The sequence below is a fragment of the Acinetobacter sp. WC-141 genome (assembly GCF_000313935.1).
In the GTDB taxonomy this organism is placed as follows: Bacteria; Pseudomonadota; Gammaproteobacteria; order Pseudomonadales; family Moraxellaceae; genus Acinetobacter.
Map to the genome: position 1 here is coordinate 1 of NZ_AMSS01000001.1, position 115,343 is coordinate 115,343.

Below are 115,343 nucleotides of genomic sequence, written 5' to 3' on the forward strand. Positions count from 1 at the left end.
CTGTAGCGACCCTTTGCCGTGAACACGGCATGAGTAATGCTACCTTTTATAAATGGCGTGCCAAATATGGTGGTATGGATACATCATTAATGGCTCGACTGAAAGAGCTAGAAGCCGAAAATACCAGACTTAAAAAGATGTATGCGGAAGAGCGATTAAAGGCCGAAATCATCCAGGAAGCGATGGCAAAAAAGTGGTAAAGCCATCTTGCCGGCGTAAGATGGCACAACAGGCAGTTGCCCAGCATGCCATTAGTATTCGTTTGGCTTGTAAAGCATTTGGCATTAGTGAAACCTGCTACCGCTATCAAGCCAAACTCAGCGATGACAATGCACTCATTGCTGAACAGCTCATTGAACTCACTGAGGAAAATTCCGATTGGGGCTTTGGTTTGTGCTTCTCGTATTTACGGCATGTTGAGAGTTGCTGCTGGAATCACAAGCGGGTTTACCGCATTTACTGTGAGTTGGCACTGAATCTGCGTATTAAACCGAGAAGAAGACTAAAACGGCATGCGCCTGAACCATTGAAAGAACCAATCCGAGAAAATCAGGTTTGGTCATTAGATTTTATGCATGATCAGCTTTCCGATGGTCGCAAGTTTCGATTATTGAATGTGATTGATGATTACCGCCGCGAAGGCCTAGCCATTGAAGCAGGGTTCTCATTGCCCACAATCAGGGTTATTCGTACGTTGAATCAATTGCTGGAGGGGAGAGAAAAACCGTTAGTGATCCGATGCGATAATGGTCCCGAATTTATCAGTCACGAATTTGTGCGCTGGGCTACTGAGCACGGTATTCGTATTGAATATATTCAACCGGGTAAGCCACAGCAGAATGCGTATATTGAACGCTATAATCGGACCATACGTTATAGTTGGCTGAGCAAGCATTTATTTGATACTTTGGATGAAGTACAAGATTATGCAACAAACTGGTTGTGGCATTACAACCATGAAAGACCACATCAAGCTAACAAAGGAAAGCCACCTCTAATGGCTGCTTAACCTCTACTTTTAACTTCGGTTATTTATGGGAGGATTACCCGTTGATCAAGAGCTGGCGTTGTTTGATAAAAGCTTACGTTATAGCTATGTCTATTTATTTGACTCTGAAGAGTCACCGTTTGATCGGGTATTCGACCACCGCCAAAATCAGGTGCGTATTTTTTATAACGTTGCCTTGTCGAAGCTCATGACCACGTATTTTAATCATTTAAATACGCATCGTTTTCCACCGCTGCTTAAAGCAGATGGGCATGAGTACCATGTCAATTTTGACCATGCGGTAGATGTACAAAAAATTGAGGTCGATACTTTTCGCTCAAGCTATAACATGAACTTTTCTGGCTTTAATACCGTTAACCGTAAGGATGGTTTAGGAGCAGAGTTTATTGTGGGTCGTAAAGAAAATGATGTAAATCATGGCTTCATTTTAGACCCCGATGCTTTTTACGCTCATCAAACTAATCCGAACATACATTTACCTCGGTTCTTTCCGGTTACTGCCATTGCGTACCCTAAACAAAAGGTCACAGCCGATCAGGTCATTGCTGGGGCAGACTTAGAAATTGCGATGTTCGATCCGTACAGGCAAGAGCGTGTAAAAGTTGAAGGGGTGGACTATCCGCTTACGGCAAACTATTCGGCACCTTATGGACTGTGGCTGTCGAAATATAATTTAGGTGCAGCGGGTTATTGGTCTTTAATTAATAAAGAAAACAATTTGATCATGCCGCACTTATATATGCTGGAACCCTTTAACCCCAATAAGAAAATCATTGTATTTATTCATGGTTTAGCAAGTAGCCCAGAGGCGTGGGTGAGCTTGACCAACGACATTATGGGTGATGCCGAATTAAGACAAAACTATCAGGTTTGGCAGGTGTTTTATTCAACCAATATGCCGATTTTTGAAAGCCGTTTTCAGATTTATTCATTGTTGAATCAGGCTTTTCAAAACATTGCCAAAGACAGTTATGCGGCACACGATGCAGTGTTGGTCGGGCATAGTATGGGCGGCGTGATTAGCCGTTTATTGGTGAGTGATGCTGATGTTTCAGAGCAAGCCATGCAAAAAATGAATGAAGCGCAGCTAAACCGTTTAAAAGAAAATCCGGTCATTCGAGAGCGTTTTCAGTTCAAAGCTTTACCTTATTTTAAACGCGTTGTTTTTGTTTCGGCACCGCACCATGGTACTGACTACGCTGACCGATGGTTTACCCAAATTGCCCGCCGTATTATTCGTTTACCAGCCGATTTTTTTATTGCAGTTGAAATGCGAGATGAGAAAAATACAAAACTCAGAAAAGGCTTAATTGAAAATGGGGCGAGTAATTTAAGCCGTGCTTCTAGCTTTATGCAGCTTACCCAAGCCATTCAGCCATCGTCCAACGTAGTCTATCACTCGATTATGGGTAATATTCATGGCACGCCAGATAAGTTAAAAAGCAGCGATGGGATTGTGCCGTATCAAAGTTCACATTTAGGTGGTGAACAGTCGGAACTGATCATTAAAGGTGGGCATTCAATTCAAACTACGCCAGAAGCTATTTTAGAATTACGCCGTATTTTACGGTTGCATTTAAAGCAGTCGCAGCCTTCAAAATAGAATTTTTTGTTTTTAGAAAACCACTGCTGAACTGGGTCAACAGTGGTTGAAGTGATTAATTAAGCTGGTTTTGTTTGAGCGATTTTTTATGCTCAAAGTAGCTGATTGAAAAAATAACCAAGCCGACCAAATACAAGACACCAGACAAAAGTAGTAAGTCTAATCCTGCTGCATAGAGCAACCAAAGTGCGTAAATTGAAGCGACGCTGGCAATGGCAATATGTGGCGTGCGTTTATGGCGAATAGATTCTTTAAGATAAAAAGCCGACACCAGAAAATAAGGCAGCAAAATCATGACCGATGAAATTAATAAAAGCTGGGTGTAGTTTTTATTGAAAAAATACACGGCAATCAAGGCACCTTGCACGACAATGGTGGTTAGCCAAAGTGATGAAATGGGTACATTATTTTGATTATTCTTTAAAAATAATTTCGGGAATGCACCATTTTTTGCAGCTAAATATGGAATTTCAGTGGCGAACAAAGTCCAGCTTAAATAAGACGAAGAAACTGAAATAATCAGCCCGATGGTAATAACAATTGTGCCTGGTAAACCGATCAGTTGCTGCAAAATGGTGGCCATTGATGGGTTGTGCATGCCAGCAAGCGCTTCACGACTCACTACGCCATAGGCCAATACCGTCACCATCACATAAAAACTTAACGCCAGCAAAACACCTAAAATAGTTGCTTTACCAATATCATGACGTTTTTTTGCACGCGATGATAAAACCACTGCACCTTCAATACCGGTAAATACCCAAAGGGTAATCAGCATCAGGTCTTTCACTTGCTGCCAGAGTGGAACTTTTAAAGAGAAGTCATTTAAGTTGAGTTTGAACAAATCAAACTTAAAGGCAATGAAAGTAAAGAAGATAAAAACCACCATTGGAATAATTTTAGCGATGGTCGCCAGTAAATTCACAATCGCAGCTTCTTTAATGCCTCGGCTCACTAACCAGTGCACCAGCCATACAAAAATGCTTGAGCCAATCAGTGAATAGAGCGTATTACCTTCACCAAAAATAATATGGTCTTTGCTATCGGTAAACATGCCGACGCCTGAAAAGGCAATCACCACATAACCGACAATACCAATGGTGGTACACAGCCAATAACCCCACGCCGAGCAAAACCCGATCAGGTCTCCAAAGCCTTCGCGTGCATAGTTATAAATACCACCGTCTAAATCTGGGCGTTGACGCGTTAAATGTAATAGCGTGAGGGCCAAGAAAATAATGCCGACTCCGGTAATGAGCCATGCAATAAGAAGGGCAGAGCCGTTAGCGACTTGAGCCATATTTTGGGGGAGGCTAAATACACCTGACCCCACCATAGAACTAAAGACCAGCGCTGTAAGAGACAACAATCCGATTTTGGCAGCAGACATGGTATTTATTCTTTAAAAAATTGAGAAAGTTCAGCAATGTGTTCTGGGCCAATACCACAGCAACCGCCGACTAGGCTTGCACCTGCTTGCTGCCATTGTTTAGCGAAACCAAGATAAGCAGGCGCATCTAAGTCTTTACGAATTTCATCCAGACCATCGTTGGCAGTTGCGCTTTCATCTTGCGGTGGGAACGCATTGGCATAGGCACCAATCTGAACAGACTCTGGAATCAGTCCTTTAATTTCATTAATGGCTTGTAAGATTACTTCAGGCTGACAGCAGTTAAATAACACTGCTTTGGCGTTTGACTGCTTGATGAAATCAGCCACTTGCTGCATGTTTTCGCCTGAACGAAGTAACGCTTGTTCTTGTTTAATTTCATCTTGCAGCGTAAATGACACCCAATAGTCCTTACCATCTTGTGGCAATAATGCATGGACTGTTTCAACTTCTTTTAAGCACGATTGGGTTTCTGCTAACCAAAAATCTACTTCTGGTGCCAAGGTGTTAATGATTGGCTCAGCAAGGTTTTTAGCCTGTTCAGGTTGAAACAGGTCTGCACGGTAAGAACCAAATAACGGTGGTAAGCAGCCTGCGATTTTGACATTTTTGCCGCTTTCTTTAACTGCATTTTTTGCTTGTTCAATAGCAACTTTAATTAAACGCACGCCGTCAATTTCAAAGCGTTCTTGCCCAATATGAAAAGGCACAACAGCATAGTTATTAGTCGTAATGACTTCTGAACCAGCGTTAATAAAATCGAGGTGTACTTCTTTTACTGTTTCGGGTGCTTCAATAAGTGCAAGCGCAGACCACTCTGGTTGACGAAACGGAGCGCCACGACGGGCCAATTCACGGCCTAAACCGCCATCTAAAATTTTCATAAATTACAACATAAAGGGAGAAAAAATATTTGATTAATCTAGCGTGTAGATGTATCGAGTTCAATCGCGAATATGCTCGATATATTTCTAAATAAATTAGATTGTTATGAATATTTTTTCTTAAAAGGAATTCTGTAGAAGATGTTCAGTTTTACTGATGAACTTCATGTGAAAATGATGACGTATTTATTTGAAAATCTAGACTAAAAAATAATCTTATAATGCGCCATATTGTTGCCAACTTTCGCCAGTGTGCTGCGTTTTATAATACGCTTTAAGCTGTTCAAGCTGCATAAAGTGTATGCCTGATCAAATTAATAAACTGATGAATATTAAAACTTTAGATAAGCGACGAACTTTTTCTAGGCGAGCAAAAGCTAACAGTACAAAAAATAGGGCAGGTAAAAATATAAAGAACTGAACAGGGGAGAAAAATAAATGAGCGGTACTAAAATATAACGCAGCAGCACTCATCAGCACATTTAAAACAGCACATAGCTTTTGATATTTACCGAGCTTAAATGCATAAGCAGTGATGGTAAGTAATACAGCTGAGCTTAAATAAATGGCTGTGCCGCCAATCATCCACATATAAAACCCGCTTAACAAAAGATAAGCCAGTAGCAAAATAAGCACGAGCTTAAAACCAAATGACAAGAGGCGAGGTGATGCGTTTAAAGGCGTCATAGCGAATCTAAATATCTCAACTAAGGTCTTAAAAAAACAAAAGGACGAATCGAAATTCATCCTTTTGGTATTTTAGTTATATATCGTCAAACTTAGTTTGCTTTTGCAACTGGGGCAGCAGCAGTTTCATCGTTTGCAGCTTTAAACGGAGATGTATAGTTCAAGCCAAGCGTAGAACTTGTGTACTGACGAACTTTGTCGAGTAACACAGGGTCTTTGCTTAAGTCTTGTTTATAAGACACTACAATCTCATGAAGCTTCTGGTTCCACTTACCTTCAGTTTGCTGAGGGAAAGCTTTTTCAAGCAAGTTAAGCATGATGTATGGAGAAGTCGAAGCACCCGGAGACGCACCTAACAATGCAGTTACAGCACCATCTTTAGACGCAAAGATTTCTGTACCGAATTGAAGCGTTGCTGGTTTACCCGGTTCTTTCTTGATGATCTGAACACGTTGACCACCTTGGCTTAAACGCCAGTCTTCAGCTTTCGCATCTGGGTAGTATTTACGAAGTTCATTTAGACGGTCTTCATCTGACATCATCACTTGGCTCACCAAGTATTTAACAAGATCAAGGTTTTCTAAACCAACAGTGGTCATTGGTAAAACGTTGCTTTTGTTTGTTGATGCAAGTAAGTCAAGCTGAGAACCATTTTTCAGGAACTTGTTTGAATAGGTTGCAAATGGTCCAAACAATACATATTTTTTACCGTCAATATAACGCGTATCAATATGTGGTACAGACATTGGAGGCGCACCAAGTTCAGCACGGCCATATACTTTCGCTGTATGTTCTGCAGTAATTTTTGGATTGTCAGTAATTAAGAACTCACCACCAACAGGAAAACCAGCATATTGTTTCGCTTCTGGTAAACCAGTAAGTTGCAATAATTTAACCGCTGCACCACCTGCACCAATAAATACAAAACGTGTTTTAACGTGATCTACTTTACCAGTTTTCAAATTTTTGAAAGACACAGTCCAAGTCTTGTCATCATTTTGGCTAATGCCAGTCACTTCGGTTGAAGTCTGTAATTTGAAGTTCGGGTTTTGATCTAAACGATTTACTAACTGCTTAGTGATAGAACCATAGTTTACGTCAGAGCCAACATCCATACGGGTTGCTGCAACTTTTTGACTAGGGTCACGGTCGTTCATTACTAAAGGTGCCCATTGTTTAATTACAGCTGGGTCTTCAGTAAATTTCATGCCTTTAAACAACGGGCTTTGAATCATGGCCGCATAATGTTTTTCTAAGAATTTAACGTTATCGCCCCAAACGAAAGCAATGTGCGGAACTGGATTAATGAATGATTTCGGTTCAGCTAAAACACCTTGTTTTACCTGATATGACCAAAACTGTTTAGCAACTTCAAATTGAGAAGCAACTTTTTCAGCTTTGACGATTTCCATCTTACCGTTTTTCTCTTCGGTATAGTTCATTTCCATAAAGCCTGAGTGGCCTGTTCCGGCATTGTTAAAGCCGTTTGAACTTTCTTGAGCAACTTGGTCAAGACGTTCATACATACGAATTTGCCAGTTTGGTTCAAGCTCAGTGAAATAAGTACCGAGAGTGGCACTCATGATGCCGCCGCCAACAAGAACAGCATCAACAACTGGCTCATCTTTTGCAGTTTCTACTTGTTTTGACGCAGTTGGTCTAAACAAGAAAACAATTCCTGCAATTAAAATAAGAATGATTAATACCAGAAGGTATTTCAAAAACTTTTTCATGTAAGGGGGACCTTAAAATAAGTTATTTGAGTCACTTAAGGTGTGAGGAAACCTAGACAGCGTATCCAGACAAAATGGATATAAATGCGAAAGTAAATTCTCAAAAACAGAGAACTTCTAAAAAAATAAAAATTACTTGGGATTATCGCAAACACTCTATATTTTAGACTAATTTTGCATTGACAAGACAATTTTTATAATAAATGGGGTTCATCAAAATCATAAATATGATTTATATTTAATCAAATTAAGCTTTAATAAGATTATTTTAAATATTTGTTTGATTTTAAGTTATTGAAAAATAATTAATAATTTATAAATGGTTAAAGTTAGCTCATTTGAAGAATATTTGCCTATAAAAATAGATTAATTTTTATTTCATGGCCTATTTATGTAAATAAACTCCTCGCAAAAGCTTATTTTCTGTCATACATCGTTCTTATTAATATTGGTTCTATAAAGATTAAATTAAGGGTATATCTCTGCATAAGAAATATACCCTTTGATGTTTTATGACGCTACATAGAACGGTGCAGTTGAACGTGGTAATGCTTCACGTCCACGAATTTGATCTGCAATTTTTTCGGCAATCATAATGGTGGTTGCATTTAAATTACCAGTAATAATGAGCGGCATGATTGAGGCATCGACTACGCGCAAACCATTCATACCATGTACGCGGCCTTGACCATCTACGACAGCCATTTCGTCTTCACCCATTTTACAACTACAAGACGGGTGGTAAGCGGTTTCTGCATGGTTGCGAACAAAGTCATCAAGCTCTGCATCAGTTTGCAAATGTTTGCCTGGACTAATTTCTTCACCGCGATAGGGGTCAAGCGCAGGTTGCTGCATGATTTCACGCGTAATACGAATTGCATCACGGAACTCACGCCAGTCTTGCTTAGTCGACATGTAGTTAAACAAGATACTTGGATGCTCAAACGGATCTTTTGATTTGAGTCTAATACGACCACGTGAAGGCGAACGCATTGAACCTACATGAGCTTGGAAACCATGTTCTTTCACGGCATTACTACCATTGTAGTTAATGGCAACTGGCAAGAAATGGTACTGAATGTTTGGCCATTTGAACTCATCCGAACTACGAATAAATCCGCCTGCTTCAAACTGGTTGCTTGCGCCAATACCTGTACCATTAAATAACCACTCTGCACCAATTGCAGGTTGGTTATACCACTTCAAAGCTGGGTATAAAGAAACGGGTTGCTTACATTTATACTGTAAGTACATTTCTAAATGGTCTTGTAGGTTTTCACCAACACCTGGTAAATCATGAACCACATCAATGTCCATTGATTTTAAGAAGGTACTTTCACCTACACCTGAGCGTTGTAAAATTTGTGGTGAAGCAATTGCGCCTGCGCAAAGTAATACTTCGCGTTTAACCAAGGCACGTTGTAAGTTGTTTTGATCAGCACCAATAATATATTCAACACCGACCGCTTGTTTTTGGTTAAACAAGATTTTGTTAGTCGTCGCATGAGTCAGAATGGTCAGGTTTGGACGACCTTTTGCCATATCCAAATAACCACGTGCAGTGCTTGAGCGGCGACCCTTAGGCGTAACTGTACGGTCCATTGGGCCAAAGCCTTCTTGCTGGTAACCATTTAAGTCATCAGTACGTGGATAACCTGCTTGTACACCAGCTTCAACCATGGCATGGAACAACACATTGTTGCCATTTTTAGGGGTGGCAACAGATACAGGACCATTGCCGCCATGATAGTCATTTTCACCAATGTCACGGGTTTCGGCTTTTTTATAGTATGGCAAACAGTCGGCATAAGACCAGTTTTCAAGGCCCTTATGCGTTGCCCATTGTTCTAAATCCATGGCATTACCGCGGATATAGCACATGCCATTAATTAAAGATGAGCCGCCTAAACCTTTACCACGACCACATTCCATACGGCGGTTATTCATGTGTGGTTCAGGGTCGGTTAAATAAGCCCAGTTATAGCGACGACCTTGCAGAGGGTAGGCTAAAGCTGCTGGCATTTGTGTACGGAAATCCAAGCGATAATCTGGTCCGCCCGCTTCTAGCAGTAAAACGGTGGTATCTTTGTCTTCAGTAAGACGCGCAGCGAGTACATTTCCGGCAGATCCTGCGCCAATAATAATGTAATCATATTCTTTAATATTCATAACTATCCTTTTTTTACTAACAGTTTGCCTGAGCAATCTATAAAGACTGCTCGGCATATGTGATTTAGGTTGAAGTGTTTAAAGCGATTGAGGCATTAAAAAATGCTTTGATAATCGCCAAGTTCAACTTGAATAGATTTGATACGGGTATAGTGCCCAAGTGTGGTTAGACCATTTTCGCGGCCCACGCCAGATTGTTTGTAGCCACCAACTGGCATCTCGGCAGGCGATTCGCCCCAAGTGTTAATCCAGCAAATACCTGCTTCAATTTGGTGAATAATGCGATGAGCACGGCTGATGTCTTGAGTAACAACGCCAGCAGCTAAACCAAAGGTGGTGTCGTTAGCACGACGGATGACTTCTTCTTCGGTTTCATAGCTTAAAATGCTCATGACAGGTCCAAAAATTTCTTCTTGAACAATCGCCATTTGGTCAGTGCAGTCGCTAAATACTGTCGGTAATACATAAGCACCTTTCGCAAGGTCACCCTCTGTTGCGCGGCCACCGCCAATTAACACTTTAGCACCTTGTCGTTTGCCCGACTCAATGAAAGACAACACTTTTTCCATATGAGGGAAGCTCGTGAGTGGACCAAAGTTTGTCTCTTCAGCCATTGGGTCGCCAATGCGAATACGTTTTACACGCTCTACAACGGCTTTTTCAAAATCGGCTAAACGTGATTTTGGAACAAATACACGCGTACCGTTGGTACATACTTGACCTGAGCTAAAGAAGTTCGCCATGACTGCAATATCTGCGGCACGGTTTAGGTCGGCATCTTCACAAATAATCAGTGGAGATTTACCACCAAGTTCCATGGTTACTTCTTTCAGTGTAGAGCCAGCAGCGCTTGCCATGACTTTTTTGCCGGTTTCCACACCGCCAGTGAATGAGATTTTTTCAATCACAGGATGTTCAGTGAGCCACTGACCGATTTCACGACCAGCACCTTGCACCACGTTAAATACGCCGTCTGGAACGCCAGCTTCTGTATAGATTTCTGCAAGTTTAAATGCAGTGAGTGGAGTGGTTTCACTTGGTTTGAAAATCATGGCATTGCCGGCAGCAAGGGCAGGGGCAGATTTCCATAAAGCGATTTGAATTGGATAGTTCCAGGCACCAATACCTGCAACCACGCCTAAAGGTTCACGGCGTGTATAAAAGAAACTTGATTCGCGAAGTGGAACTTGGTCACCCTGAATGGCTGTTGCAAGTCCTGCATAGTATTCGAGTACATCTGCACCAGTCACGATGTCGACTGTAGATGTTTCGCTAAAAGCTTTACCTGTGTCGAGAGTTTCAAGACGGGCAAGCTCATCATTTCGTTCACGAAGAATGTCGACAGCACGACGCAAAATACGTGAACGCTCCATGGCAGTCATGGCAGCCCAGATTTTTTGTCCTTGTTGGGCACTTTGTACAGCAGCTTCAATATCTTGTTCAGATGCTTGCTGAAGAGTCGCGATTGTCTCGCCGTTGGCAGGGTTAATACTATTAAATGTTTTACCACTGGTTGCTTTAACATAGCGTCCATGGATATACAGTTGATGAACTTGTACATCACTCATTTTGTCTCTCCTGCAAAGGCTTGTTCGCAAATTGCAATTGCGTTTGTACATAATCGTAAGCAATGGAACGGGCAAGATTGCTGTCAAATTCGTTATGACGGCTCAAACTGCCTCGTAGCCATAATCCATCAATCAATGCTGCCAGACCTCGAGCGGCAACACTGGCCTGTGGTTCATCCATTAACTTGAGAAAGTAAAACTTCAAGTTGGAGTACAGGCGTTGATCATTAATCTTTTGCAAGCGGCTTAAGTCTGGTACGTGCATACTCGCTGACCAAAAGTCTAACCAGACCCGCATTGCTTTTTCATTGACCTGACTAATGTCAAAGTTCGAGTCGATAATGGCCTTAATTTGGCTCTCTGGATGCGTATCTGCTTCTGCTCTGTACTGTTCGGTTTTATGACGCAGAACATTCAGCATTTCTTGCATACAGGTATTTATCAACCCTTGTTTGTCGCCAAAATAATGGCTGACAATGCCGGTCGACAACTCGGCTTTTTTTGCAATTTGTGCAATGGTGGTATTGGATAACCCCACTTCATAAATTACGTCGAGTGCGGCATTCATAATCTCTTCACGTCGCACGTGCTCTGGTTTTACTCTGCGTTTTGTCATGTTTTTCCACATCAGCACTTTTAGCGGTGCTTTAAATTCAGCATGTTAACTTGCAAAGCATCATAGCACTTTTTTTATCATACTTGTTATTGATTGAACGTTCAATCAATAACAAGTATGATATGTAAAAATCAATGAATTTTTGAATATTGCCTCTAGGAATAAAGAGGTAAAATCAAAGGTTCTTACGGATAGGATGATGCGCATAAGTACAGTACTTATCACGTTATTTTGAGAAAATACACCGATTGCAAGGAGCAATAAGATGGTGTTGAAAAGTGATAGATATTCTTCAGACCATATTCGGTTAAATCGTTTTGTATTTTGGAGTTCAGCCATCAGTATTGGCATTTTTGGCCTACTTTTTGTGCTGTTTCCAGAAAAAAGTCAGTTTTGGTTGACCTACATACAAGAGCAAGTAAATCACTTTTTCGGGTGGTATTACATGCTGGTTATTGTGCTTTGTCTGGGCTTTGTGGCATGGCTCGCTTTTTCAAAAGTAGGGCAGATTCCCTTAGGAAAAGACGACGACAAACCTGAGTTTAGTTATTTGGCTTGGACCTCAATGCTGTTCTCGGCAGGTATTGGTATTGCCTTACTTTACTATGGCGTTGCTGAACCTGTTGACCATTTTTTAAGACCACCGGAAGGTGAGTCAGGAACCATTCAGGCAGCCCGTAATGCCATGACCTATAGCTTTTTGCATTGGGGCATTCATGGCTGGGTACTCTATGCATTACTCGGGGTCACTTTAGGTTACTTCGCTTTCAGACAAAACTTGCCATTAGCACTGCGTTCGGCGCTTTACCCAATTTTTGGAGAGCGTGTTCATGGCTTGGTGGGTGATTTTGTCGATGGTTTTGGAATTTTAGCTACAGTTATTTCTTTGGTCACCAACTTGGGAATCGGGGCTTTGGTGCTTGTGTCAGGCATTTGCTATTTGCTTCCGCAAATTCCTAATAACTCTGTGACCTTAATTACAGTTGTTCTTATTATGATGTTTGTTGCCACGATCACGACCGTGGTGGGCATTGAAAAAGGCTTGGCATGGCTATCGCGTATTAATTTACGTCTGCTGTATGCATTACTTTTATTTGTATTTTTAACGGGCCCTACAAATCATTTATTAAATGGCCTTGTGCAAAATATGGGTGATTATCTAAGCAATTTTATTGGTAAAAGCTTTGATATGTATTTGTATAACCCAAAAGCAAGTGGCTGGTTGGGTTCGTGGACTGTGTTTTATTGGGCATGGTGGATTGCTTGGGCACCTTTTGTCGGCATGTTTATTGCCCGTATTTCAAAAGGACGTACGATTCGCGAAGTTGTATTGGGTGTATGCCTGATTCCACTCGGCTTTACCCTAGCTTGGATCTCGGTTTTTGGAAATACGGCAATTTACTTTATCTTGAACCAAAAACAGAAAGTTTTGGGCGATATGGTTTTAACTGATCCGGCATTATCTTTATTTAAGTTACTCGAATATCTGCCGTTTAATCCTTATGTTGCAGGTATTGTTGTTGTAATTTGTTTCGTTTTATTTTTGACACCAGTTGGCTCTGGTACACTTATGATCGCTAATTTGTCCTCAAAAGGGGGCACCAATGATAGTGATTCACCGATCTGGTTACGCGTTTTTTGGTCTGTGGTAATTACCATTGTAAGTATTGGCTTGCTATTAGCCGGTAGTTTCAACTCCATGCAAAGTGCTGTGGTGTTATGTGGTTTACCATTTTCAGTCATTATTTTGCTTTATATGTTTGGTTTAGCCAAAGCCTTAAAACAAGATGATTTTGACCCTCAATTAGTGAAAAAACAGTTAGCTGTTTCAAAAGACATTTCGGTTCCGTCGAATTGTGACCAGAATAAAGTGACTGAGGTTTTATAACCTCAACCGATCACATCTATATATTATTTTTTGCGTTTAAAGTCGTCTTTTCATTATTTTAAATAATAGTGAAAAGACGAAATTAAATATTTTGTTTTTATTTTTATTCCTTGAGGATTGTATGGCAACAGATAATCCAAGAGCAGTTGATGATTTAACATTATCTAAATCTAAAAAAGACCCGCTCAATCGTGTGGTTTTTTATTTTTCAGCTGTACTTATTTTAATTTTTTCTCTCGTCACGTTTTTGTTTAATGATTTTGCAAACCGAGTCATGAACACCGTACTTCAGTGGGTAACCTCAACCTTTGGTTGGTATTATCTGCTTGCCGCAACGCTATATATGGTTTTCGTGATTTTTATTGCCTGTTCAAGATACGGCAATATTAAGCTAGGACCTAAGCATTCAAAGCCTGAGTTTAGTGTACTCAGCTGGTCTGCGATGCTGTTTTCGGCTGGTATTGGTATCGATCTGATGTTCTTCTCGGTCGCTGAGCCTTTATCTCATTATATGCAACCTCCAGTCGGAGCAGGTCAGACCTATGAAGCAGCACGCCAAAGTATGGTCTGGACATTGTTCCACTATGGCTTAACCGGCTGGTGTATGTATGCCTTAATTGGTATGTCATTGGGATACTTTAGTTATCGTTATAACTTACCGCTTACCATTCGTTCTGCACTTTACCCAATTTTCGGAAACAGAATTAATGGGGCAATTGGGCATAGCGTTGATACAGCTGCCGTTATCGGAACAATTTTTGGTATTGCGACGACCTGCGGGATTGGAGTAGTACAGCTAAATTATGGCCTGCATGTATTATTGGGATTACCAGAAAACATCTGGATGCAATTTATCCTGATTGCTGTCGCGGTCGGTATTAGTGTTATTTCGGTGACATCAGGGGTCAATAAAGGCCTGCGGATTTTATCTGAAATCAATATTTATGTTTCGGTTGGGCTATTGCTGTTTATTTTGTTCTTGGGAAATACCGAGTTTTTACTCAATGCCCTAGTCCAAAATATTGGTGATTATTTAACCCGTTTCCCGACTTTAGCATTACAAAGTTTTGCTTTTGAACAGCCTAAAGAGTGGATGAGTAGTTGGACTTTCTTCTTCTGGGCATGGTGGATTGCTTGGTCTCCATTTGTTGGACTTTTCCTAGCACGTATCTCAAGAGGACGTACCATTCGTGAGTTTGTGTGCGGTACTTTAATTATTCCGCTTCTATTTACACTTACATGGTTATCCATTTTTGGTAATAGTGCATTGCACAGCGTTATTTTTGAAGGTAACCAAACCTTAGCAGCGACTGTGTTAGCAAATCCGGCTCATGGTTTCTACGACCTGCTAGCGCAATATCCGGGCTTTACCTTTATCGCTTCAATTGCCACCGTGACAGGGCTTTTGTTCTACGTGACTTCTGCCGATTCGGGAGCGCTGGTTTTAGGTAACTTCACGACTAAACTTACGAATATTGATAATGATGCTCCTCGTTGGTTAAGTGTGTTTTGGGCAGTAGCAATTGGTTTGCTGACATTAGCAATGCTGATGACCAACGGTATTACCGCTTTGCAAAACGCGACCATCATTATGGGATTACCTTTTAGCTTTGTGATGTTCCTTGTGATGGCAGGACTATATAAGTCGCTGAGGCTTGAAGATTACCGGCAAGCCAGTCGAAGTATGAACGCAGCTCCGGTAGTCGGTAATGTTGATATTCTGAATTGGAAACAACGTTTAACTCGAGTGATGCATCATCCGGGAACCACTGAAACCCAACGCATGTTAGATGCAGTTTGTCTACCGGCTGTTCAAGCCGTTGCAGGTGAGCTTATTAAGCAGGGTATGAATGTAGATGTGCAGCAAACCCCTCTTGAAGATGAAGAAGCACTTTACCATCTGGACTTCACTATTCATTTGGAAGAAGAACAAAACTTCGTTTATCAGATCTGGCCTGTACGCTATAGTGCGCCTAACTTTAGCCAGCGAGTGAAACGGGGTAAACAGTTCTATTACCGGCTAGAAACCTATCTTTATGATGGCTCTCAAGATAATGATCTGGTGGGATACAGTAAAGAACAGGTCATTAATGACATTTTAGATAAATATGAAAGACATATGACGTTCTTACATATTAATCGTATTAGCCCGGGGAATCGTCCGTTGTTCCCAGATCCACAAGCTTAAGAGGACAATGCATGGCTTCTCCTTATCTACATTCTTTTGCTTTATTTTTCTCTTTGCTCAATCCATTTTTAATGAGCATTTATATGATTGGCCTGATCCGCCATTCAGAAACAAAGGTGTTTAATAAAGCACTGATTCAGGGAAGCTTGATTGCTTTTGTCGTGTTCATGCTATTTGCATGGGGCGGCGAAGCAATTTTTAGTAAATATCTGAATGTACGTTTTGAAGCCTTCCAGATTTTTGGTGGCCTTATCTTTTTGGTCATTGGCTATCGTTACGTTTTTCAGGGTGCCGATACTATTGGTGAAATGCGTGGTGCACCAGAACATCTGGCTGGCACCATTGCCATGCCGTTCATGATTGGCCCGGGCACCATTAGTGCTGCTGTGGTAACAGGAATGGAAATGTCAATTGGTGAAGCAGCCCTAGTGATAGCCTTTACCTTGTTTTTAACCTGTAGTATTTTGATTTTGATGAAATTTTCACATGATCATTTACGTTATCGACATGCCAAACATATCGATCGTTATTTTGATATTGTGGGGCGTTTATCTGCTTTGTTAATCGGAACGATTGCCATTGATATGATTATTAATGGTGTAACAGGTGTGATTACTAAAATATAGCGAGTGACCCGTAAGATCCTGCTATGCCATTAAGCGTGGAATAAAATGGCATAGCATCTTTTAAAAAAATTCTAAGATAAATAAGACAGCTTAAAAAATAACTTTAAAAATAATGCCTTAAAAAACTAAATTTTAAAAAACAATCAAAGATATTAAAAAATACAATGCTATGTTGTGGATTTAAACATGTTTTTTTTGTGAATTATCAACCATAATGTTGACTGAGCTTGTTTTAAGACACAGAGTTGAGCTATGCCTACATTAGATGAAATAACCACAGCAACTGATGATCAGTCTGAATTGACGATGTCAGTTTTGATGACGCCTGATATGGCAAATTTTTCAGGTAATGTTCATGGTGGTACGATTCTAAAACTACTAGACCAAGTCGCTTACGCTTGCGCAAGTCGTTATTCGGGTGGCTACGTGGTGACTTTATCTGTAGATAAGGTGAATTTTAAAGAACCTATTTATGTAGGTGAGCTGGTAACCTTCTTGGCAAGTGTTAACCATGTAGGCCGTACTTCAATGGAAGTGGGAATACGGGTTGAAGCTCAAAATATCCAGAAGCGTACAGTGCGCCATACCAATAGCTGTTATTTCACCATGGTTGCTGTTGATGAACAGGGCAAGCCATGTGAAGTACCTCATTTGAAACTTGATACAGAGTGGAAGCGTTGCCGCTTTGAAGCAGCCGAGCACCGCAAAGTTTTACGTCTACAAGAAAATCACAACCCATCTTGTAGCATGTATAAAAAATCTTCTTAAAAAAAAGGATCGAACCGCAGCATGGTTCGATCCTTTCCTTCTTTACCAAAATTCAGCATCCATTTTTCATTTCAGTAAAATTATCTCTGAGCTTGGAGGAGAGTGCTGAGAGAATTAACGAGTTGCAGGTGCTGGTGCAGCTTCAGAAGCAGAACCTACAGCATCAGTTGCAGCATTAGCAGTGTTTGCTTGTTCTTGAGTTGAAACAACTACTTTCTCTTCACCAGCAGTGCTATGCGCTTGTTCATGTTTAGAAGCAGCGAAAGTTGATACTGCAGTTAAAGCTAAAGTTGTTGCAAGTAGAGTTTTAACTAATTTCATGTTATGGCATCCTTAAATTCATTAAAAAAATAAATCAAACCTAATCATTTAAACCTACATGGAATATGTATGGCTGAATAACTAAGCTAGGACACATGCTAAGCCGAGGTTGGGATTACATCAATTAACTTAACAATCTATTACGCCTATCTTAACAATATGAAATATACGGGCCATTTATGTGCGGAATCTGTAAAATTAACTGGCTTAAATACACCTTAAAATGTGAAAGAATATTTCTTGTTGAGTAAAAAAAAACCAATTTTGTTACGAAAACCTAACACTTTGGCATGAATTGTGAATGCGCATAAATAGAATATTCCGTTTGAATTATAGTTGTCTAAAGTTAATTTAGATTTTGAATGAGATGTATGTCACATATTAAGTGTTTTGCCCTGATAATTGGAAAGTATATCTTCAAAGTGAAAAATCATTTTCATGGGATTTAAACAGTGATATACCTTTTTTAGTTTTTAAACTTTGTTGATTTGAGCCGCTTGTGAAATTTATTGCCCAAAAAACTGTTCCTACCCATATTATTTCTGGTTTTTTAGGGGCTGGTAAAACCACATTATTACAGCATTTATTAAGTCAGAAGCCTAAAGATGAGGTTTGGGCTGTATTAATGAATGAGTTTGGGCAAATTGGAGTAGACCAACAACTCTTACCTCAAGATGAGGGGTATGCAGTTAAAGAATTATTAGGTGGTTGCTTGTGTTGTAGTAGTCAATTGCCTATGCATATTGCTTTAGCCCGTCTATTGAGTGAGCAAAAGCCAGATAGACTCTTTATTGAGCCTACAGGACTTGGGCATCCTTCACAGTTATTTGACCAACTGACTGAACCGCATTGGCAAAGTAGTTTAGCCATGCGTGCTTTAGTTACTGTTGTTGATGGTAGCCGTTTGCACGATACAAACTGGGTCAAGCAAAACCTTTATGAAGATCAGTTAAAAGCTGCCCAGATTGTGGTGGTGTCACATACTGATGTGATGACTTTTGAAGATGATCAGGCGCTTGAGTTATTAAAAGAAGAATACAAGCCTTATCATCAAGAATGGATTAAGACTGAACATGGTCAGTTAGCGTTAAATAAAATTGATGTAGCTGCTCGCTTAACTGAGCGCTCTATTCAACCTTTACTTAAACTTCAAAAACAAATGACTGAAACCGAGGTTAAGAAGGAAATTCAGCAATTACCTTATCATTATGTCGAGTCGGCACAAGGCTATATTGTGGCAGGTTGGAAATTACCTAAACGCTGGAAATTCGATTTTTATGCTTTGCTAGATTTATTATGCGCACAGGAAGGCTGGCTTCGAATTAAGGGAATTTTTAATACAGATCAAGGTTGGAAAGTTTTTAACTTTAATCCTGATCAGTTTAATTATAAGTCTGGTGAAGAGGGAATTGACAACCGCATTGAAATCATTAGCGAACATCATCACGATTGGTTGGCTTTTGAAACGGCATTACTTGCTTGTCAGCTTAAAGAATAGAGAACATTAAACCAAAGACGATTTAATGTTCTCATAATGGATTTAAGGTTTTGTATCTAACACTGCTTTGGCTTGAGCATGGTCAATATCTTTTTCCCAGTGAGCAATCACTACGGCGGCGACACAGTTACCAATTAAGTTGGTGCAGGCGCGAATAATGCCAATGAACCAATCGACAGATAGTAGAAGTACTAGACCAATCGCAGGCAGGCTTGGAATAACGGAAAGGGTGGCCGCAAGAATAACTAGAGCTGAGCCAGGAATACCGTGTGCACCTTTAGATGTGATGAGTGACACCAACAAAATAGCCAATAGGTCATGCGTAGATAAATCGATATTGCAGGCTTGCGCAATAAAAATTACCCCTAAAGTTAAATAAATTGAAAACCCATCGAGGTTAAAAGAGTAACCCGTTGGAATGACCAGACCGACGGTTGAATCCTTAATTCCCAGATTTCTGAGCTTTTTCATAATTTGGGGTAAAACAGAATCAGAAGAGGCTGTACCTAAAACGATCGCTAACTCATCTTTAAAATAAGCCACAAATTTGAAAATGTTGAGACCGGCAAGTTTTAAAATTGAACCTAAAACAATAACGACAAATAAAATGCAGGTTGCATAAAACAGTAAAACCAAATAACCCAATTGTACGAGCGAATCTAAACCAAATTTGGCAGTGGTATAGGCCACTGATCCGAACACACCAATAGGCGCTAAACGAATAATCAGTCCCATAATTTTAAAGAAGACTTCCGAAAAAGCTTCAAGGGCCTGACGGACTAACTCTGCTAAATTTTTGGGAATTAAAAGTAGGGCTACACCAAATAAAATAGCGATGAGTAAAACTTGTAAAATATCGCCGTTTGCAAAAGCGGCAGTGAATGTTTTTGGAATAATATTGAGCAGAAATTCTGAACCAGTGTGCATTTCATGTGCACGTTCGGTATAGGTGCTTAAATCTTTTGCATCTAAATGACCGATATCGATATTCATGCCAACGCCTGGCTTGAATACATAGGCAACGATAATGCCTAAAACTAAAGCAATACTGGTGACCACTTCAAAGTAGAGAATGGTTTTTGCACCGACTTTGCCCATTTTTTTGATGTCATTTGCACCATAAATACCAAGCACAACCACACAAAACACAATTGGGGCAATCAGCATCTTAATTAAAGAAATAAAACCATCACCCAATGGTTTTAAAGATAGGGAGAAATCATGAAAACTAGCGCCTACTGCAACTCCCAGAAAGAGAGCACAAAGAACCTGTAAAAATAAACTACGCTTGAACTTTTGCCACATAAGTCATCAATTTTAGGAGGAGAAGAATATTTCTCTTTCAAGCAAAAAACTGGCCAACTCTAAAATAACTGAAGCGTTTTGGAAGAATATGCAAATTTCCCTTGGCTATGTTTTGGATTACTCAGTTTTTTTATAATTTTTTAGCCAAAATCGAGTATCCTTAGCGCCAAATTTTGGGACATATTAATCATGGCGCTTAAAGCAACAATTTATAAGGCAGACTTGAATATTGCGAATATGGATGACCATATTTATGGTGATTATCAACTTACGCTTGCCTTACATCCTTCTGAAACGTTAGAACGATTAATGGTTCGTTTGATGGCTTTTGCCCGTTTTGCAAGTGATGAGCTTGAGTTTACCAAAGACCTTTTTGAAACTGATGAGCCAGCGTTATGGCAGAAAGATTTAACAGGTCAGTTAGAAGCATGGATTGAAGTGGGCTTACCATCAGAAGATAAAGTGAAAAAGGCGAGTGCACGTTGTAAAAACGTTGCAATTGTTGTCTATGGCACGCAAGTCGAAGACTGGTGGAAGAGAAACAGTAAAATTAAAACGTTAAGTAACGTTCAGGTTTGGCAAATTGCCCCTCAAAGCACAGCCGAGCTAGAACAACTCTGTGAACGCACCATGCAACTCCAATTAAATGTCATGGACACAGAGTGGACGCTTTTAGGTGAAAAGGGTCAGGCAAATGTGGTGTGGACGCAGTTACAGTAAAATAGAAAAGCGCAACAAATTCTACAGACTCAGTTGGTACACTAAGTACTAATTGCGATTTAGAGATTCGATTTAAAGGGTAAACCATGTCAAATGAATTAGAAATTATCGATTTAAAAGTAGGTGAAGGCAAAGAGGCTGTTAAGGGCGCTTTGATTACAACTCACTATACAGGTTGGTTAGAAGACGGTACTAAATTCGATTCTTCAATTGATCGCGGTAATTATTTTGAATGCGTGATTGGTACAGGCCGTGTGATTAAAGGCTGGGACCAAGGCATTATGGGAATGAAAGTTGGTGGCAAGCGTAAATTAATCGTGCCTGCTCATTTAGCTTATGGTGAGCGTAAAATGGGTAAGATTATTCCAGCAAATTCTAATTTAATTTTTGAAATTGAATTATTCGATGTCAAAACCCGTGACTAGTGAAAATTTGAAAGCCCTTTAGGGGGCTTTCTTGTTTATATGAGCTTTAAATATAAATACATTATTTATTTATATTTTAGCTTTTTGAATATTTAAGATTATTTTCAGATTATTTGATTATAAATGCTGACTGAAAAACTGTTCATTTGTGAGCAGGATGATATTAAGACCAAATTGAAGAAAGTTTGCGTCTTAACATCAAAATTCACATAAATAATCTATATTGCTATTGAGACGCTATTTCATGATTATCCGCTTTGCATCTCCTTTGTTGAACATCACACTTGGCTTGGCCTTGGCTGGCTTGTCAGGTATGGCATTAGCCAAACCACCTAAACTGGACGCTTCAACACTTACGGTCATTGGTTATCATGAAATTACCGATACTAAGAATGCATTAATTCCTCAATATGCGGTCACAACTCAACAATTTAGCCAGCACGTCGATTGGTTGCAAAAAAACGGGTTCCATTTTATTACGGTTGACCAGTTAATTCGCGCTCATCAAGGTAAATATCAACTGCCTACAAAACCAGTTTTATTAACTGTAGATGATGGTTATCAGTCTTTTTATCAAAATGCATATCCGGTCATTAAAGCTAAAAAAATCCCTGTTGTGCTCGCAGTAGTCGGTTCATGGTTAGAGCCAAAAGCAGGGCAGAAAGTTGATTTTTCAGGAGAAGAAATTCCACGTGATAAAATCTTAAGCTGGGGTGAGCTTAAAGAAATGCAAGATAGTGGTTTTGTTGAGATTGCAAGCCATAGCTATCATTTGCACCGCGGTATTACAGGCAACCCACAAGGTAATTCTGAACCTGCTGCAACGACGCGTTTTTATGATGTTAAAACTCAAACCTATGAAAACGATGAACAATATCAGTCACGAATCTATAACGACCTGAAAAAAAATAACGAATTACTCAAAGCACATGGCTTACGTTCTCCACGTGTTATGGTATGGCCATATGGTCGCTATAATATGCAAACTGTTAAAATTGCAAACAAATTGGGTATGCCAGTAACCATTACACTTGATGATGGGGCAGACCACGCAAAACAGTCACTACAAAATATGAGCCGTATTTTGGTAGAAGGTGGAATGACGACTGATGATTTGGCTCAAGAAATTAAAAACCGTGAATTAAATTTAACGGATAATAATCGTCCGCAAAAAATCATGCATATTGACCTGGACTATATTTATGATCCAGACCCGAAACAACAAGAGCGTAATTTAGGCCACTTGTTAGACCGAATTAATGGCATGGGTGTAAATACAGTTTATTTACAGGCATTTTCAGATCCAGATGCGAATGGTTCGGCTGATATGGTTTATTTCCCAAACCGCCATATTCCAATGCGTGCCGATTTATTTAACCGTGTTGCATGGCAAATTCAAACGCGTACTGCTGTAAGCCGTATTTATGCGTGGATGCCGCTATTGGCGTGGGAATTACCAAAAACCGATCCTGTTTCTAAAGATTTAGTCGTGACGGAGCAGGCAAAAGCAGGTGAACACTTGAATATGGGTTATATCCGTTTAAGTCCGTTCTCAGCCGATGCACGTCAAACTATTCGTGAAATTTATCAGGATTTGGCTAAGTCAACGCCGTTTAACGGAATTTTATTCCATGACGACGTGACCTTATCTGATTATGAAGATGCCAGCCCAGATGCTTTAAAAGCCTATGCGAAACAAGGTTTACCGACAGATTTGGCAAAAATCCGTGAGAACGACCAAGACTTGCAAAAGTGGACTGCATATAAGACAAAATATCTAGATGATTTTGCAATGCAACTTGTTGATGACGTGCGACAATATGAACCATTCTTGATGACTGCACGTAATTTGTATGCGCAAGTTGCGTTAAAACCATATGCAGAAAACTGGTATTCACAATCGCTTGAAGAGTCATTAAAACGTTATGACTTTACAGCTATTATGGCGATGCCTTATATGGAACAAGTGGAGAATGCTGATCAATTTTATAAAGATATGGTTGATCGGGTAAAACAATATCCTAATGGCATCAAGAAAACCGTTTTCGAATTACAGGCAACCGACTGGCGTAAAAATGAAAAGGTACCTTCAACTGAAATGGCAGCAACAATTCACTCACTTTATCAACAAGGTGTAATGCATGTCGGATATTACCCTGATGACCCAATCAAAGATCACCCGGATGTTGACGTAATGCATAAAGCATTTGCTGAAAAATCATCTCGTCTTGTGCCGTAGTCGGGGCTGAAACATGACAATCTTTGCTGCAATATGGTCGCATGCCTTAAAATTCGTTTTTTATTATCCATTATTCATGTCGTATTTATGGATGATGGGTGCGATCATTTTCTATTGGAAAGAACGTCAGGCTCCGCCTTACGATCAACCAGCCCCATTAGAAAGTTATCCAAAAGTTGCTGTATTAGTTCCTTGTTTTAATGAAGGGGACAATGCAGAGGAAACCATTAGCCATGCTTTAAAACTGGACTATCCTCATTTTGAAGTGATTGCGATTAATGATGGCAGCTCGGATAATACAGGCGAAGTACTTGACCGTTTAGCAGAACAACATGAAAAATTGCGTGTTGTTCATTTGGCTCAAAACCAAGGTAAAGCCATGGGGCTGCAAGCCGGAAGCTTAATGACCGATGCCGAGTTTTTAATTGGTATTGATGGTGATGCTTTACTTGATCCACATGCAGCAAAGTGGATGATTCGTCATTTTCTTGAAAATCCGACTGTTGCTGCGGTCACTGGAAACCCGCGTATCCGCACTCGCTCAACTTTATTAGGTCGTATTCAGGTCGGTGAGTTTTCTTCGATTGTGGGCATGATTAAACGTGCACAACGTACCTTTGGTCGTTTGTTTACCGTATCGGGTGTAATTACGGCTTTTCGTAAAAGCGCGGTTCACCAAGTCGACTATTGGTCACCAAATATGTTGACTGAAGATATCGATATTACTTGGAAGTTACAGCGTGCAGGTTGGGATATTGAGTTTGAACCAAATGCCTTAGTTTGGATTTTAATGCCTGAAACCTTAAATGGGTTGTGGAAACAACGTTTACGTTGGGCAATGGGTGGCGCACAAGTATTAATTAAAAATATTGATGTGTTCACCAAGCCAAAATTGAATTTTTTATGGCCTTTAATGTTTGAGCTTTGCTTAACTTTAGTTTGGTCATATTTAATGCTAGCGATGGCCTTATTGTGGTTGGCACATTTTATTTTACCTGTACCCGCACTGGCCGTTGTGAGTTCCCCATTTTTACCGTATGGTAGCGGTATTTTATTGGGGGCAACCTGTCTAATTCAGTTTGCTTTAAGCAAATGGATGGATAGTCGTTATGAACCGCATCTAGGAAAAAACTATTTCTGGATGATCTGGTATCCATTGGTCTTTTGGCTAATCACTATTTCAGCAACCATTGTGGCATTTCCAAAAGTCTTACGACGTGGAAATGAGAAACGAGCACGTTGGGTGAGCCCGGATCGGGGCATTCGCTAGAATGAAATGCAAGAGTCATGAGATTTTAAAGATCGTGCTGTATTGATGTCTGGGGAAAAACCACAGCACTTCGTTAGGTAAAGAGAGAAATGAAGACAAATTCGTTGATTATTGATTTACGCCGTCAATTACCATGGCATAAACGCTATGCTTCTACAACAAGCACAGCCATGATGTGGGCGGTTTGGTTGTTGTTGTGGCGTCCTTTTGTGTTTATCTGGGTATTGGCTGAGTTACAAAAAACTCATTTGGTACACCGTTTATTTAATGCCTTTGGTGTAGGAATTGAACATGGCCTTACAGCATTAATTGCTTGTGCAATTTGCTTATTGTTATGGAGCCATGTGCTACCAGAGCGTCGTGTCGGTGGTAGCGCGCTTAAAGCAAAACAGACTGATGATTATGCACGCTACTTTGATTTACCTGAACATGAAATTGAGCAGGGGCGTAGCCAAAAAATTACAGTCGTTCACCACGATGAATTAGGTAAAATCGTTAGAGTTGAATAAGCCCTATCAATCAAATAAAGCCCACTAAAAGTGGGCTTTATTTTTATGAATTGAGAAATCCAAGAATACGTTGCTTAACTTGATTAATATAAAATTCATCCTGTGTCACACGGTACATCAAGATTGCGCCTTCATAATCAGCAATACTTTGTTTTGCTAAAATCTCTGCTTGATCGTGAGCAATGCACTTGGCAAAAATAGATTCAATTGCAAGTTGCCAGTCCTGAAAAATACTACGTATTTTGGCTAAAATTTCAGGTGAGCCATATGCCGCTTCCATTGAAATTACCCCAAGCAGACAACCATTCACCCCTTGGGTAAAAAACTGTACAGCACGCTTATGCATTTGCTCAAAACGCTCAATGGCTGAGAGTTCTGAATGTGTTGTACTTTCAAATAGAGAATGAATTAAATATTGATGAGTACCATTTAACACTTCGAGCAAAAGCGCCTCTTTGTTTGGATAATAATAATAAAAAGAAGCTTTAGTGAGGCCACAAGCTTTCGCCAGCATGTCCATGCTCGTTCCTGCATATCCATAAGTTTTAAACTGCAAAGCGCAGTGCTTGAGCAGCTCTTCTTTCGCAAGTTTTTGTGGTCTCATTTCATATCATCCAAAACATAAAACAGGTTTATAAAAAACCATCAAAAGTGATGCGGATTTTACTCCAGATTTGTTCAGCATCTTTTTTAAAGTAGCCCATATGCCCAATGGTTTTCATAGCAACATCTTGAGGTTGAAGACTGAGATATGTGACTTCTGCTTGTCGATAATGTTGCATAAATGCACGGCAAGAAGCAGGTAAAGCCCAGTCATCATCAAGGGCGGAGACTGCATAAATTGGAGTTTTGACAGAAGCATACTGTTCAATTAAATGCTGCTGTTCTGGGTCAGCAAAAAAATACTTAGGGTTTTTACACCATTTACGCCACTGTTTATAAACATTTAGAGGTAAATCGGAACCCATATTAAATTTGCTCCAAGGTAAATAACCTGTCACGGCAACAATAGGCGGAAACACGATATTCCAGACCACTTGAACTTTAAAACGTTCTTTCAGTGGCATATAGCCGTGCCAGCCTGCACCTGTACCAAACGTGTAGCAGGCTAATAATTTCTCATGATTAGGTAAGAGCCCGAGCGCATGGCCACCGTAAGAATGACCCACCATGAAAAGGGGTAAAGGCTCTTTTAATAAATATTCAATCGCACCTGCTAAGTCATATTGTCCCCAGTCTAAATAAGACATATCAAATCCTTTTAAAGATTTTGGACTCGATTTTCCGACGCCTCGATAGTCAAACGTTAATATTTGATAGCCAAATTGCGTCATATATTCAGCAAAGCGGCGGTAAAACTCATGCGGGACGCCTGTTGCTCCTGCAACGACAATATTGGCCTTAGCAGGCGTCGTCGTAAAGTAACGTGTGCCCTTGAGTGGATAGCCATCTAAAGCCGAAAATTGTACAGTTTGGCTAAGCTGTTCATCTATTTGAGTTGCTGATTGCATTGCTTTTCTCTTTCTTTTTCTAGCGTGATGAAATTTTATTTACCTTCAAAAACAGGCGGTCTTTTTTGCAACATCGCAAACACACCTTCTTGAACATCTTCTGTGGTGAGTAAAGGCTGAAGATGGCTCTGTAATTGGCTAAAAGCAGTTTGATAACCTTCATTGATGGCTTCACGGGCAGAAGCGAGGGTCGCTTTTACAGCAAGTGGTGCAGCTTGAGCAATATGTTCAGCCAGTTCTATTGCACGGTTGAGCTCCGTACCTTCTGGGCATATCTCTGTAATCAGGTTCATATCAAAGGCGGTTTTTGCATCAAAAGAATCACCGGTGAGCAAATAGCGCATGGCTTTGGCCCAACCCGCAGCTTGAGTAAATCGTGCTGTAGCTCCACCAAAAGGTAAGATGCCGCGTTGAACTTCCATCTGTGCAAACTGAGTATTTTCACTTGCTAAAGCAATGTCCGCATTCAGAAATAGTTCGATACCAGCGGTGTAGCAATAACCTTGTACCGCAACAATTAAAGGTTTACTCAGTTTTCGTCCAACTGTACCCCAAGGGTTCACTTCTTCATCACTAAAATCAAAAACACCTGTAGCGAGCTTGGGTTGTAACTCAACTAAATCTAATCCGGCCGTAAAATGGTCGCCATGAGCAAAGATAATTGCACAGCGAAGAGCATCATTATTTTCATATTCGGTAAGCGCCAGTGATAAATCTTTAATTAGGTGACTATCAAAGGCATTCCGTTTTGCTGCCCGATCTAGACCAATTAAAAAAATATGTCCGCGGGTTTCACGGCTGACTTTTCCTTCTTGATTTGACATATTTGGATGTCCTTTATTTATCTTTTAATAAGTTTTTAAACGATCGTTTAAAAAGTGTCAAATATAATTTATTGACTACTTCGTAAACAAAAATAGAACGGCGATTAAAATAAAACTAAGTTTTTATTATTAAGGTTAATGTAAAGATGAGGGGGGAGAATAACCTGACGAGTGTTCTCAATCAGGTTATAAAATCTTAAGTTGGACGACGTGAATACATCAATAACCCTAGGCATAACAGGGTTAAACCTAAAATAAGATGTGAGCTAAGTTGTTCATGGTTGAACCATGTCCCCCAAAATGTAGCTAATACTGGGGTGATAATCGTAATAAATAGTACGGTGGTCGGCTGTAAGACCTTGATGAGTTGATAATAAAAAATCATCGCAAGCACAGATGAAAAAACTGCGCTGTAGAGTACCGCTACTGAAATTTTAAGGCTTGGTAATTCAGTGGGAAGATGTGACCAAAAGAAAGGTAACAAGCATACATAACCGACCCATGAAACAAGAGTAGCACCTGTCATTTGTGTAATTGGTGGAATATGCGCTCCGACAGATTTTACGGCAAAAGTCGACAATACATAAAACAGCATTGCGATCAGTTCTAACATAATACCGACGCGGTTGAGCTGAAAACCTGATGAAGACAGGCCTAAAGTAAAACTCATCCCGACAAGAGCAATACCGAGCCCAAGCCATTGCCATGCCGAGAAACGCTCACGTCCTAATAAAAAGGTGCTAATGAGGCCGGACACTAACGGAGAAGTACCGTAAATAATTGAGATAATGGCAGAGGGAACTTTATCTGCACCCATATAACAAAAGGCCATAGATCCAAATAAGCCAATGGCGCCTGCACAGTAACTTAAAACAGCTTTTCTACTAAAGATGAGCTTTAAACGAAAAAACCTTAGACAGAGTAAGGCGATTGGAATCGCCAGACTGAATCGAATAAATAATCCCCATGCCCAGTGAATTTCTTGTACTGTCCAGACCGCCGCGAGTGGGGTAAGTGACCAAATAATGACGACAGCAATAAATTGGCCGGCTGTAGCGAGGCGAGTTGGAGATGAAGTTAATGCTACAGCCGGCTGAATCTGCGGGGTGGATATACTCTGTTGTTCAAATAATGGCTTCATATAAAGCTCCAGAAAGTTGGGTTTTTGTGTGTTAAAAAGGCATAAAAAAAGCCGCTTTTTATGGCGGCTTGTGATGAAAATCCGGGGGATATATTACAATTTAAATATCTCGATTTTCGTATCCAAAGCGCCAAACTGGCCAAAATAAGGACGTCGCCAATTGACCACATCGAACTTAATCTCTGGGGCGTGTAATTGACGCGCTAGACAACAATGGGCTTTGGATAAAAACATGATAAGTATATTAAAAATACAGATGGTATTTTTATAACACAGAAATAGAAAAGTACAAATTATATTCAAACATGAACTATAGATTTTTTGATTACCTTAAATTAGTAGTTTGCTTAGCTCTATATTTTTCTCATAATACCCCGTCGAATTGATCTTAATAAGAAGCTGTTCTTATGTCACCTCTAGAAATTTTTGCAGTCTTGATTAGCCTAATTGGGGTCGGACTAACTGTTATCAGGAATATGTGGTGTTGGCTGTTTAATTTCTTTGCTTTTGTTTTATATGCCTATTTGTTTTACGAATTTAAACTTTATGGCGAAACGATTTTGCAGTTCTTTTTTATGGTCGTAAATTTTTATGGCTTTTACTATTGGTTCAAAGGAAAGCAGCAAGATCACGACATTCGAATCGAACCTATTGCAGTTAAAACCGCTATCATTCAAATGATTATTGCCGCGGTGGGTGGTTTACTGTTTGGTTTAGTTCTTAAAAACTTTACTGATGCAGCGGTGCCTATGCTTGACTCACAGCTTGCAGCCTTTAGTTTACTTGCAACGTATTGGACCAGCCGAAAGCATATTGCGACTTGGGTACTATGGGTGTTCGTTGATATTATTTATGTGGGCATGTTTATCTATAAAGATTTATTTTTAACAGCCGCGTTATATGCAGCATTTGTTCTGATGGCCGCTTATGGTTGGTATCAATGGGAAAAAGTTAAAAAGAAACAGCTTTTAGCCTCTAACCAGCTTTAATGTGGAGAGTGATCATGTTGTTGAGCTTAGATGTCTATAAACAACAACAGTTTGATCTGATTGCTGCAAAAATAATGGCAGAGCCAAAACAGTATTGTGAATTTAGTTCAGTGTCAGATTTCTATAATGCCGAGTGGCTCAAAGATTTTCCGCAGGGCAGTCAGGTTTCTGCGACTGGTTTAGATGACGGTGCTGAAGAGTTTTATGCGATTGTCCAGTTTAAACAGCAGTATTTAAAGTTTGATATTAAAGAAAACCATTCAACACTTATTTTTAATGATATGAATGGGAACGTATTTCAGTGTAATTTTTAATTTAAGAAATAAAATCCAAAAAAAAGCGACTTAACGTCGCTTTTTTTTAATAAATAAATTTGGAAATTTTATTTGCTGTTTCAACAACGAGGCTTGCGATATCTTCTTTAAATGTTCTTTCATCATATGTGGTAATTGGGCAACTCACTGAAATAACAGCCACCATTTTGCCATTTGACTGTTTAAAGATAGGTGCCGCGCAAGCTGCCATATCATGATTATAATGACCCCAGCTCACCATTGTTTTTTGAGTTTTTACATACACTAATCTTTGCAATAAGGTTTTTAAATTGGTTGGAGTTAGTTCAGAAAAGCTATCCCAATCATCAAAGTTAAGGTAACGCTGACGTACTTCATTTTCAGGTAAATCAGACAATAGCATTTGACCAATCACGGTTGCGTGCGCAGGCCAACGTGTACCTAAGCTAATGTTGCTCGTAAAGGTTCCCATCGATTGAATGTTATTTACAAAGACAATATGAGTGCCTTCTAAAATAGAAAGATGCACGGCAAGTTTAGTTTGGTCACGTAGTTCTTTCATTAATGGTGTCGATAAATCGAGTAATGAAAGTTTAGATAAACTATTAAAACCAAGTTCCATGACTTTTGAATCGAGCGCATAAGTTTTTTGAGATGCTTTTCTTAAATAGCCGCAAGACTCGAGTGTATAGATTAGGCGAAATGCACTAGAACGGTTCACTTCTAAAATTTCAGCAATTTCTGTAATCGTCATTTCTTGCGCTTGTTGATTAAATGCTTGCAAGATAGCCAACCCCCGGACAAGGCCGGGTACTAAATATCGATCATCATTTTTTGTTGTTTCTGATTCTTGCGAATCTTCTTCAATTGTTAGGCTCATTTGTGTCATTTTCCTATAAATAAAACAAGGTTCAATTTGGAGCATGCTGCTTTATTTTAGAACTATTGTAATTGTTAAAAATGCATAAAACAATTTTTATATTCAAAACTTTGTTTCCTGTTTGAAACGTAACAAAATATTTAAATTTAATTAAGATAATGAAATTTATATTTATTTTTACTTTGACAAAAAATGATCAAGGGGATTATGCTTAGCCTATGTTTTGAAAATCAAATTATGTTTTGTATATAAAACAAAATGAGGACGCAAGGTATGAGTTGGATCTCAATTTGTCAGCAGGGTGACGTTAGTGAAGATGAGCCGAAAGCCATCGAAATTGAAGGGAAAAAAATAGGCGTATTTTTCGTCGATGAAAATTACTTTGCTATCGAAAATGTTTGCCCTCATGCATATGCCTTATTAACTGAAGGATTTATCGAAGATCACACTGTTGAATGCCCATTGCACGAAGCAATTTTTGACATTCAGACAGGTGAGCTAAAAAGTGGACCCGGGTGTAGAAACCTATGTACGTACCCAGTTCGTGTTGAAGGACAGGATATTCAAATTCAACTCTAGTCCTCACATGTACAAGGAAGCAGAACAATGAAGACATTTAATGAAAAGTTGGCAAGCTGGATTCATGCAACGCCAGCAACCGAAGCAGGTATCAACAATATTCAAATTCCTGGTCAATCTGAATTGTTGGTTTGGCAAACACGTTATAAAGAACCAACGCTCTACGAACAAGACTTTGTAAAGAACTTGATTCAAGCATTTTCTGCGGGTGCAACTGAGTTAGATGACGTTGTTTCTGCACTTAATCAGCAGGGTTTCCGCTGTGAATCTGGTGATGAATGGACTTCTGCGAGTTTTACAGAAGAAATGCAACGTTTAGGTTATTAATTCAAGGACGAATAAAATGAACGCAATCGTATCAGCTTCACAAAGCGCTGAAGAATATTTAGAACTTGGTTTACGTGACCAATGGCATCCGGTTTTAGCAAGTTGGGAAGTGGCTGCTAATCCAGTCGGAATTACCCGTTTAGGCGAAAATATTGTGGTTTGGCGTGATGCCGAAGGTCAGGTTCATGCGCTTGAAGATCGCTGTCCGCATCGCGGTGCTCGCCTTTCATTGGGTTGGAACTTAGGCGACCGAGTCGCTTGCTGGTATCACGGTGTTGAAGTTCGTGCTGATGGTGTGGTTGCTGATGTGCCAGCTGTTCATGAATGTCCAATGACAGGAACCAAATGTTTAAAGAGCTATCCGGTAAGTGAGCAGCATGGGGCAATTTTCATTTGGTTTGGTATTGATGCAAACGAGCAGCCAAAACCACTTGAGTTCCCAGAACAACTTGCAAGCGAAGAGTGGAGTGCATTCCTTTGCCAAGCGGACTGGAAAGTAAATCATCAATACGCGATTGATAACGTGATGGACCCAATGCATGGGACCTATTTACACGCGACATCGCACTCAATGGCAGATGGTGAACGTACTGCAGAGATGAAGCACCGCACAACCGATAATGGCTTTGTTTTTGAAAAAGAAGGCCAAACTGGCGTGAACTTCGACTGGGTCGAATACGGTTCAACAGGTGCGAGTTGGTTACGTCTTTCAATTCCATACCGCAAACAATTTGGCCCAGGTGGCGAATTCTGGATTGTGGGTTACGCAACGCCAATTGATGCCAATAATACTCGTGTATTTTTCTGGCGCTGCCGTAAGGTGAGTGGCTGGCAACGTAATGTATGGCGCTTCTTATATCGCAATCATTTAGAGCAGTTGCATTGGGATGTATTGGAACAAGACCGAATTATTTTAGAAAACCTTGCGCCAAATGCGCGTGAAAAAGAGTTCCTCTATCAACACGATGTCGGTCTTGCTCGTTTACGCCGTTTAATGAAAAAAGAAGCTGAAAAGCAATTAAAGAAAATTGCTGCGCTAAATGCATCAAACCGTATCGAGATGCAGGAAGAAGCTCATGGCTAATGTAGCGTTGTTGCAAGGCAAAAAAGTTTTAGTGACTGGTGCTGCGCGTGGTTTAGGCCGAGATTTCGCTCAAGCCATTGCCGAGGCTGGCGCTGAAGTTGTGATGGCAGATATTTTATCTGACTTGGTGCAACAAGAAGCACAGGCGTTACAGCAACAAGGGCTAAACGTTCATGTGGTTACCGTTGACCTTGCCAATGCAGACTCTATTGAAAATGCGGTTGCAAAAAGCGTTGAGCTATTAAATGGTTTAGATGGTCTTGTGAACTGTGCGGCACTGGCAACCAATGTCGGTGGAAAAAGTATGGTTGATTATGATCCTGATCTTTGGGACCGGGTCATGAATATTAATGTAAAAGGCACATGGTTAATCAGTAAGGCATGTGTTCCCCATTTAAAGCAGTCGGCTGCTGGCAAAATTATTAATGTTGCTTCCGATACAGCACTTTGGGGCGCACCGAATCTAATGGCTTATGTTGCAAGTAAAGGTGCAATTGTTGCCATGACGCGTTCTATGGCAAGAGAGTTGGGGCAGTCCAATATCTGTGTCAACACATTGTCACCGGGCCTTACTCTGGTTGAGGCAACCGAGTATGTGCCTCAAGAACGTCACGATTTATATGTCAACGGAAGAGCGATTCAACGTCAGCAACTTCCACAAGATTTAAATGGAACAGCATTGTATCTACTGTCGGATTTGTCCTCTTTTGTGACAGGTCAAAATATTCCGGTCAATGGCGGTTTTGTCTTTAACTAAGGAGTAGTCAAATGATTACAGGGATCGAAATTTTAAAGTTTGGAGTTGAAGATAGAGCCGCTTCAAACAAGTTTTTAGCAGATTTTGGTTTAAGCAAAAGTGCTTCGGATATTGAAGGCACAGATCTTTACCAGACTCAAAATGGTAGCAAGATTTATCTATTTAATTGTGATGATGATCGTTTGCCTGCTGCCATTGAACAAGGCTCAACTTTACGTGAAGTGACGTGGGGTGTTGAAAGCATACAAGACCTAGAAGACTTAGCAGCTCGTTTGGCTGATGTAGACGGTTTTAAACGTTCAGAAAATACAGTTCAGTGTCTTGACCCAAATGGCATGACCATTCGTTTTGAACAAAGTTTTGTTAAAGATGTGTCTGAACTTAAAACGGAAGGCATTAACCAATACGGCAACATTCAACGTGTGAATGCAGCAAGCCCTGTCTATGAAAAAGGTCAACCTGTTGCGATTGGACATGTGGTGTTCTTCACACCAGATTTGGCAACAACCGAAAATTTCTATATTGAAAAAGTAGGCTTTCATTTATCGGATGCCTATAAAAATCGTGGTGCTTTCTTACGTTGCCGCGGTGAAGGTTATCACCATGATTTATTCTTGCTTAGTGTTCCAAATAAACCTGCTGGCTTAAATCACGTTGCGTTTGTAGTACGTGATATCCATGAGGTGATTGGAGGCGGTTTAAATATGAATCGTTCGGAGTGGTCAACTTTCATTGGGCCGGGACGTCACCCAATTTCTTCTGCTTATTTCTGGTACGTCAACTCACCATTAGGTGGTGCATTTGAATATTACACCAACGATGATTATTTGACAGAAGAATGGCAACCGCGTGTAGAGGAACATTGCCTAGAGCTTTTCACCGAGTGGGCGATTGAAGGTGGTCTTGATGACACAACCCGCCGTCAGGTGAAGCCTGTTTAACAGGGATTGCTTTACAAGGAAGATGGCTATGGAAAAGATCGTAATTGTAGGTGCCGGACAGGCAGCGGGTTGGGCAGTAAGTACCTTACGTCAAAATGGGTATGTGGGCGAAATTCACGTGGTTTCAAATGAAGATCAAGTGTTTTATGAACGTCCGCCACTGTCTAAGCAAGTACTTTCAAAAGAAGCAACGTATGAAAGTTTGAATCTGTTCTCTGCTGAACAGGTTCAAGAGTTCAAGGTTCAATGGCATAAACCGGAAATTGCAACAAAAGTCGATCGTGAACAAAAACAGGTTCATTTAGAAAGTGGCCAGATTTTGCCGTATGACAAATTGTTGATTGCAACCGGAAGCCGTGCACGTGTGCCGGTGAATACATGGCAGTTCATTCCAAATGTTGTGACTTTACGTAATGTGCATGACTGTGAGCGTTTGGCTGAAATTTTAAAGAATGCAAAAAATGTCGCGGTGATTGGCGGTGGCTGGATCGGTTTAGAAATTGCTGCAACTGCGCGAAAGCAAGGTAAAGATGTTCATATTTTTGAATATGGCGACCGCTTATGTGCAAGAAGTGTGAGTCCGGAAGTTTCTGCATTTTTAAAAAATATGCATGAGACGCAAGGTACAAAAATTCATTTAGATAGCAAAAGCCTTCATTTGGTTGAAGCACCTAATCAGAAAGTTGAAGTGGTGAACCATCCTCAACATAGCCAGTTATTTGATTGTGTTGTAGTAGGTGCAGGCGCTGAAATTGCCAAAGAGTTAGGTGTACACGCTGGTCTCGATGTGAAAGATGGCATTGTGGTGAACTGTTTTGGGCAAACTTCAGATCAAAACATTTATGCCGCAGGTGATGTCGCAATTCATCCGGGTTTGGGCTATTGCATTCAGTCTTGGGCAAATGCGCAAAATCAGGCCATTGCAGCAGCAAAATCAATGCTCGGAATTGAAACTGAATATAGCGATATTCCATGGCTTTGGTCTGATCAATATCACTTCAACATTCAGATTTTAGGAACATATCAACCTGAAAAAACCAAAGAATTGGTCATTCGCCAAGGCGGTGAAGATCAGGTGAGCTATTTATATCTGGACCATGAAAATCATTTGCTCAACATGATTGCCATTAATGACTCGAAGCTAGTCAAACTGGCAAAACGTTGGATGCAAGCCAACACCATTTTAGATCCAAAACTGTTAGCAGATGCTGAATTTAATGTCATGAAGTTAAAACCGTAAACATTAAATCTGGTTCTCATTACCAAATCGAAGGAATGACACATGAGTAATGAAGAAAAAAGTGGATTAAAGCATTGGGTACCTGCTTTTGTCCTTATGGTGTGTGTGGTACTGGCATTTTTCGACAAGATTAGTATTGCGGTTTTATTTTCAGATCCACATTTTCAAAGTGCAATGGGAATTGCTGAAAATAAGGCCAAGCTCGGATGGCTCATGACAAGTTTCTTACTTGCTTATGGTTTTTCATCAGTTTTTCTAAGCTTTTTGGGTGACATCTTTAACCCAAAGAAAATGCTGTTTTGGAGTGTAACGTCATGGGGTTTACTCATGTTTTGCATGGGTTTTACCACCAGCTACTCAGGCATGTTGATTTTACGTGTATTACTGGGTTTGGCAGAAGGTCCATTGTTTGCTTTGGCCTATGCGATTGTGAAGCAGACTTACACAGATCGCCAGCAAGCACGTGCTTCTACCATGTTCTTACTTGGCACGCCGATTGGTGCATTTCTTGGGTTCCCGATCACGGCAAATGTTTTAGCACACCATGACTGGCATACCACTTTTTTTGTGATGGCCGGATTAACACTGATTGCCATTTTTAGCATCGTTTTTGGCTTACGTAATTTGCAACTTAAGAAAACTGTCGAAATTGATGGTGAGAGTAAACGTACCAATTTCAAAGGCCATGTTGCCAATACGAAATTGCTCTTAAGCAACAGTGCATTCTGGTTGGTGTGCCTCTTTAACATTGCATTGATGACGTATTTATGGGGCTTAAATAGCTGGGTTCCTTCTTATCTTATGCAAGACAAAGGATTCAATCTCAAAGAATTTGGGATGTATTCAAGCTTTCCATTTATTGCCATGTTAATTGGCGAAATCATGGGCGCATTTTTATCTGACAAGTTAGGTCGACGCGCCATTCAGGTATTTAGTGGCTTATTACTCGCAGGCATTTTCATGTATGTGATGGTCCTGATGACCCAGCCATTATTGATTATTGCTGCCATGTCTTTAAGTGCGATGGCATGGGGTTTTGGAGTCGCTGCCGTATTTGCTCTGCTTGCAAAAGTAACCACCTCAAATGTAGGGGCGACTGCGGGCGGAATATTTAACGGTTTAGGTAATTTTGCAAGTGCAATTGCACCTGTACTTATCGGTTACATCGTGATGCAAACACATAGTTTTAATTTAGGAATTACCTTCTTGGCTGCTGTCGCTGTCATTGGGTCGTTGTTCTTGGTTCCTCTTTTAAAACGTTATTAATTCACTGTATAGGAGTTTAAAAATGACTACACAACAATTCGAATCATGGGCACAACCAGAAGGTGCTTCTTTAGAAGATTGGTTAAATACGCGTATTGCTCGCTTTGAGACACGTAAATATGACTTTGATGCTTTGAAGTTCCAAGCCGATTACGACCCGAAATATCGCCGTGCTCAAATGCGTTACATGGGTACGGGCGCAACAGGTGTTGCAAATGACGGTAATACCGTTCCAGCAGAAAACTTCACATTTTCGACCATGGTGTTGCCGCCACAGTGTGAAGGTCCTTTGCATATTCACCACGATGTTGAAGAAGTGTTCTTTATGCTTCGCGGCGAAATTGATTTGTTCATTGAGCACAACGGCGAAAAATTTGAGACCCGTTTAAAAGAGCGTGACCTGATTTCAATTCCACCGGGAATTTACCGTGGTCTATTTAACCCAGGTCAAGAAGATGCCTTGATGTGTGTAATGTTAGGAACGGGTAAACCAACCATTCCAAACTATCCACCCGAGCATCCATTGTCTCAAATCAAACGTTAATCGCTTGATGAAGTGAATGAAGGGAAAGAATTGAAAATGATGACACTCATTGAAAAGTTAGCAGAATTTCCGGTGAAAACGGTCACTGTTCAAGGCCAGCAACAAGCCTATCGGGAAGCCGGTCAAGGCGAGTACCTTGTGCTGTTGCATGGCATTAGTTCAGGTTCTGCATCATGGGTAAACCAACTTGAGGTGTTGTCTCATCATTTTCATGTCATTGCCTGGGACGCACCGGGCTATGGCAAATCAGCTGAACTTTTAACTGACCAACCAAATGCCACAGATTATGCAAAGCGTTTGGCTGCATTGTTCGATGTTTTAAAAATTGAAAAAGCAATTGTAGTGGGACACTCATTAGGTGCCTTACAGGCGAGTGCATTTGCTGCACTTTACCCAGAGCGAGTGGAACACTTGGTAGTCGCTAATTTAGCCCAAGGCTATCAACGCCACGATGAACAGACACAAATTCAGGTTTTTGAAAAAAGACCAAAAATGTTGCAAGAACTCGGCGCTAAAGGAATGGCCGAAAGCCGTGGACCTCATTTGATTTATAAACAAGAGCCACAAGCTTTAGCTTTAGTTTCAGAGGTGATGCAGCAATTGACCCTACAGGGTTTCACCCATGCATCGTATTTACTGGCTTATGAGGAAATACGTAATTACTTAACCGATTTAAAAGTCCTGTGCACAGTCATTGCAGGGCAGCAAGATCAAATCACTCCTGCGTTAGGTATACAAGCGCTTGCTCAGGAATTGCAGTTGGAACAGTACTACATCATCCAAGATGCAGGACATTTAAGTTATGTCGACCAACCGCAAGCATTTAACCAAATTATGTTGACGATTCAGGAACAATCGTAAGAGAGATTAAGGATTATGAGCTTCCAAGTTGAAGGAAAAGTTGCAGTTGTTACCGGTGGCTCATCTGGGATTGGGCTGGCTGCTGTTGAAATACTGGTCGCAGAGGGTGCAAAAGTTGCTTGGTGTGGTCGCGATGAAGAACGTTTAAATGCTTCTAAGCACTATATTTTAGAAAAATATCCGCATGCCAAAATTTTTACCAAAGCATGCAATGTATTGAAAAAAGAAGAAGTTCAGCAATTTGCTAAAGAGGTCAAACTCAATTTGGGCAATGTGGACATGCTCATTAACAATGCTGGGCAAGGCCGTGTTTCAAACTTTGAAAATACGCAAGATGAAGACTGGATGAAAGAAATTGAGCTGAAATATTTCAGTGTTTTACATCCGGTACGGGCTTTTCTTGAAGACTTAAAACAGTCGGCAAATGCCTCAATTACCAATGTGAACTCGTTACTGGCATTGCAACCCGAACCACACATGATTGCGACTTCATCTGCACGCGCTGCATTGTTGAATTTAACGTATTCTTTGGCGCACGAGTTTACTCAGTATGGCGTTCGTGTGAACTCAATTTTACTTGGAATGGTCGAATCTGCGCAGTGGAAACGCCGTTATGAAACCCGTTCAGACTTAAACCAGTCGTGGGAAGAGTGGACAGGCAATATCGCAAAAAACCGCGGTATTCCAATGCAGCGTTTAGGCCGTCCTGAAGAACCTGCACGTGCTTTAGTTTTCTTGGCATCGCCATTGGCATCGTACACCACAGGTGCAGCACTCGATGTCTCAGGTGGTTTTAATAAACATTTATAAATATAAGGTGCTGTCATGAAAAAGTTGATGATGATTGGTTTTGGCGCAATGGCAGCAGAAGTGCATGCTCATTTACCCCAAGATCTGCAACTGAAATGGATTGTCGTGCCGTCTCGTAGCGTTGAAAAAGTTCAATCACAAGTGTCTTCAGAGATTCAGGTGATTTCAGATATTGAGCAATGTGATGGTGCGCCAGACTATGTCATTGAGGTGGCAGGTCAAGCCGCGGTAAAAGAGCATGCTCAAAAGGTTTTAGCAAAAGGCTGGACCATAGGACTGATTTCGGTTGGAACTTTGGCTGATAGCGATTTTCTGATTCAGCTTAAACAAACGGCTGAGCAAAATAATGCCCATCTGCATTTATTGGCAGGTGCAATCGCAGGCATTGACGGTATTTCTGCGGCCAAAGAAGGTGGCTTGCAAAAAGTCACTTACAAAGGCTGTAAAAGTCCAAAAAGCTGGAAGGGCAGTTATGCAGAGCAATTGGTCGATTTAGACCATGTTTCTGAACCTACTGTCTTTTTCACTGGAACTGCCCGCGAAGCTGCGATGAAATTTCCGGCCAATGCCAACGTTGCAGCAACCATTGCACTTGCAGGGCTTGGAATGGATGAAACCATGGTTGAGTTAACTGTTGATCCAACCATCAACAAAAACAAACACACCATTGTGGCAGAAGGTGGCTTTGGACAAATGACCATTGAATTGGTGGGCGTGCCGCTGCCAAGTAACCCGAAAACATCAACTTTGGCTGCGCTTAGCGTGATTCGTGCTTGTCGCAACAGTGTAGAAGCAATACAGATTTAAGAAGGATTTGATCATGGCAAAGGAAATTTATATTGCAGGTGAATGGCGATTAGGCCGTGGTGCAGTCATTCAAAGCCTGTTTCCGGCAGATCAGTCGGTGAATGCAGAGCTTTCAACGGCAACGCTTGAAGATGTAAATGAGGCAATTGAAAAAGCAGATCAGGCGTGGCGTCAACCGAGCTGGAGAAATAGCTTGCCGCATGAGCGTGCACGTATTCTCTACAAAGTTGCAGACATTATTGAAGCGCGTGTAGATGAATTAGCAAAATTACAAACACGCGATAATGGTAAGCCTTTAACCGAAACTCGTGGTTTGGTGATGAGCGCTGCCGCAACTGCACGCTATGTTGCGGCTGCATGTGAGACGCTTAATGATGAATTAACAACTCAGCGTGCTCCAGATTTTATGACCATGAGTGTGCATGAACCTGTCGGTGTTGTGGCAGCCATTACACCTTGGAACTCTCCAATTGCGAGTGAAGTTCAAAAGCTTGCTCCAGCTTTAGCAGCGGGAAATGCAGTGGTATTAAAACCAGCAGAAGCAACTTCGCTCATTGCTTTAGAGCTTGCCAAAATTTTTGAAGAAGCAGGCTTGCCAAAAGGCTTACTCAGTGTGCTCGTGGGCCGTGGTTCTATCATTGGTGACGCAATTGCTCAACATCCGTTGGTTCGTAAAATCTCTTTTACAGGTGGAACAACCACGGGCCGTCATTTGGCACATATTGCAGCGGATAAGCTTATTACTACTTCGCTTGAACTCGGTGGAAAGTCACCAACAATTGTTTTGCCGGATGCAGATGTCGAACTGGCTGCTAAAGGTGTGGCGTACGGTATTTTTAGCTCGGCAGGCCAAGCGTGTATCGCAGGTTCTCGCTTGTTTATTCATAGCAGTCTTTACGATCAGTTTCTAACGCGTTTGGTTGAAATTACCAAAGGCTTACGTGTGGGCCATCCAGAACAGGCTGGTGTGCATTTAGGGCCACTAGTGAATGACAAACATTTGCAGTCCGTTGACCGCTATGTACAGCTTGCTAAAAGTGAAGGTGGTCAGGTTCTGGTTGGTGGTGAAGCGCTTACCACTGGTGAATATGCCAAAGGAAGCTATTACTTACCGACCATTATTACGGGCTTAAATAACAGTGCTCAAACCTGTCAGGAAGAAATTTTTGGCCCTGTTTTAGTCGTTATGAAATATGACAACGAGCAAGATTTAATTGCCCAAGCCAATGACAGTTGTTTTGGTCTTGCCGCGGGCATCTGGACTGAAAGTTATCGCAAAGCTTGGCGCATCGCACGTGCGTTAGAAGTTGGAACGGTGTGGATTAATACCTACAAAAAGTTCTCGATTAGTGCGCCGTTTGGTGGCTTTAAAGACAGTGGTATCGGGCGCGAAAAAGGTCGTTTGGGCATTTTATCGTACATGCAACAAAAGAGTATTTATATGGGGCTGAATGAACAGCCTAACCCTTGGTGCGATTAATAAATTCAAGGAATGAGAACAAATTTTGAGGAACAGACATGACTGAACGTGTAAATGTAGGCGAAGCAATCGCAAGAGTTTTAGAAGCGCACCAAGTTGATAGTATTTATGGTGTTATTTCCATCCACAATTTACCTATTGCCGATGCGGTAGGTCGCCGTGAAAAAATGCGCTTTGTCGCAGCCCGTGGTGAAGCGGGTGCGGTCACCATGGCAGATGCACATTCACGCTTTAAAGGCCTAGGTGTAGCGTTGACCAGTACAGGTGCTGGCGCTGGTAATGCGGTGGGCTCACTCATTGAAGCAATGAATGCGGGTAGCCCCGTATTACATTTAACAGGTCAAGTTGAGCGTGAATATCTCGACCGTGATGCAAGCTTCATTCATGAAACTAAAGACCAACTTACATTCTTACGTGCATCAAGCAAAGCGGCGTTCCGTATTACCAGCCCAGACAATGCTGTTGGCGTGATTCGTGAAGCTATTCGTGTCGCAACTACAGTTCCAATGGGACCGGTAAGTGTTGAACTACCTATTGATGTACAAGCAGCAGAAATTGATTTACCACTTAATCTTGGACCAGTCAAAGCACTTGAGTTGCCGCAGGCAGAACAAGCTGAAATTGATCTTCTTGTCAGTGAAATCAAAAAAGCAAAACGCCCGATTTTCTGGATTGGCGGTGGAACTTTAAATAGCATTGCCGAAGTTAAAGCAATTGCAGATTTAGGTATTCCAGTGGTGTCGTCTACGCACGGTCGTGGAGTGTTGCCAGATGATCACCCACGTAGTTTAGGTGCTTTCCATAACTCTGCAGGTGTTGAGCAGTTATTAAAAGATGCCGACTTGATGGTTGTGGTGGGTTCTCGTTTACGTAGTAATGAAACAAAAACTTATTCGGTTGAGTTCCCTGAAAACATTATTCAGGTGGATGCCAACCCAGTGGCTCAGCAACGTAATTACAAAATCCGCAACTTCATTTGTGGCGATGCCAAAGATGTCTTAACACGTGTGTTAGAACAGCTTCAAGGAATTTCAAAAGTTGATGTCGACTACGATGCTGCTGTAGTTGCTGCTAAACAGTCTGCAATTGATGCACTGCGCAAGCAAATCGACCAATACGCTTTAATTTGTGATCACTTACGTGCAGCTTTACCGCAAGATGGCATTTTTGTACGTGACATCACCATGTCGGGCAGTACATGGGGCAGCCGTTTATTCCCTGTACAAGCACCAAACCAAAACATTCACTCACTTGCGGGTGCAATTGGTTTAGGTCTTGCAACAGCAATTGGGGCTTCGGTTGCTAACCCTGACAAAAAAGTGATTGGTTTAGTGGGTGATGGCGGCTTAATGCTTGGCATTGGTGAGATTGCAACCATGGTGCAAGAAAACACCAACATGGTCTTAATGATTATGAATGATGGTGGTTATGGCGTAATGCGTGGCATTCAAAATAACTACTTTGGTGGTCGTCAGTATTTCAATGAATTGCATACACCAGACTACAAACTTCTTGGCGAATCAATGGGTGTGAAGAGCTGGAAAGTCGGTAGTGCAGATGAGTTTAAAACGGTTATTCAAGAGGCTGTGGCTTTTGAAGGACCAACAGTGATTGAGCTCGATATGAACTCGATTGGACCATTAAACTTCGCGGGTCCACCGCAAAAGAAACTGTATTAACCAGTTTGGATGGTTTAGTACATATGCGATGGGAGCTGCTAAGCCATCCTTTTTTTAGATATATTTTTTTATCTAAAAAACAATAAAAACTAAGTTTTACAGGTAAAACAAATAAAGTTCCAGCAGGACGCTGGAACTCAATCAAGGATGTAGAGATGAAAAAGACTTCATTGATCATGGCATTCATTGCACCGCTTACGCTGGGGGTAAGCGTCAATGCATTTGCAAAAGACTCATTGCTTGAGTGGAAAAGTGATGACGGCACGGATTCATTAAAGTTAGGTGGAGTGGTTCGGTTAAATCAACGTTATGAAGATTGGGAAGGGCCAAACCGTGGTTTTGGAAAACTTCATTTTGATATTTTCAGGGTTGATCTCAAAGGTAAGTTTGATGATGCTTACATCAATGCCAGTTATATGATTCAAGACCAACAGAAAACGTCCATTGAGAAAGCATATGTTGGATATAACTTAGATGCCAATAACAGCATTGAAGCAGGTCTGGTATATAAGCCTTTTACGATTTATCCCTATCCGCAAAATGGCTGGACCTATCATATTCCGTTCTTTTTAGGTTATGGCAACAATATTGCGCCGGGGATTAACTGGAATTATCACGACAAAGATTGGGATGTAAAACTGGGTTATTACCCGCAAATGTTAGAGACAAATTTGCGTTATTCCCCTGAAAGTGCAACTTATGATGACTTGGCAGGAAATGCATTTCCATCTCAAAAAGCCTATCAAAATGAAAAGCGCAATCAGGTGAATACCCGCATTGTTCGCAAGTTAGAAACTGATTTCGGTAAGCAAGAGTTCGGTGTATCAGGTGCAATTGCTCAGTTGCATAATGATATTACCGATAAAGACGGCAAATATTATGCAGTCGGTTTACATACTGAAAACAACTACAAACGCTTTAATTTACAAAGCTCGGTCATTCATTATCAATACGATGCTAAAAATCCTGATGGTGTAAATAGTGATATGACTTTGATGGGAGCAAACGGCCTTACACCTGCCTATTTCATTGCTTCGGAAGGTACGATTGCCAGTTTAAATCTTGCCTATACGTTGCCTGTGACCAATATGGGCAAGCTAAAAGCCATTAAGTTTTATAATGACTATAGTTACCTTGATAAAAAGCGTGATGATTGGTCAGATTCGCAAATGAACACCACAGGTATGATGTTTATTGCTTCACCATTTATGGTTTGGGCGGATTATACGTGGGGTAAAAACTCCAACATTATTGGTGGGGCAACCAACTCAACGGGTTATACCTCTGCAACCTCGCCAAACAGCGATAAATGGCTATACCGTATTAACTTTAATATCGGCTTTACTTTCTAAACTAAGCAGCAATAAAAAACCACGCAATCGGCGTGGTTTTTTCATAGGTTAAAGCTTTTAATACCTGTTTTTTTCAAACTTATTCCAAAATACAAAAGCAGTCACAAAGGCCAAAATGGTCAGCGCGAAAATATAATACATCGCACCAATATCACTATATTGACTGAGCCAATGCACTAAAGGCAATGTCAAACCACCAACAATCGCATAAGACAAATTATATGAAAATGAAATGCCCGAGAAGCGAACAGGCGCGGGGAACATTTTGACCATACTGCTCGACACCATGCCGACAGTACCAGAGCATAGACCTAACAACATATATAAACCAAAAATGGTTGAGTGTGCGGCATGTCCTAAACTGTTATAAAAAACTGCTGCTGTAAGTGCAACGGCAAGCGCACCGACCATCATGACTTTGCCACAGCCAAAACGGTCAGCAAAATAGCCTGCCAAAATACAGCCGACCATTTGCATAACAATGGCGGCACTTTGCATTTCAAAAGTCTGTGCACGCTCAAAGCCAAATGAACCAATCAATAAATTTGGCATGGCTAAAATCACGACTACCACACAGCCTGTTAAAAACCATGTAAATAACATGCCAATCGCAACAGCTGTTTTATGCGTTTTTAATACTTGTTTTACCGGCATTTCTTTAGAAATTTCTTTACGTGCCTGCATGGCTTTAAAAACAGGTGTTTCTTTTAAATAAGTCCGTAAATAAAGCGCGACCAGACCAAAAATACCACCTGCAATAAAAGGAATACGCCAAGCCCAGTCATGGATTTGTCCCTCACTAAAATTCAGTGAAATCCATAGAGACATCAGTGCGCCTAGTAAAATTCCTAGAGACAGACCAGCGGTGAGTAAACCATTTGCCAGTCCGATTTTTCTTTCGGGTACATGTTCTGACACAAAGGTCCATGCGGCTGGAATTTCACCCCCAATTGCAATCCCTTGTACCACACGCATAAGTAATAAAAGCAGCGGTGCCAAATACCCAATATTTTCAAAAGTCGGCAATATCCCGATAAACAGGGTAGGTAGTGCCATCAGCAAAATAGAAAGCGAAAACAGTTTTTTACGTCCAACCAAATCACCAAAATGGGCCATGACAACCCCGCCTAAGGGCCTAAAAAAGTAACCTGCTGCGAAAATACCATAAGTGTTAAGCATGGCCCAAAAAGGGCTAAGTGTGCTTGGGAAAAAGAGGTCGGAAATGATTTTGGCGTAAAACACATAAATCACGAAATCGTAAAACTCTAAAGCACCGCCCAATGAAGAAAGGGCAAGGGTTCGTTTATCTTCTTTATTAAGATAGTTCGCATCCTGCAAAGTTAAGTCCTGATCCATTTTTTTACTTAATTGTTGTAATTGAAGTTTGGATATTAATGGAAAAGTGAAGTAAAAGTAAATGGAGGAAATTTGTTCTATGAAGAGGTATAGATTTTAATCATTCAGATAAAAAAGCTTTAAAACAAAAAACGCATTAGATGAAACAAAAACAGATGTAGGAATGACTTTTCTTTTGAGCTGTTCAGCGACACAATAAAACTTGTCATAACCAGTTTAATAAGAGATTCAAAGGATGAGTGTAGTTTTACCTGTCGCAAAGCGTGGTGAAGATATTTTAAAACTCAGGGCGGCTCCCGTTTCGACAAATGAGTTAAACAGTAATTGGCTTTATCAGCTTGCTGATGCTATGCATGCGACAATGCTTGAGCGTAATGGGGTAGGAATTGCTGCACCGCAAGTTTATATTTCTAAACGCGTCATTATTGTGGCGTCTAGACCAAATCCACGCTATCCCGATGCACCTGAAATGGAAGCTGTGGTCATGGTGAACCCTGAAATTTTAGAGTTCTCAAATGAAACGCTTTTGGGTGAAGAAGGCTGCTTAAGTGTGCCAGACGAGCGTGGACAAGTTGAACGTGCAGAAATGGTGAAGGTGAAATATTTAACACTTCAAGGTGAAGTGGTTGAAACGGTTTTTCATGGTTTTCCTGCTCGTATTGTTCAACATGAAGTCGATCATTTAAATGGGATCTTGTTTGTAGAAAGAATAATCTAATCTTCTGTTTAAAGTTTTGAAAAACCTATAATGAGCTTGAAATAAAGAAGCCATCGGAATTACAATACTTATATCGTGATTTTTATTTCACTAAAAAATTATAATTTTAATATTATCAGCAGGTTGTGCTGAAAAAATGATCGAAAGTGTAAATCTCCTCATTTAAGGTTACTGACCATGAAAACCCCTCTCCCAGATTATTTGGCAAATGTGATAGAAGCCTGTGAGGTAGATAATAGCGGACATCTAGCTGACTATATTCCAGAGTTAGCAAATGCAAACCCAGACCGATTGGCTTTAGCAATGTCTACGGTAGATGGTGAAATTTATTCAATAGGCGATGATGATATTGAATTCACGATTCAATCGATTTCTAAACCTTTTGTATATGCCTATGTGATGCAACAGCTTGGCATTGATGCGGTACTTGCGAAAGTAGGGGTAGAGCCTTCGGGGGAAGCCTTCAATGAAATTTCCTTGGGCAAAGACGGACGTCCGAAAAACCCGATGATCAACTCTGGCGCAATTACTGTACATTCCTTGATTCAGGTTAAACATGGTTTACATAGCGCAGAAATTTTACGTCGTTTTATGAGCGAGCTTGCAGGACGTGAATTAAGTTTTGATGAGTCTGTCTATGATTCGGAAGTCAAAACAGCCTACCGTAATCTTTCGATCGGTTATATGTTGCGAACTGTCGGAATTTTAGAAACTGATCCTGTCGATATTGTGAATGGTTATATTCGCCAATGTGCAATCTTGGTGACGGTTAAAGATCTGGTACGTATGGGCAGTGTGCTTGCCAATGGCGGAGTCGACCCTAAAACTGGAAAGCGTTTATTAAACCGATCTGTCGTTAGACAAGTGCTCAGTGTCATGATGAGCTGTGGTATGTATGATGCTGCAGGTGACTGGCTGTCGACTGTAGGCATTCCTGCTAAAAGTGGTGTAGCAGGGGGTATTTTGGGTGTGCTGCCGGGTCAGGTCAGTATTGCTGCTTTTTCTCCTCGTTTAGATGAGCATGGTCATAGTATTCGAGGTATCGATATTTTAGAACGGTTATCCCGTGACATGGGATTACACCTCATGGAAGGTACACCTTCTGCACAAACCATTGTCCAAAGTCATTACCGTACAGGAAAAGATGCTTCATTAAGTGTGTATGTGCTTCGCGGTGTATTGAAATTTACCGAAGCTGAAATGTTGTTGCGTATTTTACAAGACGAAACGACTGATCAAAGTACCATTGTGATTGATTTGACCCAGATTTCACTCATTCATGATGTGGGTAAACGTATGTTTCTTGAAGGTGTAGATCGACTGATTGATGATGGTCATACACTTGTTTTGGTAGATCCTGAACAACGTTTAGACCATGCGAGAACTGCAAAAGATCGAGAACTTCATGTCTATCATGATTTCGATGATTTACTCGAAAAACATGAAATACGCTCAAAAAAAAAGACTTATAACGACATCGCAGCACTTCTAAACTGCTGAGGTGTTTTTCCTAAATGTCGTTTAAACATCGTACTGAATGCACTGGGGTTGTTATACCCCAGTGATTCGGAAATTCGAGCAATAGATTCACCATTTGCGATTTTACTTAAGGCAAGTGCAATATGCATTTGTTGGACCCATGCCCGATAGGACAGCCCCGTCTCTTTTTGGAACATACGCATGAGGGTTCTAGAACTCGCACCAATATCATCAGCCCAATCTGTTAAGTCTTTTGAGTGATTAGGAGCGTGTAATAACGCTTGGCAAATTTTTAATAATCGTTTGTCTTTTGGCCATGGAATCTGAATAGGCAATAAATTGGCCCGATGAATTTCTTCAAAAATCAAAATTTGTAAAGAACGCGAAAGCTCTTGAGAGGTCACAATATTTGGTGAGTCCTCTCGTTCAATTTCGTTTAAACGAATTAAAAGCTCATGCAAAAGATTGCTCACCCGAATAATAAAGCAATGTTGCCCCATTAAAGCCGCTGCATTTACTTCAACTAACGCCGTATTTAACTTCACGTGACTCAGTGAAATCACACTATGTTCGACATGAGCAGGAATCCATAACGCACACATAGGCGGCACAATCCAGACATTATTCGGTGTAAACACCTGAATATTTCCTGTGGATGCATACAAAAACTGCGCACGTGTATGCGTATGGGTCGGGGTGATTTCTCGGTAGGCATGCTCGGAAGATAGTCCAATTACAAGTTCAGATAAATCAGACTGAATAAGAGAATCGGACATAATCTATCCTAAAAATTGTCACTTATACGATGATTATTGGAAGATAACTTTATAAGCGACAATTTACAATAAGCACCTTACTTAAAATATTGGAGTTTTTCAGGTATGACGTCTTCAATACAATTGAAAGATGGTATTGCCAATACCGTTGCAAATGATCAGCCTCAAGGAATGATTATTAAAATTGTAGGCGCCGTGGCGGTTGCACATTTACTCAATGATTTGATTCAAGCAGTGCTACCCGCTATCTATCCAATGCTAAAAGCAAACTTTTCGCTGAGTTTTGCTCAAGTTGGCCTGATCTCGTTTGTATATCAAATTACAGGTTCACTGCTACAGCCTTGGATCGGACTTTATACCGATAAACATCCAAAACCATATCTTCTCCCACTCGGAATGATGGTTACATTCTGCGGCATTATTTTGTTGGCATTTTCACCAAGTTTTGCCGTGTTGTTATGCGCATCTGCGCTAATTGGGGTCGGATCTGCAACTTTTCACCCTGAAGCTTCGCGAGTGGCACGAATGGCATCGGGCGGGCGCTTTGGTACGGCGCAGTCGACTTTTCAGGTGGGTGGAAATACAGGTACTGCCATTGGCCCATTATTAGCAGCATTATTGATTGTACCGTTTGGGCAGCATGCAGTTGCGGGTTTAGTGATATTTGCACTTTTAGCGATTTGGGTTTTATTTGGCGTAAGCCGCTGGACGGTGAGCCATGCTAAAAATCAGATAGCTACACGTGCAAACCAAGCACAAAGTAAATTGCATGGCCGTAAGCTCATTATCGCCTTGAGCACGATTAGCGTGTTAATGTTCGCCAAATTTACCTACATTGCCAGCATTAGTAATTACTTTACTTTTTATCTTATTCAAAAGTTCCATATCAGTATTCAGACTGCTCAGTTGCATTTGTTTGCTTTCTTGGCCGCTGTTGCTTTAGGAACATTTGCAGGTGGCCCAATTGGTGACAAAATTGGTCGTAAAGCTGTGATCTGGGTTTCATTTGTGGGTATGGCGCCGTTTGCATTAATGATGCCGTATGCAAACCTATTTTGGACAACGGTTTTCTCAATTATTGCAGGTTTGGTTTTGTCGTCGGCTTTTGCAGCAATGGTGGTTTACGCGCAAGAAGCTGTTCCGGGCCGTGTGGGCATGATTGCAGGTTTAATGTTTGGTCTTATGTTTGGGGTAAGTGGTATTGCCGCAGCCGGGTTAGGACATTTAGCTGATATTAACGGCATTGAATGGGTATTTGGTTTATGTTCATTGTTGCCATTACTTGGCTTTGCAACTGCATTTTTACCAAACACAAAAGTTAAATAAATGAAAAGACTCTCAGTCATATGCAGCTGAGAGTCTTTTTTAGATAGCGATAGTTCCAATTAAAAGATTATTTTTGAATACCAAATTTAAATACAGTGACACTCTTATAAGTTTGATCTGGGTTTAAACGTGTAGAAGGGAAATTTGGTTGATTCGGGCTATCTGGAAAATGCTGTGTTTCTAATGCCAGCGCGTCTGCTTGTCGATAAAGTACACCATTTGCACCAACAATATTTCCTAATAAATGATTCGCCGTATACATTTGAACGCTTGGTTCAGTGGTTAAAACCTGCATGGTTCGTTTAGATTTTGGATCAACCACATTAGCCGCAAGATTTAACTTTCCTTGAGACTTTTGATTAATTACCCAAGTTTGGTCATAACCATATCCATAGGCCAATTGCTGATTATTCGCTCGAATATCTTTCACAATCGCTTTAGGAGTTCGAAAATCAAAAGGTGTACCCGCAACTGAAGCAATTTCACCTGTTGGTAAAGAGTTTTGATCGGTTACCAATATACGGTCTGCGTTGAGTTGTACCACATGATCTAGTACGCCATAAGGGTTATTGCCAGCGCCTGATAAGTTGAAATAACTGTGGTTGGTGAGGTTGACGACTGTAGGCTGATCAGTTTTGGCTTTATATTCAATCTGGAATTCATTTCGATCTGAAAGACTGTAGATTACTTCCACATCTAACTTTCCGGGAAAACCTTGATCACCATTTGGACTGGTTAACTTAAGAGAAGCTTTAACGGTTTCACCTTTAGAAACGAGGGGCTTAACTTGCCAAACACGTTTATCAAAACCCGGATTACCACTATGCAATGAATTCGGGCCATTATTTTTTTCAAGATTATACGTTTTTCCATCCAAGCTAAATTTAGCATTGCCAATACGGTTCGCATAACGACCAATCAATCCGCCAAAATGAATGCCTTCTTTGGTATCAGTGACTTCATAGCCTTTTAGGTCATCGAACCCCAAAACGATATTGCTTTTTTTACCTTGGGCATCGGGAGTCAAGATCTGTGTAATTACACCACCGAAACTAATAAAAGATACGGAGACACCATTATTGTTGCTCATGGTGTATAAATCAACTTTTTGACCATTTTGAGTTGTGCCATAGGGTTTTACATTTAACGTTGCTGCATTTGCAAGTTGTGCAAAGCTATAAATTGTGACACCTAAAATTACTAATTTTTTCATGCTTATACTCTATATTGTAATAGTTGGACAGGATGAATATAAGATTGATTTTTCATCTTTTTAAAGAGGTTTTTATTATATGTAGTGTTAATAATAATCGAGTAGTTAATGTCAAATATTGAAAAAACTGGTTCAATTTAAGCTTATAAAGAAATTAATCTTATGAACAAAATTCGACGGTAAGCTATTTTTATGAATCATCCCGACTCGGTTTTAAAATTTTCACTTGGTCTTAATGATTTGTCATTTGACTTAGACAACCAGCACATTCGACTTGAACAGGGCTTGGGTTTTGTTGATTCAAAAATTATCGGCCATGGTGTTATTGATGAGCTTGCTATCGAAAAGATGATTTATTTTATTGAAGAAATCATCGAGTCAAAACCCCTTAGAAATCTAAATATAAGTGGTGTAGCTGTTACATCTGATGCAGCCATGACACAGCTCAGTGAGTTATTTTTTAATGCTAAAAAGCACATCAGCCGTACTGAGCTTGAGCATGGATTTAATGATTTTATTGAGCGTTTGAGCTACTACACAAGCCAAGCGGCACCAGATCAGCTTTATATTTTTACCTACTTTGTATTTATTCGAGAGATGATGCATCACTTAAGAGTTGAGCAAATTCAGATCCTTTAAGAAATGACACTAAAAGCGTAAAAAATAGGGAATAACGGATAGTAGAGTACCAATGCCACTAAGCAAGACATTACTTTCAATAAAATAAGGAAAAATCATTAAAACTAAACCCGCAGTAAAAGGCACAGTCATTTTTTGCTTTTTCCCATAGAGAAAATAGCCGAGCCCAATGGAGCTAAAGATTACGCCGAGAAAAAGTTGTGTTGTGTTCATAAAGAATTTCTAAATATTCGAATAAAAAAGAGCTACATATGTAGCTCTCCTCAAAAATTACATAGGCTTAAACAATCGAATCATCTAAATTCGGCCCTAACCAGCGTTTCGCTTCATCCAGTGTCCAACCTTTACGTTTTGCATAATCTTCAAGTTGGTCTTGAGAGATTTTGCCCACGTTAAAGTATTCACTTTGTGGATGAGAATAATAGAAACCACTTACCGAAGAGGGTGGCATCATTGCAAAGTGTTCAGTCAGTTTGGTGCCGATTTTATCTGTAGAACCTAACCAGTCAAACAACACAGCTTTTTCAGAGTGCTCTGGACAAGCTGGGTAACCCGGTGCAGGGCGAATACCGACATATTTCTCTTTAATCAGCTCTTCATTGCTGAGCTGTTCATCAGCTTTATAGCCCCAGAACTCTTTACGAATGCGTTCATGCAAGTGTTCCGCAAAGGCTTCAGCAAAACGGTCAGCCAATGACTGAACTAAAATTGCAGAGTAGTCGTCACCTTTGGCTTTGTATTCATTTGCCAATTCTTCTGCACCAAAAATTGATACAGTGAATCCGCCCAAGTAGTCCTGTTGCTCACGGTCAGCGCGAATGTAATCTGCTAAAGACAAGTTTGGTTTGCCTGTAATTTTGTCAGATTGCTGACGTAAATGCTCAAAAGTATGCGTAACATTTTGACCCGCTTCATCAAATACGCTCACTGTGTCAGCGTTAGTGCGTTGAGCAGGGAACATACCAAATACAGCACGGGCATCAAAACGATTGTTGTCGATAATATCTTTCAACATTGCTTGAGCTTGGTTGTACAAGTCAGTTGCAGCTTCACCAACCACTTCATCTTCTAAAATTTTCGGGAATTTACCTGCTAAGCTCCAAGAAATGAAGAATGGTGTCCAATCAAAATATTCTACAAGCGTTGCAAGCGGATAGTTGGTGAGGACTTGTGTTCCCAAAAGGTTTGGTTTTGGTGGTACATAGCTTTCGTCAATTTTAAAACCGTTTTCAACTGACTCAGTATAAGTCAATTTTGCAGCTTTTGGCTGTTTGTTGGCTAAGCGCTCGCGAATCTTGGCATATTCAGCACGATGCTCTTCGATGAATTTTACACGCATTTCTTTTGAAAGCAGAGTTGTTGCAACACCTACGGCACGTGAAGCATCTGCAACATAAATCACAGCATCATTTTGGTACTGAGGATCAATTTTTACTGCTGTATGTGCTTTAGAAGTTGTTGCGCCACCAATCAATAAAGGAATATTAAAACCTTTACGTTGCATTTCTTTCGCGACGAACACCATTTCATCTAAAGATGGGGTAATCAGACCTGATAATCCAATGATGTCACATTTTTCATCAATTGCAGTTTGCAAGATTTTCTCGCAAGGCACCATCACGCCAAGGTCAACAATATCGTAACCATTACAGCCCAGTACTACGCCTACAATATTTTTACCAATATCGTGTACGTCGCCCTTAACAGTTGCCATCAGGACTTTACCTTTAGATTGGCTACCTGTTTTCTCAGCTTCAATGTACGGGTTAAGCCAAGCCACAGCTTGCTTCATAACACGTGCAGATTTCACAACCTGTGGTAAGAACATTTTGCCTGAACCGAACAAGTCACCAACAACGTTCATGCCGTCCATCAAAGCGCCTTCGATTACATCTAAAGGACGTTTGGCTTTTAGGCGAGCTTCTTCGGTATCTTCGTCAATGTAGGTGGTAATACCTTTAACCAATGCATATTCAAGACGTTTTTCTACAGGTTCGTTACGCCATTCAAGGTTTTCTGCTTCGCGTTGAGCACCACTATGGCCACGGAACTTTTCAGCGACTTCAAGCAATTTTTCAGTAGCAAGTTGTCCAGATTCACCTTGGTTCTGGTTTAAAACAACATCTTCAACTGCATCTTTGAGTTCTTTCGGAATATCATCATAAATTGCCATTTGACCGGCATTTACAATCCCCATGGTCATGCCTTGTTTAATGGCATGGTACAAGAACACAGAGTGAATCGCTTCACGCACAGGCTCATTACCACGGAACGAGAACGAAACGTTCGATACACCACCAGAAATCATGGCGTGAGGTAAGTTCTGTTTAATCCAACCGGTGGCTTCAATAAAATCGACGCCATAGTTATTGTGTTCTTCAATTCCTGTTGCAACAGCAAACACGTTCGGGTCAAAAATAATATCTTCAGCAGGGAAGCCGACATCGTTAACCAAAACATCATAAGAACGTTTACAGATTTCACGTTTGCGCTCAGCAGTGTCCGCCTGACCTGTTTCATCAAAGGCCATCACAATAATCGCAGCACCATATTGACGGCACAGGCGAGCTTTTTCGACAAACTCGTCATAACCTTCTTTTAAAGAAATTGAGTTAACAACCGGTTTGCCTTGTACACATTTTAAGCCTGCTTCAATGATTTCCCATTTCGATGAGTCAATCATGATCGGCACACGTGAAATATCTGGCTCAGATGCCACAAGGTTTAGGAAATGCACCATCGCATTTTGCGAATCGAGCATCCCTTCATCCATGTTAATGTCAATAATCTGAGCGCCAGCTTCCACTTGTTGCTGTGCCACTTCTAAAGCTTCGGCAAAGTTTTCTTCACGAATAAGACGTAAGAATTTTTTTGAACCAGTAACGTTAGTACGTTCACCCACGTTAACGAACAATGAGTCATCATAAATATTAAATGGTTCTAAACCACTTAAGCGACAAGCTGGCTTAGTTTCAGGAATTTGACGTGGTGCAATGTCTTTTACAGCATTGGCAATAGCACGAATATGGTCTGGTGTTGTACCACAGCAACCGCCGGTAATATTGATCAAACCACTTTCTGCAAATTCTTTTAAGAACGCCGCGGTTTGCTCTGGAGTTTCATCATATTCACCAAATGCGTTTGGTAAGCCTGCATTTGGATGAGCAGAAATGAATGTATCAGCAACATCAGACACGGTTTTAACGTGAGGACGCATTGCATCTGCACCAAGGGCACAGTTAAAACCAATTGAAAGTAAGTCACCATGACGTACCGAGTTCCAGAACGCTTCGGCAGTTTGACCTGTTAAGGTACGGCCTGAGGCATCGGTAATGGTCCCCGAAATCATGAGAGGTAATTCATGACCAATTTGTTTAAAGACTTCTTTCACCGCAAAAATTGCAGCTTTACAGTTTAATGTATCAAAAACGGTTTCAATCAGAATGATATCTGCACCGCCTTCAATCAGCGCATGAGTTGCCTCAATATAGTTTTCTTTTAGCTCATCAAAGGTAATGTTACGAAATGCTGGATCATTTACATTGGGTGAAATTGAACAGGTACGCGATGTTGGACCGAGTACACCTGCTACAAAACGAGGTTTATCTGGAGTCGAATATTTTTCACAGGCTGCTTTAGCTAAACGTGCTGCTTCACGGTTAATCTCTGGAACAAGATCTTCCATGTGGTAATCAGACATTGAAACACGCGTGCCGTTAAAGCTGTTGGTTTCAATAATGTCTGCGCCCGCATCAAGATAAGCTTCATGAATACCTTGAATGATTTCCGGTTGAGTCAGCACAAGAAGGTCATTGTTACCTTTTAGGTCATGTGCCCAATCGGCAAAACGCTCACCACGGTAGTCGGCTTCTTCTAATTTATGGCGTTGAATCATGGTGCCCATTGCACCATCAATAATCAGAATGCGTTTGGCAAGAAGCGCTTTTAGGGTGGCAAGCGTAGACATAGAAAACCCCGATATTTTACAAATTTAAAAATGCGGCGCTATTGTAACAGAATAGTTGCACAATTGATGAGCTATAACGACCCATCATTCACTTGTAATAGATTCATTGAAAAACGGCTGCTATGACAAATAGAGAATGTTTTTTCATCAAATATTCATAAAATGATCATGATATTGAAATATTTCATCTCCAATATTCCGTTTTATGACAATTAGGCTGTTTAAAAAATAGTCATGCAGGTAATTTTTTATATATTTTTGCTTTAAAAATAGTCATAAATAAGGAAGATATAAAATGATTTAAATTATTGTATTTTAAAATAAAAATAAATTTCATAGAGGAAAGGTGCATCAAATGAGGTCAAAATATGAAAAATTGACTTCATCAGACGCCGCTTTGTCATATAATTGTCATAATTTAATTTAAGAATACAGAGGATTTTTCTATCCTCTTACCGTCTGCATGAATTCTAATCTACCCCCTGTTTCGGATTCAAAACTTGCGGCAAACCTGCAAGTCAAATCGACGAATGTACATGTCCCGACACCTAAGTTTTTTATGCCGGTGTTTCTGACGATTATTGTTGCAACACTTATTTATATTGGATTTCAGGTGAGTGCTGATTTAGCGCATGTACCGCCTTTGAGTCTTTATTCGGTTATCCTTTTATCTACAGCACTTTTGATTGCTTTAGGCTTTGAGTTTGTAAATGGCTTTCACGATACTGCAAATGCAGTCGCGACAGTGATTTACACCAATGCTTTACCTGCACCGGTAGCAGTCATGTGGGCAGGTTTTTGTAATTTTCTTGGGGTAATGGTTGCAAGCGGCGCAGTCGCTTACGGCATTATTGCATTGTTGCCTGTTGAATTGATTATGAACATGGGTAGTGGTGCAGGTTTCGCAATGGTTTTTGCGCTTCTTATTGCTGCGATTCTTTGGAACTTAGGAACTTGGTTCTTGGGTATTCCTGCGTCTAGCTCTCATACCTTGATTGGTTCAATCTTGGGTGTGGGCATTATGAACCATCTATTGAGTGCATCGACTGGCGTAACGACCAGTGGTGTTGATATGGATCAGGTGATTAAAGTCGGTAAGGCATTATTGTTTTCACCTTTAATTGGTTTTGCTTTTGCAGCGATTGTCTTCTTGTTGGTTAAAACTGTTTTTAAACGCCAATTAGAATTATTCCAGCCACCAGAAGGTAATAAACCACCTCCAGCAATCATTCGTGCAATTTTAATCTTTACCTGCACAGGCGTAAGTTTTGCACATGGTTCAAATGACGGTCAAAAAGGTATGGGTCTTATCATGCTGATTTTGGTTGGTCTGGTGCCGTTGGCTTACTCATTAAATAAAAACCTTGATACACAACAAGTTCAATCATTCCATCAGCTTTCTTCTCAAACTGCCGTATTTTTGAATCAAAATCAGCCAGAATTAACCGATGAAAAAGCACGTGTTATTTTGACTAAATATATTCAAACTAAACAGCAAACTCCTGAAGTAGTGCCTGCATTGGCAAGCATGACTGATCATTTGGGTGAGCGTGTTTCTAGCTATAGCAACTTAAAAGACATTCCTGAAGCTGCAATTAGCGAAATTCGTAATGACATGTATTTAAGCACCACATCGTTTAAACGTTTGGATAAAGCGAATGCATTACCAAAAATGGATCAGTCACAAGAAAAACTTGTGAAAGAATACCGTAGTAGCTTAGATTCATTCTTACAATACATTCCAACTTGGGTGAAAGTAGCCGTTGCTTTGGCACTTGGCTTAGGCACCATGGTGGGTTGGAAACGTATTGTTGTGACTGTAGGTGAGCGTATTGGTAAGCATCACATGACTTATGGTCAAGGGATGTCTGCTGAGCTTGTAGCAATGAGTACAATTGCAGCTGCTGATGGTTTAGGTATGCCTGTTTCAACAACACACGTTTTAAACAGTGCTGTTGCAGGTACCATGGTCGCGAATAGATCAGGCTTAAACTTCAATACAGTTAAAACAATTTTATCTGCATGGGTATTTACACTTCCTGCAACAATCTGTTTGTCAGGCGGTTTGTACTGGTTATTCTTGCAGTTTGTATAAAAGCATTTAAAAAACTTAAAGCCACTGTTTACAGTGGCTTTTTTATTTGTTTCTTTTTAAAGTTCAGTCTATTTTCATGTACATTCAATTATAAATTAACAAGTCGTTATAGAGCATCAAACAGCTTTAAGGCTGGGCTTAAAACTTTTATATCAGGATAGATTATGGATGCGGTTCAAATAGATCAGCTAAAACAACAATTTCCACTTATTCAAACATTACAAGATTATCAAGAAACATTTTGGTTTATGCCTCATCGTTATTCTTTAACAGAAGCTTTAGAGAAAGTGGGGCTTACAGCAGAGGACGTAAGTGAAGCAGAAGCTAGATTAGAACGTTTCGCACCTTATTTGGCAAAGGTATTTCCTGAAACTCAATTGCAACATGGAAAAATTGAATCAGATATCGTTGAAATTGTGAACATGCAAAAGGCACTTTCTTCAGCAGAACAAGTGCAACTGAGTGGAACATTCTGGCTGAAAAAAGATAGTCATTTACCTATTTCAGGCTCTATTAAAGCACGTGGGGGCATTTACGAAGTGCTCACACATGCTGAAAAACTTGCTATGGAGGCAGGCTTACTTAAGCCAGAAGATGATTACAGTAAGTTAGATCAAGATTCATTTCGAACGTTCTTTTCTAAGCACCAAATTGCAGTAGGTTCTACAGGCAACCTAGGGCTTTCGATTGGCATCATGAGCGCCAAACTCGGTTTTAGAGTCACCGTTCATATGTCTGCTGATGCGAGGCAGTGGAAGAAAGACAAACTACGTTCACTGGGCGTTAATGTTGTGGAATATGCCAGTGATTATGGCGTAGCTGTTGAAGAGGGACGAAAAGCAGCAGAGCAAGATCCACATTGTTTTTTCATTGATGATGAAAACTCAAAAACATTATTTTTAGGCTATGCCGTTGCAGGAATACGTCTAAAACAGCAATTTGAACAAAAACAAATTAAAGTTGATGCTGAACACCCATTATTTGTTTATTTGCCGTGTGGCGTTGGTGGTGGCCCTGGTGGGGTGAGTTTTGGATTAAAACTGGCTTTTGGTGAGCATGTACATTGTATCTTTGCAGAACCCACCCATTCACCATGTATGTTACTGGGTGTCCACACAGGTTTACATGATCAGATTTCAGTGAATGATATTGGCCTCGATAATGTAACTACTGCAGATGGGCTTGCGGTAGGCCGTGCTTCAGGTTTTGTGGGACGTGCTATGCAGCAGTTAATTGATGGCTATTACACCATTGATGATGAACGTTTATATGAGCTCATTGCGCTTTTAAATCAAACCGAAAATATTCAGCTTGAGCCTTCTGCGGTAGCAGGCATGATGGGACCCTATTATGTTCAGACGAGTCCGGATTATTTGGCTTTACATCAATTATCTGCTGAGAAATTACAACAGGCAACCCATGTAATATGGGCGACAGGAGGCGGTATGGTGCCGTCTGATGAAATGCAAAAATATCTCTCACACTTTCAAAATAAATAAATACAGAAAGAAGCCCAATTCTAGAATTGGGCTTCAATCAAATTATTTTTTAGATGATTTTCCAAAAGGTAGTTTTTCGGTCGCGAAGCCATAGATTGCAGCAAAAGGCAGGGCAGTTCTTGCTAAATAAGCAACACGCCACAATCCACCGTGGTTGGCACCTTCCATCATGAGTTCAAGCGGATGGTCCAATTCAGTTTCAGGATTTGCCACAGAAGACTCATTTCTTAAGTCATGAATCCAGATTGCCGCCATAATGGCATTGGTCGTTTCAGGGCTAAAGGCCTCTACATCAAAAAGCTCTGCGCCATTAAAAGCAGCTTTCAGTAATGGATTTTTAGTCACAGAGTGGGTAGTTGTAGATGGAGCAATATTAATACTTACGTGTTGACCCTGATGGCGAGCTAAAATAGCACGCCATTGTTGAATGCGTTTTGCCAAAGCATAATTTGGCCCTTGCTCAACGACTAGACAGTCGGCAATACCATAAGTTTTTCCATTTTCACAATCAATCAGGTCTTGATATGGTGCTTGGAAAAAACGATTTAAGGAAAGTGTAGAAACACCTTTCACTGCTAATTTTTGTAGTTTTGTGCGTGATTTAAATTTTTGTTGAGCAGCTTTTGCTACTTCTTTAGGAACTGCATAAACATCGGTTGGCGTACACATAAACATAAGGCTTGTATCGGACTTATGCTCGCTCACAAATTGCATGATGCTATCCATTGCCATGGATACACGAACGTGCTTTTCACCATCTAAATAGGCAATTGCAGCTAAATCTAACTTTTGTGGAAACTGCACTAGCCACTGTGCAATTTCTGGTAATTGAGTCAATAAATTTGCACCCAATTTATCTTTTAGTTCAGAAGCTTTTGCTGAGGATGCAATTTGTTCAACGCTTGGAGCAATGAGTGTTGCATTTCCTTGTTGAATCGTATTTAAAATTTTGCCCCAAACACGTGGGTTTGGTAAGTCGACAGCAATAATATTCGCTTTCCATTTGGCTAACCAAGGTAGAGGACCAGCTTCTGAAGCTGCACCAAACAGCACCATGGTACGGTCAGATAAATCAAACCATTCTGGATGTGCAGTAGCTTCACGCAAAGCTTTTGCATGACTTGGTTCAATAATACCAGCCTCTTCCCAACGTTGAATTTGGTCCAATAAGCTTTGTCCACTGAGTTTTTGTCCTTTGTAAGGAACGTACCACTCTGGAGCTGCTTCACTTTCACCTTTAAGTTTGACTGTATGAAGTGGCGTAGATGAAGCAATATGAACCGCATCTTTTAAAAGATAATGTTTATTATCACGATAGTAGTCAAAAATATGATGGGCTTTATGCAAACCTTGCTTAGCAATAGTAATGGGGTTGCTACTATTTGAGATCCCTTGTTTAACAAGTGCTTTAAAATAGGTAGGGTAGTTTTTTCGCCAGTTCTTTTCATTCAGCACTTGTTGCGCGGTTTTATTATCTACAACAGATAAAGCCTCTGACAAAATCTCTTGGCCTGTAAGAGATGTGCTTTGTTTTTTTGTTGAGGCGTGTACTGGAAATTGTAGACCTTCGACTTGACTTGTGCTGGACATAAAATATCTCGTTATACGACTGGGTTAATATACAGGTGTATACATTATCTATGCCAACGAAAGGAAACGAGTGGCAATAACTGACAAAATAATATTGATTGTTTATGTGATGAAACATGAAAGAGCGATTTATTATGATAAATCTATCTCATTTTCGCCTTAATTTTTTTCACATTTTTAGAACATTTTTATAGACTTATGTTACATAAATGATTATTTTGTATTAAGCGAATACATCAGTTTTAACCTGAAGGTAAAATGAGCAAAATGTATCAATAATACAGATACAGAAATGATTAAAAACTAGACTTTTTTATTAAAAGATAAGAAAAGTCAGACTGAATAAGAAAGAATTGGGGTGAAACTAGATAGAAGACAACATAAGATTGTCTTTTAAAAATCTTGGGGATATGGTGATTTTTTTGCACCATAATTTTCTAGTTTCATCCCATCTATTTTTGGGTTGGAACCCTCCATTTTGGCACTCACTTGTTTGAACTTTATTTCTTTAAAGTAACTTCAAAATTACTTTAAAAGAAGAGTATCTCTAACAGCGTCCTTTTTTCGCTTGTCCTGGTGGGCAAAAGTCTCCAGGATGGTTGTGATAAGGTGAGTCGGGATCAATCACAATACTACCTTCACGTGTATGAACTGCACAGGCTGATAATGACATTGTGAAAATTGTTGCTGCACAAAGAAATAATATTTTCATCATGTTCTCACTTTTTTATCATTCTCCTTTGTACTATAGAAATATATTGATTATTTTTCGATCTACTTTTCGTTAAGAATATCTTTAATAATTTTAATTAAAAGAAACTAATCAGACCGTAAAATTGTTCGAAAGCCCACATGAGTTGCTGCCAAATCAAAGTCTTGAGGATAGCGGCTACTGTTTCGATAACGTGAACAATAATTTTGAGCACAAAGAAAAGATCCGCCTTTAATTACATATTGTGTACTGGTGATTTGTTGTTGTCTTAAATCAGAATAATTTCCCATATGTTGGTCATGAGCTCCTTGATATGGAGATGATGTCCATTCCCATACATTTCCAATCGTATCAAATAGTTTGAAATTATTAGGCGCAAAGCATCCAACCGGGGCGACACCTTTAAAGTGATCTTGATTTAGGTTTTGAAAAGGGAACTCACCTTGCCAGTAATTTGCTTGGGGATGTTGGCGTTCATCGGTAGGGGCTTGATGTAAGGGTGTATCAGTTTTTGAATTGGCTTTAGCTGCATATTCCCATTCTAGTTCTGTTGGTAAATCATGTCCTAGCCAAACTGCATAATGTTCAGCATCATTTTTACTCACATATCGCACAGGTTCATTCGGATTAGCTAGGGCGCCAGTACTGCCATTTGGGGTTTTCCATGTATAACCTGATTTTAGCTGCCACCATTGCTGTGGATGATGAGAGTCTGGTGAAAAAACTGCAGCCTGCTTTTGTTTTTCGGCATCGGTAATATAGCCTGTGGCTTTTACGAAGCTTGCAAACTGAGCAACGGTAACTTCAGTTTGGTCAATCCAGAATCCTTTGACTTCCCGTTGTTTTTTCCCAAAATTAAGTTCATCTGGATAGGCTTTTTCAGAACCAAAATTAAAATGTCCATCAGCAATTAAAACCATCCCAGCGGTAGGTTTTTTGAGCCAACCTTGAGGTAGTCCAGTGTAGTTTTTACACTTTTCAATAGAGCCTAAGTCAGCTAAAGAAGTTTGCTGCTGTAACGAGGGCGCAGATTCAGAAACGTGTGAAGATTGACTACAGCCCGTCATAAAAGACAGGCTGATGGTTGTAACTAAAAATGGTTTCAATTTCATTTGGCGTTGTATTCCTGCACGCCATTCTTTTCAGTATATTTTTGATAAACCGATAAAAGCTCTTGCACTTTAGCAGGATAAAGCTGAGCAACGTTTTGTCTTTCCCCTCGATCTGTTTTAATATTGTATAGCTCCCATGTTCCTGTGCCTAATTCAGGGCGTCCTTGAAGGGCAATTTTCCACTCGCCTTGTTTTGCATATTTACTGCCATGTAACTCATCGGCAAAACTAAAATTTTCGGGGCGAATCGTGGTTGTTTTATTTTCAAGCAAAGGTTTCCATGAAACCCCTGATGGCGTGTTAATGGTACGACCATTATATTGGCCTTGAGGTACTGGAATATGAGCATATTCTAGTAAAGTTGGGAAAACATCGAGTACTGATGCAAAGCTATGGTTGGTTTCTTCTGCTTTTTTCTGGTTCGGTAATTTCACAATAGCAGGCGCTGTGGTTGCACCTTCGCCAGCTGTATCCTTCCATAAATGGAAAGGTGCCGCGCTGACCTCGGCCCAACGTGGTCCAATATAGTGATACGAAGTAGGCGTGCCCACATTTGTTACTGAGTTATCAAAACCAGATTCGCTGCCATATCCGCCACGTACAAAACCTTCTGCACCATTATCGGAAACAAAGAAAATTAAAGTATTGTCATAAAGATTATTTTGCTTAAGGTATTGAATAATTCGGCCCACATTGGCATCGAGATTTTCAACCATGCCTGCATAAATTTCCATTTTACGGGCTTCAAGCGCTTTTTGTTCAGCTGTTAACTCATCCCATTTTCCATATTTTTGTGGAGCATTCTGTGTCGCAATTGGTTCTGCTGCATCAAAGTTTGCAGGGATAATACCGAGCTGTTTTTGCCTAGCAATACGTGCATTACGAATAGCATCGTAACCGACATCATAAACTCCACGGTATTTTTCACGGTATTCAGCAGGTGCCTGAATGGGCCAGTGAGGTGCTGTATAGGCTGCGTAAGCAAAGAACGGTTTGCCGCTATTTTTGCCTGAGTCTAAATAGCTTAGTAATTTATCGGTAAAATAATTTGTCGAGAAAAAGTCATCAGGCAAAGCCGAAACAGGAATAACTTGACCATCTTCTGTATAGGTTGAATTTCGCTTAAAGGCACTCGGCGCTTGCTTAAAGTGGTGATCTAGACCTTGTAATAAGGTAAATGAATGGTCAAAACCTTTGGCGTGTGCATTTGTTTCAGGTGTTAGCCCTAAATGCCATTTACCACTGATGTACGTGCGATAGCCGTTATCTTTAAGTACTTGTGCGATGGATAGCGAACGGTCGTTTAAATACCCTTCGTAACCTGGCTGTCCTTTCAAACGGTCTGGCGTGAGTTCAGCCATTGCACCAATGCCAGCTAAATGGTGATCAGTCCCAGAAATAAGTTGAGAGCGTGTCGGAGAACAGGTTGGGGCGGTATGATAGTCGGTTAAAAGGCGTCCTTCTTGAGCCAAACTATCAATATTAGGTGTATGAATTTCTCCACCAAAAGCTCCTAAATCTGAATAGCCTAAGTCATCAGCCATAATAAATAAGATATTCGGTTGCTTAGGCGTACTTACGACATTTTCTTGATTATCGTTGTCATTACATCCAGCCAAAGATAAGCTAAATAAAGCAATGGAAAGGCTAGATAAAATTGCTTTGTACTTCATTGTATCATCTGAATTATTAAAAGAATTGGCATGAGTTTAATCAGATGGTTTTTGCAATCAAAACAACGAATTGATCAAAGAAAATCAGAAAAAAGACTGAGAATTTATGGTGATAAACAAATGAGAAAAAAAGAAAAGCCCATAACGGGCTTTTTCTTAGATTTATATGTTTTAGAAAGGAAGGCGAGTAAGTTGGTCTAAGAAATGTGGAATGACTTTTGGCTCAAGTAAAATGGTTACGATGATCCCGTAAGCTGCACCCCACAAATGAGCGCTGTGGTTGATATGACTATTACCGCGTTTACCAGCCCAAATACTGTACGCCACATATAAAATCGCAAAGATAATAGCGGGTACAGGAATGAAAAATACAAAAATCAGTTTCCATGGCTGGAACAGAATATAAGCAAATAAAACAGCTGACACAGCACCAGAAGCGCCTAGGCTTGCCCAATTCGCATCATTCTTGTGTTGTAGATAGCTTGGTAAAATTGCGAAGATTAAGCCACCTAAGTAGAACAACACAAAACCCATGTCATAAAAATACTGGCGATAAAAACTTTCAATAATACTGCCAAAGAAAAACAGGGTGATCATGTTAAAGAGTAGATGGGTTCCATCGGCATGGATAAAGCCATGAGTAATGAAGCGATCAATTTGTCCACGTTGCATTGCAGGTGGCCAAAAAATCAACCGGTTCATCACGTTCTGGTTGCTAAAAGCAAGTAAAGAGATAATGACCGTAATAATAATAAGAGTAACTGTATGGTTAAATGGCAAATGCAACATAAGAAATATTTAAAAAATGATCAATACTGGCCCAATAATGCCATTAAAAACTTAACTTGAAACCCTGTTGTGTATAAATCCGACAAATTTAGTTGATTTTTTTTAAATCCACCTCATCTTCGGTTAATATAAAGGCATCAGCTTGAGGAATATTGTTATGTCGACTGAGAACACCAACACTGCTGTTGCAGAAGAAATTCCAAACCTTTTGATTACACCATCTGCACAAGAGTATTTGCACGATTTATTGTCGAAGCAAAATACTCCGGGAATTGGCGTTCGAGTTTTTGTTGAACATCCAGGTACGCCACGTGCAGAGTGCTGTATGGCATATAGTGCACCAGAAGAAGTAGTCCCAACGGATTATAAACAGGACTATCCTGATTTTCCTGCATATATTGATGCGCCATCGATTCCTTATCTTTTAGATGCTGTAATTGATTACAATAAGGACCGTTTTGGTGGTCAGCTCACTTTCCGTGCACCGAATTCTAAAGTTCCACGTGTTGGTCCAGATGCATCAATTGAAGAACGTATTACTTACATTCTTCAAGCAGAAATTAACCCAGGTCTTGCAGGGCATGGCGGAAATTGTAGCTTGGTAGAAGTACAAGATGACCCAGAACATGGTTTAACTGCTGTATTGAAATTTGGTGGTGGTTGCCAAGGCTGTTCTGCAATTGACGTTACCTTGAAACAGGGCGTTGAAACTACTTTAAAAGAGCAGATTCCTGAGCTTCAACGTGTGGTTGACCAAACTGACCATACGCAAGCTGAAGGTGCTTATTTCAAATAATTAAATTATTTGAAAAGTGAAATAAAAAAGCCTCGTAATGAGGTTTTTTTATGGCTATCAATTGAAAATAATTATCAATATTGTTTATTTTATCATTTAAATTTGTTACATTTGTTTAAGTAAAACTTAATATTTATTCATAATTTAATGTGTTGGAGTCGGATATGACGAAAAGTATTTTCCAATCTGTATTATCAATTTCGGTACTTACAGTAATGTTTCCTACGGCTTATGCTGCTGAAAGTGAAAATATTTTAGTTGATTCTTCTATAAAAAATAAAAAAGAAGGTGAAGTTGCACAATTAGAAAAAATAGTCGTGACAGCAAGTGGTTTTGAACAAAATATAAAAAAAGCAGCAGCTTCTATTTCGGTTTTAACTCAAGATGAGATTAATAAAAAAGCATATCGTGATGTAACTGATGCACTTAAAGATGTGCCTGGAGTGGTTGTGACAGGTGGGGGAAGCTCATCTGATATCAGTATTCGTGGAATGGGAAGTGCATATACCGTCATTATGGTTGATGGTAAGAAAGTAAATACACGTTCTGTGCGTCCTAACAGTGACAACTCAGGTATTGAGCAAGGTTGGTTACCGGGAATTGAAAGTATCGAACGTCTTGAAGTTATTCGTGGACCAATGTCTGGACTATACGGTTCAGATGCGATGGGTGGTGTTATCAATATCATTACTAAAAAAGTTGCAGATGTTTGGAACAGTTCGGTTAAGTTAGATACAACTATTCAAGAAAATAATAAATCTGGAAATCTTTACCAAGCCAATACTTATGTTTCTGGCCCATTAATTAAGAATTTACTTGGATTAAAAGCCAATGGCACATTTTCACAAAGAGATGAAGATGAAATTATTGGCGGTTATCAGAAACAAAAAATTCGGACAGGCGGGGCTACTTTAAGCCTTACACCAAATGATCAGCATACGATTGAACTTGAATACCAGCGTTCTATTCAAAATCGTAACGCGACCATTGGAAAAACGGTTTCACCTGTTCAAACTGGTCGTAATCCACCAGCGGATTCATTAACAGACTACTACCGTACAGAATATAGTTTAACGCACCGTGGTGATATTGGTCCTGTGAAGACTCATTCTTATATTCAACGCGAAGAAAATAAGAACCCGTCTAGAAATATGGAAGCTGTAAATACTACATTTAACACCCTTAACCAGATCACACTCGCAAATCATGCGCTTAGCGTGGGCGGCAGTTATCTCAAAGAGGAATTAGATGATTTAGGTAACCAATTAAAAGTGGGCGGATCACAGCCTGTTTCTAATTTAGATCGTTATAGCTGGGCGTTATTTGCAGAAGATGCATGGAATATTATTGATCCTTTCACTTTAACAATGTCATTACGAATGGATCAGGACGAAAAATTTGGAGATCATTTCAGTCCTAAACTATATGGTGTATGGACTTTAAATGATAACTGGATTATTAAAGGCGGTGTATCAACAGGCTATAAAACACCTGCATTAAGAGCGACTGTAGCAGAATGGGGACAAGCGACAGGAGGGAGCAGTTCTGCAGGAGTAATTGTTGGTAATCCTAATTTAAAACCTGAAAAAAGTACGAACTATGAGCTTTCATTCTCTTGGGATAATCTTGATAACTTGAATGCGGGTTTAACGATTTTTAATAGTGAATTTAAAGATAAAATTACAGAAGTTAGAACCTGTTCAGGTGAGGCAGGCGCTCGCGAGTGTAAGTGGTTAGGTCTGGATTTTGATTTTGTCAGTCAACGTACAAATGTAGATAAAGCCAATATGAGAGGTGTTGAAGCGACATTTGGTTGGTTAATTTCACCAGATTTAAAAATGAATGCTAATTATACTTATACCGATACTGAGCAAAAAAGTGGTCAATTTAAAGGTCAACCTTTAAACGAAATGCCAGAACATATGTTTAACACTACTTTAGATTGGCAAGTTAATGACTTAGTAAATATGTGGAGCCGTTTGAATTTCCGTAGTAAAACTTCTGAATATTTAAGTCGAACCTCAATGGCTGAAGGAAAGCCTGCTTATGGACTGGTTGATGTTGGTATGAACTATAAACCGACTGACAAGATCCAATTTGCGGCAGGTATTTACAACTTATTTGATAAAGACATAGATGTAGCAACTTATAATTATGTTTTAGATGGGCGCCGCTATAATTTAGGAATAATTTATAAATTCTAAGCGATTAAATAACAAAGGCGCTTTAAGCGCCTTTGTTATTTAAAATATTTAATGCTTTTTCAGAATAATAAAATTTTTCTAAGTGAACACGGGCACGTCGTCTTAAATGTCCTGTTGTAACTAACTGCTGTAATACAGGGACAAGCAACTGAGTCAGTTCGTGTTGAATTAAGTTTTCATCGATATTGAGGTCACGAAGTAACAAGTCAAAATTACGTTCCTGATTTCGAACATACCAAGTATAGATACCATCATGTACTTGTTGTTTCAGGTAAGAAGTTTGGCGCATGTGGTCCCAGATTTCATGTCCTAAACCCACAGTTTTTGATAAATCCTGAACCTCTACATAATTTTTTAAAACAGAAAGCGGCATGGCTTTAACTTTATGCCAAACATTTGCCTGAAAATGGTAGAGCTTATCATTGTCAAAATGCTGGTTTAAAACACGCTCACTCATTTGACTTAGTTTTAAAATATTCTTTTGCAAATAATGATTAATCGTATCGTCTAGATTCGAATCGGTCACAGTTTCTAGAACCGATTTTCCCATTTTCATAAAACGGCCTACACCTGGCACACGTTTTGACATAGATTCATCTAAGTAATCATGCATTGTTTGTTGAATCAGTTGAGTCAAAAGTGCTGAAAATGCAGGATTATTAACCATCGTTTTAATGATTTTTTTACGATGTTCTTCTTTACTTGCAACGTATTGTGCAATTCCATCAATGGTTAAAACAGGAATAACATCTTCAATTGTTGCACTGTCATTGATTGGATGTATAAGTGCAAAACGAATATGTTCTGCAATTTGTTCAATCAGAAAATCAGAAGCAGATGTTTCTAAAATCTGTTTTTGAATGAGTTGCTGAATATGCTCAAAAGTCCAGAGGTGCTGTAGTTGCCGACTACCCAACCAATGATAAAATTGCTCAAACTCTTGCTGGATGGTACTGGCCTGAGCAAACTCTTCATCTAAAAAATCTAGATGAGCTTCAATGAGTTTTTCTATGAATGGCTGGGTAGACATAAGGTCTCGCAAGTCTGAAAATTGGAATTAGGGAGTACTGGTTTTAGTGGTCTGATTGGCCTCGATTTTTAATAAAAAAGGCAAATATTGCTGAACCACTAATTGCTCAGCTTCCAAGATTGGCATATGGCCAACATTCTCTAAAATAACCGGAGGTTGGGCATTTTTTAAAAGTCGTTTTAGTTCACTAGCGACTTCTACATTAATAATCTTATCCTGTTTACCCCATAAAATCAGTGTTGGTGCATCAATCGTCTTTGTTAAAACTGCAAATGAGTCCGGTGTGTAAACTTTATTGAGTGCAATAAGCTGATCAACCAGTTTTTGAGTTTGAGGCGCTTGATTAATCATGAGCTTTTCTTGAGCTTCCAGAAACTCTTTAGGGATAAATGGCGGGCTAAACATGGTTTGCTTTAACAAATAGTTAAAGTCTCCCTTTTTAGACACTAACAGCTGCTTTAAGTAGACAGGATCTTTTAAGTAAATTGTATTTGCAGAACGGAAAATTCCGCCACTATCAACCAAGAATAGGCTTTTTGTTTCAAATGGATATTGTCCGGCATAGAGCAGGGCAATTGAGCCACCCAGTGAATGCCCAGCAATATGGATTGGACCTTTTAAATTTGCGGCTTCGACAAAGCGTCGTAATTTTTCAGCAAGATTAGGAACAGAATAATCAAAGTCTTGCGTAACTACAGTTTCACCACTGCCAGGTAGATCTGGAATAATAACGTGGTAATTTGCAGTGAGATAACGCGCAACTCGGTTCCAGTTATCACGACTCCCTCCCAATCCATGGATGAGTAACAAAGTAGGCTTGCTGGTAGAGCCACCTTCACTATAAGACCATTTTACATCGCCAACTTTTAAACTTTTACTTTGTAGACCTGCCCAGTTTCGCTCTTGCTGTAAGATATTTTGAAAGCTCACATCAATTGTATCTGCTGCTTTTGTCTGCGAAATACCCATTACTGTGGTAAGACTACATGCTACGGTAAATGCTATAGCAGCTTTTTTAAAAGCAGTTTGAGTTGATACAAACAGTGTTGTCATAAGATTTCATCCTTGAAGCGTGAGCGATTGGAAAATTATTGAAAAACTTTGCCAATGAGTCATTTGCCAAACGATTAAAAGGGAGAAAATTATAGTCAATCCATTTGCTAAAGTATGTCTATTTTTTCACTAAACAGTAGGGAATTTGAGGTTAAATCCACCTTAAAATGAATTAAGGATATTTAAATTTTTTCATGACAAAGGATTTATTTTTTGTCAGTGACATTCAAATTTTGACACATTAAAATGATTTCTAACCTTGAAAAAACAATGGAAATATAAAATGCCTACTGCGCAAGAAGTTTTAGATCGTCTGAAAGCTGGTAATCAACGATTTGTAAATGGAAATACTTCCCTTGCAAAAACCTTATCGCATCATGAACGCGCTGAAATGGCAAAGGATCAAAATCCATTTGCGATTGTATTAGGCTGTTCAGATTCTCGTGTTCCAGCAGAAATGGTATTTGATCAAGGTCTTGGTGACTTATTCGTAATCCGTGTTGCTGGTAATGTGGTTGCACCCTCACAAGTCGGTAGTGTTGAGTTCGCGGCAGAGCGCTATGACTGTCCGGTTGTTGTTGTATTGGGACATAGTCATTGTGGCGCAATTCAAGCGACAATTGATACGTTGATGAACCCTGATCAACCGCCGTCATCTAACTTAATGTCGATTGTGAACCGTGTTCGTCCATCAGTTGAAATTTTAATGCAAACTGACTTAAAAAATGATTTGAAAAAATTATCGTGTCATGCGGTACGTTCAAACGTTTTTGCGTCGGTCAATCAGTTACGTCATGGTTCAAGTGTGCTTGAAAGCTTGATTGCGAAAGGTGAGTTGATTGTTGTGGGTGCAGAATATTCACTAGAAACTGGTGAAGTTACTTTCTTTGATTTTTAATTAGATTAACAATAATTATTAAAACTAAAAGGTGCCTACAGGGCACCTTTTATATATGGATAAGCTAAATTAAGTAATTTTGATTGTGCTTGAGTATTTGGATGAATCAAGTCATTTTGCATAAGCTGTTTTTGACCTGCAACACCATCAAGAAAAAACGGAAGTAATTTCACCTGATATTTTTGGCTGACAACTTTATAGTTATTTTCAAAAGCTTTGCTATATGCAGCCCCATAATTTGGCGGAATTTTCATGCCAAAAAGAATAACCTGGGCTTTTTGTTTTTGGCTTAATTGAATGAGCTGATCCAGATTTTTTTGAATCATCTGTGGTGGTTGACCACGTAAACCATCATTTCCGCCTAATTCAATCACGACCACATTAGGTTTATAGGTCTGTAATAATTTAGGTAAACGGGCTAAAGCGCCGCTAGTTGTTTCCCCACTAACACTTGCATTGACCACTTTGTGTTGTTTGGGATACTGTTGGTCTAAGCGTTTTTGCAGTAATTGTACCCAACCTTGTTTGGGATCAATTCCGTAACCGGCACTAATACTATCTCCTAAAATTAAAATAGTTTTCGCCGATACAAGCATAGGCAGCATACTTAATGAGATGAGCATGATGCTTTTAGAACCAATCAAAAAAGATTTATACATTTGTACTTCGACCCTGATTCTGAATACATAGGACTTTTTACATCATGCCACAACCCATCATTGCTGCCCATCAAGTTACACAAACTATTCAGATTAACCAAAATCAGTTTACGATTTTAAAAGATATCGATTTAGAGATTTTTGAAGGGGAGCAGGTGGCAATTACTGGGCGTTCTGGCTCAGGTAAATCGACCTTACTAGGAATTTTGGCGACTTTAGATCAACCAACTGAAGGAGAAGTCTGGTTATGTGGTCAAGCTGTTCATCAGTTAACAGAGGAGCAACGTGCCCAAATCAGAATGCAACATATTGGTTTTGTATTTCAGTCTTTTCAACTTTTGCCTCAGTTGAGCGCGCTTGAAAATGTGATGTTGCCCTTACGATTACGTAAAGATTTTGATTATAAATCCGCAGAGAAAAAAGCTTTAGATTGGTTGCATCGAGTAGGTCTTAGTCGTCAGGTTGAGCAAACACCTAAAGTCTTATCTGGAGGGGAACAGCAACGGGTTGCGATTGCGAGAGCTCTTATTGCAGAACCACAAATTATTTTTGCGGATGAACCGACAGGAAACTTAGATGGTCAGACAGCACAGGAAATTGAGAGTCTACTTTTTGATTTAAACCGAGAGTTAGGTACGACTCTGATCTTGGTGACCCATGATCGTAATTTAGCAACCCTTTGTCAGCGCCATGTTGAGTTAGATGACGGCCAATTAAAGACAGTACAGAGTGGTTAAATGATGCGTAATCTTCTAAAACCACTTTTACTACAAAGTTTTCGTACGGGTGGATTATATCTACTCATTATTGCTTTATCGCTTGCGATTAGTGCAACTACAGCCCTGAAATTTAGTAATGACCAAGTGAAAAATGCAGTCAGTCTGCAAGCCTCGCAAATGCTAGGTGCTGATTTAGTTCTGTCGAATAATGAGCCTATCGAACAGTCGTGGAAAAAAAGGGCAGAGCAGTTAGGTCTGAAACAAACCAATGTCACGATATTTAGCTCTATGGCACATACCCAAGATCAGTTTGTCATGGTGAATGTAAAGGCAATCGAGCCTTTATTTCCACTCAGAGGACAGTTGGAAATTGAACCAAGCGCTAAAGCGATTCAATCTGGTGAAGTTTGGCTAAGTCAAAGAGCAGCCGATTTACTTAAAGTAAAGCTAGGAGATACTGTTTCTATTGCTGATGGCAGCTTCCGTTTTAGTGGCGTGATTGTGCGTGATTCAAATCAGGAACTCGGTTTTTCAGGTTTTTCACCTACCGTCATTATTCATCAAGCCGATATTGCTAAAACGCATGCGATTCAGACAGGGAGTAGAATCGATTATCGACTGTTAATGTCTGGTCAACCTGAACAAGTTCAGGCATTTTCAAAGCAATTTAAGCAACAGCATCAACCTTCTAAAGAAGCAGATGAAACGGCGGGTCTACATTTACGTGATGCAAGTGAGTCAAATAGTCGGTTATTACGCCCGCTTGAAAACCTAGATACCTTTTTGCAACTGGCCAATATTTTAACGATTTTGTTGTGTGGGATTGCCATAGCTTTAACGAGTCAACGTTATGTTCAGCAAAATCAAGATCACATTGCACTTCTCAGATGCTTAGGCGCCAGTAAGTTCCAAATTTTATGGGCCTATATTGGACTGCTTTGTATTGTCAGTGCGATTTCAATTGTGATGGGCAGCCTATTAGGTTTAATCATGGGATATGGCCTGCTGCAACTGATGTTACAACTCATTCCTCAATTAGAATTAAGTTTTTCGTTAATACCGCTATTACTTGGACCTTTACCAATTGCTATTTTTACGAGTGTGATCGTACTGCTCGGTTTTATTTTGCCAAGCATTTGGGAGCTTTTAAATACACCTCCAATTCGGGTGATTCGAGAAGAAGCCAAATCTCGTAAATCTTTATTCTTTATGTTTTTTGCAGGCATTAGCAGTCTGATTGTTTTTAGTTTGGTGTTAAGTGAAAACTTAGTGCTCAGCATTTTGGTTTTAGCTGCGATTATCGTTCTTTGTATTCTGCTTTACACCGCTGTCTGGTTATTGCTTCGTAGTTTAAAAAAGATGAAAAATCGGTTGTCTTTTTATATTCGTTCTCCATCCCAAAGTGCCTTACAAATTACTGCACTGGCTTTAGGCTTAAGCCTCATTACGGTACTTAGTGTATTAAGAACTGATTTATTGGAGCGTTGGCAGCAACAGCTTCCTGAAGGCACTCCAAATCAATTTGTATATGGTTTACCTCCATTCGATTTAAAAGCTTTTGAACAACAGTTAAAGCTACATGGTTGGCAAAGCACGCCGTTATATCCAAATATCCGAGGCCGACTGGTAGCAAAGAATGATGTACCTTTTTCAGAAGAAGCCATAAAACAAAATAACTCTTTGCGTCGTGAATTGAATTTAACGCAATCAAATCAATTGCCGAATGACAATGCCATTACAAAAGGGCAAGCCCAGTTTAATGGTGTAGGGCAAGTTTCAGTCGAAAATAAAACTGCTGAAAGTTTAGGAATTCAAATTGGAGACAAACTTACCTTTAGTCTGCCTGAAGGCACGCTGCAAGCCAAAGTTGTTAACTTTCGAAATGTAGAATGGGAAAGTTTTAGTCCTAACTTTTTCTTTATTTTTTCACCTAAAACCTTAGACGAAAATGCTGGAAGTTATTTAGGTAGTTTCTATGTGCCTAAGCAAGATCAACCTAAAATGATCAATATTATTCAGCAGTTCTCAAATACAGTATTTATTGATGTCGACCGAATCTTGGATGAAGTAAAACGCTTAATGAATGTCTTGGTCAAAATAGTAACTGTACTGGCAGCGTTAGTCGGTTTTTCAGGCGTATTAGTACTAATTGCATGTTTAAACCTATTAATGGACGAAAGGCGCCGTGAAGTTGCTTTACTACGCTCATTTGGTTTATCTAAAAATAAAATGAAGCAAATGCTCAGTTTTGAGATTGGGTTTCTTGGGCTGTTAGCAGGCATAGTTGCCTGCTGTTTTGCCGAAGTGATTAGTGCGATTGCCAGTTATAAAATGAATATGGCAATACAGTGGCATATGGAAATATGGCTGATTTTACCCCTAGGTATGATGCTAATTTGTGCCCTGATAGGTCGTTATCGACTCGGTTATCTTTGCAACTTACCACCTTTGCAAAGCTTAAGAGAATTAAACCAGCTGTAGCTTAAGGAATAATATCAGGGTTCTGGATGATGATTTCATGCCATAGTGGAAGTAAAGGTGAGTTGAGTTGTACACAGTACATATAAAAACCACCCGTAATTACAACTGCTGCTAATAAGCCTAAAATTTTGAGCACATTTTTAAACTTACTGACGTAGCTTAAGTACCACATTAGCGCAAGGAATGCTCCAATCACCATCCCGCCAATATGTGCGGCATTATTAATACCAGTTGCGACAAAACCAAAAATAAGGTTGATTGCCATAATCATTAATAATGCTTTTTTATCGAGTATGTAGGCTTGATGCGGAAGTGGTGGAAATAAGGAAAGTACGGTTAATGCAGCACCTAATCCCATTACGGCGCCTGAAGCACCTGCACTGACATGAGGAAGTAAGCTCTGGTCGAAATGTTGCATTAATTCATGTCCATTTTGAATGGTCATATAACTACTTAAAAGGCTTCCGAATAAACCAGCAAGTAAATACATGCCTATAAAATAGAAGCGACCAAATAGTGACTCGGCAACATTACCGAAAATATATAAGGCCCACATGTTGAGCATGAGATGGACTAAACCAAAATGAAAAAACATGCTGGTAAATAGACGTTCAGGCTGCCCAGAAAAAGTAAGTGGTGTAAAATCAGCTCCCCAATGAATAGCATCTTTCATGGCTGGGTCACTAATATCGACGCCAGATAGAATTTGCCAGACAAACAAACCTACATTGATTGCGATCAGTAGGGCGGTCAGCCACCAAGTTTGTACATTGAGTTTACGATTAATGTGCGGAGGCTGATATTGAGTCATGCTATGCTTTTGTTATATATGAACATGCTTTACAGCTTAACATGAAAAAAGTTGAATACAGGAGATCAGGACGAACATGAAAGCTTTTATTGTTCGCGTGTTGTTAATTTTTATTGGGGCGATTCTCCTTATTCAACTTTGGATTTTTTCGAGTTTGGTCTGGTGGCGGACACATGAAGTGGATACGACCATGTTCATGCGAATTGATTATTGGTCTGATACATCAGAGCCAATTGTCCATCAGTGGCTGGACTACGATGATATTAGTGACAATTTCAAACATGCGATTTTAGCAGGCGAAGATGCAAAATTTATCCATCATCATGGCTTTGACTGGCAAGGTATCCGTTTTGCCCTTGAGCGGAATAATGAAGAAGGTGAAGTGGTTGCGGGTGGTTCTACCGTGTCTCAACAGCTTGCAAAGAACTTGTTTTTATACAATAAACGTTCATTTATTCGGAAAGGCCAAGAAACGGTCGCGACTTGGATGATGGAGCGGATGTGGTCAAAACGCCGAATTCTTGAGGTATATATGAACTCAGTTGAATTCGGCAAAAATTTGTATGGTGTTGAAGCAGCCGCTCATCATTATTATGGTAAGAGTGCAAAAAGCTTAACGCGTGAACAAGCTGCTTTCTTAGCTGCGTTATTGCCTGATCCGAAATATTATCAAGATCACCGCAACGATCATAAACTACAATATAGAAAACGCGTTATTTTACGTTATATGAATAGCACTCAGATTCCTGAATAATGCTGTTTTAAAGATGTGTTAATTTTTTAGTTTTTACCAAATTGTCATATTTTTGCAGCATACTGGTTTATAGAGATTTTGGCTGGATAGAGAATAGAGTTAGACATGAATACAGCGATTACACCAACGACCCCAACAGAATATAGTTATAATGACCGTTATATAAATCGTGAATTGTCTATTCTTGACTTCCATTTACGTGTATTGGAACAAGCGGTAGACCCTTTACATCCATTGCTTGAGCGAATGAATTTCTTGCTCATTTTCTCACGTAACCTTGATGAATTCTTTGAAATTCGTGTTGCGGGAGTGATGGAACAATTTTCTTTAGGCAATGAAAGTCGTAGCCCTGACGGTCTTACACCAAGACAGGTTTTACAAAAAATCTCTGAAACTGCTCATGCTGCGATTGAGCGTCAATACCGTATTTTAAATGAAGAAATCTTACCTAAGCTACGTGAAGAAGACATTTGCTTCTTACGTCGTGGTGAGTTAACTCCAGCCCAGTCTGCTTGGGTAAAAAAATATTTTCATGAACAAGTAGCGCCTGTATTAACGCCAATTAGCTTAGATCCAGCACATCCATTCCCAAGACTCGTTAATAAAAGCTTGAACTTCATTATTACTCTTGAAGGTAAAGATGCTTTTGGTCGTCAAATTGATTTAGCTGTTGTGCCTGCGCCACGTTCATTACCTCGCGTGGTACGACTACCAGATGAATTAACAGGTGGTAAAGAACATCACGTGATGTTATCGGCAATTATTCATGAGCATGTGTCAGATTTATTCCCGGGAATGACAGCAACTGGATGTTACCAATTCCGTGTTACACGTAATGCAGATCTGGCATTAAATGAAGATGTTGAAGACTTAGCTAAAGCATTAAAAGGTGAATTAAGTTCTCGTCGTTTTGGCCGTGCAGTTCGCTTAGAAGTAACTCATAACTGTCCACAGCATATTTATGAGTACTTACTTGAAGAGTTCGATTTAACCGATGAGCAATTATATAAAGTTGATGGTCCAGTAAACTTAGCTCGTCTAGTTTCAAATTTTAAACGTCCTCATTTGCGTTATGACTCGCATACGCCAGTTGTGCCTAAAGTATTTAAAAAGACCGAAAGTATTTTCTCTGCAATGCAGAAGCAAGATATTTTGCTTCATCATCCGTTTGAATCTTTTGCTCCTGTGATTCAGCTACTTCGTGAAGCTGCTCGTGATCCACAAGTCTTAGCCATTAAACAAACGTTATATCGTAGTGGTGCTGATTCTGAAATTGTACAAATTTTGGCAGAAGCGGCGCGTAATGGAAAAGAAGTTATTGCCGTTATTGAATTACGTGCTCGTTTTGATGAAGAATCAAATATTGAAGTCGCGAACGTTTTACAAGAAGCGGGGGCAGTCGTTGTTTACGGTATTGTAGGTTATAAAACCCACGCCAAAATGATCATGGTCGTACGCCGTGAAAATAATAAATTGGTGCGTTATGTTCATTTAGGAACAGGTAACTACCATGCAATGAATGCTCGAATTTATACCGATTATGGTCTAATGACTACAGATAAAGATCTGTGTGAAGATGTACATCGTATATTCCAAGAATTGACTGGTATGGGCAAAATGGCGAAATTGAAAAAGCTATTACATGCACCATTTACCTTACATGCTCAGCTCATTAACTTTATTGATGAAGAAATTGCCAATGCTAAAGCAGGCCGTAAAGCTCAAATCATTGTGAAAGTAAATGCATTAACCGAAGTCCAGTTAATCAATAAATTGTATGAAGCTTCTCAGGCGGGTGTTCAAATTGACCTGATTATCCGTTCGATTTGCTGCTTACGTCCAGGTTTGCCGAACCTGTCGGAGAATATTCGAGTGCGTTCAATTGTAGGACGTTTCCTTGAGCATACTCGCGTTTATTACTTCAGTAATAATGGTGATGCACGTATTTACTGTTCAAGTGCAGACTGGATGGACCGTAATTTATTTAATCGTGTTGAAGCATGTTTCCCTGTTGAAGACCCTGCATTGAAAAAACGTATTTACCAACAAGGTTTGGTAAATTACTTACAAGATAATCAGCAAGCCTGGTTGCTACAAGGCGACGGTACTTGGATTCGTGCTGAGCCAGCAGAGGGTGAAAAATTGCATAATGCTCAAAGGGCATTATTGGAAATCATTAAATAATGAATTTTCAAGACTAAAGAAAAGCCGACATTTTGTCGGCTTTTTTAATTGACTGAAATTCAAAGTAATTTAGTTATTTTTTCTAAATGGTTGCTGGATAAACGATAATAATTTGAAGCACTGCAATATGTTTTGAAAATATGTGATTTTTTACATAAAACATTGAATTTTAAAAATATACAAATCACGAGAAATCTACTTTAATACGCCGCATTAAATATACTTAACTTTGGTAAATGAATAAGATGTAATGCTTTATTAGAAGTTTACTTATTAAAATACTTTTGGGGATAATACCAGTGACCGCTTATGCAGATCAGAAGTGTTATGGGGATATCATCGTATTTCAAAGATTTGATGATCAAGCGATATATCCTTATTTTATAAACTCTTCTAATGATAAAACCAAAAAAAGTGTAGAGAAAAATAAAACATTACTCATCCAAAAAAGAAAACAAAAACAAGATGAGTTGTTAGCCCAAAAGAAAGAAGACGTGCATACAAAGAAAGTAGAAGAAAAGAAAAATTTTGACAGTAAAAAGCAACTTGATGCAGCTGTCGCTAAAGAAATTTTGGAAAATGGTGAAAAGAAATGGATGGTACAAGTTGCATTAGCGGCTACTCAAAATAAGGCAAACATAGTTCAGTCGCAGTTAGAAGCTAAGGGTTATAAGGTTGTAACCAGTGCAACAACTAAAGGCATACGGGTCATGGTAGACCCTGCAAATGACTATGCCATAGCACAAATTATTAGAGAAAAAATTATTACTGATAATAGTTTGAATATGCCATCTGCTTGGGTGTTTAAGTGGGCATCCTTAACACCTCAATAAAATAAAAAGGAGTCCGAAGACTCCTTTTTTTAATCATGTAATCTTGTCGTAATTTTCTGCATAATTTGCAGTAATACATCGAACTCACTTTGTAACGGTGTACTTTTACGAGTCACTAGCGCTAAGGTACGGCTCGGTGCATCTTCAATTGGTTTTGCAGTAATCTGATCATTAAACTTGATCATACTATTTTCAATTGCAATTTCTGGTAAAAGCGTAAAGCCTAAATCAGAAGAAACCATTTCAACTAACGTTGGTAAAGAGCTTGCTTTTAAACGGTTGTCGTTTTTACGCTCGCCGATAGGGCACGCACTCAAAACGTGGTCACGTAAACAGTGACCTTCTTCAAGCAAAATTAATCTTGATAAATCAAGATCATCTAGAGAGTTTGCTTGAAGAGCATTCGCATCTTGTTTACTACATACAAGGTACAAGTTTTCTTTCGAAATTTCAGCGACTTTTAGGCCTCTCGTGTCAAATGGTAGGGCAAGAACGATCATGTCTAAATTACCATGTTCTAAACGCTCTACAATTTTTTCACTTTGTGCTTCATGCAAATGCAGCTGAATTTTAGGTAACTGCTGATGCACTTCATCAAGTAATCGTGTCAGGATAAAAGGTGCAATGGTTGGAATAACACCTAAATGCAAATCACCCGTTAACGGCTCACTCATTTCACGGCTCAAACGCATTAAATCTTGAGCATCTGCTAGTAGTACACGGGCACGAGCAACGACTTGTTCACCTAAAGGTGTTAAACGCACATTCTGACGATCACGTTCTACCAGAACGCCACCTAATAACCGTTCAAGCTCCATAATGCCGCCTGATAGCGTCGATTGAGTGACAAAAGAGCGGCGTGCTGCTTCAGTAAAATGCAAAGTTTCCGACAACGTAACTAAATATGATAGCTGTCTTAATGAGGGTAATGCAGCCATAGTGTCCTAGTCTGATGATTTAAAATGATGCGCAAATAAACCGCTAAGCTGTGGAATAAAATGTGCAGGGATATCATGCCCCATTCCATCAATTAATTCAAACTTAGCACCGGGAATTGCTTTTGCTACAGCCTTACCGTGGCTAGGCGGAAGTAAGCGATCGCGAGAGCCATGTAAGACTAAAGCGGGTTGCTTAATTTCACGGTCGAGTTGTAGTAAGGAGCCTGTACATAATATTGCTAAAAACTGTTGAAGTACACCAGCAGGATAATAGCTACGTTGATAAAGCTTACGCGCGGTTTGCATTGCTTCAATCTGGTTGATATAACCAGGTGAACCAATCAGTTGAAATAGTTTTAAACTATGATTAACAATACCTTCTTCGTCACGTGTCTCGGGTTTACCAATTAAACTCAAAAGTTGTTTCGGAAAAGGAGGTGGTAAAAAAGGCTGGTTATTGCTTGTAAACATAAGCCCTAATTTTTCAACCTTTTCTGGATATTTTGCTGCAAGAATTTGAGCAATCATGCCACCCATTGACGCACCAATCACATGCGCTTTGGTCACGCCTAAACGATCAATGAGTATGGATACATCATCTGCCATATCATGCAGCGTATAAGGTGCACCCTGATTAGTTAGACCCAGTGCAAAGCGGCCCATCAATTTGACGGTATTTAAGCGTTTACCTTCGTGACGTACTTTTGAAGAAAGGCCAATATCACGGTTATCAAAACGAATAACACGAAATCCTTGATCAATCAGCGATTTACAGAAGAAATCTGGCCAAAAAAGCATTTGAGCACCAAGACCCATAATCAGCAAAATGGTTGGATGTTCTGGTCTTCCACCTACTTCTACATGTAATTCAATGCCATTGCCTAAGTTGACTTTGGTTTCTTGCATGAAAGATGTGTACGGTGAAATGTTAAACTGTAAGGCGCTATTCATGTTATTCATTCCTTAAAGGAATACTCTCTAACCGAGTATTCCTGATACAAACCTTATGCTTGGGCTGGAATAAGATCTGGAACAAGCTTTGTTAAAGTTAAACGTTGTTTACCTGCGGTTGCACCTAACAATACAAAACCACGTAATGTTCCGTCATTGTCAATTGCTTTGGCAAGCATACCATCGTCGAACTCTTCTGTTTCCCAGTTCACTTCTACATCAACTGGCGCTGGCAAAACTGTAAGTGGAGCAGCCGGCGTTTTTACTGCAACTGGCATAGCAGGGTAGTGCACAGCAGTTTGTTGTCCACTGAGGGTTTTTGCGAGGGCACGAGCCTGTTGCATAATTGGCATAACATATGGAAGTAAAGTACCGTTTACCTCTGCGCAATCCCCAATTGCATAAATGTCTGCTTGATTTGTTTCCAGTAAACCATTGGTAATAATTCCACGGCTCGTTTGAATATCTGCACTTTGAGCCAGTGAGATATTTGGCTGTAAGCCAATTGCAGAAAGAACAATGTCAGCAACCAATGTTTGTCCGTTTGCGAGTGTTATCGCATAATCTTCACCGTTATTAATTTTACTCACTTTTTCAACGGTTGTGCCTAACGCAAATTTCACCCCAGCTTCCTCAAGATTTTGCTGAAAAGCAGAAGCAATATGTCCTGGAAGTAAACGACCTAATGGTTGAGGAGCTAAATCAATCACAGTAATGTCATATTCACTATGAAGTAAGTCGTTAGCAAACTCACAACCAATTAAACCTGCACCCAAAATAACAACACGTTTGTCTTTGCGCTGAGCTAGATTTTCACGAAAAGTGCGGTAATCACTCAATGAGTTCACGACATGAATGTCATCGCTACCATCACCTGCAATTGCAAGACGAATTGGGTTGGCACCCACGGCTAAAATCAGTTTAGAGTAGGGTTGCTGCGATGTTACACCATCCTTCTCAAGAACAAGCTCATGGCGTTCAGCTAAAATCTCTTTTACATAAGTAAAAGGCTCAATACGCATATTGAGTTGAGTACCCATTTTAGCAGCATCACCTAAAGGAATTTGTTCAGGTGCTTTTTTACCTGCAAAGGCATTTGATAATGTTGGTTTTGCGTAGTTCACTGCATCATCCGCACAAATCATCACAAGTTCTTGCTCTGGGCTAAGCTTACGGAACTCACGTGCTAAGGTATAACCCGCCATGCCTGATCCGATAATGACGATAGGATGCATTTTTTTCTCCAGAGTTAGAATTATTTATTTAATACGGGATTGGTAATATTCGTAAAAAAGACCATGTCAATCATGGCCTTTTACTTTACGTTCTTAGATTTCGATCATTTCGAAGTCAGCTTTTGAAACGCCGCAATCAGGGCAAGTCCAGTCATCTGGAATATCTTCCCATTTTGTTCCAGCTGCAATGCCGTCTTGTGGCCAACCTTCTGCTTCATCATAAATCCATCCACAAACGATACATTGATATTTTTTCATGAGACTCTCCGCACTGATAAGTTTGCTCAAAGCTGCCTTTCAGTAAAACTATTCCATCTATTAATAATGTAACTACGATCCGGTCAATAATAACCAATGTGCCTTTGATCGGATATCAAATTTTTACGCAGTTCTACATTCAAAGTAAAGTAAATAACGGAGTTTAATCATTCGTAAGCAAAGATGAATGGCAGGTTAGGACAAATAAGTGGTTATTTAGGCAAAACTTCGCCATAAACTAATAATAACTAATGCATTCTTACAATTAATTTTATTTGTGAAAATATCATGAAATAAAGAGTACCTGATTATTTAAAAGATTCATCTCATACGAAAGCCAAATAACAACAAACTACATTGCTATAGAATGTCATTATTAAAACCGAAAATTAAAATTTGCTGTCATTTAGACGGTATAAATCAGGGAAGTAAAATATGGAAAATTTAGTATATGAAGTGGAAATTGATGCCCCTATAGAAAAAGTCTGGGACTTACTTTGGAATAGGGAGACATATAACGCTTGGACAAAATTCTTTGCACCAGATTCTTCTATGCGTACTGACTGGCAAATAGGAGGTAAAACTTATTTTCTTGACGGCGAAGGAAATGGGATGGTTTCTACAATCGAACAAATGCAAAAACCGGAGGTATTGATTTTTAAACATTTGGGAATGATTAAGGAGGGGAAAGAAGATTTGGAAAGCGAAGAGGTTAAAGGTTGGAGTGGCTCCTTAGAAAAATATTTTTTAACTCAGAAAAATAATATAACTACTTTAAAAGTTGAATTGGCCACCTTGCCTGAATATATGGGCATGTTGAAAAGTGGCTTTGTCCAAGGTTTTGAGGTGATTAAAAAAATGGCAGAAGCAAAATAGAGCTTCATTTATTTATGTATAAACCAGTTTTTATAATCAAACGATAGAAATCTAGGCCAAATATTTTTTATAAATTTTCATAATCAGATCATTAATCCGCGAAGGATAGGCCAAGCGATGATGTCCACCTTCAAAAGTTTCGATATTCATATAAGGAGCAAGCTTTTCTTGAACGTGGTACATATCAAGTTGCTCATCTCCTAATTCTAAATAGGCCATTTTAGGATTAGAGAGAATGAGTTCTTCTTCAGAAAGTTGAGGGTAGTCCGCCCGAAAATTAGGGTTAAGACTTGGATTTGCCACAATAACAGCTAATTTATGTTGAGCAGCAGTTTTTAGCGCCCAATAGCCACCAATGCTATGGCCCACCAATAAATCTGGTTTGATCGTCTGAATAGCCTGATGGTAAAAGTACTCAACAGATGCATAACTTAAGTTACGATAATCGACGTCAATACAAAATTTTTCAGGATGTAAAATGGCATGGAACTTTGTCGACTCACGCGAAGAATCCAAGCCATGTAAAAATAGAATTTTCATTATTTACGACACAATCTCATTGATAAAATAAAAGGCAAATAGGGCCTTTTGAATATCGAGGTTATTTGGATTTTTTTATATTTTACTAAATGTTTTAAAAAATGATCTTAGCGATTGGTCTAAGTCATTTTGCCCTTAAAAAGCAGTGTTCGTTTCTATAAAACTGTCTTTTTTCATTTTTGTTTGATTGAAATCATTCGAAAAACTCCCGCAATCTGTTAAGATATGGCACTTAATTTTTACTTAATCGAGGCAGAGATGACGCAACAAAACGCTCAATCGACTTCTGAACCAACTATTTCCGAAAACGATTTAATTGCACAGCGTCATGCCAAATTAAAGCAAATCCAAGATGTTGCGAAGGAAACTGGAAAGAGTCCTTGGCCGAATACGTTTAAGCGTGAACACTACGCTGCTGACCTACAAGAACAATTTAAAGATCAGTCGAAAGAACAAATTGAAAGCGCTGAGCATGTTTATGTAAAAGTTGCTGGTCGTGTCATGTTAAACCGTGGTTCTTTCATGGTTATTCAAGATATGACAGGCCGTATTCAGTTATATGTTGACCGTAAGGGTTTACCAAAAGATATTCTTGAGACTATTAAAGGTTTAGATCTTGGTGACATTATTGCTGCTGAAGGCTATATCGGACGTTCAGGAAAAGGTGATTTATATGTTCACCTTGAAGGTTTTGAACTTCTTACAAAATCTCTTCGTCCGTTACCAGATAAATTCCATGGCTTAAATGACACAGAAGTTAAGTATCGTAAACGTTATCTTGACTTAATTGTGAATGAAGAAACACGTAAAACTTTTGAAATCCGTGCCAAAGTAGTTGCTGGAATTCGAGCATTCTTAAACAATGAACGTTTCATGGAAGTTGAAACGCCAATGATGCATGTGATTCCGGGTGGTGCATCTGCGCGTCCGTTTGAAACACATCACAATGCTTTGGATATGCCTTTATTCTTGCGTATCGCACCTGAGCTTTATTTAAAACGCTTGGTTGTTGGTGGTTTTGAACGTGTGTTTGAAATTAACCGTAACTTCCGTAATGAAGGTGTTTCAACGCGTCACAACCCTGAATTTACGATGATCGAGTTTTATCAAGCTTATGCTGATTATAAAGACTTGATGCAATTAACTGAAAACATGCTTGAAAAGTTGGCTTTGGACATTTTGGGTACAACAGATGTGCCTTACCAAGGTGAAGTGTTTAGCTTCAAAGGGCCATTCAAGAAAATCTCTATGTTTGATGCGATTTTAGAGAATAACCCACAATTTACGCCTGAAAATGTTGGCGACCGTGAGTTCCTTGCTCAATTTATTCGTGAAGAATTAAAAGAACAAGTTAAGCCTGGTTTTGGTTTGGGTAAGCTTCAAACGATTGTATTTGAAGAAACTGTTGAAACTAAACTTCGTCAGCCTACATTTATTACTGAATATCCTGCTGAAACTTCTCCACTCGCTCGCCGTAATGATGACAATGCACATATTACTGATCGTTTTGAGTTTTTCATTGGTGGCCGTGAGTTGGCAAATGGTTTCAGCGAGTTAAATGATCCAATTGATCAGGCTGAACGTTTCCAAGCCCAAGTTGCAGAAAAAGATGCTGGTGATGATGAAGCAATGCATTACGATGCAGAGTTTGTCGAAGCGCTTGAGTATGGTTTACCACCTACAGCTGGCGAAGGTATCGGTATTGACCGTTTGGTCATGTTATTTGCCGATGCACCAAGTATTCGTGATGTAATTTTATTCCCGCACATGCGTCGTAAAGAAGGTTAATCTTCTTTAAAGAAAAAAGGCAGTATTTATACTGCCTTTTTTTATAACTTTTATATCTCAAAAACTTACCTATCTATACTAATCTTAAGATAGCGTTAAAAAATGTAATTGCACAGTTTAACAATTGCAAATTTGTGATAAAAAATTTAAGGTGTTGCTCATAAATAACTTTGAGAATTGGCTGGCATGTTTCTAAGAAAAACACTTTCGATTGCAATATTGGCAACTGCTTCATCCGCTATTTTTGCACAAGGCTTAGTGCTAAATAATGAGGACTTGCGTACCGACCTAAACTGGTTAAATCAACAAGGTGTTATCAACATTAGCACTTCGACTTGGCCGTTAAGTGGTGATGAAATCCAGAGAGCACTTTCTCAAGCACAAGTGACACATCCAGCTCAACAAAAAGTTATTAATTCAGTTCTTAATGCATTAAAGGCAGATAACAATACGGTTAAAGTGGGTACTTTTGCTGAAACTGATAGTAAAAATATTCCACAAGCATTCGGGGATAACCAAAAAGCTCAATATCAAGGTTCTTTAGAATTTAATGCTGGTGGTGAAAACTGGGATGCAAAAATCCGAGTAAATGCAGAAAAAGACCCACAAATTGATAATGGACACGATGTGAATGTTGAAGGCTCATATGTGGCAGGTAAACTTTGGAATCAGTGGGTCGTTGCGGGACAAATTCCAACATGGTGGGGTCCTGGACATGATGGTAGCTTAATTCGTGGCGATGCTAGCCGTCCAGTTTATGGGGTAACGGCACAACGTGCTGTGCAAAATGCTTTTGAAAGCAAATGGTTATCTTGGATTGGACCTTGGCAATATCAAGCTTTTGCTGGTCAATTAGATGATTATAAAGCAATTCCAGATGCTAAATTGTTAGGTTTACGTGTAACTGCAAGACCATTACCATATTTAGAATTAGGCGCTTCTCGAACTTTACAATGGGGTGGTAAAGGGCGTTCAGAAAGTTGGGATTCTTTATGGAATGCAATTAAGGGCAATGATAATGTCTATGATGCATCTGAGGATAGATCTAACCAAATTGCAGGATTTGATGCTCGTTTAAATCTACAAACTCTTTTAAATGCACCAGTTGGTGTTTATGGTCAATATGTAGGAGAGGATGAAGCTGGTTTACTTCCTTCTAAAAAAATGTATTTAGCAGGTGTTGACTACTCTTCTAATTATAACAATATGCCTTATCAACTATATGCAGAATGGGCTGACACACGTACCAATAATGATGTAAAAGGTATTTCTTATAATCATTATATTTATAAAGATGGCTATTACCAACATGGTTTTCCATTAGGTCATGCAATGGGTGGCGATGGCCAAATGTATTCAGTGGGTGGTGATATCCGCTTTGATGTCATGAACCGTTTAAGTGGTCGTGCTATGGTGGTTAAGGTTAACCAATCTAACTTGGCAATCAATAAAGCCTTCCCTAAAGATGATGAAATTAAAGCACTTGATTTAACTTGGACGCATTACATAAAACCTGATCTTCCATTAAAAATTAATGGTTGGGTAAGTGATTCTGATCTGGAAGGTAATGATGCGGGCGCATCTATTGGGATTGAAATTCCATTAGACCGTAAAATGTTCGGTTTCTAATGCTTAAATAGATCATGTGTTAGAAAAGAGAAGCTATCAAGGCTTCTCTTTTTTTATGTTTTTTAGAGAAATCTAAAGAGTAGATCATGATTTGCTTACGTTAGCTACACAAGCTACGATTGCCAAGTTGTGCAAGTGAATCAGCATATTACATGTATATGATGAAATCGAATATCAATATGAAAAAACAAGCAAAAGGAATCGGTTTTAAATCACTATAATGCATAACTAATGCTATAAGCCATATAAAGGCTTGTGGTTAGATTATCTATCACGAAAAATTGGAGTTGTTATGGCACTCGTTCCTCCACATGGTCTTCTAGGTGGTGGTTTAATACCACTTCTAGATTTTATGGGCAAAATGGATAGAGAAGGACGTGTTCATGACTGAATCAAGACTCACACATCTCAAGCAACTTGAAGCTGAAAGTATTCATATTATCCGTGAAGTGGCTGCTGAATTTGAAAATCCGGTCATGCTTTACTCAATTGGTAAAGACTCTGCGGTAATGCTTCATCTTGCGTTAAAAGCATTTTATCCAGCGAAACTTCCATTTCCTTTATTGCATGTAGATACAGGCTGGAAGTTTAAAGACATGATCGCGTTTCGCGATAACATGGCAAAAACGCATGGCTTTGATTTAATCGTTCATCAGAACAAAGAAGGTCGTGAAGCTGGAATTAATCCATTCGATCATGGTAGTTCAAAATATACAGATATTATGAAAACCCAAGCTTTGAAACAGGCTTTGGATAAATATCAATTTGATGCTGCTTTTGGTGGTGCACGTCGTGATGAAGAAAAATCACGCGCGAAAGAACGTGTTTATTCATTCCGTGATAGTAAACACCGTTGGGATCCAAAAAATCAACGTCCTGAACTTTGGAATCTTTACAATGGTAAAGTGAACAAAGGTGAAAGTATTCGTGTATTCCCTTTATCTAACTGGACTGAGTTGGATATCTGGCAATATATCTATTTAGAAAATATTCAAATCGTTCCTCTTTATTTCTCTGCTGTTCGTCCAGTCGTAGAGCGTAGCGGTACGTTAATCATGGTTGATGATGAGCGTATGCGTTTAAAAGAGGGTGAAGTTCCACAGATGAAGTCTGTACGTTTCCGTACGCTTGGCTGTTATCCATTAACTGGTGCAGTTGAGTCTGAAGCAGATACGTTACCTGAAATTATCCAAGAGATGCTTTTAGCCACGAGTTCTGAGCGTCAAGGTCGTATGATTGACCATGATGAAGCGGGCTCAATGGAAAAGAAAAAGCAAGAAGGCTATTTCTAAGACAATTTCTAAATTTGTGGAGTTTGAGCAATGTCTCATCAATCAGAATTAATCAGTCAAGATATCTTGGCCTATTTAAAGCAACATGAACAAAAAGACCTTCTGCGTTTTTTGACTTGCGGTAACGTAGATGATGGTAAAAGTACACTTATTGGACGTTTACTCTACGATTCAAAATTGATTTATGAAGATCAATTACAAGCTGTAACGCGTGATAGTAAAAAAGTAGGGACCACGGGTGATGCACCAGACTTGGCATTACTTGTAGATGGCTTACAAGCTGAGCGTGAGCAAGGTATTACCATTGATGTGGCTTACCGCTATTTCTCAACTGAAAAGCGTAAGTTTATTATTGCTGACACACCTGGGCATGAGCAATATACACGTAATATGGCAACAGGTGCGTCAACTGCAGACTTGGCAATTATCTTGATTGATGCGCGTTATGGTGTGCAAACACAAACGCGTCGCCATACTTTTATCGCAAGTTTACTTGGGATCAAAAACATCGTTGTTGCAATTAATAAGATGGATTTGGTTAAGTTCTCTGAAGAACGTTTTAACGAAATTCAGATTGAATATGATGCTTTCGTAAGTCAGTTAGGTGATCGTCGTCCAGCCAATATTCAATTTGTACCAATTTCTGCTTTAAATGGCGATAACGTGGTAAATGCTTCTGAGCATACACCTTGGTACAAGGGTCAAACCTTGATGAGCATTCTTGAATCAGTGGAAATTAGTCGTGAATCAAATAAGCACGAATTCCGTTTCCCTGTTCAATATGTGAACCGTCCTAACCTGGATTTCCGTGGTTTTGCAGGTACTGTTGCTTTAGGTGAAATCAATGTTGGTGATGAAATTGTTGCATTACCATCAGGTAAGCGCTCAACAGTTAAAGAAATTGTCACTTTTGATGGAAACCTTGAGCAGGCTGTTGCGGGTCAAGCTGTTACATTAACTCTAAATGATGAAATTGATATTAGCCGTGGAAACGTTTTAGTACGTGCTGGTGAGCAGCCATTAATTTCCCGTAGTGTTCGTGCTTCAGTGGTATGGATGAATGAACATCCGCTTGTGAAAGGTAAGTTGTACAACGTTAAAATTGGTACACAGACTGTTCCTGCTAAAGTGACTGCAATTAACTTCCGTGTAAATGTGAATACATTGGAGCACACGCAAGTTGAAGAACTTGAGTTAAATGCAATTGCAGACGTGATAGTTGAGTTTGATGCGCCAGTGGTATTTGATCAATATCAAGATTCAAGATACACAGGTTCATTTATTTTCATTGATCGCTTAAGCAACGTAACTGTTGGTGCAGGTATGGTTGAAGCTGCTGTTGAATGGACTGCACATAGCAATCCTGTAACAGCTGAAGACCGTGCTGCGCGTTTAGGACAAAAACCTGCGGTGATTGGGATTTCTGCACAGTTAATCGAGAAAGCTCAAGTTTTAGAAAGCTTATTGATCCAACAAGGTGTAGTTGCGATTGCAAAAGCCAACTTAACTGCTGAGCAAATTACTTTACTCCGTGAGACAGGTGTTGTTGTTATCACTACGGCTGTGGATGGTACAGATACAGAAGTTACTGCTGAAACCGTTGAAGAGGCAGCTGAAAAAGTTGTGGAATTAGTCCGTCTTTAATAGGCTGAATTGATTTTGAAAAAACCCGCGTAAGCGGGTTTTTTTATTGGGTTTAGAAAATACTTTGAGTTTTTAAAGTTAAATATTCTCTTAAATCTTTAGGATAGCTCTGAATCATCTTTAAAAATACATCTCGATCGCCTTGATATAAGGCGCGTGTTGCTTCCTCGTAATTTGGCATATTGCCTAACATGGCAGACATAAAACGGTCGATGGCTTGTTTGGCGAGCATAATATTGCCTTCAGAATTTGGGTTATTTAACTCTTTATCAATTAACTTACGAATTACTGCTGATGCACTCGCACTTTGTTGATCTAACCAATTCCAATGTTTCTTCTGTAAAGTGATTTCACGCGAAATTACTCCCAGTTTAGGTCGTCCAACTTTCTTAGTTTCTTCAGGTTCAGCATAACGCTGTTGAAATTCTTGTTCGGAACCAGAAAGATCAAGATCAATTTGTTGACCTGTTTGATCATTAAAAATCAGAATATTTTCCGTTGTTTTCGAAAGATCTTTGAGTTTTTTTGCAAGTTCAACTAGGGAGTCGCTCGCAATAAGCGTGCTTCCAGTGAAAGCAGTATAGGTGATTTTAGTATTCATTTTAGCCGTATATTTTTATCTGGGTAAAATAATATTATCAGGGTAAAACTATTTTGGCAAATAATTAAAATCATAACCAAAGAATTATTTGATTTTATGAGTGAAGTCTCTGAAGTTGGGACTATAAAATTAGTCAAGATAATAGGCTATTTAAAATTTTATTCTGCTTTGATATCGCTTTTATGAGACAATGTTTTTTTATTTTTGTGTATTAGGACTCCCATGATTGAGCAATCTCCTGAATCTTTAAGCGATATCGAAATTTTAGACATTTTACAGTCTATGAAAAAAGATAAGCTGGATACGGAAGCAAATGAGATTATCCGTAATGGGGGGAAAGCTGGGCGTCAAGAAGCACATAAACAGGCTTTAGTTGCATTAAATGCAAACTTTGAAGAAAAGTTTGTAGAAGCGGCTACGCTGGCATTAGGCTTGAATTCAGGTCAGGCGAAAAAGATTCGTTATAAAAAAGACCGTATCCGTATTTTTAAAGCACGTGGTATTGATTATTTGGCTATTGATGGTGCAGAAACCGCTCAGGTTTTAGCTCAAGTTGCTCAAGCGATTAGTCGTGAAGACGCGATTGTGACTGAAGGTCTACACAATATTTTTCCATTTTGGAAAGAAGGTTGGCCAATGGTTCAGTTTGATAATGCTTATAAAATTTTAGAAGAAGACATTACATTGCATTTTCAGATTGTGTTAGATCACTTAATTGAATATGTACAGAAATAAAAAAAGCCCCGATTGGGGCTTTTTTATTGTATATGAATAATTAAAGCGTGCTAAAGAGTGGAAAAACACCAATCACTAAAGCAGTACCCATTAATACCATACAAGTTATAAATGCCCACTTTAAAGTGAACTTTTGATGGTCAGCAAAGTCGACTTTAGCAAGACCACATAACAAATAGGTTGATGGAACTAGGGGGGATAGTAAGTGTACAGGTTGACCTACAATCGATGCACGAGCAATCGCTTCTGCACTAATACCATAATGTGAAGCAGCTTCAGCAAGAATAGGTAAAACGCCATAGAAGAAAGCATCATTCGACATGAAGAATGTCAACGGCATACTCACTAAAGCTGTGATTGGTGCAAGATATGGACCCATGCTTGGAGGAATCATTGCGACGAATTCTTTAGACATCGCTTCAACCATACCAGTGCCAGATAAAATACCTGTGAAAATACCTGCTGCGAAAATTAAGCCCACAACAGCTAAGACACTATCTGCGTGCATTGCAATACGCTTTTTCTGCATATCAACATCTGGGTAGTTAATGAGCATTGCGATACAGAATGCTATCATGAACAACACAGACATAGGCAAAATGCCTTTAATCAAAGCAATCATAAGAAGGATTGTGAGCACCATATTTACTTTGCGTAAATGTGGGCGAGTCGCTTCAGGATCTTTCGATACGGTAATATTGTCACCATGGTGAGTTTCAAGCTCGATAACGCCTAAACGTTTTTGCTCGTAACGACCATATAAATATGCCAAGAAGAATAACCAGCCAATACTAATGACCATAGGAATAATCATGGGTACGAAAATGTGGCTTGGGTCAATTTGCAGGGCACTAGCAGCACGAGCTGTAGGGCCACCCCATGGCGTTAGGTTCATTACACCACTACATAACAGCATAAGTGCAGTCATGATGAGTGTATTCATTCCTAAGCGTTGATAAAGTGGCAACATAGCAGCCACACAAATCATATAAGTAGTTGATCCATCACCGTCTAAAGAAACCATTGTCGTTAAGAACACGGTTCCCATTGTGATTTTTAAAGGATCGCCTTTAACCTTTTTCAAAATCCATTTAACCGGTGGATCGAAAAGACCTGCATCGATCATTAAGGCAAAATATAAAATTGCGAATAAAAGCATTACGCCAGTTGGCGCTAATTTTTTGATGCCATCCAGCATCATCTCGCTGAGACCTTTGAGTTCAATGTGACTTAAACTTTCAAAGTAGTGACCTAGGCCCCAAGCAATAAGAGAAAAAATAAATGGGATGAGAATTAAAGCAATAATAGGGCTTAAACGTTTGGACATGATTAAGTACATGAAGCACAAAATCATGCCAACACCAAGTAATGTCAGCATACAATCAATCCTTTGCCTATAGTTTTACTGAACAAGTTTATTCAAAACTCTGACCTTGGTTATTCTTATTAATTTTTATTAAAAAGACAAATAATATATTTAGTTTATTTGGTTAATATATATTCAGTTAGAGAGGTATATTTAGACGAAATACTGAACATATATAATAAGATTATAGTAAGCATATAATAAATATAGCCCATTATTATGCAGTATAAAGGTTTTATAAAAATAGAAATTATATGATATTTTTTTTAATTATATGTGTTTTGATGGGTGAAATGAGAAGAAGAACCATTTAAAGACTTGCTTTGACCTAAGTTACATAAGTTTGCTGGGAATGTAAATGGGGATCTATTGCTTTGTGTTAATTGAGGTATATAGATTATTCTATTATTTTTCAGTATTTAATATTTAATGTAAGTGATAATTTAAATAATATTGCTTTTAGATTAAAAGCGCAAATTGGATTTATGAATCTAAAATAATTATTACATATATTTGAAAAATTTATTTAGATTAAAAAATACCCCACATAAAATTGTGAGGTATTTAAATTAATATAAATCAGTTTTCATCAATTGATGAATGTACTTCGCTTTGTTCTAAAATTCGAGTTACTAGGAGTTGGTCAATTTTAAAATGATCGACATCGACTACTTCAAACTTGTATCCACCAAATTCCACAAAATCTGCTGGACGCGGAATTTTGCGTAAGCGATACATCATGAAGCCTGCTAGTGTTTCATAATTTTCTTCATCAGGCATTTCATCAATTTCAAGTGCGTGTCTTAAGTCATCAATTGGTGTGCTGCCATCAATTAACCAAGAATTATTATCACGTTTAATAATTTGCTGGTCTTCCTCAATCGGGGTTACCCAGTCGCCCATAACCGTAATCATAATATCGCTTAAGGTAATAACCCCTACGACAAGCGCATATTCGTTTATAACAACCGCAAACTTTTCTTTTGTAGAGCGGAAACGATCAAGTAATTCCGAGAGGGTTAAGGTGTCCGGAATCATCAGGACAGTACGAATAGTTGACTCATTCAATTGAGTTGGGGATTGGTTGTTTAGAATACGAACAAGAAAATCTTTGGCATCAACGTAACCAATGACTTGATCAATATTTTCATTACATACCAAAAATTTTGAATAAGGATATTCAGCCAATTTTTGACGAATGCTATCTTCATGTTCATTTAAAGTGAAATAAACAACATTTTCACGTGTTGTCATACTAGAAGGTACGTTACGTTCTTCTAATTCAAAAACATTCTCGATAAAGTGATGTTCTTGTTTTTGCAATACACCTGCTTGAGCACCTGCATCCATTACTGCTGAAATATCATCAAACGTAATGTTGTCTTCTCGCGTTGTATTTACTTTAAATAAACGGAATAGCAGGTTGGCAATTGCGTTAATACCCCAAGCTAAAGGTTTGCAAACCTTAATAAATACCTGAATTGGATTAATAACACTAATTGCAATTTTTTCAGGCGCAATCATTGCCAAACGTTTTGGCATAAGATCGGCAAATAAAATAAAGAGTGAGGTCACTAAGGTAAAGGATAGGGCGAAACCGATCGTTTGTGTCCAAGGACCTGCATAGAAACGGTCCACTAAAGTGACAAAATAAGGACGAAAAGCAGCTTCACCCAAGATACCGCCTAAAATTGCAACTGCATTCAGGCCAATTTGAGAGGCTGCAAAAAAGTCAGCAGATTGTTCCTGTAAATCTAGTACTTGTTGGGCGCGTTCTTCACCCGCTTCGGCTAGAATTTTTAGCTTAACTTTTCTGGCACCCGCTAGTGCGATTTCCGTTAAAGATAAAAAGCCTGCTCCGATGATAAGCAGTACGATGATAATGATATTTTGAAAGAGACTCACAAATCACCTGAGGTTCATCATTATTATGACTATGTTTTAACATAAAAAAGCGCTGAGGTAATCAGATTGATTGCCCAGCGCCTGAAATCGACAATTAAATTAAAATTTATTTAATAGTGAGAAAATTGTGAATTGTTGGTTAGAAATTCACGGTTTTCCTCTTCAATCATTTGACGAGCAACAAATAAGATAAGTTGGCGCAGCCAGCGATGAGCAGGGTGGTGATGTAACAAAGGACACCAAGCCATTTTAAGTTCGAACTCTGGAATATAAAAAGGAGGATCCTTTATAACCAGTTTAGGATTTTGTGTTTGTAGGCGTGCCATCCGTGTTGGTAGGGTGGCAATAAGGTCTACGTTTTGAGCAAGTAATGCTGGCATCTGGTAGTGGCGAGTAAATACAGAAATTTTACGACGCTGACCAATACGTTCTAATGCTTGATCAATCCAGCCTAAACCACCTTGTTTGTCGGGGTTTACGCCAAAACCTACACCCATACCTGTTTTAGAAACCCAAATATGTTGTGCATCTAAATAGCTTTTTAAATTTAAATGAGTTACAGCAGGGTGTTTGTCGTTAAGAATACAGCTAAAGCTATCACGCCACACTAAAACCTGATGGAAGCTTTGCGGTATTTCATTAAATCTATTAATTGCGAGATCAACTTTACCTTGTTCCATATCTCTATAAGAGACATCACTTGGTGTAAGAAAATCAAGAACAACGTTTGGAGCTTCGGAGCGTAGGGCTTTGACAAGGCGAGGGACTAAAGTTGCCTCGGCATAGTCAGATGTCATAATGCGGAAAACGCGATTACTTGTATAAGGGCGGAATTCGGTACGGGGTTCCAAAATCATGGAAAGATCAGCAAGTGCATCGCGAATACGAGGTTGTAATTCAAGTGCACGTTCTGTTGGGGTCATCCCTTCAGAAGAACGGATAAGAAGCGGGTCATTAAATAAATTACGTAAGCGACGTAAAATATTACTCATAGCAGGCTGAGTTACCCCAAGTTGTTCGGCTGCGCGTGTAACATTTTTTTCACGAAGAAGTACATCAAGATATATTAATAGATTAAGATCTACTCGCTCCAGATTCATAAAAAAAATACCGAAAATAAAACCCTAAAATTGTTTCAAATTATGCCATATTTAATGATCATTGTGTGAAAAAATGATGAGAAAAACAACATTTTTTGTTTGAATTAAGTAGGGGTAAAAAGTACTTGAAAGGCGCGATATTATTGTCTTTGCTTCGTTTTTAAGTATGGAGATGAGAAATCGTATATAGTTATATATAACTAATCATTTTCTAGCATGAAAATTGACTCTTTGCATTGGCAAAAATAGCCTAATTTACAATTGACTTTTAAAGTTAGAAATGGCTGGAAAAACTTCAAAAATTGTATAAAAATAAGACTTACTAAGTTTTTAGAATAAAACTCTATACTCCTTTAGGATAATTTTATTTTTATAAACAAAGTGTTAAGGTTTTTAGTTTTATCTATAATATCGATTTATTGGTATATTTTTTAAATAAATACTGAAGATTAATAAAGGATATTGGATTAATTGATTGGCTAAGTCTAAGCTGTGTTCATGAGGAAGCAGCTGGTGTCATAAGAAATTTAAGTACATGACTCTAGGCTTCAATCGATGAAATCCTAAAATGAATACAGGACAATATCATGACTACATATCAAACAGCGATTGATGCAGTACGTCAATTAAAAGCAAAATTCGGCAACACTTGGGCAGACATTAGCCCAGAAGATGCTGCTCGTATGCAACTTCAAAACCGTTTCAAAACTGGTTTGGATATTGCTAAGTATACAGCTGCGATTATGCGTCGTGATATGGCTGAATACGATGCTGACTCAAGCAAATATACTCAATCATTAGGTTGCTGGCATGGTTTCATCGCACAACAAAAAATGATTGCGAACAAAAAATATTTCGGTACTACAAGCAAACGTTATATCTACCTTTCTGGTTGGATGGTTGCGGCTCTTCGTTCAGAATTTGGTCCACTTCCTGACCAATCAATGCATGAAAAAACTTCTGTTCCTGCATTGATCGAAGAAATTTATACTTTCTTACGTCAAGCTGACGCAAAAGAATTAAACGATTTATTCCGTGCACTTAAAAAAGCACAAGAAGCTGGTGATACAGCTAAAGCAGCTGAAATTACTGCTCAAATCGATAACTTTGAAACTCACGTTGTGCCAATTATTGCTGACATCGATGCTGGTTTCGGTAACGAAGAAGCAACTTACTTACTTGCTAAGAAAATGATCGAAGCTGGTGCATGTGCGCTTCAAATCGAAAACCAAGTATCTGATGCGAAACAATGTGGTCACCAAGCAGGTAAAGTAACAGTTCCACACGAAGACTTCATCGCTAAGATCCATGCATTACGTTATGCATTCTTAGAAATGGGTGTTGATGAAGGTGTTATCGTTGCGCGTACTGACTCTGAAGGCGCTGACTTGACTCAAAAAATCCCAGTGGTTAAAGAGCCTGGCGACATCGCTTCTCAATACATCAGCTACTTAGATACTCAAGAAATTGACATTGCTGATGCTCAAGAAGATGAAATCTTAATCAAGCGTGATGGTAAATTACACCGTCCTAAGCGTTTACCTTCTGGCTTATATCAGTTCCGTCCTGACACTCAAATTGACCGTGTTGTACTTGACTGTGTATCTAGCCTTCAAAATGGTGCTGACCTTCTTTGGATCGAAACTGCGACTCCAAACGTAGAAGAAATCGCACACATGGTTAATCGTGTTAAAGAAGTTGTTCCAAATGCGAAGCTTGTTTATAACAACAGCCCATCATTCAACTGGACTTTAAACTTCCGTCAACAAGCTTACGACCGTTGGGTTGCTGAAGGTAAAGACGTATCGAATTATGACCGCGCTAAATTAATGAGCGCTGAATATGATAATACTGAATTAGCTGCTGATGCTGATGACAAGATCCGTACATTCCAAGCAGATGCTTCTCGTGAAGCGGGTGTGTTCCATCACTTGATCACACTTCCGACTTACCACACTGCAGCTCTTTCTACTCATGAGCTTGCACAAGGTTACTTCGGTTCTGAAGGTATGTTGGCTTATGTTGCTGGCGTACAACGTAAAGAAATCCGTGGTGGTATCGCTTGTGTGAAACACCAAGCAATGGCGGGTTCTGACATCGGTGATGATCACAAAGAGATCTTCTCTGGTGATAACGCTCTTAAAGCACATGATGATGCTAAAAATACAATGAACCAATTCGCAGCTCACTAAGAATTGATTTCAAAAGAAAACCCGCTCACATGAGCGGGTTTTTTTATTATGAAAAAATAATTATTTTTTCAATACATAATGCTCAGCTAAAGAGCCTTCAATTTTCTTACCTTCTGTATCTAAAGCAGTTGCCGTATTTTCACCAATAAAGAATTTACGGTTTTGAGATTTATCATCTAAGGTAATGACTGAAGTATTATCTTTGTCAAAAGTAAACGTACCATGAGTTTCAAATGGTTTTTTATCACCTTTGCCAAGGTAAGTTTCAGTCAATTCATAAGTTTTATCATCTTTTAACTCTAATTCAGTTTTGATACCTTCACAGTCTGCACATGGAAGAGTGCCTTTATATGTCCCGTCCCAATCTAATGAGTTTTCAGCCGTATGAGCAGTATCTACCGTGTTGTTATTTGCTTCAGTAGTTTGTGCTGGAGCAGAGGCTTGTGTTGTCGTGTCGGCTTTATTTTCATTTTTGCTACAAGCAACAAGAAGGGCACTTACAAGTGCAACTGATAATAATGTTTTTTTCATGATGATCTAAACCTCGGAAAATAAATAAAAAAGCAATAAACAGGCTATGAAATATGAGAGCTTAATAAAAGTTTAAGTATGTAATTTAATTTTAACAAAAGGTAAAGTGAGTAAGTTTTGAATAATTATTAAAAAGAAAATGAAAAAGAGGTATTCACTAAAAATATTTAATGAATACCTTATAAATTACGGTTGAGCAGAAACCCCACCTAAGGAGTCGCATGCTGATTTATAGAGTTGGTACTGTTGCTTTAAAACTTCATCCAATGGCATATCGAATAATTCTTCACCATTTTTATAGCTCTCTACGTATGAAGTTGCTTTTTCTTTGCTTACCGCTAGAGATTGCTGGTAATAAGAATTAATTGAGCTGGTTGCAAGCTGGCTTGTTTCGACATTTTTACATTCGAAATTATGCAGAATCTTTTCTGCACGTTTGACCTCGCTAGATTGGCCAAAAATACACCCGGTTAAAAAGACAAGTGGGGTTAACACGAAAAAAAGTTTCATGGAGAGCGAGTATGGAAGCAACGGTGGGCGCTATTGTATAAACAATTCCATAAGTTACTGTGGTTTTATGTTAGACATTGATGATTTTTTAGCTCATTAAAATCGAAAAATTGTATCTAATTTTGTCATTGGCCTTATTTTCATATTTGGTGCGTATTTTGCTTATAAGTTTAAGCACTTATTTTGAACATATGAACCAGAATGAATCAGGTACAAACGTTTTCAAAAAAATCTTTAGCACCATTTTGGTATGCACAACTAGAGCTCGGATTTTGTTTTGAAAATTCACGCACCATAATGAGTCACAGAAAGCATCATGGCCCTGTTAGGGTGCAAAAAATGCTCTGGCCTGAAAAAACAGGTGTATGCCATACCATTATTGTTCATCCACCTGCAGGAATTGCAGGAGGAGATCATCTTACTTTTGAAATTGAAACCAAAGATCAAGCTCATGCGGTTGTAACTACGCCTGGTGCAGGGAAATGGTACAAAACCAATGGCAAGCAAGCTTTTCAGCATATTCATTTGCATGTGAAAGATCAGTCTATTTTAGAGTGGGTTCCACAAGAAACGATGCTGTTTGATGGAGCTTTAGCGCATTCAGAAACTCATATTCATCTTGACCAAGCTGCAAGTTTTATTGGGTGGGATATGTTAGTACTAGGGCGGCAGGCACGTGCTGAGCGCTTTGTTCAGGGAAGTTATCACAACCAATTTAAATTGTGGCGAGAACATAAATTGTTAGTCGCCGATACATTGTATTTTGAAGGTGAAGATCGTTGGCTTAGTTCATGTTTAGGCATGAATAATCAAGCAGTAATGGGAAGTTTTTGGGCAGTCGCTCCTGAGAAATATCGTTCATCATTTTACTTAGAACAACAGCTAGAACTCATTCGGGAATTAATGATGCGTATGCAGGCGCCCGTCACTTTAACGCTATTAGATGATGTGGTTTCTGCCCGTTTCTTAGGAAATGATGTTCGACATTGCCATGATGCTTTTGCGGCTATAAGAGCAAGATTAAGGAATTATTGGTTTGATTTAGATGAGGAATTTCCAAGAATTTGGAAAACCTAAGTTACGTTAAATTGCGTATTTAAAAAACAGTTAAAACAAGTATGCTGCTTTTGAGCACGTATTTTGCTTAAAGAATATAAATGCAATTTAGGAAAGAGAAATGGAACTCAATCCAACAGAAAAAGATAAGTTACTCATTTTTACTGCAGGTTTAGTGGCTGAGCGTCGTAAAGCGCGTGGCTTGAAACTGAATTATCCAGAAGCTATTGCTTTTATTTCAGCTGCCTTACTTGAAGGTGCACGAGATGGTATGACAGTCAGTGACTTAATGCATTACGGGACAACTTTATTAAAGCGCGAAGATGTGATGGATGGTGTGCCAGAAATGATTGCTGAGGTTCAAGTCGAGGCAACTTTTCCAGATGGCTCGAAATTAGTCACTGTTCATCAGCCAATCGTATAAAAGGAGGACTTATGATCCCCGGTGAAATCATTACTCCAGATACAGACATTGAGCTGAATGTTGGACGGCAAACTTTAAAAGTTATAGTTGCCAATATCGGAGATCGGCCTATTCAGGTGGGTTCTCATTTTCATTTTTATGAAGCAAATGATGCATTACAGTTTGATCGTGAAATGGCGAAAGGCTTTCGATTGAATATTGCAGCTGGTACAGCAATTCGTTTTGAACCGGGTCAGACTCGGGAGGTTGAGCTTGTTGCTTTAGCGGGTAAGCGAGAAGTTTATGGTTTCGCAGGCCGCGTCATGGGCAAGTTGGATTAAACATAACAACGATAATGAAAGAGATGAGTAATAAGTTATGAAAATGTCACGTCGTGCATATGCTGAGATGTTTGGTCCAACAGTTGGTGATCGTATTCGTTTGGCTGATACAGAGCTCTTTATTGAAGTTGAGCAAGACTTAACGACTTATGGTGAAGAAGTTAAATTTGGCGGTGGAAAAGTTATTCGTGATGGAATGGGGCAGTCACAACTTTTAGCCGATGAAGTTGCTGACACGGTCATTACTAATGCTTTAATTATTGATTGGTGGGGAATTGTAAAAGCTGATGTGGGTTTAAAGAATGGTCGAATTTGGAAAATCGGAAAAGCTGGCAACCCTGATATTCAACCGGACATTACGATTCCTTTAGGCGCTGCAACCGAAGTGATTGCAGGTGAAGGACAAATTTTAACAGCAGGCGGTATTGATACCCACATTCACTGGATTTGTCCTCAACAAGTTGAAACGGCGTTAATGTCGGGGACAACAACCATGGTTGGTGGTGGCACAGGACCAGCAGCTGGGACCTCAGCAACGACAGTGACTCCAGGTCCTTGGCACATTGCGACCATGTTACAGGCGATTGACGATTTGCCTATGAATATTGGTTTATTAGGTAAAGGCAATTTAAGTTTACCAGACCCCATTCGAGAGCAAATTAAAGCTGGGGTAATTGGCTTAAAACTGCATGAAGACTGGGGCTCAACACCAGCAGCTATTGATAATTGCTTGAGCGTGGCAGATGAGTTTGATGTACAGGTCGCGATTCATACAGATACTTTAAATGAAGGGGGCTTTTTAGAAGAAACACTGGCAGCATTTAAAGATCGTACAATTCATACGTACCATACTGAAGGTGCGGGTGGTGGGCATGCACCTGACATTTTAAAAGCGATCGGGCAAAGTAATGTGTTGCCGTCTTCTACCAATCCAACGCGACCTTATACGATTAATACCATTGATGAGCATTTAGATATGCTCATGGTTTGCCATCATTTAGACCCAGCAATTGCTGAAGATATTGCTTTTGCAGAAAGTCGTATTCGCCGTGAAACCATTGCTGCCGAAGATATTTTGCAAGACTTAGGCGCGATTGCCATGATGTCATCGGACTCTCAGGCGATGGGCCGTGTGGGCGAAGTGATTTTACGTACTTGGCAAACTGCCCATAAAATGAAAATTCAACGTGGTCCTTTAGAGGGCGACAATGAATTTCATGATAACAATCGCGTTAAACGCTACATTGCCAAATATACAATTAACCCAGCCATTACCCATGGTTTAAGTCATGAAATTGGTTCAGTGGAGGTCGGAAAACTTGCTGATTTAGTGTTATGGAAGCCAGCCTTTTTTGGTGTGAAACCTTCTATGATTATTAAAGGTGGCATGATTGCAGCAGCTCCAATGGGTGATATTAATGCTTCAATTCCGACACCTCAACCCGTGCATTACCGTCCCATGTTTGGTGCCTATCCACGTGGTGTTCATAACACCTGCATTACCTTTTTATCTCAAGCAGCAATTGATGAAAAAGTTGCTGAAAAATTAAATCTTAAAAAGTTAATTAGCCCCTGTAAAAACACACGCTCAATTAGTAAAGCGGATATGAAGCACAACACATATTGTCCTGTCATGCAGGTTCATCCTGAGACTTACGAGGTGCGGGCTGATGGTGAGCTATTAACATGTGAACCTGCTGTTGTGTTACCCATGGCTCAGCGTTATTTCTTGTTTTGATAAGTTTTATTGAGATGATTTTGCTTCATGAATTTATACATATGAACTGAATAAAGGAGAGAAAAATTAAATGAAAATCTATACCCAACGTCTTGAACATATTTCTCCTGATCAGGCATTTGAAACGGTCGAATTGACTTTTGATACCCGCCAAAAATCAAGATTTCGAGCGACTTTAGCAAGTGGTGTGGATATTGGTGCCGATTTACCACGTACTGGCATTTTGCGTAGTGGTTCGTATATTGCAACTCAACAAGGTGATGTACTACGTGTAGACGCTAAGCCTGAACGTCTGATGCAAGTCAGTGCAGCAAGTGATTTTGATTTGCTTAAAGCGGCTTATCACTTAGGTAACAGACATGTGCCATTAATGTTGACACCTACAGCTTTATATTTTGAACCTGATCATGTGCTTGCAGAAATGGTAGAGGGACTGGGGCTTACAGTCTCAGAAACTGATCATCCGTTTGAACCTGAAAGCGGCGCCTATGCACAGCATAGTCATGACCACCGCTTAAGCCCAATCAAAGCTTTGCATCATGTCCATTCATAACGCAGCGCAATTACTTCAATTACTGACACTGTCTTCTACGGCATTGCCAGTTGGAGCATATTGTTATTCACAAGGTGTAGAAACAGCCATCGATATTGGCTTAATACACGATGAAACCTCAGCAATTGCTTATTTCGAAGAAGTACTGGAAATGTTGTTAGTACGGTTTGAGCTACCCGTATTGAAACGTCTCATGCAACATCATGATGACCAAGATCAGTTTTTGATTTGGGCAAATTTATATAAGGCTAGCCGAGAAAGTAAAGAGCTTTTAGCAGAATCGCAGCAGCTGGCATTTTCTTTAAATGCGTGGATTAGAGATGTTTTAAAAGAACCAGTTGAGGTGAAAAAGCAGTTTGGTTTTGTGCCTGTCTATGCACAGCTCTGTGGTCGACTTGGGCTTAAAGATGTTGATGTGCTCACAGCTTATACCTTTACCGTTTTAGAAAATCAGGTTTTGGCTGCGGTAAAAACGGTACCTTTAGGGCAAATGGCGGGACAAAGGATTTTATGGCACTTACATGGTCTAGTACCTCAAGCTGTGGAAAAAGCCTTGCAACTGGTTGATGAGCAATTGAGTAGTGCTTTACCTCGTTATGCCATGCTGAGTATGAAACACGAAACCCAATATTCACGGTTATTCAGATCTTAAGTTTAGGAAAGAAGGATAAAAAACATGACAGAACGTAGTCCATTACGAGTTGGAATTGGCGGACCGGTAGGTTCGGGTAAAACTGCGCTTACACTTAATTTATGTTTAGCCTTGCGTAATAAATACAACATGGCTGTGGTGACAAATGATATTTACACCAAAGAAGATTCAAACTTTTTAACCCGTAATGAAGCGATGTCGCCAGATCGTATTGTGGGTGTAGAAACAGGTGGTTGTCCGCATACAGCAATTCGTGAAGATGCTTCAATTAACTTGGCTGCAATTGATGATTTATGTGAAAAGTTTGATGGGTTGGAACTCATTATTATTGAAAGCGGTGGTGATAATTTAGCTGCAACATTTAGTCCGGAACTCTCAGATTTAACATTATATGTAATTGATGTTGCCGGCGGAGAAAAAATCCCTCGTAAAGGTGGCCCGGGCATTACCAAATCAGATTTACTGATTATTAATAAAACTGACCTTGCGCCTATGGTCGGTGCAAATCTTGATGTGATGGACCAAGATGCGAAACGCATGCGCGGAGAAAAGCCATTTTTGTTTTCAAATATGAAAACCCAAGATGGTCTTGAAGAAATTATTCAATTTATCGAGAAACAAGGGCTGTTTAAAGCTTAAGGAGTGAGATTATGGACTTCATGAAAAAGTGGGGCATAGGGCTCCTTGCATTATTACCTACACTCGTAATGGCACACCCAGGACACGACCATGAACATTCGGGTTTTATGGCGGGCTTTATTCATCCGTTTACCGGATTAGATCATTTAGTGATGGCTTTGGCTTTCGGTGTTTTACTTTGGTCGGCAGCGAAGCAATGGAAGATTGCGGGTGTAGTGACTTTAAGCATTACTTTAATTGTAGGCTTTTTAATCGGTGCTCAAGGTTTAGTACCTGCAAATGTCGCTGAATATGGGATTGTTGCTTCTTTAGTGGTTACAGCAATTGCACTATGGACAAAATCAAATCGGATTTTACCTATCGCTGCGGCATTACTTGCAAGCTTTCATGGTATAGCGCATGGTGTTGAATTAGCACACGCAGGTCATGTCGTAGCATTAGTAGCAGGTATGGTTACAGCTATGGCTTTAATTTATGTCGGTGGATTAGCATTAGGCGCTGCACTTACACGATATGTGCCATATGGCAAAAAAATTGTAGGTGCTTGCGCGGCTATTGTTGCAGTGATTGGTTTAAGTTAGTCATCACTCCGAAAGTAAAAGGTAGCTTTAGGCTACCTTTTTTAATCAGTGACTTTCTGATAAAGCCCCGCATGAACTGTACCAGCTTTCGTTGTTTTAACTTGTTGCCATGTTGATGGAAGGTGAAGCTGAGATAAATCTCGGTCAGCTTCAACATAAATATATCCATTCTTTTTAATATGTGGTTCTGCCAAGGTCGAGAGTTCTTGCCATAAATCTAGACTATAAGGTGGGTCTAAAAATACAACATCGAACTGTTCTTTTAAACGGGGTAAAGCTTGTTGAGCAGTCGCATTGATTAAATGACAATTTGGGGCTTTTAATAGCTCAACATTATCTTTTAAAAAACGTGCCTGAGTTTTGTCTGGTTCAATCATATAAACTGATGCAGCGCCACGTGACAATGCTTCAAAACCTAATGCGCCAGAGCCTGTGCAGACATCAAGGACATAAGCATTTTGAATATCCCACATGAGCCAGTTAAACAAAGTTTCACGTACTCTGTCTGGCGTTGGGCGTAAACCATCAATGCTAGCGAAGGGAAGTACTCGTCTTTTCCATTCGCCGCCAATAATACGTAATTGATTTTTCATTATTCATCGACCTCATTGGTTGCAGGACGAGCGGGTAGAGTCTGTGGTGTTGAGGCTGCAGTTGAAGTAGCTGATGCTGGAGTAGAGGTAGCAGCTTCGCCGCCGCTTGATAGTTCACCCGGCTTAATTCCGGCGGTCATCAGCCCACCATTAACTTGATGGTTTGCTGGTCGGACTGGGTTCTTCTTACGAGTTAATAACCAATAATCAAAAATAGGTCTTGCAAGTTGAGCAGCAGAACCACCATGACGACCATTTTCCCAAATCACGGCAATCGCAATTTCTGGTTTGTCTGCTGGCGCAAAACCAACAAATAAACCATGGTCAAGTTGGCGTTCGCTCAGCGCTGATTCATTATAACGTTTACCCTGTGCAATACTCTTAACCTGTGCAGTTCCTGTTTTTCCTGCAATTTGATATAGCGGTGTACGAATGCCTCGGCCAGTACCTGATTGAATTACGTCAATCATGGCATCGCGCATTTGAACCCAGTCTTCATCTGTTCCATTGAAGTTAATTTTGCCATCAGGTGCATTACGTACGGTAAATGGCTTTGCACCGTGAGTTGAACGTAAAACATGAGGGGTGACATGAGAACCATGATTGGCTGTAATTGCAGTTGCCATAGCAAGTTGTAAAGGTGTAGCTGTAAACGCACCTTGACCAATACTCACAGAAATAGTTTCGCCCTTCATCCATTTGGCTTTGCGAGTACGCATTTTCCATTCAGGATTTGGATAAAGACCTTCGCTTTCACTTGGTAAGTCGACACCTGTTTTTTGACCGAACCCAAATTGACGCATCCATTGGTTCATCTGATCAATACCCATTTGATGGGCAAGAATATAAAAATAGGTGTCACATGACATAATGATAGCTTTATGCATGTTTACGATGCCATGACCGGTTTTTTTCCAGTCGCGGAACTTATGAGAATCGCCGGGTAAGTGGAAATAGCCTGGGTCAGAAATTGCTGTTGACCAGTTTACAATACCGTAGTGTAAACCACCCATCGCTTCCATTGGTTTAATGGTAGAACCTGGTGGATATGCACCTTGTACCGCACGGTTATAAAGCGGTTGATCTAAACTATCACGTAAAGAACTATAATCTTTATGGTTAATACCAGTCACAAACAAATTTGGGTTGAAACTTGGACTAGATACTAACGCCAGAATTTCGCCAGTACGAGGGTCGATAGCGACAATGGCACCACGACGTCCTGCGAGCTGTTGAGAGGCAACAACTTGCAAGCCATAATCTAAAGATAAATAGAGGTCATTGCCGCGAGTAGGGTCTTTGCGGCCTAAATGGCGCAATATATTACTGTGGGCATCTGCTTCAACAGACTCATAACCTGGTGTTCCATGAAGTAGATCTTCATAACTTTTTTCTACGCCAATTTTACCGATCAGGTTGGTGCCAGCATATAAATCTTTATCAATGCTTTTTAATTCTTTATCGTTAATACGCCCAACATAACCAATCACATGAGCAAATAACTCACCATGTGGGTAGTAACGGGTCATTTGTGTTTCGATTCTTACGCCAGGAAATTTATATTTGGCTTCACTAAACTTGGCAATATTGGCTTCAGTTAGATTAAGTTTAATCGCGACACGTTCAGTTTTTCGAGCAGTTTTTATACGACTTTTGAAACGGTCAATATCTTCTTGTGTTAGATCTAAAATAGGTTGCAGCTGCTCAACCACATGGTCGGCATCTTCTACATCTGTTTTACTTAAAGTTGCTGTAAAAACAGGATAATTATCTGCAAGCAATACACCATTTCGGTCATAGATATAACCACGAGCAGGAGGAAGTGGCTGCAAGCGAATCCGGTTTTTGTCAGATGCAGTAGAAAATTCGTCGTAGTGAAAAATTTGCAGATAAGCGTATCGGCTAATCAGCACTAATAAGCAAACGATCACAAGACCTACGGCAAAAAAGATTCGTCCCCGATAAATGCGCTTTTCTTGCTGGATATCTTTTAAAGGAAAGTGCTGCTTCATAGGGATCGACTTAATGACATTGGGTAGAAAAATAGCTGCTTATTCTAACGCAAGAGCGCTTAAAATATTGCATAATTTTCAAAGTTTCAGTGGATTTCAATAAGATACTTTTTGACTTTGCAGACAACAAAATTGTAGATACTTGTATATAAGAAGCAAAATAATTCTGTTAAAGTCTCTCATTCAATAGAATAGGGTTGTTCTCACCATACGATTAGGGAAAATGGAGAAAATAATGAGAAAAATTTATCCCTTACTTGCAGTTTTGACGGTAAGTAGTTGGGCTCATGCTCAAGACTATTCGTTTCTTCCAGAAGCAAAATTAGCAGGACATACGGCATCTACGTGGAACGTGGGTGCTGGTTTTACACAAAAACTATTACATCTAAACGGCGAATGGGTAAACCCTTATGGTATTGCCTATGCAAAAGCCGGTGCATTTTTGAATGGTGATAAAACAGCAGGTGGGCAAGTCGGATTCCGATATCCTTATTATCTTACTGGCACAGATAAAAATGGTTACTATATTGGTTTCTATGCTGGGCATCTCGATAGTAAAGAAGTAGATGGTGATTATAAATCCCGTTTAGGCGCAGGTGTCGATTTGGCCTATGTATTGTTGAATTCAGAAAGAATTAGTACTTTTAGTGTGGGTATTGGTGCTGCCGAAAAGTTAACTGACCAAAATGGAAATGTTGCGGCGGATACTAAACCACAAATTCAATTTTCTTATTCTCTAAGTTTTGGTTTATAAAACAAAGCAGTTTATCGTTAACTCGCCATAAGCAGAGCACAAATAAATACGAGAGTCTTACATGTTAGAGTACGTCAGCGGATTGTGGCAGACCTTTTTACACAGACCTGATTTTTGGGCCGTTTTAAGTATCATTCCAGTTACTGCCTTTGTTACATGGGCACACGTGTGGATGGCTTTAAAAATGGTGTTTTACCCAATCAAATTTTGGGGATTCCACTTAGGTCCACTACCAGTCGGTTGGCAAGGTATTGTGCCACGTAAAGCTGGACGTATCTCGGGCATTATTACCGACAATACTTTATCTAAGTTAGGTTCATTGCGTGAATTTTTAGAAGCAATGGATCCTGAAGATATGGCACGCATTATTGGTGAGCAGGTTGGGTTTGAACTTGAACATCTGATTGATGAAGTCATGATCGATCGTAATGCTGTACTTTGGGAAAACTTACCTTATTCAATTAAACGCCGTATTTATGCACAGGCGCATAAACAATTACCAGGTGTATTAAGAGAATTAGTGACTGAGCTGACCATGAACGTCGAGTCACTGGTTAATATGCGTGAAATGGTGGTGAGCCAGATGGAAGGTGACCGCCGTTTAATGGTACGCATGTTCTTAAAAGTTGGACAAAAAGAAATCAACTTTATTTGGCATATTAGTGCTTTAATTGGAATGTTCTTTGGTATTTTCCAAATGATTGTTTGGTTTGTTGTACCTTGGCACTGGACAGTCCCGTTTTGGGCTTCAATTTGGGGCTTTTTAACCAACTGGATTGCAATCTGGATGGTATTTAATCCAATTGAACCACATTATATTCGTTACCCACAGATTTTTAGACTAACAAAAGATCGTAAGTTTCCTTGGATTGTGCCAGTTCTTCGAATTGGGACCTATAATTTCCAAGGTGCTTTCATGAAGCGTCAAGAAGAAGTCTCTGACGTGTTTTCAAGCGTAGTAACAGAAGATCTAATTACGTTAAAATCGATTATGACCGAAATGATGTACGGGCCGCGTAAAGATAAAACTCGCCGCATTGTGAAGCGTCATATTAACGAAATTATGGAAACACCGTTAGTTCGTACATCTTTACAGCTTTCTTTAGGGCCAAGAGAGTATGCAAGATTAAAGACGGACTTGATTGATCGTTCAATTGAAATTACGATGGGACCCGTATGTGACCCAGCGCTGAACGCAAGCCGGGCACAGAAGATTTTTCAAATGTTTAAAGAGCGTATTCGCGAACTGACACCAAAAGAGTTTCAGAATCTATTGCGTCCTGCATTTCAGGAGGATGAGTGGATTCTTATTGTACTAGGTGGGGTAACCGGATTTATTGCTGGTACAATACATTTGTTTGTGGCTTTCTTATAATTCGACGTCGGGCAGGATCTATTGAAGATTAACGAGACTTTTTCTGCCGGACTTCATATTCATTGTTTTAAATGAGGATGTTTTTTATGCGCATTATTTTACTCGGACCACCTGGAGCAGGCAAAGGGACTCAGGCTCAGTTGATCTGTAAGCGCTACAATGTCCCACAAATTTCAACCGGTGATATGCTCCGTGCTGCAATTCGTGAAGGTACTGAATTAGGTCTAAAAGCTAAAAGCGTAATGGAATCTGGTGGTTTGGTTTCAGATGAACTTATTATCGGTTTAGTAAAAGAACGTATTGCTCAGCCTGACTGTGTAAATGGCTGCATTTTCGATGGTTTCCCACGTACTATTCCACAAGCTGAAGCTTTGGAAAAAGAAGGGATTAACATTGATCACGTGATTGAAATTGATGTTCCTGACGAAGAAATCGTACAACGTCTTTCTGGTCGTCGTCAGCATCCAGCTTCTGGCCGTGTTTATCATACAGTTTACAATCCACCTAAAGTGGAAGGTAAAGATGATGAAACTGGTGAAGATCTTGTTCAACGTCCAGATGACCAAGAAGAAACAATCCGTAAACGTTTAGCGTCTTATCATACAGAAACTGAGCAATTGGTTGGATTCTATCAAAGCCGTGCTGCATCTGGTGAGAATGCACCAACTTATGACAAGCTTGATGGCTTGCGTACAATTGAAGATGTACAAAAAGATTTGTTCAACATCTTAGACAAATAATTTAATATTGTTTGTGATAATGAGCCCTCTTTGTGAGGGCTCTTTTCTTTCATTCAGTGCAGGAGAACAATATGAAAATCATATTGATTTTGGTGGTATTGCTAAGTCTGGCACTCGTCTTATTTTTGGGTTATCAGAGCTATAAAATGCTGAGACAGGTACAAAAACAAGCAAAAGAAGAGCGTAACGAGAAAAAACGTCTAAAGTAAGTTCGATTGGGTATGTTATCTATACCCAACCCTATTTTTAAGCTTCAATATTTTTAATAGCAATTTGTTTTTGTGCACCAAATTCAAAGCGATCAGGCCAGTTGCAAACATCTGCAACTACACATTCAGCACATTTCGGTTTACGAGCGATACAACAATAACGGCCGTGTAAGATGAGCCAGTGGTGTGCATCTATAATAAATTCTTTAGGAATAACCTTTACTAAACGGTGCTCAACTTCAAGTACATTTTTCCCCACAGCTAAGCCAGTTCGATTTCCCACTCGGAAAATATGGGTATCGACAGCCATCGTAGGCTGTCCAAAAGCTGTATTTAAAACAACATTGGCCGTTTTACGCCCGACACCCGGTAAAGCTTCTAAGTCTTTTCTGTTGCTTGGAACTTCGCCGTTAAATTGTTCCATTAAAATCTTACAGGTCTTAATGACATTTTCAGCTTTAGCGTTGTAAAGCCCAATAGTTTTAATATATTCCTTTAACCCATCTACGCCTAAGTTATAGATTTTCTCAGCAGTGTTGGCCACAGGGTAGAGTTTATCAGTTGCCTTATTTACACTTACGTCCGTGGCTTGAGCGGATAACATAACTGCAATAAGTAACTCAAAAGAAGATGAGTATTTTAACTCGGTTTGAGGCGAAGGCCGTTGTTCGCGAAGGCGTTCAAAGAAAATTTGAATCTGCTTTTTCGTCATATTTTTGACAGCCATTCAGACCTCCTGTAATTGCATGAGTTGCTGTTGTAGTTCTTCGAGTTGAAGACGTTTTTTAGCATCTTCACGTACACTTAACTGTTTTTCCAGTTTCTTAATTTGTGTACGAATTTTAGCTAACTCAATTGTAGTTTTAGCATCAGTTGGCACAGTCTCTTTAGGTTTCTCAATGAGCTGGATAGAAGGTAATTCATCAAGTGCCTGAGAAAACTGCGCAAACAGTTGAGTATCAATTTCAGCACGTACCACCGGACCTTTTCGGTGACTGCGACGCTTTTCTTCACGCTGAATGTGAGCGTAATAGCGTTGTCTTAAATCATTTTGTTCGGCGATGCGTTGTTGTTCATTTGGTAAAGCTTGTGTGTCTTCAACCAAATCAATGCAATCTACTGGGCAAGGTGGAATGCATAACTCACAACCCGTACATAAGTCGGTCAAGATGGTATGCATGAGCTTACCACTGCCAATAATAGCATCTACAGGACAAGCACTAATACATTTGGTGCAACCAATACATTCATCTTCACGAATAATCGCTTTCATTCGCTGTGGGCGACCATCTGTTTGAATAGGCCATACGCTACTTTCAGCAGTTAATGGAGAGCGATTGAGTAGTTTTGCGAGTGCATCAGCAACAGGTTGTCCACCTGGAATACATTTATTTGCTTCTTCACCTTCAGCAATCGACTTTGCGTAGGGTAGACATCCATCACGATGTCCACATAGACCACATTGAGTTTGTGGTAATAACGCATCAATCTCGCGTATGAGAGAAATAGATGAATTCATAGGGGGCAAATAGCTTGGTTAAAACGATGCGATAATGAAGAAAAAGCTAAGTAAGGTCAATGGATTTTAACGAATTTATCGGGTTTTTAATTGACCTAAAATGTAGCCAATATTGCACAATAATAGATCAATAAAAATGAAAAGTTAAATTACTATTTCTTATTTTTAAGTAGTTTTTCTAAAAATAAGTTTTTGATAATTAAGGTGAATAAAATAATTTAAAATAACTATTGTTAAAATTGATGGAAAGAGATTTAATATTTTGCTGCTAAATGATGCATTTAATAATGTATTGCACCAATTTAATTCATTACTATGCTGAGGACCGTGCATTGAAATATAACAATCTGAATGAATTCCTGAATTACGTGCAAGCGCGTGATCCGCATCAACCTGAATTTTTGCAAGCTGTCGAAGAAGTCATGACGAGTTTGTGGCCATTTATTGAAAAAAATCCGGAATATGCAGAGCAGGGTTTGTTAGAACGCTTAGTTGAACCTGAGCGTGTGATTCAATTTCGTGTTTCATGGATGGATGATCAAGGTCAGACTCAAGTTAATCGAGCTTTCCGTGTTCAATACAATTCAGCAATTGGTCCCTTCAAAGGTGGAATGCGTTTCCATCCATCGGTCAATCTATCAATTTTAAAATTTTTAGGTTTTGAGCAGACTTTTAAAAACTCACTTACCACATTGCCTATGGGGGGCGGGAAAGGTGGTTCAGATTTCGATCCTAAAGGTAAATCTGATGCTGAAATTATGCGATTCTGTCAGGCACTCATGATTGAGCTGTACCGTCATTTGGGACCAAATACGGATATTCCTGCGGGTGATATTGGCGTGGGTGCACGTGAAGTTGGTTATATGGCAGGCATGATGAAAAAGCTGAGTAATGACACCGCTTGTGTCTTTACCGGTAAAGGAATTTCATTTGGTGGTAGCTTAATGCGTCCTGAAGCTACTGGTTATGGTACGGTTTACTTTGCAGAAGAAATGCTAAAAGCGCGTGGACAGTCTTTCTCAGGTAAAACAGTCTCTGTGTCAGGTTCAGGTAATGTTGCGCAATATGCGGCAGAGAAGGCGATGTTCTTAGGGGCAAAAGTTGTTACTTTGTCTGACTCTAATGGAACAGTTTATGTGAAAAATGGTTTTACAGATGAATTACTTGCTGAAGTAATGGAACTGAAAAACGTTAAACGTGGTCGTATTTCCGAGTTTGCTTCTAAACATGGTTTTGAATATTTTGAAGGAAAAACACCTTGGCATATTCCTGTTGATATCGCTTTACCATGTGCTACGCAAAATGAATTAACAGGTGAAGATGCTAAAACGCTTATTGCGAATGGTGTAATTTGTGTGGCTGAAGGCGCTAATATGCCATCTACACTTGAAGCAGTTGAACACTTTATCGAAGCTAAAATTTTGTATGCGCCAGGAAAAGCCTCTAATGCGGGTGGTGTAGCAACGTCTGGTTTAGAAATGTCTCAAAATGCAATTCGTTTAAGCTGGACACATGCTGAGGTTGATGAGCGTTTACATGCAATTATGAAAGACATTCATGCCAATTGTGTAAGATACGGTACAAAAGAAGACGGTACTGTTAACTATGTTGATGGTGCCAATATTGCAGGTTTTGTAAAAGTTGCCGATGCAATGCTTGCTCAAGGCATTTTCTAAAAATAGAAATAAAAAAATCCGATGCATAAGCATCGGATTTTTTTAGTCTAAAAACTTATTTTTTAGGTTTTTTAACTAGTTCTTGCTCTACAACCATATCTAATACATCTGCTTGACTAGATTGGTCAGCAGCTGGGTTTTTCACTTCAAAACGTTTTACACGTAAAATTACGCGTTGGTCTGGATTGTGTTCAAAACCTTCGATTTGACCATAATATAATGACCAGTTTTTGTCTACATAGGTTTTAACACCTTTGTCATCGT

General features: G+C 39.5%; 106 protein-coding genes and 2 pseudogenes (1 of these 108 running past the window's edge). 63 read left to right on the plus strand and 45 right to left on the minus strand.

Going from position 1 to position 115,343, the window contains the following annotated elements; genetic code table 11:
* Together ACINWC141_RS00010 and ACINWC141_RS00015 are read left to right on the plus strand one after the other, a co-directional pair.
* A protein-coding gene (locus tag ACINWC141_RS00010; protein ID WP_155757870.1) for an IS3 family transposase occupies window positions 1-1,009 on the plus strand; the annotation gives its coding sequence in 2 pieces (ribosomal slippage) (window positions 1-186 and window positions 186-1,009; 1,010 coding nt annotated over the 2 pieces). This gene is flagged as partial in the annotation.
* 40 nt (window positions 1,010-1,049) lie between these two features.
* A pseudogene (locus ACINWC141_RS00015) lies at window positions 1,050-2,612 on the plus strand (lipase family alpha/beta hydrolase); the annotation flags it as partial.
* 55 nt (window positions 2,613-2,667) lie between these two features.
* Here ACINWC141_RS00015 and ACINWC141_RS00020 read toward each other — a convergent pair.
* The 7 genes and pseudogenes from ACINWC141_RS00020 to betI all read right to left on the minus strand — a co-directional run bounded on the left by ACINWC141_RS00020 (window position 2,668) and on the right by betI (window position 11,659).
* Entirely contained in the window at window positions 2,668-4,002 is a 1,335-nt protein-coding gene (locus ACINWC141_RS00020; protein ID WP_009386486.1) for a basic amino acid/polyamine antiporter, read from the minus strand.
* A 5-nt stretch (window positions 4,003-4,007) separates the two neighbouring features.
* A complete protein-coding gene (locus ACINWC141_RS00025) occupies window positions 4,008-4,886 on the minus strand; it encodes a homocysteine S-methyltransferase family protein (RefSeq protein ID WP_009386512.1) in 879 nt (292 codons plus the stop codon).
* Between the two features lie 216 nt (window positions 4,887-5,102).
* Window positions 5,103-5,573 (minus strand): annotated as a pseudogene (locus tag ACINWC141_RS00030) (hypothetical protein).
* Window positions 5,574-5,665: 92 nt separating this feature from the next.
* Window positions 5,666-7,306 carry a malate dehydrogenase (quinone) gene (gene mqo / locus ACINWC141_RS00035; protein ID WP_009386534.1) on the minus strand — a complete coding sequence of 547 codons (1,641 nt, stop codon included), beginning with the start codon at window positions 7,304-7,306 and terminating at the stop codon, window positions 5,666-5,668.
* Window positions 7,307-7,816: 510 nt separating this feature from the next.
* Entirely contained in the window at window positions 7,817-9,475 is a 1,659-nt protein-coding gene (betA, locus tag ACINWC141_RS00040) for a choline dehydrogenase (RefSeq protein ID WP_009386590.1), read from the minus strand.
* Between the two features lie 95 nt (window positions 9,476-9,570).
* Window positions 9,571-11,043, minus strand: a complete 1,473-nt coding sequence (gene betB / locus ACINWC141_RS00045) for a betaine-aldehyde dehydrogenase (protein ID WP_009386560.1) — start codon at window positions 11,041-11,043, stop codon at window positions 9,571-9,573.
* Window positions 11,036-11,659 (minus strand): transcriptional regulator BetI, encoded by a 624-nt coding sequence (gene betI / locus ACINWC141_RS00050; protein ID WP_009386478.1) that lies wholly within the window; start codon window positions 11,657-11,659, stop codon window positions 11,036-11,038. Before betI ends, betB begins: the two co-directional genes overlap by 8 nt.
* A 265-nt stretch (window positions 11,660-11,924) precedes the next feature.
* Here betI and ACINWC141_RS00055 point away from each other — a divergent pair, with 265 nt between their 5' ends.
* The 4 genes from ACINWC141_RS00055 (at window position 11,925) to ACINWC141_RS00070 (ending at window position 17,129) form a co-directional block, all read left to right on the plus strand.
* The gene (locus ACINWC141_RS00055) at window positions 11,925-13,547 is read left to right on the plus strand and encodes a BCCT family transporter (RefSeq protein WP_009386543.1); all 1,623 of its coding nucleotides are present in this window, start codon (window positions 11,925-11,927) and stop codon (window positions 13,545-13,547) included.
* Window positions 13,548-13,668: 121 nt separating this feature from the next.
* Window positions 13,669-15,735 carry a choline transporter gene (locus tag ACINWC141_RS00060; protein WP_009386583.1) on the plus strand — a complete coding sequence of 689 codons (2,067 nt, stop codon included), beginning with the start codon at window positions 13,669-13,671 and terminating at the stop codon, window positions 15,733-15,735.
* A gap of 11 nt (window positions 15,736-15,746) precedes the next feature.
* Window positions 15,747-16,361, plus strand: coding sequence for a MarC family protein (locus ACINWC141_RS00065; protein ID WP_009386536.1), 615 nt, complete (start codon window positions 15,747-15,749; stop codon window positions 16,359-16,361).
* A 252-nt stretch (window positions 16,362-16,613) separates the two neighbouring features.
* Window positions 16,614-17,129, plus strand: coding sequence for an acyl-CoA thioesterase (locus tag ACINWC141_RS00070; RefSeq protein ID WP_005303245.1), 516 nt, complete (start codon window positions 16,614-16,616; stop codon window positions 17,127-17,129).
* Window positions 17,130-17,243: 114 nt separating this feature from the next.
* Here the strand turns inward: ACINWC141_RS00070 and ACINWC141_RS00075 are convergent, their stop codons facing one another.
* Window positions 17,244-17,450 (minus strand): hypothetical protein, encoded by a 207-nt coding sequence (locus ACINWC141_RS00075; RefSeq protein ID WP_009386597.1) that lies wholly within the window; start codon window positions 17,448-17,450, stop codon window positions 17,244-17,246.
* A gap of 499 nt (window positions 17,451-17,949) precedes the next feature.
* Here ACINWC141_RS00075 and ACINWC141_RS00080 point away from each other — a divergent pair, with 499 nt between their 5' ends.
* Window positions 17,950-18,948 carry a CobW family GTP-binding protein gene (locus tag ACINWC141_RS00080; protein WP_009386596.1) on the plus strand — a complete coding sequence of 333 codons (999 nt, stop codon included), beginning with the start codon at window positions 17,950-17,952 and terminating at the stop codon, window positions 18,946-18,948.
* A gap of 42 nt (window positions 18,949-18,990) precedes the next feature.
* Here the strand turns inward: ACINWC141_RS00080 and dctA are convergent, their stop codons facing one another.
* The gene (gene dctA / locus ACINWC141_RS00085; RefSeq protein WP_009386504.1) at window positions 18,991-20,253 is read right to left on the minus strand and encodes a C4-dicarboxylate transporter DctA; all 1,263 of its coding nucleotides are present in this window, start codon (window positions 20,251-20,253) and stop codon (window positions 18,991-18,993) included.
* Between the two features lie 189 nt (window positions 20,254-20,442).
* On the opposite strand from dctA, the gene ACINWC141_RS00090 reads away from it, so the two are divergent.
* The 5 genes from ACINWC141_RS00090 (at window position 20,443) to pgaD (ending at window position 25,416) form a co-directional block, all read left to right on the plus strand.
* Window positions 20,443-20,973: a YaeQ family protein gene (locus ACINWC141_RS00090; RefSeq protein WP_009386538.1), complete on the plus strand. Its 531-nt coding sequence runs from the start codon at window positions 20,443-20,445 to the stop codon at window positions 20,971-20,973.
* Between the two features lie 86 nt (window positions 20,974-21,059).
* Window positions 21,060-21,398, plus strand: a complete 339-nt coding sequence (locus ACINWC141_RS00095) for an FKBP-type peptidyl-prolyl cis-trans isomerase (RefSeq protein ID WP_002117532.1) — start codon at window positions 21,060-21,062, stop codon at window positions 21,396-21,398.
* A 244-nt stretch (window positions 21,399-21,642) separates the two neighbouring features.
* Window positions 21,643-23,637 (plus strand): poly-beta-1,6-N-acetyl-D-glucosamine N-deacetylase PgaB, encoded by a 1,995-nt coding sequence (gene pgaB / locus ACINWC141_RS00100; protein WP_009386580.1) that lies wholly within the window; start codon window positions 21,643-21,645, stop codon window positions 23,635-23,637.
* Between the two features lie 13 nt (window positions 23,638-23,650).
* A complete protein-coding gene (gene pgaC, locus ACINWC141_RS00105) occupies window positions 23,651-24,907 on the plus strand; it encodes a poly-beta-1,6-N-acetyl-D-glucosamine synthase (protein WP_009386584.1) in 1,257 nt (418 codons plus the stop codon).
* 89 nt (window positions 24,908-24,996) lie between these two features.
* Window positions 24,997-25,416, plus strand: coding sequence for a poly-beta-1,6-N-acetyl-D-glucosamine biosynthesis protein PgaD (pgaD, locus tag ACINWC141_RS00110; RefSeq protein WP_034676941.1), 420 nt, complete (start codon window positions 24,997-24,999; stop codon window positions 25,414-25,416).
* A gap of 43 nt (window positions 25,417-25,459) precedes the next feature.
* Here pgaD and ACINWC141_RS00115 read toward each other — a convergent pair whose 3' ends face one another.
* From ACINWC141_RS00115 to ACINWC141_RS00130, 4 genes are all read right to left on the minus strand, one after another.
* Window positions 25,460-26,020, minus strand: a complete 561-nt coding sequence (locus tag ACINWC141_RS00115) for a TetR/AcrR family transcriptional regulator (protein WP_009386484.1) — start codon at window positions 26,018-26,020, stop codon at window positions 25,460-25,462.
* A gap of 28 nt (window positions 26,021-26,048) precedes the next feature.
* Window positions 26,049-26,927, minus strand: coding sequence for an alpha/beta hydrolase family protein (locus tag ACINWC141_RS00120; protein ID WP_009386508.1), 879 nt, complete (start codon window positions 26,925-26,927; stop codon window positions 26,049-26,051).
* A gap of 35 nt (window positions 26,928-26,962) precedes the next feature.
* On the minus strand, window positions 26,963-27,751 hold the full coding sequence (locus tag ACINWC141_RS00125; protein WP_009386549.1) for a crotonase/enoyl-CoA hydratase family protein: 789 nt from the start codon (window positions 27,749-27,751) through the stop codon (window positions 26,963-26,965).
* Window positions 27,752-27,947: 196 nt separating this feature from the next.
* Window positions 27,948-28,892, minus strand: a complete 945-nt coding sequence (locus ACINWC141_RS00130) for a DMT family transporter (protein WP_009386489.1) — start codon at window positions 28,890-28,892, stop codon at window positions 27,948-27,950.
* Window positions 28,893-29,299: 407 nt separating this feature from the next.
* Between ACINWC141_RS00130 and pnuC the strand changes: the two genes are divergently transcribed.
* Entirely contained in the window at window positions 29,300-29,881 is a 582-nt protein-coding gene (pnuC, locus tag ACINWC141_RS00135) for a nicotinamide riboside transporter PnuC (protein WP_009386500.1), read from the plus strand.
* 14 nt (window positions 29,882-29,895) lie between these two features.
* The gene (locus ACINWC141_RS00140; protein ID WP_009386572.1) at window positions 29,896-30,195 is read left to right on the plus strand and encodes a hypothetical protein; all 300 of its coding nucleotides are present in this window, start codon (window positions 29,896-29,898) and stop codon (window positions 30,193-30,195) included.
* A 46-nt stretch (window positions 30,196-30,241) separates the two neighbouring features.
* Here the strand turns inward: ACINWC141_RS00140 and ACINWC141_RS00145 are convergent, their stop codons facing one another.
* On the minus strand, window positions 30,242-31,054 hold the full coding sequence (locus tag ACINWC141_RS00145; protein WP_009386586.1) for an IclR family transcriptional regulator: 813 nt from the start codon (window positions 31,052-31,054) through the stop codon (window positions 30,242-30,244).
* A gap of 273 nt (window positions 31,055-31,327) precedes the next feature.
* Here ACINWC141_RS00145 and ACINWC141_RS00150 point away from each other — a divergent pair, with 273 nt between their 5' ends.
* From ACINWC141_RS00150 to ACINWC141_RS00215, 14 genes are all read left to right on the plus strand, one after another.
* Window positions 31,328-31,633 (plus strand): non-heme iron oxygenase ferredoxin subunit, encoded by a 306-nt coding sequence (locus ACINWC141_RS00150; protein WP_009386591.1) that lies wholly within the window; start codon window positions 31,328-31,330, stop codon window positions 31,631-31,633.
* Window positions 31,634-31,660: 27 nt separating this feature from the next.
* Window positions 31,661-31,960 carry a recombinase-like helix-turn-helix domain-containing protein gene (locus tag ACINWC141_RS00155; protein WP_005070730.1) on the plus strand — a complete coding sequence of 100 codons (300 nt, stop codon included), beginning with the start codon at window positions 31,661-31,663 and terminating at the stop codon, window positions 31,958-31,960.
* Window positions 31,961-31,976: 16 nt separating this feature from the next.
* Window positions 31,977-33,044, plus strand: coding sequence for a Rieske 2Fe-2S domain-containing protein (locus tag ACINWC141_RS00160; protein WP_004641722.1), 1,068 nt, complete (start codon window positions 31,977-31,979; stop codon window positions 33,042-33,044).
* Entirely contained in the window at window positions 33,037-33,801 is a 765-nt protein-coding gene (locus ACINWC141_RS00165; RefSeq protein WP_009386522.1) for an SDR family oxidoreductase, read from the plus strand. The genes ACINWC141_RS00160 and ACINWC141_RS00165 overlap by 8 nt, the downstream gene beginning before the upstream one ends.
* Window positions 33,802-33,812: 11 nt before the next feature.
* Complete coding sequence (locus ACINWC141_RS00170) at window positions 33,813-34,742, plus strand: VOC family protein (RefSeq protein WP_009386530.1); 930 nt, start codon at window positions 33,813-33,815, stop codon at window positions 34,740-34,742.
* Between the two features lie 28 nt (window positions 34,743-34,770).
* Window positions 34,771-35,982: an NAD(P)/FAD-dependent oxidoreductase gene (locus ACINWC141_RS00175; protein ID WP_009386517.1), complete on the plus strand. Its 1,212-nt coding sequence runs from the start codon at window positions 34,771-34,773 to the stop codon at window positions 35,980-35,982.
* Between the two features lie 42 nt (window positions 35,983-36,024).
* Entirely contained in the window at window positions 36,025-37,248 is a 1,224-nt protein-coding gene (locus ACINWC141_RS00180; protein ID WP_009386593.1) for an MFS transporter, read from the plus strand.
* Between the two features lie 22 nt (window positions 37,249-37,270).
* Window positions 37,271-37,792: a cupin domain-containing protein gene (locus ACINWC141_RS00185; RefSeq protein WP_002117566.1), complete on the plus strand. Its 522-nt coding sequence runs from the start codon at window positions 37,271-37,273 to the stop codon at window positions 37,790-37,792.
* A gap of 36 nt (window positions 37,793-37,828) precedes the next feature.
* On the plus strand, window positions 37,829-38,653 hold the full coding sequence (locus tag ACINWC141_RS00190; RefSeq protein ID WP_009386528.1) for an alpha/beta fold hydrolase: 825 nt from the start codon (window positions 37,829-37,831) through the stop codon (window positions 38,651-38,653).
* Between the two features lie 15 nt (window positions 38,654-38,668).
* On the plus strand, window positions 38,669-39,463 hold the full coding sequence (locus ACINWC141_RS00195) for an SDR family oxidoreductase (RefSeq protein WP_009386487.1): 795 nt from the start codon (window positions 38,669-38,671) through the stop codon (window positions 39,461-39,463).
* A gap of 15 nt (window positions 39,464-39,478) precedes the next feature.
* Window positions 39,479-40,270: an aspartate dehydrogenase gene (locus tag ACINWC141_RS00200; RefSeq protein WP_009386585.1), complete on the plus strand. Its 792-nt coding sequence runs from the start codon at window positions 39,479-39,481 to the stop codon at window positions 40,268-40,270.
* Window positions 40,271-40,283: 13 nt separating this feature from the next.
* Window positions 40,284-41,750 carry an aldehyde dehydrogenase gene (locus tag ACINWC141_RS00205; RefSeq protein ID WP_009386574.1) on the plus strand — a complete coding sequence of 489 codons (1,467 nt, stop codon included), beginning with the start codon at window positions 40,284-40,286 and terminating at the stop codon, window positions 41,748-41,750.
* 38 nt (window positions 41,751-41,788) lie between these two features.
* Complete coding sequence (locus tag ACINWC141_RS00210) at window positions 41,789-43,429, plus strand: thiamine pyrophosphate-binding protein (protein WP_009386605.1); 1,641 nt, start codon at window positions 41,789-41,791, stop codon at window positions 43,427-43,429.
* 155 nt (window positions 43,430-43,584) lie between these two features.
* Window positions 43,585-44,781 (plus strand): putative porin, encoded by a 1,197-nt coding sequence (locus ACINWC141_RS00215; RefSeq protein ID WP_009386566.1) that lies wholly within the window; start codon window positions 43,585-43,587, stop codon window positions 44,779-44,781.
* Between the two features lie 57 nt (window positions 44,782-44,838).
* Here the strand turns inward: ACINWC141_RS00215 and ACINWC141_RS00220 are convergent, their stop codons facing one another.
* Window positions 44,839-46,137, minus strand: a complete 1,299-nt coding sequence (locus tag ACINWC141_RS00220) for an MFS transporter (protein WP_009386482.1) — start codon at window positions 46,135-46,137, stop codon at window positions 44,839-44,841.
* Window positions 46,138-46,372: 235 nt separating this feature from the next.
* Here ACINWC141_RS00220 and def point away from each other — a divergent pair, with 235 nt between their 5' ends.
* The gene (gene def, locus ACINWC141_RS00225; protein WP_009386331.1) at window positions 46,373-46,855 is read left to right on the plus strand and encodes a peptide deformylase; all 483 of its coding nucleotides are present in this window, start codon (window positions 46,373-46,375) and stop codon (window positions 46,853-46,855) included.
* Between the two features lie 177 nt (window positions 46,856-47,032).
* On the plus strand, window positions 47,033-48,355 hold the full coding sequence (locus tag ACINWC141_RS00230) for a glutaminase (RefSeq protein ID WP_009386587.1): 1,323 nt from the start codon (window positions 47,033-47,035) through the stop codon (window positions 48,353-48,355).
* On the opposite strand, the gene ACINWC141_RS00235 is transcribed toward ACINWC141_RS00230, so the two are convergent.
* A complete protein-coding gene (locus tag ACINWC141_RS00235) occupies window positions 48,322-49,110 on the minus strand; it encodes an AraC family transcriptional regulator (protein WP_009386615.1) in 789 nt (262 codons plus the stop codon). The genes ACINWC141_RS00230 and ACINWC141_RS00235 overlap by 34 nt on opposite strands.
* Window positions 49,111-49,215: 105 nt before the next feature.
* On the opposite strand from ACINWC141_RS00235, the gene ACINWC141_RS00240 reads away from it, so the two are divergent.
* Window positions 49,216-50,436, plus strand: coding sequence for an MFS transporter (locus tag ACINWC141_RS00240; RefSeq protein ID WP_009386558.1), 1,221 nt, complete (start codon window positions 49,216-49,218; stop codon window positions 50,434-50,436).
* A gap of 67 nt (window positions 50,437-50,503) precedes the next feature.
* On the opposite strand, the gene ACINWC141_RS00245 is transcribed toward ACINWC141_RS00240, so the two are convergent.
* Window positions 50,504-51,649 carry an aldose epimerase family protein gene (locus ACINWC141_RS00245; RefSeq protein WP_009386570.1) on the minus strand — a complete coding sequence of 382 codons (1,146 nt, stop codon included), beginning with the start codon at window positions 51,647-51,649 and terminating at the stop codon, window positions 50,504-50,506.
* Window positions 51,650-51,841: 192 nt separating this feature from the next.
* Here ACINWC141_RS00245 and ACINWC141_RS00250 point away from each other — a divergent pair, with 192 nt between their 5' ends.
* A complete protein-coding gene (locus tag ACINWC141_RS00250) occupies window positions 51,842-52,288 on the plus strand; it encodes a hypothetical protein (RefSeq protein ID WP_009386588.1) in 447 nt (148 codons plus the stop codon).
* A gap of 9 nt (window positions 52,289-52,297) precedes the next feature.
* On the opposite strand, the gene ACINWC141_RS00255 is transcribed toward ACINWC141_RS00250, so the two are convergent.
* On the minus strand, window positions 52,298-52,501 hold the full coding sequence (locus ACINWC141_RS00255; RefSeq protein ID WP_034676950.1) for a hypothetical protein: 204 nt from the start codon (window positions 52,499-52,501) through the stop codon (window positions 52,298-52,300).
* Between the two features lie 67 nt (window positions 52,502-52,568).
* Window positions 52,569-56,255, minus strand: coding sequence for a methionine synthase (metH, locus tag ACINWC141_RS00260; RefSeq protein WP_009386609.1), 3,687 nt, complete (start codon window positions 56,253-56,255; stop codon window positions 52,569-52,571).
* Window positions 56,256-56,718: 463 nt separating this feature from the next.
* Between metH and ACINWC141_RS00265 the strand changes: the two genes are divergently transcribed.
* Both ACINWC141_RS00265 and dsdA read left to right on the plus strand, forming a co-directional pair.
* On the plus strand, window positions 56,719-58,350 hold the full coding sequence (locus ACINWC141_RS00265) for an inorganic phosphate transporter (protein WP_034676953.1): 1,632 nt from the start codon (window positions 56,719-56,721) through the stop codon (window positions 58,348-58,350).
* Between the two features lie 164 nt (window positions 58,351-58,514).
* Window positions 58,515-59,849: a D-serine ammonia-lyase gene (gene dsdA / locus ACINWC141_RS00270; RefSeq protein ID WP_009386578.1), complete on the plus strand. Its 1,335-nt coding sequence runs from the start codon at window positions 58,515-58,517 to the stop codon at window positions 59,847-59,849.
* Window positions 59,850-59,891: 42 nt separating this feature from the next.
* Here dsdA and ACINWC141_RS00275 read toward each other — a convergent pair whose 3' ends face one another.
* The 5 genes from ACINWC141_RS00275 to ACINWC141_RS00295 all read right to left on the minus strand — a co-directional run bounded on the left by ACINWC141_RS00275 (window position 59,892) and on the right by ACINWC141_RS00295 (window position 65,725).
* The gene (locus ACINWC141_RS00275; protein ID WP_009386573.1) at window positions 59,892-61,439 is read right to left on the minus strand and encodes a hypothetical protein; all 1,548 of its coding nucleotides are present in this window, start codon (window positions 61,437-61,439) and stop codon (window positions 59,892-59,894) included.
* 547 nt (window positions 61,440-61,986) lie between these two features.
* Entirely contained in the window at window positions 61,987-62,151 is a 165-nt protein-coding gene (locus ACINWC141_RS19145; RefSeq protein WP_009386556.1) for a hypothetical protein, read from the minus strand.
* Window positions 62,152-62,258: 107 nt separating this feature from the next.
* On the minus strand, window positions 62,259-63,263 hold the full coding sequence (locus tag ACINWC141_RS00285) for an SUMF1/EgtB/PvdO family nonheme iron enzyme (RefSeq protein WP_009386510.1): 1,005 nt from the start codon (window positions 63,261-63,263) through the stop codon (window positions 62,259-62,261).
* Window positions 63,260-64,936 carry an arylsulfatase gene (locus ACINWC141_RS00290; protein ID WP_009386541.1) on the minus strand — a complete coding sequence of 559 codons (1,677 nt, stop codon included), beginning with the start codon at window positions 64,934-64,936 and terminating at the stop codon, window positions 63,260-63,262. Before ACINWC141_RS00290 ends, ACINWC141_RS00285 begins: the two co-directional genes overlap by 4 nt.
* Window positions 64,937-65,107: 171 nt before the next feature.
* Complete coding sequence (locus ACINWC141_RS00295; protein ID WP_002117778.1) at window positions 65,108-65,725, minus strand: rhomboid family intramembrane serine protease; 618 nt, start codon at window positions 65,723-65,725, stop codon at window positions 65,108-65,110.
* Window positions 65,726-65,882: 157 nt separating this feature from the next.
* Here ACINWC141_RS00295 and nfuA point away from each other — a divergent pair, with 157 nt between their 5' ends.
* Both nfuA and ACINWC141_RS00305 read left to right on the plus strand, forming a co-directional pair.
* Window positions 65,883-66,521 (plus strand): Fe-S biogenesis protein NfuA, encoded by a 639-nt coding sequence (gene nfuA / locus ACINWC141_RS00300; RefSeq protein WP_009386614.1) that lies wholly within the window; start codon window positions 65,883-65,885, stop codon window positions 66,519-66,521.
* A gap of 164 nt (window positions 66,522-66,685) precedes the next feature.
* Window positions 66,686-68,725, plus strand: coding sequence for a ligand-gated channel protein (locus tag ACINWC141_RS00305; protein ID WP_009386477.1), 2,040 nt, complete (start codon window positions 66,686-66,688; stop codon window positions 68,723-68,725).
* Between the two features lie 22 nt (window positions 68,726-68,747).
* On the opposite strand, the gene ACINWC141_RS20185 is transcribed toward ACINWC141_RS00305, so the two are convergent.
* Together ACINWC141_RS20185 and ACINWC141_RS00315 are read right to left on the minus strand one after the other, a co-directional pair.
* Entirely contained in the window at window positions 68,748-69,755 is a 1,008-nt protein-coding gene (locus ACINWC141_RS20185; RefSeq protein WP_009386604.1) for a hypothetical protein, read from the minus strand.
* A 27-nt stretch (window positions 69,756-69,782) separates the two neighbouring features.
* Window positions 69,783-70,808, minus strand: a complete 1,026-nt coding sequence (locus ACINWC141_RS00315) for an alpha/beta fold hydrolase (RefSeq protein ID WP_009386526.1) — start codon at window positions 70,806-70,808, stop codon at window positions 69,783-69,785.
* A gap of 283 nt (window positions 70,809-71,091) precedes the next feature.
* Between ACINWC141_RS00315 and ACINWC141_RS00320 the strand changes: the two genes are divergently transcribed.
* Window positions 71,092-71,706: a carbonic anhydrase gene (locus tag ACINWC141_RS00320; protein ID WP_003653067.1), complete on the plus strand. Its 615-nt coding sequence runs from the start codon at window positions 71,092-71,094 to the stop codon at window positions 71,704-71,706.
* Window positions 71,707-71,741: 35 nt separating this feature from the next.
* On the opposite strand, the gene ACINWC141_RS00325 is transcribed toward ACINWC141_RS00320, so the two are convergent.
* Window positions 71,742-72,365, minus strand: coding sequence for an arylesterase (locus ACINWC141_RS00325; protein WP_009386475.1), 624 nt, complete (start codon window positions 72,363-72,365; stop codon window positions 71,742-71,744).
* A 44-nt stretch (window positions 72,366-72,409) separates the two neighbouring features.
* Here ACINWC141_RS00325 and ACINWC141_RS00330 point away from each other — a divergent pair, with 44 nt between their 5' ends.
* Together ACINWC141_RS00330 and ACINWC141_RS00335 are read left to right on the plus strand one after the other, a co-directional pair.
* Complete coding sequence (locus tag ACINWC141_RS00330) at window positions 72,410-73,102, plus strand: ABC transporter ATP-binding protein (RefSeq protein WP_009386480.1); 693 nt, start codon at window positions 72,410-72,412, stop codon at window positions 73,100-73,102.
* 3 nt (window positions 73,103-73,105) lie between these two features.
* Window positions 73,106-75,565 (plus strand): ABC transporter permease, encoded by a 2,460-nt coding sequence (locus ACINWC141_RS00335; protein ID WP_009386520.1) that lies wholly within the window; start codon window positions 73,106-73,108, stop codon window positions 75,563-75,565.
* A gap of 1 nt (window position 75,566) precedes the next feature.
* Here the strand turns inward: ACINWC141_RS00335 and ACINWC141_RS00340 are convergent, their stop codons facing one another.
* On the minus strand, window positions 75,567-76,376 hold the full coding sequence (locus ACINWC141_RS00340; protein WP_009386498.1) for a rhomboid family intramembrane serine protease: 810 nt from the start codon (window positions 76,374-76,376) through the stop codon (window positions 75,567-75,569).
* A 76-nt stretch (window positions 76,377-76,452) separates the two neighbouring features.
* On the opposite strand from ACINWC141_RS00340, the gene mtgA reads away from it, so the two are divergent.
* Both mtgA and ppk1 read left to right on the plus strand, forming a co-directional pair.
* Window positions 76,453-77,130, plus strand: coding sequence for a monofunctional biosynthetic peptidoglycan transglycosylase (mtgA, locus tag ACINWC141_RS00345; RefSeq protein ID WP_004793982.1), 678 nt, complete (start codon window positions 76,453-76,455; stop codon window positions 77,128-77,130).
* A 105-nt stretch (window positions 77,131-77,235) separates the two neighbouring features.
* Window positions 77,236-79,314, plus strand: a complete 2,079-nt coding sequence (ppk1, locus tag ACINWC141_RS00350) for a polyphosphate kinase 1 (RefSeq protein ID WP_009386329.1) — start codon at window positions 77,236-77,238, stop codon at window positions 79,312-79,314.
* Window positions 79,315-79,373: 59 nt separating this feature from the next.
* Here ppk1 and ACINWC141_RS19150 read toward each other — a convergent pair whose 3' ends face one another.
* Window positions 79,374-79,502: a hypothetical protein gene (locus tag ACINWC141_RS19150; RefSeq protein ID WP_081399959.1), complete on the minus strand. Its 129-nt coding sequence runs from the start codon at window positions 79,500-79,502 to the stop codon at window positions 79,374-79,376.
* Window positions 79,503-79,571: 69 nt separating this feature from the next.
* Here ACINWC141_RS19150 and ACINWC141_RS00355 point away from each other — a divergent pair, with 69 nt between their 5' ends.
* Complete coding sequence (locus ACINWC141_RS00355) at window positions 79,572-80,147, plus strand: SPOR domain-containing protein (RefSeq protein WP_249364759.1); 576 nt, start codon at window positions 79,572-79,574, stop codon at window positions 80,145-80,147.
* Window positions 80,148-80,176: 29 nt separating this feature from the next.
* Here the strand turns inward: ACINWC141_RS00355 and oxyR are convergent, their stop codons facing one another.
* The 4 genes from oxyR to rubA all read right to left on the minus strand — a co-directional run bounded on the left by oxyR (window position 80,177) and on the right by rubA (window position 83,529).
* Complete coding sequence (gene oxyR, locus ACINWC141_RS00360; RefSeq protein WP_009386334.1) at window positions 80,177-81,085, minus strand: LysR family transcriptional regulator OxyR; 909 nt, start codon at window positions 81,083-81,085, stop codon at window positions 80,177-80,179.
* 6 nt (window positions 81,086-81,091) lie between these two features.
* Window positions 81,092-82,036, minus strand: coding sequence for an esterase EstB (gene estB / locus ACINWC141_RS00365; RefSeq protein WP_009386575.1), 945 nt, complete (start codon window positions 82,034-82,036; stop codon window positions 81,092-81,094).
* 53 nt (window positions 82,037-82,089) lie between these two features.
* Entirely contained in the window at window positions 82,090-83,271 is a 1,182-nt protein-coding gene (gene rubB / locus ACINWC141_RS00370; protein WP_009386595.1) for a rubredoxin reductase RubB, read from the minus strand.
* Window positions 83,272-83,364: 93 nt separating this feature from the next.
* Entirely contained in the window at window positions 83,365-83,529 is a 165-nt protein-coding gene (rubA, locus tag ACINWC141_RS00375) for a rubredoxin RubA (RefSeq protein WP_000760495.1), read from the minus strand.
* Window positions 83,530-83,964: 435 nt separating this feature from the next.
* Between rubA and ACINWC141_RS00380 the strand changes: the two genes are divergently transcribed.
* Complete coding sequence (locus ACINWC141_RS00380) at window positions 83,965-84,405, plus strand: SRPBCC family protein (RefSeq protein ID WP_009386502.1); 441 nt, start codon at window positions 83,965-83,967, stop codon at window positions 84,403-84,405.
* A gap of 51 nt (window positions 84,406-84,456) precedes the next feature.
* Here ACINWC141_RS00380 and ACINWC141_RS00385 read toward each other — a convergent pair whose 3' ends face one another.
* On the minus strand, window positions 84,457-84,945 hold the full coding sequence (locus ACINWC141_RS00385; protein WP_009386608.1) for a YqiA/YcfP family alpha/beta fold hydrolase: 489 nt from the start codon (window positions 84,943-84,945) through the stop codon (window positions 84,457-84,459).
* Between the two features lie 258 nt (window positions 84,946-85,203).
* Between ACINWC141_RS00385 and lysS the strand changes: the two genes are divergently transcribed.
* The 5 genes from lysS (at window position 85,204) to cysN (ending at window position 91,298) form a co-directional block, all read left to right on the plus strand.
* The gene (lysS, locus tag ACINWC141_RS00390) at window positions 85,204-86,733 is read left to right on the plus strand and encodes a lysine--tRNA ligase (protein ID WP_004793971.1); all 1,530 of its coding nucleotides are present in this window, start codon (window positions 85,204-85,206) and stop codon (window positions 86,731-86,733) included.
* A gap of 186 nt (window positions 86,734-86,919) precedes the next feature.
* Window positions 86,920-88,362, plus strand: coding sequence for a capsule assembly Wzi family protein (locus ACINWC141_RS00395; protein ID WP_009386599.1), 1,443 nt, complete (start codon window positions 86,920-86,922; stop codon window positions 88,360-88,362).
* A 292-nt stretch (window positions 88,363-88,654) separates the two neighbouring features.
* Window positions 88,655-88,753, plus strand: a complete 99-nt coding sequence (locus ACINWC141_RS19980; RefSeq protein ID WP_016141897.1) for a hypothetical protein — start codon at window positions 88,655-88,657, stop codon at window positions 88,751-88,753.
* Window positions 88,746-89,654: a sulfate adenylyltransferase subunit CysD gene (cysD, locus tag ACINWC141_RS00400; RefSeq protein WP_000140408.1), complete on the plus strand. Its 909-nt coding sequence runs from the start codon at window positions 88,746-88,748 to the stop codon at window positions 89,652-89,654. Before ACINWC141_RS19980 ends, cysD begins: the two co-directional genes overlap by 8 nt.
* A 30-nt stretch (window positions 89,655-89,684) precedes the next feature.
* Entirely contained in the window at window positions 89,685-91,298 is a 1,614-nt protein-coding gene (gene cysN, locus ACINWC141_RS00405) for a sulfate adenylyltransferase subunit CysN (RefSeq protein WP_009386514.1), read from the plus strand.
* A 52-nt stretch (window positions 91,299-91,350) separates the two neighbouring features.
* Here cysN and ACINWC141_RS00410 read toward each other — a convergent pair whose 3' ends face one another.
* Window positions 91,351-91,899 (minus strand): DUF2239 family protein, encoded by a 549-nt coding sequence (locus ACINWC141_RS00410; protein ID WP_009386506.1) that lies wholly within the window; start codon window positions 91,897-91,899, stop codon window positions 91,351-91,353.
* 222 nt (window positions 91,900-92,121) lie between these two features.
* Here ACINWC141_RS00410 and ACINWC141_RS00415 point away from each other — a divergent pair, with 222 nt between their 5' ends.
* A complete protein-coding gene (locus ACINWC141_RS00415; RefSeq protein ID WP_004793963.1) occupies window positions 92,122-92,634 on the plus strand; it encodes a hypothetical protein in 513 nt (170 codons plus the stop codon).
* Window positions 92,635-92,674: 40 nt separating this feature from the next.
* Here ACINWC141_RS00415 and ACINWC141_RS00420 read toward each other — a convergent pair whose 3' ends face one another.
* The 3 genes from ACINWC141_RS00420 to ACINWC141_RS00430 form a co-directional block, all read right to left on the minus strand.
* Window positions 92,675-94,012: a CitMHS family transporter gene (locus ACINWC141_RS00420; protein WP_009386577.1), complete on the minus strand. Its 1,338-nt coding sequence runs from the start codon at window positions 94,010-94,012 to the stop codon at window positions 92,675-92,677.
* 567 nt (window positions 94,013-94,579) lie between these two features.
* Window positions 94,580-95,905 carry a polyamine export protein PaeA gene (gene paeA / locus ACINWC141_RS00425; RefSeq protein ID WP_009386551.1) on the minus strand — a complete coding sequence of 442 codons (1,326 nt, stop codon included), beginning with the start codon at window positions 95,903-95,905 and terminating at the stop codon, window positions 94,580-94,582.
* Between the two features lie 110 nt (window positions 95,906-96,015).
* Window positions 96,016-97,005: a LysR family transcriptional regulator gene (locus ACINWC141_RS00430; protein ID WP_003653025.1), complete on the minus strand. Its 990-nt coding sequence runs from the start codon at window positions 97,003-97,005 to the stop codon at window positions 96,016-96,018.
* 587 nt (window positions 97,006-97,592) lie between these two features.
* Between ACINWC141_RS00430 and ACINWC141_RS00435 the strand changes: the two genes are divergently transcribed.
* Window positions 97,593-99,197, plus strand: coding sequence for an isocitrate lyase (locus ACINWC141_RS00435; RefSeq protein ID WP_009386610.1), 1,605 nt, complete (start codon window positions 97,593-97,595; stop codon window positions 99,195-99,197).
* Between the two features lie 60 nt (window positions 99,198-99,257).
* Here ACINWC141_RS00435 and ACINWC141_RS00440 read toward each other — a convergent pair whose 3' ends face one another.
* Together ACINWC141_RS00440 and ACINWC141_RS00445 are read right to left on the minus strand one after the other, a co-directional pair.
* The gene (locus ACINWC141_RS00440; protein ID WP_009386611.1) at window positions 99,258-99,728 is read right to left on the minus strand and encodes a copper resistance protein NlpE; all 471 of its coding nucleotides are present in this window, start codon (window positions 99,726-99,728) and stop codon (window positions 99,258-99,260) included.
* Between the two features lie 186 nt (window positions 99,729-99,914).
* Window positions 99,915-100,238 (minus strand): hypothetical protein, encoded by a 324-nt coding sequence (locus ACINWC141_RS00445; protein ID WP_005042208.1) that lies wholly within the window; start codon window positions 100,236-100,238, stop codon window positions 99,915-99,917.
* A 201-nt stretch (window positions 100,239-100,439) separates the two neighbouring features.
* On the opposite strand from ACINWC141_RS00445, the gene ACINWC141_RS00450 reads away from it, so the two are divergent.
* The 8 genes from ACINWC141_RS00450 (at window position 100,440) to ACINWC141_RS00485 (ending at window position 106,201) form a co-directional block, all read left to right on the plus strand.
* On the plus strand, window positions 100,440-101,315 hold the full coding sequence (locus ACINWC141_RS00450) for an urease accessory protein UreD (protein WP_034676969.1): 876 nt from the start codon (window positions 100,440-100,442) through the stop codon (window positions 101,313-101,315).
* A 100-nt stretch (window positions 101,316-101,415) separates the two neighbouring features.
* Entirely contained in the window at window positions 101,416-101,718 is a 303-nt protein-coding gene (ureA, locus tag ACINWC141_RS00455) for an urease subunit gamma (RefSeq protein WP_002117495.1), read from the plus strand.
* 11 nt (window positions 101,719-101,729) lie between these two features.
* A complete protein-coding gene (locus tag ACINWC141_RS00460; protein WP_009386568.1) occupies window positions 101,730-102,038 on the plus strand; it encodes an urease subunit beta in 309 nt (102 codons plus the stop codon).
* 37 nt (window positions 102,039-102,075) lie between these two features.
* Window positions 102,076-103,776 (plus strand): urease subunit alpha, encoded by a 1,701-nt coding sequence (gene ureC / locus ACINWC141_RS00465; RefSeq protein ID WP_009386576.1) that lies wholly within the window; start codon window positions 102,076-102,078, stop codon window positions 103,774-103,776.
* A 70-nt stretch (window positions 103,777-103,846) separates the two neighbouring features.
* On the plus strand, window positions 103,847-104,329 hold the full coding sequence (gene ureE / locus ACINWC141_RS00470) for an urease accessory protein UreE (protein WP_009386594.1): 483 nt from the start codon (window positions 103,847-103,849) through the stop codon (window positions 104,327-104,329).
* The gene (locus ACINWC141_RS00475) at window positions 104,316-104,981 is read left to right on the plus strand and encodes an urease accessory protein UreF (RefSeq protein ID WP_009386592.1); all 666 of its coding nucleotides are present in this window, start codon (window positions 104,316-104,318) and stop codon (window positions 104,979-104,981) included. The genes ureE and ACINWC141_RS00475 overlap by 14 nt, the downstream gene beginning before the upstream one ends.
* A 24-nt stretch (window positions 104,982-105,005) precedes the next feature.
* Complete coding sequence (gene ureG, locus ACINWC141_RS00480; RefSeq protein WP_009386333.1) at window positions 105,006-105,620, plus strand: urease accessory protein UreG; 615 nt, start codon at window positions 105,006-105,008, stop codon at window positions 105,618-105,620.
* Window positions 105,621-105,631: 11 nt separating this feature from the next.
* A complete protein-coding gene (locus tag ACINWC141_RS00485) occupies window positions 105,632-106,201 on the plus strand; it encodes a HupE/UreJ family protein (protein ID WP_009386328.1) in 570 nt (189 codons plus the stop codon).
* Window positions 106,202-106,242: 41 nt separating this feature from the next.
* On the opposite strand, the gene rsmD is transcribed toward ACINWC141_RS00485, so the two are convergent.
* Complete coding sequence (gene rsmD / locus ACINWC141_RS00490; protein WP_009386589.1) at window positions 106,243-106,794, minus strand: 16S rRNA (guanine(966)-N(2))-methyltransferase RsmD; 552 nt, start codon at window positions 106,792-106,794, stop codon at window positions 106,243-106,245.
* Window positions 106,794-108,806 carry a penicillin-binding protein 2 gene (gene mrdA, locus ACINWC141_RS00495; protein ID WP_009386564.1) on the minus strand — a complete coding sequence of 671 codons (2,013 nt, stop codon included), beginning with the start codon at window positions 108,804-108,806 and terminating at the stop codon, window positions 106,794-106,796. Before mrdA ends, rsmD begins: the two co-directional genes overlap by 1 nt.
* A 235-nt stretch (window positions 108,807-109,041) precedes the next feature.
* Here mrdA and ACINWC141_RS00500 point away from each other — a divergent pair, with 235 nt between their 5' ends.
* The 4 genes from ACINWC141_RS00500 to ACINWC141_RS20640 all read left to right on the plus strand — a co-directional run bounded on the left by ACINWC141_RS00500 (window position 109,042) and on the right by ACINWC141_RS20640 (window position 111,884).
* Window positions 109,042-109,560 (plus strand): hypothetical protein, encoded by a 519-nt coding sequence (locus ACINWC141_RS00500; protein WP_009386607.1) that lies wholly within the window; start codon window positions 109,042-109,044, stop codon window positions 109,558-109,560.
* A gap of 61 nt (window positions 109,561-109,621) precedes the next feature.
* Window positions 109,622-110,935 (plus strand): DUF445 domain-containing protein, encoded by a 1,314-nt coding sequence (locus ACINWC141_RS00505; RefSeq protein ID WP_004793941.1) that lies wholly within the window; start codon window positions 109,622-109,624, stop codon window positions 110,933-110,935.
* An 86-nt stretch (window positions 110,936-111,021) separates the two neighbouring features.
* The gene (gene adk / locus ACINWC141_RS00510) at window positions 111,022-111,675 is read left to right on the plus strand and encodes an adenylate kinase (RefSeq protein ID WP_005303386.1); all 654 of its coding nucleotides are present in this window, start codon (window positions 111,022-111,024) and stop codon (window positions 111,673-111,675) included.
* A gap of 71 nt (window positions 111,676-111,746) precedes the next feature.
* Window positions 111,747-111,884, plus strand: coding sequence for a hypothetical protein (locus ACINWC141_RS20640; RefSeq protein ID WP_009386495.1), 138 nt, complete (start codon window positions 111,747-111,749; stop codon window positions 111,882-111,884).
* A 37-nt stretch (window positions 111,885-111,921) separates the two neighbouring features.
* On the opposite strand, the gene nth is transcribed toward ACINWC141_RS20640, so the two are convergent.
* Both nth and ACINWC141_RS00520 read right to left on the minus strand, forming a co-directional pair.
* On the minus strand, window positions 111,922-112,611 hold the full coding sequence (gene nth / locus ACINWC141_RS00515) for an endonuclease III (RefSeq protein WP_009386547.1): 690 nt from the start codon (window positions 112,609-112,611) through the stop codon (window positions 111,922-111,924).
* Window positions 112,612-113,403 (minus strand): RnfABCDGE type electron transport complex subunit B, encoded by a 792-nt coding sequence (locus ACINWC141_RS00520; RefSeq protein WP_009386616.1) that lies wholly within the window; start codon window positions 113,401-113,403, stop codon window positions 112,612-112,614.
* Window positions 113,404-113,675: 272 nt separating this feature from the next.
* Here ACINWC141_RS00520 and gdhA point away from each other — a divergent pair, with 272 nt between their 5' ends.
* Entirely contained in the window at window positions 113,676-115,079 is a 1,404-nt protein-coding gene (gdhA, locus tag ACINWC141_RS00525) for an NADP-specific glutamate dehydrogenase (RefSeq protein WP_081399961.1), read from the plus strand.
* Between the two features lie 55 nt (window positions 115,080-115,134).
* Here gdhA and ACINWC141_RS00530 read toward each other — a convergent pair whose 3' ends face one another.
* Window positions 115,135-115,343 carry the 3' end of an META and DUF4377 domain-containing protein gene (locus tag ACINWC141_RS00530; protein WP_009386613.1) on the minus strand. 901 nt of this gene lie beyond the right edge of the window, so 209 of the gene's 1,110 nt are visible here — the last part of the coding sequence; its start codon lies beyond the right edge, outside the window — the gene reads right to left on this strand; its stop codon occupies window positions 115,135-115,137.

Bases quoted from the DNA above. Each gene is read 5' to 3' on its own strand.
- ACINWC141_RS00020 (WP_009386486.1), bottom strand. From the start codon at position 4,002: ATGTCTGCTGCCAAAATCGGATTGTTGTCTCTTACAGCGCTGGTCTTT.
- ACINWC141_RS00025 (WP_009386512.1), bottom strand. From the start codon at position 4,886: ATGAAAATTTTAGATGGCGGTTTAGGCCGTGAATTGGCCCGTCGTGGC.
- mqo (WP_009386534.1), bottom strand. From the start codon at position 7,306: ATGAAAAAGTTTTTGAAATACCTTCTGGTATTAATCATTCTTATTTTA.
- betA (WP_009386590.1), bottom strand. From the start codon at position 9,475: ATGAATATTAAAGAATATGATTACATTATTATTGGCGCAGGATCTGCC.
- betB (WP_009386560.1), bottom strand. From the start codon at position 11,043: ATGAGTGATGTACAAGTTCATCAACTGTATATCCATGGACGCTATGTT.
- betI (WP_009386478.1), bottom strand. From the start codon at position 11,659: ATGACAAAACGCAGAGTAAAACCAGAGCACGTGCGACGTGAAGAGATT.
- ACINWC141_RS00055 (WP_009386543.1), top strand. From the start codon at position 11,925: ATGGTGTTGAAAAGTGATAGATATTCTTCAGACCATATTCGGTTAAAT.
- ACINWC141_RS00060 (WP_009386583.1), top strand. From the start codon at position 13,669: ATGGCAACAGATAATCCAAGAGCAGTTGATGATTTAACATTATCTAAA.
- ACINWC141_RS00065 (WP_009386536.1), top strand. From the start codon at position 15,747: ATGGCTTCTCCTTATCTACATTCTTTTGCTTTATTTTTCTCTTTGCTC.
- ACINWC141_RS00070 (WP_005303245.1), top strand. From the start codon at position 16,614: ATGCCTACATTAGATGAAATAACCACAGCAACTGATGATCAGTCTGAA.
- ACINWC141_RS00075 (WP_009386597.1), bottom strand. From the start codon at position 17,450: ATGAAATTAGTTAAAACTCTACTTGCAACAACTTTAGCTTTAACTGCA.
- dctA (WP_009386504.1), bottom strand. From the start codon at position 20,253: ATGTGGCAAAAGTTCAAGCGTAGTTTATTTTTACAGGTTCTTTGTGCT.
- ACINWC141_RS00090 (WP_009386538.1), top strand. From the start codon at position 20,443: ATGGCGCTTAAAGCAACAATTTATAAGGCAGACTTGAATATTGCGAAT.
- ACINWC141_RS00095 (WP_002117532.1), top strand. From the start codon at position 21,060: ATGTCAAATGAATTAGAAATTATCGATTTAAAAGTAGGTGAAGGCAAA.
- pgaB (WP_009386580.1), top strand. From the start codon at position 21,643: ATGATTATCCGCTTTGCATCTCCTTTGTTGAACATCACACTTGGCTTG.
- pgaC (WP_009386584.1), top strand. From the start codon at position 23,651: ATGACAATCTTTGCTGCAATATGGTCGCATGCCTTAAAATTCGTTTTT.
- pgaD (WP_034676941.1), top strand. From the start codon at position 24,997: ATGAAGACAAATTCGTTGATTATTGATTTACGCCGTCAATTACCATGG.
- ACINWC141_RS00115 (WP_009386484.1), bottom strand. From the start codon at position 26,020: ATGAGACCACAAAAACTTGCGAAAGAAGAGCTGCTCAAGCACTGCGCT.
- ACINWC141_RS00120 (WP_009386508.1), bottom strand. From the start codon at position 26,927: ATGCAATCAGCAACTCAAATAGATGAACAGCTTAGCCAAACTGTACAA.
- ACINWC141_RS00125 (WP_009386549.1), bottom strand. From the start codon at position 27,751: ATGTCAAATCAAGAAGGAAAAGTCAGCCGTGAAACCCGCGGACATATT.
- ACINWC141_RS00130 (WP_009386489.1), bottom strand. From the start codon at position 28,892: ATGAAGCCATTATTTGAACAACAGAGTATATCCACCCCGCAGATTCAG.
- pnuC (WP_009386500.1), top strand. From the start codon at position 29,300: ATGTCACCTCTAGAAATTTTTGCAGTCTTGATTAGCCTAATTGGGGTC.
- ACINWC141_RS00140 (WP_009386572.1), top strand. From the start codon at position 29,896: ATGTTGTTGAGCTTAGATGTCTATAAACAACAACAGTTTGATCTGATT.
- ACINWC141_RS00145 (WP_009386586.1), bottom strand. From the start codon at position 31,054: ATGAGCCTAACAATTGAAGAAGATTCGCAAGAATCAGAAACAACAAAA.
- ACINWC141_RS00150 (WP_009386591.1), top strand. From the start codon at position 31,328: ATGAGTTGGATCTCAATTTGTCAGCAGGGTGACGTTAGTGAAGATGAG.
- ACINWC141_RS00155 (WP_005070730.1), top strand. From the start codon at position 31,661: ATGAAGACATTTAATGAAAAGTTGGCAAGCTGGATTCATGCAACGCCA.
- ACINWC141_RS00160 (WP_004641722.1), top strand. From the start codon at position 31,977: ATGAACGCAATCGTATCAGCTTCACAAAGCGCTGAAGAATATTTAGAA.
- ACINWC141_RS00165 (WP_009386522.1), top strand. From the start codon at position 33,037: ATGGCTAATGTAGCGTTGTTGCAAGGCAAAAAAGTTTTAGTGACTGGT.
- ACINWC141_RS00170 (WP_009386530.1), top strand. From the start codon at position 33,813: ATGATTACAGGGATCGAAATTTTAAAGTTTGGAGTTGAAGATAGAGCC.
- ACINWC141_RS00175 (WP_009386517.1), top strand. From the start codon at position 34,771: ATGGAAAAGATCGTAATTGTAGGTGCCGGACAGGCAGCGGGTTGGGCA.
- ACINWC141_RS00180 (WP_009386593.1), top strand. From the start codon at position 36,025: ATGAGTAATGAAGAAAAAAGTGGATTAAAGCATTGGGTACCTGCTTTT.
- ACINWC141_RS00185 (WP_002117566.1), top strand. From the start codon at position 37,271: ATGACTACACAACAATTCGAATCATGGGCACAACCAGAAGGTGCTTCT.
- ACINWC141_RS00190 (WP_009386528.1), top strand. From the start codon at position 37,829: ATGATGACACTCATTGAAAAGTTAGCAGAATTTCCGGTGAAAACGGTC.
- ACINWC141_RS00195 (WP_009386487.1), top strand. From the start codon at position 38,669: ATGAGCTTCCAAGTTGAAGGAAAAGTTGCAGTTGTTACCGGTGGCTCA.
- ACINWC141_RS00200 (WP_009386585.1), top strand. From the start codon at position 39,479: ATGAAAAAGTTGATGATGATTGGTTTTGGCGCAATGGCAGCAGAAGTG.
- ACINWC141_RS00205 (WP_009386574.1), top strand. From the start codon at position 40,284: ATGGCAAAGGAAATTTATATTGCAGGTGAATGGCGATTAGGCCGTGGT.
- ACINWC141_RS00210 (WP_009386605.1), top strand. From the start codon at position 41,789: ATGACTGAACGTGTAAATGTAGGCGAAGCAATCGCAAGAGTTTTAGAA.
- ACINWC141_RS00215 (WP_009386566.1), top strand. From the start codon at position 43,585: ATGAAAAAGACTTCATTGATCATGGCATTCATTGCACCGCTTACGCTG.
- ACINWC141_RS00220 (WP_009386482.1), bottom strand. From the start codon at position 46,137: ATGGATCAGGACTTAACTTTGCAGGATGCGAACTATCTTAATAAAGAA.
- def (WP_009386331.1), top strand. From the start codon at position 46,373: ATGAGTGTAGTTTTACCTGTCGCAAAGCGTGGTGAAGATATTTTAAAA.
- ACINWC141_RS00230 (WP_009386587.1), top strand. From the start codon at position 47,033: ATGAAAACCCCTCTCCCAGATTATTTGGCAAATGTGATAGAAGCCTGT.
- ACINWC141_RS00235 (WP_009386615.1), bottom strand. From the start codon at position 49,110: ATGTCCGATTCTCTTATTCAGTCTGATTTATCTGAACTTGTAATTGGA.
- ACINWC141_RS00240 (WP_009386558.1), top strand. From the start codon at position 49,216: ATGACGTCTTCAATACAATTGAAAGATGGTATTGCCAATACCGTTGCA.
- ACINWC141_RS00245 (WP_009386570.1), bottom strand. From the start codon at position 51,649: ATGAAAAAATTAGTAATTTTAGGTGTCACAATTTATAGCTTTGCACAA.
- ACINWC141_RS00250 (WP_009386588.1), top strand. From the start codon at position 51,842: ATGAATCATCCCGACTCGGTTTTAAAATTTTCACTTGGTCTTAATGAT.
- ACINWC141_RS00255 (WP_034676950.1), bottom strand. From the start codon at position 52,501: ATGAACACAACACAACTTTTTCTCGGCGTAATCTTTAGCTCCATTGGG.
- metH (WP_009386609.1), bottom strand. From the start codon at position 56,255: ATGTCTACGCTTGCCACCCTAAAAGCGCTTCTTGCCAAACGCATTCTG.
- ACINWC141_RS00265 (WP_034676953.1), top strand. From the start codon at position 56,719: ATGAATTCTAATCTACCCCCTGTTTCGGATTCAAAACTTGCGGCAAAC.
- dsdA (WP_009386578.1), top strand. From the start codon at position 58,515: ATGGATGCGGTTCAAATAGATCAGCTAAAACAACAATTTCCACTTATT.
- ACINWC141_RS00275 (WP_009386573.1), bottom strand. From the start codon at position 61,439: ATGTCCAGCACAAGTCAAGTCGAAGGTCTACAATTTCCAGTACACGCC.
- ACINWC141_RS19145 (WP_009386556.1), bottom strand. From the start codon at position 62,151: ATGAAAATATTATTTCTTTGTGCAGCAACAATTTTCACAATGTCATTA.
- ACINWC141_RS00285 (WP_009386510.1), bottom strand. From the start codon at position 63,263: ATGAAATTGAAACCATTTTTAGTTACAACCATCAGCCTGTCTTTTATG.
- ACINWC141_RS00290 (WP_009386541.1), bottom strand. From the start codon at position 64,936: ATGAAGTACAAAGCAATTTTATCTAGCCTTTCCATTGCTTTATTTAGC.
- ACINWC141_RS00295 (WP_002117778.1), bottom strand. From the start codon at position 65,725: ATGTTGCATTTGCCATTTAACCATACAGTTACTCTTATTATTATTACG.
- nfuA (WP_009386614.1), top strand. From the start codon at position 65,883: ATGTCGACTGAGAACACCAACACTGCTGTTGCAGAAGAAATTCCAAAC.
- ACINWC141_RS00305 (WP_009386477.1), top strand. From the start codon at position 66,686: ATGACGAAAAGTATTTTCCAATCTGTATTATCAATTTCGGTACTTACA.
- ACINWC141_RS20185 (WP_009386604.1), bottom strand. From the start codon at position 69,755: ATGTCTACCCAGCCATTCATAGAAAAACTCATTGAAGCTCATCTAGAT.
- ACINWC141_RS00315 (WP_009386526.1), bottom strand. From the start codon at position 70,808: ATGACAACACTGTTTGTATCAACTCAAACTGCTTTTAAAAAAGCTGCT.
- ACINWC141_RS00320 (WP_003653067.1), top strand. From the start codon at position 71,092: ATGCCTACTGCGCAAGAAGTTTTAGATCGTCTGAAAGCTGGTAATCAA.
- ACINWC141_RS00325 (WP_009386475.1), bottom strand. From the start codon at position 72,365: ATGTATAAATCTTTTTTGATTGGTTCTAAAAGCATCATGCTCATCTCA.
- ACINWC141_RS00330 (WP_009386480.1), top strand. From the start codon at position 72,410: ATGCCACAACCCATCATTGCTGCCCATCAAGTTACACAAACTATTCAG.
- ACINWC141_RS00335 (WP_009386520.1), top strand. From the start codon at position 73,106: ATGCGTAATCTTCTAAAACCACTTTTACTACAAAGTTTTCGTACGGGT.
- ACINWC141_RS00340 (WP_009386498.1), bottom strand. From the start codon at position 76,376: ATGACTCAATATCAGCCTCCGCACATTAATCGTAAACTCAATGTACAA.
- mtgA (WP_004793982.1), top strand. From the start codon at position 76,453: ATGAAAGCTTTTATTGTTCGCGTGTTGTTAATTTTTATTGGGGCGATT.
- ppk1 (WP_009386329.1), top strand. From the start codon at position 77,236: ATGAATACAGCGATTACACCAACGACCCCAACAGAATATAGTTATAAT.
- oxyR (WP_009386334.1), bottom strand. From the start codon at position 81,085: ATGGCTGCATTACCCTCATTAAGACAGCTATCATATTTAGTTACGTTG.
- estB (WP_009386575.1), bottom strand. From the start codon at position 82,036: ATGAATAGCGCCTTACAGTTTAACATTTCACCGTACACATCTTTCATG.
- rubB (WP_009386595.1), bottom strand. From the start codon at position 83,271: ATGCATCCTATCGTCATTATCGGATCAGGCATGGCGGGTTATACCTTA.
- rubA (WP_000760495.1), bottom strand. From the start codon at position 83,529: ATGAAAAAATATCAATGTATCGTTTGTGGATGGATTTATGATGAAGCA.
- ACINWC141_RS00380 (WP_009386502.1), top strand. From the start codon at position 83,965: ATGGAAAATTTAGTATATGAAGTGGAAATTGATGCCCCTATAGAAAAA.
- ACINWC141_RS00385 (WP_009386608.1), bottom strand. From the start codon at position 84,945: ATGAAAATTCTATTTTTACATGGCTTGGATTCTTCGCGTGAGTCGACA.
- lysS (WP_004793971.1), top strand. From the start codon at position 85,204: ATGACGCAACAAAACGCTCAATCGACTTCTGAACCAACTATTTCCGAA.
- ACINWC141_RS00395 (WP_009386599.1), top strand. From the start codon at position 86,920: ATGTTTCTAAGAAAAACACTTTCGATTGCAATATTGGCAACTGCTTCA.
- ACINWC141_RS19980 (WP_016141897.1), top strand. From the start codon at position 88,655: ATGGCACTCGTTCCTCCACATGGTCTTCTAGGTGGTGGTTTAATACCA.
- cysD (WP_000140408.1), top strand. From the start codon at position 88,746: ATGACTGAATCAAGACTCACACATCTCAAGCAACTTGAAGCTGAAAGT.
- cysN (WP_009386514.1), top strand. From the start codon at position 89,685: ATGTCTCATCAATCAGAATTAATCAGTCAAGATATCTTGGCCTATTTA.
- ACINWC141_RS00410 (WP_009386506.1), bottom strand. From the start codon at position 91,899: ATGAATACTAAAATCACCTATACTGCTTTCACTGGAAGCACGCTTATT.
- ACINWC141_RS00415 (WP_004793963.1), top strand. From the start codon at position 92,122: ATGATTGAGCAATCTCCTGAATCTTTAAGCGATATCGAAATTTTAGAC.
- ACINWC141_RS00420 (WP_009386577.1), bottom strand. From the start codon at position 94,012: ATGCTGACATTACTTGGTGTTGGCATGATTTTGTGCTTCATGTACTTA.
- ACINWC141_RS00430 (WP_003653025.1), bottom strand. From the start codon at position 97,005: ATGAATCTGGAGCGAGTAGATCTTAATCTATTAATATATCTTGATGTA.
- ACINWC141_RS00435 (WP_009386610.1), top strand. From the start codon at position 97,593: ATGACTACATATCAAACAGCGATTGATGCAGTACGTCAATTAAAAGCA.
- ACINWC141_RS00440 (WP_009386611.1), bottom strand. From the start codon at position 99,728: ATGAAAAAAACATTATTATCAGTTGCACTTGTAAGTGCCCTTCTTGTT.
- ACINWC141_RS00445 (WP_005042208.1), bottom strand. From the start codon at position 100,238: ATGAAACTTTTTTTCGTGTTAACCCCACTTGTCTTTTTAACCGGGTGT.
- ACINWC141_RS00450 (WP_034676969.1), top strand. From the start codon at position 100,440: ATGAATCAGGTACAAACGTTTTCAAAAAAATCTTTAGCACCATTTTGG.
- ureA (WP_002117495.1), top strand. From the start codon at position 101,416: ATGGAACTCAATCCAACAGAAAAAGATAAGTTACTCATTTTTACTGCA.
- ACINWC141_RS00460 (WP_009386568.1), top strand. From the start codon at position 101,730: ATGATCCCCGGTGAAATCATTACTCCAGATACAGACATTGAGCTGAAT.
- ureC (WP_009386576.1), top strand. From the start codon at position 102,076: ATGAAAATGTCACGTCGTGCATATGCTGAGATGTTTGGTCCAACAGTT.
- ureE (WP_009386594.1), top strand. From the start codon at position 103,847: ATGAAAATCTATACCCAACGTCTTGAACATATTTCTCCTGATCAGGCA.
- ACINWC141_RS00475 (WP_009386592.1), top strand. From the start codon at position 104,316: ATGTCCATTCATAACGCAGCGCAATTACTTCAATTACTGACACTGTCT.
- ureG (WP_009386333.1), top strand. From the start codon at position 105,006: ATGACAGAACGTAGTCCATTACGAGTTGGAATTGGCGGACCGGTAGGT.
- ACINWC141_RS00485 (WP_009386328.1), top strand. From the start codon at position 105,632: ATGGACTTCATGAAAAAGTGGGGCATAGGGCTCCTTGCATTATTACCT.
- rsmD (WP_009386589.1), bottom strand. From the start codon at position 106,794: ATGAAAAATCAATTACGTATTATTGGCGGCGAATGGAAAAGACGAGTA.
- mrdA (WP_009386564.1), bottom strand. From the start codon at position 108,806: ATGAAGCAGCACTTTCCTTTAAAAGATATCCAGCAAGAAAAGCGCATT.
- ACINWC141_RS00500 (WP_009386607.1), top strand. From the start codon at position 109,042: ATGAGAAAAATTTATCCCTTACTTGCAGTTTTGACGGTAAGTAGTTGG.
- ACINWC141_RS00505 (WP_004793941.1), top strand. From the start codon at position 109,622: ATGTTAGAGTACGTCAGCGGATTGTGGCAGACCTTTTTACACAGACCT.
- adk (WP_005303386.1), top strand. From the start codon at position 111,022: ATGCGCATTATTTTACTCGGACCACCTGGAGCAGGCAAAGGGACTCAG.
- ACINWC141_RS20640 (WP_009386495.1), top strand. From the start codon at position 111,747: ATGAAAATCATATTGATTTTGGTGGTATTGCTAAGTCTGGCACTCGTC.
- nth (WP_009386547.1), bottom strand. From the start codon at position 112,611: ATGGCTGTCAAAAATATGACGAAAAAGCAGATTCAAATTTTCTTTGAA.
- ACINWC141_RS00520 (WP_009386616.1), bottom strand. From the start codon at position 113,403: ATGAATTCATCTATTTCTCTCATACGCGAGATTGATGCGTTATTACCA.
- gdhA (WP_081399961.1), top strand. From the start codon at position 113,676: ATGATGCATTTAATAATGTATTGCACCAATTTAATTCATTACTATGCT.